Raw genomic sequence first — 115,343 nt, 5'->3', positions numbered from 1 at the left:
GAATGAGAAAAATGAATATGATGTATGTTGTGCTTTGGCGGATATATTGAGTTATGGGCATGACAAGGTTTATGATGAATTGGTAGAAGGTATGCAGGATATAGTACAAGCCATATCTATGCTCTATGTGGAGAATAAGAGGTATGAAGAAATAGCTTGTACACTATATGGAATATCCGATGGGAGGAAGTTGGATAGTTTGCGGAAATCAGTGAGTCGTGGTAAAGAATATCTAAAAAAGAGAATGGTTCATTTGATTATTGAGTATAAACGTAAAGGATATGTACCTTTTGTAGTGGAAAAGGAGGATGTGAAATGAAGGAACAATGTGGATATAAACATTCTGATATCTGGCTATATGTACAAAATCGGATGAGTAGGGAGGAGGAAACGGAATTTCAACAACATTTGTTGCATTGTGAAAAATGTAGGGAAGAGTTGGTCCGGTTACGCCTGATGGTTCATTCTATTGGAAAGAAAGAACGACGGAATGTTTCATTTCGTATTTGGATAGTGGCGGCCTCGGTAGCTTGTGTACTAATGGGAGGCGGAACATATTATTATCTCTTTACCCAGCGGGGAGAACAATTTCCACCGGATGGCTCTCATGAGCTGAAGATAAATCCTCCGGTTTTATATAATGATAAAGATAGCATTACTCCGCAGGATACGATTCGCATGGATACGCTATCAGTGAAAGGGGCTCAATAAAAAAAGCACGAGCCTCACGGCCCGTGCTTTCCAGCTAATTGTTAACTTTAATTTCTATATTTATCATTTTGCAATTGCCAATAGATTAGTTGTGAAGTCCATCTGTTTGTGGTTAACCAGCGTCCAGTCTGATTTATTTTTGCTATCTTGCTTGTAGGCTTTGTAGGCCGTAGGCATATTTGCATCATTCAGTTCGTATACACTTTTCTGAATTGCTTCATCAAAAGCTTTGTGAGATTCGTTCCAGCGACCATAGTTCATGATTATTTCATTATCGCTGTACTGGTAAGTCATTTTGAAATAGGGTACCCATTCATCTTTTGCGCCATCCCATTTGGAAGCCTCTTTGCTTATCAAACGGTTCTGATCATCGTATACAAAGGTGTACTGCATGTGGCGTTGGAGGTAAGAGCCATCTTTTTTGAAGATAGTTTTTGATGCTACCAATTCGCCGTTCATCACCTGATTTGTTATGAAACCATCCTGAGCTTTCACTTCGGAGTTAAGAACACTTGCTATCATAATAGCTACCAATGCGACTGCTTTAAATAAACTTGTAGTTTTCATAATCTTTATTTTTTAATTGTTACTAATTCTATTTGGCTTTCGCTCTTATCTATTAGACGGAACTACTTGCTGAAAAGTGGCAGCTAATCTTTATTTTTTTGCTGATCGCTTTCGCTTAATAAAAATCAATTCCTGTGCCAAAGTGATAATGTGTTGATAATCAGTGATTATTTAAGAGTGCAACCTGTTCATTATCGGACAACTGTCCGCTTATTATCGAACAGTGATCAGAAATAAATCGAAATATTTATTCTTTTTGAAACATGAGTTCAAACATTTGGTACGTAATCAATAACTCTTTATTGGTAAGGTGGCTATTTTTGTCACCAAAATAATATGCTATGAAGAATTTCTATTTGATTACTTTGTTTATGTGTTTAAGTAACCTGCAGGCATGGGCTACAGGTTCGTCGGAAAAGGCAGTGTATGACTTGATAGAACGGGTTACCCCGGGCTATGCTTCTCAATATCGGTTGGAAATAATACCGTCTGAGAATGGAAATGATATCTATGAAGTGGATGGTGACGGACAGAAAATTATCCTGCGGGGAAATAATGCTGTGTCTTTGGCAACTGCTTTTAACTGGTATCTGAAGTATACGTGCCATGCACATGTATCTTGGTTTGGTAACCAATTGGAGTTACCTGAAAAGCTTCCACAACCTGCACATAAGGAACGGAGAATTATTAATGGTAAATTTCGCGTTTACATGAACTATTGCACAGTGAGCTATACTGCAGCATGGTGGAATTGGGAACGTTGGCAGCAAGAGTTGGATTATATGGCAATGAATGCTATCAATATGCCTCTGTTTTCTGTTGGACTGGATGGGGTATGGTATAATACACTGTTGCGCTTTAACTTTACGGAAGAGGAAGCTCGTGCTTTTCTCACCGGACCAGGGCACTCGGCATGGCAGTGGATGCAGAATATTCAGAGCTATGGAGGTCCTTTGCCCAAATCAGTCATAGATAAACATGTGGCTTTGGGAAAAAAGATACTGGCACGTCAACTTGAATTGGGTATGCAACCTATTCAGCAAGGTTTTTCGGGATATGTACCGCGGGAATTGCAGAAGAAGTATCCGCAGGCTAAGATTAGTATGAAACGGAAATGGTGTGGTTTCGATGGTACTGCTCAACTGGACCCGACTGATCCTTTGTTTCATGAGATGGGGTTAGCTTTTCTGGAAGAACAGGATAAGTTGTTCGGCAGTTACGGGGCATATGCTGCCGATCCTTTTCATGAGAGTGCCCCTCCGGTAGATACACCTGAATATTTAAAAAGCGTGGGACAGACCATACATAAGCTCTTCCAGACATTTGATACGGGAGCTTTATGGGTGATGCAAGCGTGGAGTATGCGAGAAGATATTGTGAAAGCAATTCCTAAGGAGTCTTTACTCATATTAGATTTGAATGGTTCGAAAACAGCTTCCAATGGTGGTTGGGGATATCCGGTGATAGCCGGTAATCTTCATAATTTCGGGGGACGTATCAACATGCATGGTGACTTGGCGCTGCTTGCTTCCAATCAATACAAGAAAGCAAAAGCACATTATCCGAATGTATGTGGCTCCGGGCTTTTTATGGAGGCTATCGAACAGAATCCTGTTTACTATGATCTGGCTTTTGAAATGCCTAACCATACTGACAGTATCCATTTACAGGGGTGGCTTGCTGCTTATGCCGAACGTCGCTATGGGGCGAGATCTGCTGCTGCCGAAAAAGCATGGATGTATCTGTTGGAAGGCCCTTATCGACGGGGTACAAATGGGACGGAAAGAAGTTCTATTGTAGCTGCCCGTCCGGCATTGGATGTAAAGAAGTCCGGGCCAAATGCAGGACTGGGCATTCCATACGAACCGATGTTGGTTATTCAGGCGCAGGCTCAACTTTTGAAAGATGCTGATAGATTGGCTGTTTCCAAACCTTATCGTTTCGATATTGTAGATGTACAACGTCAAATGATGACGAACTTGGGGCAGTTAGTGCACAAGAAGGCGGCAGAAGCATTTGTTGCTAAAGATAGAGCAGCTTTCACTTTGCACTCGAGACGTTTTCTTGAGTTATTGAGTGATATGGATGAGTTGCTTTATACGCGAAGTGAGTATAGCTTTGACAAATGGCTGACGGAGGCTCGTAGTTGGGGAGAGACAAAGGAGGAGAAAGACTTGATGGAACGTGATGCGACTTCTTTGGTAACCATTTGGGGGGCTGATGGTGATCCGCGTATTTTTGACTATTCGTGGCGTGAGTGGGCAGGGCTGATCAATGGCTATTACTTGCCTCGCTGGCAGAAATTCTATACAATGTTGCAAGGGCATCTGGATGCAGGTACCGACTATCAGGAAGAAGGGTTGCCTCTGGCTTATGGCAGAGAGGATTTTCGTGCGAATGACTTTTATAATCAATTGGCGGATTGGGAATTGGCTTATGTGGTTCAGACAGATAAGGCACGAACACCTGTTACCCGTGGAGATGAGCTCGTTATTACCCGTCGTTTATTTGATAAATATCTGAAACTATCCCGTGAATATTATACGGATTTTTCGGGTGTGGAAGAAATAAAGGAAGAGCGTACTTACGAAAATGTTGGCGAGGAGTAATTGTTACTCCCCGCTCTTTTTCACTATGATTTTTGCTGCGTATTGTGTAGCGACATTTTTGCGGAAATCCATGAAATCTGTATTATCTTCTTTGGGATAATTTCCTTGATGGAACAATAGCCGGTGTACAATAAGAATATTTCCATCTTCTTCTAAAGTGATGGAAGAATGAAATTTGCCGAATTTAGTCTCCATGTTTGTAGTTTTAGGCAGTGATTCTATTTCGTATCCTTCCGGTAACCGGATGTTAAGGCTGTCTATATCAAGATATCCGTAATTGATTTGAATATCTTGAGTACGCTCACCTTGGTTGCTTGGACTATAGAAGCCTTTATGGAATATGTTGACGGGGATGAACAGACGCTTTCCGGTTTTATTTCCATACTGGCTGCTTTCGATGGTGTAAGTAATATCCAGTTGAGGCTCTTTTTGTTTGGTCTCTTTGAAACGGATATTATCTACTTTAGCTTGTACAAGACTGATGTCTGAGCGTAGCCAGTCTTTCTGCCGGGCGGGTTCTATGTTTATGATATCTGCTTTATCCTCATATTGAAACAGGCGTGAACTTTGTTTTACTTCGATTTTGGCGCTTCCATCCGGTTGAAGGGAGATGAGAGCGTCGTTGACTTGGGTGCTCAAGGAGTCGGCATAGGTCGGTAGTCGGTAAAGTGTTCCGCCACCGGGGCCGATAAGTAAAGCATCATGTCCGGCTATGGAGTGATGTACATAACCCAGGGGCAGAGTAGGGTTGGTACATTCGATCCAAAGTGTATCGTTAGGTAGCGGCACTTGCAGGATGACGTGGTTATTCTGGTTGGCACTGGCAAAATCGGCTAACAGGCGTCTGTTTGTAGTACTGATTACAGTATAAGTGGATGGAATTCCTAACTCTGTAAGCATGGCACGCATATAGTTGGATAGTCCTTTACAATCACCGAATCCGGTACGGTGTACATCGGTAGCGGCAATGGGTTGTAGGCCACCGATACCAAGCTGTATACTGACATAACGTGTAGTGGATGCAAGATACTGGTATACTGCGGCTATTTTTTCATAAGGGGTATTGCAGTTTGCTGTCCGCCTTTGTAGTTCTTCTTTTAGTGCCGGGGGAATCTGATCTCTGCCGTTTAGTAACTGATATTGCCATGCGCCATATGTTTGCCAGTTATCCATACTTCCTTTAGTTCCTTCAAAAGAGAAATTCCGGGGAGTGAAATAGATGCGTGGCAATAGTTCGGAGAGGGCAGGGCTGTAAGGCTCTTTCTGAATGGCGGGTAGGGACTGAACTTTAACTTCCGTCAGCCAGTTTCCGTCCGCTGTTTGTTGTTGGCTGACTTCTGCCTGCATATTGATTGTACGGTAACGGCAGGGATTATCGGCCGGAGTGAGAATGCGATAACTTGCTTGTGCGACGGATTGGTTATAATTCTTTTGTGGCAGGAAACTGGGATAGCCGATAAGACCGTCGCTGTTCTTTATTTCCCATTCATAGGTGATGGTTATAGGGTATCGCGACGGAGTATATTCAAAGAAATAATAATAATCGTCGCTAACAAGTTCATCCGAGTATTCGGTAACTTTCAGCTCACTCTTTTTTATCTTACGGATGACGTTGCCGGAGGCATCACGGACTTCTCCGGAGAACTTCTTTAAAGAGGAAAAGCGGTCGCACATACAGACAAAAGAGGCATCTCCTTTCCCTTTTCCATCCAGTATTTGTATTACGCGTTTCTCTTTCTGGATGGCATCGGTGGGAGAGGTACATACAATATCCGTTACGGCATCCTGTATGATGGAATAAGCATTGGCATGTAAGTCTGTTTGGGCGTGCAGACCACCGGAACAGACGACGGCTTGTAACAGAAATCCGATCAAGAACTTGTTTGTTTTCATAAATCTCTGTATTAGAGTTTCTTTAAAACCATTATTTCATTATTCTTCTTTGCTATTATTTCCCATAATTGCTGCAGTTCGGGATAATCGGTATTCAGGAATAATAGCTTTTGCAACCGGAAAAGGTATCTGAGAGTGACCTGATTGTTTTGCTGGGTGATGGTATATCGACAGAATACTTTCTCGTCACCTGTCTGCACCCTGAGGCCTTCCGGCTTCTCATCTACTACATATCCCTCCGGGATAGTCAGATTAACGGTCAGTGACAGGTGGTCTGTATAAGGAAATTCTACAGGGAGCTTTCTTTCTGATTGTTTGAAAGGGGATTCGGAAACATGCAGGAATACAAGCGGATTGACGTAAATAAACTGGTCGTTAACTGTAGACTGTTTTTCGAATTCCATTACTTCACGTACTTGTGGTGAGAAGTAGTTTCTTCCTTCTATCTGGAGTGACTTGACCTGAATGTTTTCTTCGGAAGCCAGTTTGTTGACAAAGTCGGTGCTGTCTTTTGCCGTGCGGAACTTATTCCGTAAGCGGGAAGCATACTGACCTGCATAAAGTGTTTCGCGTGTACCAGAAATGGTGCCTTCAGGAGAAATGCTGGCAATAACGGCAGATCTCAGCTGGTTTGTTCCGAGAGCTTCCAGATTAACCCATTGACTGTGGTTATCCGGAATGATGACCCGGGCACGGTTGGTCATAAGTAGAGGAGGCAGTACATTGAGATAACCGTCTTCTACCGAACTGTCCAGATAAACCAAGGTGGTGTCTGTATGGGCAATACCTACGATGAAGGTGTTTAGTTTCTGAAGGCTGGGGTGGGTCAGGGGAAGTATGCCCATGTTCCGTCGGCTCATTACTACCGGATAGGCAGGTATTCCGGCATCTGTCAGCATACTGATGAGGATGAAGTTTAAATCAGCATTGCTTCCTGTACCCTCTTTCAGTATTTGTTTTGGGGCTTTACCGTATAAGTTGTATTTCTCATTCCATCTCACCTTATTTTTGAGTAGCGTGTAGATGGCACATATCTTTTCTTCTGTTCCTTTCATCTGTTCAAGATGTAGTGCATTCATCTCTTCTTTAAGGGGATTGCTCATTTTCAGTCTGCCACCGAATTCATTGTCTTTGAGCAATGCTTCATCAATTTGTTCCCAGCTTTTTGTGAACGATTGATAGAGAGAGCCGGGAAAATCAATTCCCAGTAGTTCTAAATTTACCTGCGTACAGTAGTCATCTGCACACCACACATAACTGTCGTCTTTCAAAGCGGGTAGTTGAGTTCCCCGAAAATTCATGTGTGATCCGGTGCATTGGAAGAACTGCCCCTCGATAGAGAGGCTGAGAGAAGTGGATTCGCTTTTTGTCTCCAGGCTCTCCGTGCCGCGCATGTCTGTATTGAATTTGAAATATTCGGGAATGATTATATCGTATTCGGTATATAAAGTAGGAATGTCACTTTGTGCTTTCCAACTGTCGATGGTGAAGAAGAAGTCCGATTCTAACCGGTATTCATATTCTATCAGAGTCCCTGCTTTTACTTGCGGGATGGAGAATTTCAGAGTCATCTGGTTTTCGCTGAGGCGCTCTTTGAATACCATATCTTTTTTCATTTTGGTACGTACCATTTTTCCGTTTTCCATATTATAAGCGCTGGCATCCAAACCGATGATATTTTCTCTCATGGTGTTGTTTGGCAAGTCATAGTAGGGAATCGTAACATTGGCATAAGATGTACCTTCCGGTTTGAGTACCTTGATTTTTACTTTATACTCAGAAACCAGACGAAAGCTTTCCAGCCCCCATTTGTAGCTGACATTGGTCAGTTTACATAGAATAACAGCTGTGGCATTAGAGTCGGGCGCATAAGTAGTCATGGTCAACTCTTCCATGGTAGGTTTCCCAAATTTTAGATTGGGAATAATTGTTTGCTCGTCGGCAAATAGTTGGAGACAGCAAAGACAGCATAGTAAAGTCAGTAAAGCGTTTTTCATATAGTTTTGAATTGAGTGTTGTTGTTCTCGCAAATATATGTTTTTTTTATTTAAAACAAGCGTTTGTTCCTCTCTTTTATTAAAACTCCTTAAAGAAAGCCCGTAGCGTCACTTTTTATTTGTTATTTTGCACCAAATTCGGGTATAGTGTGGTCTGATTGATTCGGGCTGCACTTCATTATTGCATAATGTTCAATGAATAAACTCACCATAAAAGTCTGTCCGGTATGCGGTAGTGCACATATAGAGCGTGCTATGACTTGCATAGATCATTATGCTTCCAGCGAAGCATTCTATCTGTGTCGTTGTCAGGATTGTAGCTTTCTCTTTACGCAGGATTTTCCTGTGGAAGCCGAGATAGGCAGATATTATGAAACTCCCGATTACATTTCCCATTCCGATACGAAAAAAGGCCTTATGAACAGGGTGTACCACTGGGTGCGTAGCTATATGCTGGGCCGTAAGGCACGCTTGGTGGTTCGCGAAGCACATCGTAAGGAAGGACGTCTGCTGGATATCGGTACGGGAACAGGATATTTTGCCGATGCTATGCAGAAGCGAGGCTGGCAGGTGGAGGCAGTGGAAAGGAATGCGCAGGCACGCGTATTTGCTAAGGAACACTTCAATCTGGATATAAAGCCTGATACCGCATTGCAGGATTTTGCTCCCGGTAGCTTTGATGTCATTACTTTGTGGCACGTTATGGAGCATCTGGAACATTTGAATGAGACGTGGGATACATTGAATAAACTCCTGACGGAAAAGGGTGTACTGATTATTGCAGTGCCTAACTGTTCTTCTTATGACGCGAAGAAGTATGGTGCACATTGGGCTGCTTATGATGTTCCGCGCCATTTGTGGCATTTTACGCCGGGTACCATTCAGAAGTTGGGTGCCAAGCATGAGTTTATATTGGCTGCACGCCATCCGATGCCGTTTGATGCATTCTATGTATCGATGTTGAGTGAAAAGTATATGGGACGTTCTCTGTCTTTCTTCCGGGGTATGCTTAGTGGTACACTGGCATGGTTCAGTGCGTTGGGAAGCAAGGAGCGGAGCAGTTCGATGATTTACGTATTCAGAAAGAAACAGAAGTAGGGTGATAAGATAAAAGGTGATAGGGTGGTAAAGTGATAGAGTGATAGAGTGATAAGAAGGTGATAAAGGAAGAAATGAAGGTATGAAGACGAAAAGCAAAAATAATTCCGTATCCTATTTTGATATGCAGTTCATTACCTCCAGTATCAGTACTACGTTGGTATTGCTGTTGTTGGGGTTGGTGGTGTTTTTCGTGCTGACTGCCCATAATCTGTCTGTGTATGTGAAGGAGAATATCAATTTCTCTATTATCATTAGTGATGATATGAAGGAGGCGGATATTCTGAAGTTACAAAAGAGGCTGGATAAGGAAGTGTTTGTACGGTCTACGGAGTATATTTCGAAGAAGCAGGCGCTTCGCGAGCAAATTGAAGCAATGGGAACAGACCCGCAAGATTTTCTGGGTTATAATCCGCTTCATGCATCTATCGAAGTGAAGTTGCATTCTGATTATGCGAATACCGACAGTATAGCTAAAATAGAGAAACAGATAAAGAAGAATACCAATGTACAGGAAGTACGTTATCAGGAAGATCTGATAAATATGGTCAATGAGAATATCCGCAACATAAGTCTGATGTTACTGGGGTTGGCGGTATTATTGGCGTTCATATCCTTTGCATTGATTAATAATACCATCCGGTTGACAATCTATTCCAAGCGCTTTCTCATCCATACAATGAAGTTGGTAGGGGCGAGTTGGAGTTTTATACGCCGTCCGTTCCTGTGGCGTAACTTTTGGATAGGCGTATTGGCTGCTGTCATTGCCGATGGGATTTTGTGGGGTGCTGCCTACTGGTTGGTGGTGTATGAGCCAGATCTGATCAGTGTTATTACGCCCAATGTCATGATGCTGGTTTCCGTATCGGTGCTTGTGTTCGGGGTGTGCATTACGTGGTTCTGTGCATACCTGTCCATTAATAAGTTCCTGCGGATGAAGGCAAGTACACTGTATTATATATAATACTGGACAGTATAGTTGCTTCAATCGGAGCTATACATGAATGGAAAAATAAGAAACGTTTTGAATGAAGTTAAACCGTAAATAATTAAATCATAAATAAAGAGATGAGTAAACAGAAATTTGCTTTCGATAAAACCAACTTTATCCTGCTTGCAGTTGCAATGGCGGTAGTGATTATCGGCTTTATCCTGATGACCGGTCCGGTGTCTACACCGACGCACTTTGAACCGGATATTTTTAGTGCAAGACGTATTAAAGTTGCTCCGGTGGTTTGCCTTGCGGGCTTCTTACTTATGATATATGCAGTGTTGCGTAAACCGCGTGACAAGCAAACGGATAATGGGGGAATGGAAGATCGGCACAATTCATAATTTATAATTCATAATTAGATTACATGGAATGGTTTGAGGCGCTCATCCTTGGGATAATCCAGGGTTTGACAGAGTATTTGCCGGTAAGTAGTAGCGGACATTTGGCTATCGGTTCGGCATTATTTGGTATTGAAGGGGAAGAAAATCTGGCATTTACGGTAGTGGTACATGTGGCTACGGTATTCAGTACGATGGTAGTCTTGTGGAAAGAGATAGAATGGATTTTCAAGGGGCTGTTCAAGTGGCAGATGAATGAAGAGACACGCTATGTAATTAATATCCTGATTTCTATGGTGCCCATCGGTATTGTAGGTGTATTTTTTAAAGATGAGGTGGAATCGGTCTTTGGTTCAGGTTTACTGATCGTAGGCTGTATGTTGCTGGTGACGGCTGCTTTATTGTCTTTCTCTTATTATTATAAGCCGAAGCAGAAAGAGAATATTTCTATGAAAGATGCATTCATTATCGGTTTGGCTCAGGCTTGTGCTGTACTTCCCGGACTTTCACGTTCCGGAACTACAATTGCTACAGGGTTATTGCTGGGTGATAATAAGGCAAAGTTGGCTCAGTTCTCGTTCCTGATGGTGATGCCACCGATATTGGGTGAAGGCCTGTTGGATGGTATGAAGTTGATGAAAGGCGAAGATATTGCCGGAAGTATTTCAACGTTGTCATTGTTGATAGGCTTCATTGCGGCTTTTGTATCGGGTTGTTTGGCTTGTAAATGGATGATTAATATTGTGAAAAAGGGGAAACTGATATACTTCGCGGTTTATTGTGCGATTGCCGGTATTGCAACCCTTGTACTTTCACAAATGCAAGGATAGCAAATGAAGTTTAAAGAAGGAGAAGTACTCTATTTCAATAAACCGTTGGGATGGACTTCGTTTAAAGTTGTGGGACATGCGCGTTACCACATCTGCCGACGGATAAAAGTGAAGAAATTGAAAGTAGGCCATGCCGGTACACTCGATCCTTTGGCTACAGGGGTGATGATTGTCTGCACAGGTAAGGCTACGAAGCGAATTGAAGAGTTTCAGTACCATACGAAGGAGTATGTTGCCACCATTCAGTTGGGCGCCACCACTCCTTCCTACGATCTGGAACACGAGATAGATGCCACTTACCCTACGGAGCATATTACGCGGGAGTTGGTGGAAGAGACGTTGAAGACATTTATCGGTGAGATACAACAAGTGCCTCCCGCCTTTTCAGCCTGTATGGTGAATGGCAAACGTGCTTATGATCTGGCACGTAAAGGTGAAGAGGTAGAGTTGAAGCCGAAGTTGTTGGTGATTGACGAGATAGAGTTGCTGGAATGTAACTTGCCGGAGATTAAAGTCCGCGTGGTGTGCAGCAAAGGTACGTATATCCGTGCCTTGGCACGTGACATCGGTGAAGCGCTGAATAGTGGTGCTCATCTTACGGCTTTGGAACGTACTCGCGTAGGCGATGTCCGATTGGAAGATTGCCTCGACCCGATGAATTTTAAGGAGTGGATAGATGCTCAGGAGATAGAAATTGAAGAATAACTTAAAGAAAGAATAGATATGAAACTGTCGCAATTTAAATTTAAGCTTCCGGAAGAGAAGATTGCTTTGCATCCTACAAAGTATAGAGATGAATCGCGCCTTATGGTGCTTCACAGAAAGACAGGTGAGATTGAGCACAAGGAATTCAAAGATGTTCTGAACTACTTTGATGACAAAGATGTGTTCATCTTCAATGATACGAAAGTATTCCCTGCCCGCCTGTATGGTAATAAGGAAAAGACCGGTGCCCGTATCGAGGTATTCCTTCTTCGCGAGCTGAACGAAGAACTCCGTTTGTGGGATGTATTGGTAGACCCTGCCCGTAAGATACGTATCGGCAATAAGCTGTATTTCGGTGACGACGATTCTATGGTGGCTGAAGTTATTGACAATACGACTTCTCGCGGTCGTACGCTCCGTTTCCTTTATGACGGTCCGCACGATGAGTTCAAGAAAGCTTTGTACGCACTGGGCGAAACCCCACTGCCGCATAGCATTATCAATCGTCCTGTAGAACCGGATGATTCAGAACGTTTCCAGTCTATCTTTGCTCGCAATGAAGGTGCGGTAACGGCTCCTACTGCCAGTCTGCACTTCAGCCGTGAACTGATGAAGCGCTTGGAAATCAAGGGTATCGATTTTGCTTATATTACTCTTCATGCCGGTTTGGGCAATTTCCGCGACATTGATGTGGAAGACCTCACGAAGCATAAGACGGATTCTGAGCAAATGATTGTGAATGAAGAGGCTGTGAACGTTGTGAACCGAGCCAAAGACCTGAACAGACAGGTTTGTGCCGTGGGTACCACCGTGATGCGTGCTATCGAGAGCACCGTAAGCACAGACGGACATCTGAAACCGTACGAAGGCTGGACGAACAAGTTCATCTTCCCTCCTTACGACTTTACAGTGGCAAATGCGATGATTTCCAATTTCCACATGCCGCTTTCTACTTTGCTGATGATTGTTGCTGCTTTCGGTGGATATGATCAGGTAATGGAGGCGTATAATGTGGCTCTGAAGGAAGGTTACCGCTTCGGTACATACGGAGATGCAATGTTGATTACGGATAAGTGATAAATAATTATGAATGATGAATTATGAATGATGAATTGCGATGTAGTGTATTGCATGCCTTATTCATAATTCATAATTCATAATTCATAATTGAATTCATGTACGTCTATTTCAGTTTAGGGACTAACTTAGGCAATAAGGAGCAGAACCTCCGTTTTGCCGTGCAATATATTGAAGAGCGGATAGGGAAAGTAATTTCCCTGTCCGCTTTTTATGCTACTGCTCCGTGGGGATTCTCCTCGGACAATGCTTTCCTGAATGCTGCTGCCTGTATAGAAACCACGCTTTCTCCTTTAGAGGTACTTTCTGAGTCGCAGTCCATTGAGCGGGAGATGGGACGTACCCATAAATCTGTAAATGGTGTGTACAGTGACCGTGTGATAGATGTCGACTTGTTGTTGTATGATGATCTTATTCTGGATACCCCTACATTGAAACTTCCCCATCCGTTGATGCAGGAACGTGCTTTTGTGATGGAGCCGTTGGCGGAAATTGCCCCTGATGTGATGCATCCTGTATTGGGGAAAACCATACAGGAACTTTATCTCAGTACCTTTACATAATATCTTTTAAAAATCAGGTATATATGTTCGGCATCTTGGAAATATATACCCGACTTCTTGGAAATATATATCCAATGTCCTGGATCTATATATCCAGCGCGTCCGATCTATATATCCAATACATTGGATATACATCTCCAATAAATGGAGTAAATATCTCCTTTGTTTTTGATAAATAGAATACAATTACATACTTTTGCGACCGTTGAAAAAGAAGACTTCCATATGAAGAATAAATATCGCAACTTGTTCTTGCTTTTTGGTGTGCTGGCTATCGTTATCATGCTTTGCACGATGGATATGGATTATTCCGATATATGGGAGAACCTAAAGCGCGTGGGCTTTTGGTTTCCTGTGATCATGCTGTTGTGGTTCTTTGTCTATCTGATAAATACCTGTTCATGGTATCTGATAATCAGGGATGACCGTAAGTATCGCGTTCCTTTCTGGACGGTCTGCAAACTCTCGATCACCGGTTTTGCCATCAATTATGCCACGCCCGGCGGACTGATGGGAGGCGAACCGTACCGGATTATGGAGCTGACTCCCTATGTGGGTGTAAGTAAGGCTACCTCTTCCGTCATTCTGTATGTGATGATGCATATCTTTTCTCACTTCTGGTTTTGGTTTCTTTCCATATTCTTATATATCTTCCTGTATCCTGTGAATACCTTTATGGCGATTTTACTCACTGCAATAGGAGCATTCTGCCTGCTGGCTATCTATTTCTTTGCCCGTGGATATAAGAATGGGATGACGGTGAAGACTTTTCGGTTGCTGCAGAAGGTACCGTTTGTCAAACGGTGGGCACATCGTTTCATTGTGAAACAAAAAGATACTCTGGAGCAGATTGACAGTCAGATAGCCTTGTTGCATAGCCAACATAAGGTTACTTTCTACAGTTCGCTGTTGTTGGAGCTTTCGGCACGCATATTCTCCAGCCTTGAAATATACATCATTCTGCGCGTCTTCACCCCGGAAGTGAGTGGATGGGACTGTGTGCTGATATTGGCTTTTTCTTCGCTGTTCAGTAATCTGATATTCTTCTTCCCGATGCAGCTGGGTGCACGTGAAGGTGGACTGGCGTTGGCTGTAGATGGCTTGCATATGTCTCCGGCACTGGGTGTTTATGTGGGACTGATTACCCGGCTGCGTGAACTGTTGTGGATCGCTATCGGTATGGTATTGATAAAAGTTGGCAATAGAAAACCGGCAGATCCCCCTTCTTCCGAATGTTAAAGCCTCTTCAGACATCCCGATCACCTTACCTACAAGTGGGTATTCTGTTTATAGAAGTGTTAATACTTTCCTGATTATATACTATATTCATCGAAAACCTTTATCTTTGCACCCGAAAATGAAATGTGGAAAGATTTGAGTAGCTTGCAACCACAGAAAAAAATGCTAAAACACATCCTTTTCTGTGGCGATGCCTCCGAGCATCGGAATATGCATGTCTACTCACCAGCTTTTTCCCACTTTCATTCTTTAATTATTCATTCTTTAATTTAGGAATATGGGATATTTATTCACATCCGAATCGGTGTCTGAAGGACACCCCGACAAAGTGGCCGATCAAATATCGGACGCTGTGCTTGACAAACTGTTGGCTTACGACCCCAGTTCGAAAGTAGCTTGCGAAACTCTGGTAACTACCGGACAGGTAGTACTGGCTGGAGAAGTGAAAACCAAAGCGTACGTTGACTTACAACTCATTGCGCGCGAAGTAATTCAGAAAATCGGCTATACAAAAGGCGAGTACATGTTCGAAAGTAACTCGTGCGGTGTATTGTCCGCTATTCATGAGCAAAGTCCCGACATTAACCGTGGCGTAGAGCGTCAGGACCCTATGGAACAGGGTGCAGGCGACCAGGGTATGATGTTTGGTTATGCTACTAACGAGACCGAAAATTACATGCCTCTTTCTCTCGACCTGTCACACCGCATTCTGCAAGTGCTGGCCGACATCCGTCGCGAAGGTAAGGAAATGACTTATCTCCGTCCCGACTCTAAGAGCCAGGTAACCATTGAATACGATGATAACGGCACGCCCGTACGCATCGATACGATTGTAGTTTCTACTCAGCATGATGATTTCATCCAGCCGGTTGACGGCAGCGAGGCTGCCCAGTTGAAAGCGGATGAAGAAATGCTTGCCACAATTCGTCAGGATGTCATCAATATCCTGATGCCACGTGTCATAGCTTCCATCCATGCAGAGAAAGTTTTGGCATTGTTCAATGATCATATCACTTATCACGTCAATCCTACCGGAAAGTTCGTTATCGGCGGACCTCATGGAGATACCGGTCTGACAGGGCGTAAGATTATTGTAGATACATATGGTGGCAAGGGTGCTCATGGTGGCGGTGCTTTCTCAGGTAAAGACCCCAGCAAGGTAGACCGCAGTGCTGCTTATGCTGCCCGTCACATTGCCAAGAATCTGGTAGCTGCCGGTGTAGCCGACGAGATGCTGGTACAGGTATCTTATGCTATCGGTGTGGCACGTCCCATCAATATTTACGTCAATACTTATGGACGCGGTCATGTAGCAATGAGTGATGGTGAGATTGCAAAGAAGATTGATGAACTTTTCGATCTTCGTCCGAAAGCCATTGAAGATCGTTTGAAACTCCGTAATCCGATTTATCAGGAAACTGCAGCTTACGGCCATTTGGGACGTGAACCGCAAGTAATTACCAAGCACTTCAAATCTCGTTATGAAGGTGACAAGGATGTAGAGGTAGAACTCTTCACTTGGGAAAAACTGGATTATGTGGATAAAGTGAAGGCTGCTTTCGGTCTGTAGTATTTTCCTTTCAGTTAGTAATCAGCGTAGCTTTACAAGCTATTTATATAGAAGCCGTCTTTCTTCATTCCGTTTTGCGGGGGAGAGGACGGCTTTTTGTTATTCTTCTTGTTACGTCTTCTTAATCAGCCATTCCATGACTTCTCTCACTCATTTGCTCGGGAGCTAAACTGGTGTTTGCTATGCAAGTTATGGCGAATAGACTTCTCAATAATAATGTAGATGTGCACTTTTTTAGATTATTCTGTTTAATAATAAAACATTTTCTCTGAATAAAGAGTTATTTATATGACTACAAAGATATAATTTATTTGTGATTTGTCATTATCTTTGTAGGCTTGGAATAATGCCAACGGTGTTATTAAATAATTGAATATACACTTTTGAATTGATTAAGAATGGGCAATATCTTTAACAAAATATTCTCTTTAACGAGAGATAATGAAAGCAAACCGGATTTCCAGACTTGCTGTACTCCTATGGAGGTTTTTGATGAACAGAAAGTAAAGGCTATTGTAAAGCACTGGCTTTTGTCCATTGATGAATATGAGACTATACCTGATGATATCGTTGCATTGAACTTCAATCTGTGGGAAGCTGTTGAAGAAGATGGTGGAAGTTGCTATACACTCGAGTTGACGGGTGCCAAGCAGTATGATGCAGAAGATGATGACTGGGCATGCGAAGAGGATTTTGATCCAAGACTAAGAAACTGTGATGCATTGCAACTTTCGAGTGCAATCCCATGGGAGGATATATTGAAAGGACTGGTAAAAGTCTTGAAAGAACTGAAGGTTGAGTTAGCGGGGATAAACCTCTTTCGGGTGGAGCACATTACTGTTGGATTTACGGAAGGGGATCTGGAAGTTATAAAATAATGTGTAAATGTTCCCGATTCTGGCAATATGCTAATTAGTCATCGGGAAACTCCTTTGTTTTGCCTTGTTTCTGTTTTTGTGGGTATCTGAACGGATATATAATGGTAAAGATGCTATTCGTTTATAATTTGTTACTATCTTTGTGGAGATACGTAACTATCCGTTAATGTTGACTTTTTGTCGTTGATTGCACTCGGAAACATAATGATAAAACTACCTATTTATGAAAAAACTATTATTCTTTTTCCTATCAATTACAATATTTGTGTTTAGTTCATGCAAAAGAGAAGTAGATGCTATAAATCCGGCTTTATTATTAATAGACTCTTTAATGCAATCTCGTCCTGATAGCTCGCTCTATTTACTTGAACAATTTTCTGATCTACAAAAGATAAAGAATGCGGATAAGGCTTTTTATAATTTGTTGTTAACGCAAGCAAGGTATAAGAATTATGTATTACAAAACGATTCTTCAATACAAATAGCCATAGATTATTATAAAAATAATATAGATAAAGAGAAACTTGCAAAATCTTATTTCTATTTGGGTTGTATATATTTGGAACAGAAAAAGTTACCGACAGCTATTGATTTTTATTTGAAAGCTGTAGATGTAATGCCTAAAGGTAGGGATTCGATATTCTCATCCATGATATATAGCCATTTAGGTGACTGCTATAGTGAACAGGATTTGAATAAAACAGCTTTATCCATGTATAAGAAAGCACATACGCTTTGTGTAGGATGGGACTCTTTACGTACATGTTATAATTTAAAAAATATAGGAAATGCTTTTCTATTGGAGCGTCAATGGGATAGTGCGTACTATTATTATCAACAAGCGTTGCCAATAGCTTTTTCTTTGAATAATTCAGGGCTATTATCTGCTATATATAAAAATATGGCTACACTTTATAATGAGCAGAATAAGTTTGTAGATGCTGATGCTTGTATATCTAGAGCTTTAGGCTATTTATCCGAAGGAGAAAGTTATATGGCAGCCTGTTCTATTAAAGGCGATATTATGGACAATATGAATAAGAAAGATTCGGCAGTGCATTATTGGACTATAGGAGCAGGTTCTTCTAATGCATATGTTAAAACATCATCTTATCACTCCCTGTTTTTGGAGAGTAAAAGAATGGAAGACTGGGAAAGCTCCACTTTGTATGCTGACTCCTTTATAACTTTTTATGATTCTATTCAAATAATGAATGATCGTGCAGAGATTGACAGGTTGATGGATAATCATTTAGTTGAGTTGCATAGATATAAGTTGACTGCTAAGAATCAACGGGTGGTTGGGAGTTTGGTGATTGTCTTTTTATCGTTAGTATTCATTCTAATTATGTTATACTTTTGGCGTGATAGACTTCGACAAAAAAAGTATGTATCCTTACAACAACAATTGATGGAAAATCGTACTGAAACAATGTTGTTACACGAAGAATCAGATGATATGACTAAAGACAGGAATATAGAATTGTATAAATTAGAAGAGGAACGGTTTGCGATATGTATGTCTTTGTTTAGAGCGACTAATGGTTACAAAAAATTATGTGAACTTAAAGAGTCAACTCCTAAAGCCCGTATTTTGATAGTTACTAATTATAGATTGAAGATTATTAGTGATATTCGAAGGACTTTTGTCGATGTCATGACTGATTTTAAAGAACGCTGTACAACTTTGACTAATGATGATTTATTGTATTGTATATTAGTCCTTTTAGATACTCCTAAAGAAGTAATCTGGGATGTAATGAGTTCTACTCCGGATGCGATGAAAACAAGAAAAAGCCGTATAAAGAATAAAATGGATACTAAACTGTTTGAACATATTTTCGGTTGTTGATAATCAATGGCTTATAGCGATAATTGTTACCATTGTTACCCTTGCTTTATAATTTTTGTTACTCTTGTTACCTCACTTTTTTTTGTTTTCATGTAAATGATTAAGTTATTTGTTGCAATAATTAGACTATACTGTTAGTCAGTTAATGGAGTGGGTGACACCACTCCTACCATAATAATCAATAATCGTCTGGTTTACATAACGAACTCTTATGAAGAATTGACTAAACTGTTAGATAAAGAATTGCAAAACAAATGAAAATTTTATCTCTTTATTTATGTTTTCTTTTTCTGTGCCTGCACACTTCCTTTGCTCAAAACGTAATTGTACGGGGGCGTGTGACGGATGCAAAGACGGGTGAAGCCCTCTCTGATGCTAATATACTGGAAAAGAATTCGAGTATAGGTATGGCTACAAATGCTTATGGGCTTTATTCTATTACGATCCAGGCAGGGAGGTGTGTGCTTCAATGCTCCATGTTGGGGTATACTACCTGGTCGGATACGTTGCAACTGTCAGACAATGCGGTAGTGGATATAGCTTTGCAGCCCAACGACTATCTGCTGAAAGGAGTTGAAGTAGTGGGAGCAAGAAAACATGGCGGGCAGTTTATGCTGGATGCAAAGGAGATACAAGCCTTACCTGTTGTGGGGGGAGAGGCGGATTTGATGAAGACTTTACAATTCTTGCCCGGGGTACAAAGTGGTAACGAGGGAGCCAATAATATTTCGGTAAGAGGAAGCAATCAATGGGGGAACTTAGTTTTACTGGACGAAGCAGTGGTTTATAATCCAAGCCATGTGTTATCCTTCTTTTCTGTGTTTAACAATGATGCTATTCAAAAAGTAGACCTTTATAAATCTTACTTTCCATTGAAATACGGCGGACGTTCTTCGTCGGTGATTGATGTCCGTATGCGTGAAGGTAATAGTAAAGAGCGTAATCGGAGCGCGAGTTTAGGATTAATAGCTTCTAAAGTCTTATTGGAAGGTCCGTTGAAAAAAGGTTCTTATCTGGTTTCCGGCAGGTTTGGTTATCCCGGAGCTACACTTAGCTTATTGGGGGGCGATCTGACATCTAAGCCACAAATGTGGTTTTATGATGTGAATGCTAAAGTGAATATGGCATTGAATGATCGTAACCGGCTTTTCTTTTCGTTATATAGTGGAGGAGATCATACCGTTTTCAACAAACTGGTCAAAGACTATGGAATGGATTGGGGCAATGCGACAGCTACTGTGCGCTGGAATCATATTCTGAATGACCGGACTAATGTGAATACAAGCGCCGTCTTCAGTAACTATTATTATAAGTATAAATCCCTGGCAGACGGATTGCAATATCTATGGAAATCAGATATGCAGTCTTACCAGTTGAAATCGGATTGGGAGACGCATTTGGACAACTCATTGAGTCTGAAAACGGGAGTAAGTGCGCATTATTTCACTACGATGCCCGGTGCGGTGACAAGAGCTAATGAAGATTCTAATGTGATGCCTTCGCGCTTGCCCAGAAAGATGCTGTGGGATATGGGACTCTATGCAGAAGGTGAATATAAATTCCTTTCCCGTTTCCAACTGAATGCAGGAATCCGTTTGTCTGTGCTGCATGCTCCGGGAAGTTCTTCTTATGGGGCAAAAACGTATGTGGTTCCTGAACCCCGGGCGGAATTGGCCTATATGCCTGATGCTTCCAGTCGCTTCACTCTTTCTTATACGCAAGCAGCACAGAGCATACATATGCTGTCCAACTCTTCGGTAGGAATACCTTCGGATATGTGGATACCTGCCAATGCGTTATTGCAACCTTCTGTAATGCGGCAGGTGGCATTGGGGTATGAATATCATTTTTCTCAAAGGGAATACACTCTGTCGGTAGAGGCTTATATCCGGAAGATGCGTCATGTGGTAGATTATGCAGAGGATGCCAATATATTCCAGAACGACCGGATTGAAAAAGAAGTGGAGAGTGGCACTGCCCAAGGCACCGGACTGGAATTTTACTTTTCTAAAAACCGTGGAATATTGACGGGATGGCTCAGTTATACGCTTTCGCGTGCCCGAAACAAGATTAATGGGGAGGAATACAAACCGGTATACGATCGCCCACACAATCTGAAGTTATTCCTGAACTGGAATTTTGGGTCTCATTGGTCATTATCGTCCACTTTTTCTTATGCTTCGGGCATGAATCTGACGTTGCCGGTGGGGAAATATTATTTTCATCAGGCTGTATTCTACATTTATTCGGGCAGAAACGGATATCGTGCTCCGTCGTTTCATCAGTTGGACCTTTCGACGACTTATCGATGGAAAAATCGAAGTCTTTCTCTTTCAGTGATCAATGCGTATAACCGAAGAAATGTTTTTTCTATGTATGCAGGGCGTGACGGATATTCTTCTTTTTCAAAGTCTCGTATCTATAAATTATATCTTTATGGTATTGTACCATCGCTAACCTATACTTTTAAATTTTGATAATATGGTAAAGACTCTTTCTTATATTTTGTGTTTGATTTTAGGAATGTTTATATCAGGGTGTGAAAGAATAGTTGATGTGGATTTTTCGGGATATACCTCAGATGCTATCGTCTTCGAAGGGATTGTTACGAATGAGCGTCCACCTTACTTCTTTCATCTAACAAGACCTTCTGCCGTATCGGCAGGTGAATATGATTATGCAGGTATAGAAGATGCTGTAATCATTATTACAGATGTTACGGACGGTATCAGGGATACACTTCAGTATGTGCCGCCTCGGTTTGAAGGCTATGATGTGTATTATAACTATTATAATTATGATACGAAGCGGAAAGAGGAGACTTCTGGATTCAGTTTGGGTGCCGTCTATGGAATGTATGTGACCACTAAACTATATGGTATTGTGGGACATTCCTATTCGCTGGATTTCTACTGTGATGGCAAGCATTTTGAATCGGAAGCACAGAAAATGGAACAGCCTCTCGTTATCACTGACCTTAAAGTCAAGAAAGTGGATTTAGGGGAAAAAGGAGAAACTGATGCACCTTGTATTAGCTTCATTAATCCGCCGGGAGAGAATTATTATTTGTTTTCATTTTATCCTTGGTCGTATACCCACTTTACATTTACGCGCCCTAATGTTTTACTTGGAGGAGATTCGGATTGGCGTTTTTCCATTTTAGGTGATGAATATTTGGAAGAGAATGTGGTGGACTTTATTGTTGATGACGGAGAAAATGCTTTCGGCTATCCTAATGGATGGGGATATATTCCGGTGGGTGACTCTCTGTATGTATGGGCGCAGACTATCTCTAAAAGTTGCTATCATGTTTACGAGCAAATGCTGAAACAATTACGTACAGATGGTGGTGCTTATACTCCTACGCCTACCTCTATTACCGGAAATATCAGTGGTGGAGTTTATGGTTGCTTTCGGGTAAGCGCTGTTTCTGAAAAAGGAATACTAAAGGGAAAATAGGTGTTTGTCAGGGAAGTATTCTTACTGTATTGAGATGAAATACTCACCCCATTGAGAAGAAATACTCATCGTATTGAGAAGAAATGCTCATCACTGTGAGAAAATATTCTCAATAGGGTGAGAATAAGTGAGAATCTTACGGTTGAGATGCCTCCAACATATCAATCAGTTGTACCCGCTGTATAGAGAAGCTATTGCTTTCTTTTTGTACATACTTGAGCAGTGCAAGTCCGTCCTGACGAAGTTTGGATTTTCGAAGAAGGTCATCTGTTCCCATATCGTCGGATATCTTCAGCATGGTCATAGCGGCAAGCTCCGTCTTTCCCATTTCATTAGGATCGCCTTTGTATCGATCAATTAATTCCTCTATATTCATTCCCAGCAAATCTTCGGAGGGGAAACCCAGTATTTGTCTGGTCAGATCGTCATATTCAGTCCATTCACTCCAGCGGTATTTCTTCTTCTGGAGCAGGGCGTTCACAATTAAAGAAATGATTTCCTGGATCATTCGTATCAGATAATCTTGCTTAATCATATATTCCTCCTTTTAATAGTGTTAGTTGAAAAGAATGAGAACAGATTACAAAGTTAGTGATATTTTTAAGATATCGCTGAAAATCTTTACCTTTGCACTCACTAATAATATAAGGTATAGCAATTTCCATGAATAAGATAACTTCCGTATGTGTATATTGTGCTTCGAGCACCAAAATCGATTCCGCCTATTTTGAAGCTGCCCGTGAACTGGGTACTCTGTTGGGGCAACGTCGTATCCGACTGATAAATGGTGCTGGTGGTATCGGACTGATGAGTACTACTTCTGATGCTGTGTTGGCAGCAGGTGGAGAAGTGACTGGTGTTATTCCTCATTTTATGGTGGAACAAGGATGGCAGCATAAAGGATTGACAGAGATGATAGAAGTGGAAAACATGCACCAGCGTAAGCAGAAAATGGCAGATTTAAGCGATGCTATTATTGCTTTGCCCGGTGGATGCGGTACATTGGAAGAACTGCTGGAAATTATTACCTGGAAGCAATTGGGTTTGTATCTGAATCCTATCGTTATCCTAAATACCAATGGATATTTTGATCCCTTGTTAGCCATGCTGCAGCGTGCCGTGGATGAGAATTTTATGCGCGAGCAACACGGTGCTATCTGGCATGTGGCAAGTACACCGCAGGAAGCCATTGATCTGATACATACCACTCCCATCTGGGATAGTTCCATACGTAAGTTTGCGGCAATATGATTGGGCTACTGCTGACATGGATTGCGGGATTCGAGGGAATGCCTATTCCTTATTCTCCTAAATTGGATGACGGAATCACTATACTCCTGTTGTGCTGCTTTTTCATATCTGCCTATGTTTTATCCCGTAGCCGTAAGTTTTTGGTGCAACTGGTGAAAGACTTCCTGCTCAACCGTGAGCGGACCAGTATCTTTGCAGCCACCACGGCAGCGGATATGCGTTATATGTTATTGTTGATCTTGCAGACTTGTGTGCTGGGGGCTGTCTGCACCTTCAATTATTTTATAGATGTCCGTCCGGAACTGGGAGAACGCATTCCTCCTTATATCCTGCTTGGAGTATATCTTGCAATAGCTTTACTTTATCTTTTTTGGAAGTGGCTGACTTACTCTTTCCTGGGTTGGATTTTTTTTGACGGAAACCGCACAAGCCTCTGGATGGAGTCTTATTCTGCACTGCTTTATTACCTTGGATTTGCCCTTTTTCCGTTTGCTTTATTCCTTGTTTACTTCGATTTGAGTTTACTTGCAACTGTGATAATTGGTTTATTTCTGATGTTTTTTACTAAAATATTGATGTTATATAAGTGGATAAAGCTTTTTTGTAGCAATTTATATGGCATTTTGCTTTTAATGTTGTACTTTTGTGCCCTTGAAATCATACCTTGTTTTATTGTATATCGAGGTGTGTTACAACTAAATGATTATTTGATAATAAATTTTTAGGACGTTGAAAATTAAGAAAGTACTTGTGTCGCAGCCGAAACCGGCATCAGAGAAATCTCCTTACTACGACATCGCCCAGAAGTACGGTGTGAAAATTGATTTTCGCCCGTTTATCAAGGTGGAAAGTCTGTCTGCTAAAGAATTCAGACAGCAAAAAGTGTCAATCCTGGATCATACCGCTGTTATCTTTACATCGCGTCATGCCATCGACCACTTCTTTCACCTGTGTACAGAATTGCGTGTTTCCATTCCGGAAACTATGAAGTATTTCTGTGTGACAGAAGCTGTTGCATTGTATATCCAAAAGTATATTCAATACCGCAAGCGTAAGATCTTCTTTGGTAATACAGGAAAGTTTGAAGACTTGTTGCCTTCTATCATCAAGCATAAAACTGAGAAGTATCTGGTTCCGATGTCTGATGTGCACACAGACGAGATCAAAAATCTCTTGGAAAAAAGCAAGATACAGCATACAGAAACTGTTATGTATCGTACAGTAAGTAATGACTTTACTGCGGAAGAAGAATTTGATTATGACATGCTTGTATTCTTTAGTCCTGCAGGAGTAACTTCTCTGAAGAAGAATTTCCCGGACTTCCAACAGAAGGAAATCAAGATTGGTACCTTTGGCTCCACTACAGCACAAGCTGTACGCGATGCCGGACTCCGTCTCGATCTGGAAGCTCCCAGTGTACAAGCTCCGTCTATGACGGCAGCATTGGATATGTTCATCAAAGAGAACAATAAAGGAAAGTGAGAATAGAATTATAAGTTGTTAGCTATAAGTCGTTGGCTTATAATTTGATAACTGTAATTTTGAAACTGATAGAATTACGAGCTACAAGTGGTTGTGCTTTTATGCCCCATACTTTGTAGCTCGTAATTTGTTATTTCCCTTCCTCATAAACTGATAACTAATAACTTTATAACCCATACTGACCATGCTCTCCAATACCCTGCATAAGACCGAAAGGCTGGATAAGAAGAAAGTCATCGATAAGATGTTTTCAGGCGGTGCGCGTTCGTTTTCCGTCTTCCCTTTGCGTGTGGTATATCTGCCGGTGGAGGATTTGGAAGCTCCTGTTTCCATACTGGTCAGTGTATCAAAACGCCGTTTTAAGCGGGCGGTGAAACGTAACCGTGTGAAACGTCAGATACGTGAGGCGTATCGGAAAAACAAGCACGGACTATTGCAGGCGCTCCAGGATAAGGAGCAGCAACTTGCTGTGGCTTTCATTTATCTTTCCGACCGGTTGACTGACTCGATGGAAATTGAAGAAAGGATGAAGATTGCGTTGGCTCGTATCACGGAGAAAGTAGCCTCCTTATGAAAAAGCTGCTTTCATACCTGCTGTTGCTTCCTATTTATTTTTATCAGAAGTGCATTTCACCCCTGACTTCTCCTTCGTGCCGCTTTACTCCCACATGTTCACAATATGCCGTTGAGGCGATTAAGAAACATGGTCCTTTTAAGGGATTGTATTTGGCAATCAGGCGTATACTGCGTTGTCATCCCTGGGGAGGTTCCGGATATGATCCTGTTCCATAAAGACATAATATCTTTACTGTATGATAATTCCTGCTGATATACACACTCATTGCCAACCGGAAGTGCCTGGAGAAGCTATTGTGAATTGCTTTCCCGAAACATTTGTTCCGCAACAGGAAGGGTGGTATTCTGTAGGAATACATCCGTGGTATATAACTTCTTCTACTGTATCTCTGGCTGATAAAAAGAGATGTTTGGAAGAGTTATTGTATCATCCTCAGGTTTTGGCTATAGGTGAGGCTGGATTGGATAAATTGGCTGATGCTTCCCTGGCTTTACAGATAGAAGTTTTCGAATATCAGGCACGGCTGGCTGAAGAAACAGATAAACCGCTGGTTATTCATCTGGTGAAGGCTGTGGATGAACTCTTAAAGTTGAAGCAGAAGATACGTCCGGTGAAACCGTGGATTATTCATGGATTTCGCGGAAAAGCAGTGCTGGCAGAAGAATATCTCCGACATGGTTTTCACCTTTCTTTCGGAGAAAAGTATCAGGAAGAAACACTGCAAATCGTACCATCTGACAGGCTGTTTTTGGAAACGGATGAGAGCATGACTTCTATTGATGCGCTTTATGAACGGGCAGCTATGGTTCGTAAAATTCCCTCTGGGGAACTCAGGGAAACGGTTCGGAAGAATGTGGAGGAAATCTTTTTTAGGCGATAAGAGTTGTTAGTTCAGATAAAGAGTCGTACTTTTGCAATTACAAAGTATATCAAATATTTAAATAGTTAATCATTCGATGAATTTTGTAGAAGAATTGAAATGGCGTGGCATGCTCCACGATATGATGCCTGGTACGGAAGAACTTCTGGCTAAGGAACAAGTGACCGCATACATAGGTTTTGACCCTACGGCGGACTCGTTGCACATTGGACACCTTTGCAGTGTAATGATACTGCGTCATTTCCAACGTTGCGGGCATAAGCCGATGGCATTGATTGGTGGTGCTACAGGTATGATTGGTGACCCTTCCGGCAAGTCGGCAGAGCGCAATCTGCTCACAGAAGAGATTCTGCAACGCAATATGGAAGGTATGAAGAAGCAGTTGGGCAAGTTCCTGGATTTTGAATCTGATGCTCCCAACCGTGCAGAACTGGTGAACAACTACGACTGGATGAAGAACTTCACATTCCTTGACTTTGCTCGCGAAGTAGGTAAGCATATCACCGTAAACTATATGATGGCGAAGGATTCTGTAAAGAAGCGCCTGAATGGTGAAGCTCGTGACGGTTTGTCTTTCACTGAGTTTACTTATCAGTTATTACAAGGTTATGACTTCCTGCATCTGTATGAAACCAAAGGTTGCAAACTGCAAATGGGCGGTTCCGATCAATGGGGTAACATTACAACAGGTGCCGAGTTGATTCGTCGTACAAACGGTGGTGAGGTGTTTGCACTGACCAGTCCTCTGATTACGAAGGCTGACGGCGGTAAGTTCGGTAAGACTGAGTCCGGTAACATCTGGCTTGATCCTCGCTATACTTCTCCGTATAAATTCTATCAATTCTGGTTGAATGTGAGTGATGCTGATGCTGCACGTTACATTAAGATATTTACTTCTCTGAGCAAAGAAGAAATAGATGCTCTGATAGTAGAACATGAAGCTGCACCGCATCTGCGTATTCTTCAGAAACGTCTGGCAAAAGAGGTGACCATTATGGTTCATTCTGAAGAAGATTATAATGCAGCAGTGGATGCATCCAATATATTATTCGGTAATGCAACTTCTGACGCTTTGAAGAAGTTGGATGAAGATACTCTGCTGGCTGTATTCGAAGGTGTTCCTCAGTTCGAAGTATCTAAGGATGCTGTGGCAGCCGGAGTGAAGGCTGTCGATTTGTTCACTGATAATGCAGCAGTCTTTGCTTCTAAAGGCGAAATGCGTAAGTTGGTACAAGGCGGTGGCGTTTCCCTCAACAAGGAGAAGTTAGAAGCTTTTGATCAGGTTATCACTTCTGCTGACCTTTTGGATGAGAAATACTTGCTTGTACAGCGTGGAAAGAAGAATTACTACTTGATTATTGCCAAATAAGAGGCAAAATAGTGGCAAATGATAAAAAATGCCCCGAAATATTTGGATATTTCGGGGCATACTCTTATCTTTGCACCGCTTTTTAACAGAAAGCACCCGTGTTTGTCCCATGGTGTAATGGTAGCACAACAGTTTTTGGTTCTGTTTGTCTAAGTTCGAATCTTGGTGGGACAACAACATTTATTGAGCTTTATAGAGAATAATCTCTGTAAAGCTCTTTTTTTGTCTTATTTTCTGTTAAAGAATTCCTATTTTCTTCCATTTGAACGATAATGATACATAATTGGGACAAAAACACAATGTTTTGACGTTTTCTTTTGCTACATTTGCATCGTGTACGTAAACGAAGTATGCCAATAACCGATTATTATAAACTTTAAAACGTAATAGGATTATGAAAACGAACTATGAAATTCGCTATGCAGCGCATCCCGAAGATGCAAAAAGTTACGATACCAAACGCATCCGTCGTGATTTCCTCATTGAGAAAGTATTTTCTGCTAACGAAGTAAATATGGTATATTCCATGTACGACCGTATGGTTGTAGGTGGTGCAATGCCGGTAGGCGAAGTGTTGAAGCTGGAAGCTATCGATCCGCTGAAAGCTCCGTTCTTCCTGACTCGTCGTGAAATGGGTATCTATAATGTAGGTGGTCCTGGCGTAGTAAAAGCCGGAGACGCTGTATTCGAATTGAATTATAAAGAAGCTCTCTATTTGGGCTCAGGTGACCGTGAAGTAACCTTCGAAAGCAAGGACGAAAAGAACCCTGCTAAATTCTATTTCAACTCACTGACTGCTCACCGTAACTATCCTGATAAGAAAGTGACGAAAGCTGATGCAGTAGTTGCTGAAATGGGTAGCCTGGAAGGTTCTAACCACCGTAATATTAATAAGATGTTGGTTAATCAGGTATTGCCGACCTGCCAGTTACAGATGGGTATGACAGAACTTGCTCCGGGTAGTGTATGGAATACAATGCCGGCACACGTTCATAGCCGCCGTATGGAAGCTTATTTCTATTTTGAAGTGCCCGAAGAACATGCAGTTTGCCACTTCATGGGTGAAGTTGACGAAACCCGCCATGTATGGATGAAGGGCGACCAGGCTGTATTGTCTCCTGAATGGTCTATTCACTCTGCTGCCGCTACTCACAATTATACCTTTATTTGGGGTATGGGTGGTGAAAACCTGGACTATGGAGATCAGGATTTCTCTTTGATTACCGATCTGAAGTAATATATTGAGTAAATCACGACTCTGAATCGTAAATTAGAAACAAATAACTATTAAACCTAAGTAAATAAATTATGGTAAACTTTTCATTAGAAGGTAAAGTAGCACTTGTAACCGGTGCTTCTTACGGAATTGGTTTCGCTCTGGCAACTGCTTATGCACAAGCCGGTGCCAAAATCGTGTTCAACGACATCAAACAAGAATTGGTAGACAAAGGTATTGCTGCTTACAAAGCCGAAGGTATCGATGCTAAAGGTTATGTATGCGACGTAACGAATGAAGAGCAGGTAAACGCTATGGTTGCCCAGATTGAGAAAGAAGTGGGCGTGATTGATATTCTGGTAAACAATGCAGGTATCATCAAGCGTATTCCGATGCACGAAATGTCTGCTGCTGAATTCCGTCAGGTGATCGATGTAGACTTGAATGCTCCGTTCATCGTATCAAAAGCTGTCATTCCTTCTATGATAAAGAAAGGTCACGGCAAGATTATCAACATCTGCTCTATGATGAGTGAATTGGGTCGTGAAACTGTATCTGCTTATGCTGCTGCTAAGGGTGGCTTGAAGATGCTGACTCGTAACATCGCTTCTGAATACGGTGAATATAACATCCAGTGTAATGGTATTGGTCCGGGTTACATTGCTACTCCGCAGACTGCACCGCTTCGCGAACCGCAAGCTGATGGTTCTCGTCATCCGTTTGATGCATTTATCGTTGCTAAGACTCCGGCTGCACGTTGGGGTACTCCTGAAGATTTGATGGGTCCTGCCGTATTCCTGGCTTCCGATGCTTCTGACTTCGTAAACGGTCACGTACTCTACGTTGACGGTGGTATCTTGGCTTACATTGGCAAACAGCCTAAATAAGTATATGAATAGATAATGGGAAATGGATAATTGATGCTGTCAGTTATCCATTTTTCCCATTATCTATATCTTCATTATCCGTTTTCAATTATCAATTGATTAAGCAATATGAAAAAGTTATTCCTTTTACTGGCAACAGCATTTGTATGTTTTGCCTGCACCAACACTAAGGATGTGGTTACTGTAACGGTAAGTAATCCTCTAGCAATGGAGCGTTCCAATGAAATGGTTGAAGTGGCTATGAGTGACATCTCTAACCAACTGAAACTGGCTGACACAGCTCAGATTGTGGTTCTGAATGCTGACGGACAACAAGTCCCCTATCAGATTACTTACGATGAAAAAGTTATTTTCCCTGCAAGCGTAGCTGCGAATGGTACAGCTGTCTATACTATCCAGGCAGGTACACCTGAGAATTTCGCTGTAAAGGCTTGTGGTAGATATTATCCTGAACGTGTGGACGACGTAGCATGGGAAAACGACCTGGTTGCTTTCCGTACCTATGGCCCTGCTTTGCAAAAGAGTGGTGAACGTGCTTTCGGTTATGACGTTTGGACAAAGTACAATACTACTGAACCGGTTGTAGAAGCTCGTTATGCAGGCGAATTGAACCCGGAGACCAAAGCTAAGATTGCTGAACTGAAGAAAACTGACCCTAAGGCTGCACAAGAGCTGTATAAATCAGTTTCTTATCACGTAGACCATGGAAACGGTCTGGACTGTTATAAAGTAGGTCCTACACTGGGTGGTGGTACTGCTGCCTTGATGCCCGATGGTGAAATCGTATATCCTTATTGCTATGCAACACAGGATATTCTGGACAATGGTCCGCTGCGTTTCACTGTGAAGTTGGTTTATAATCCTCTGAACATCAAGGGAGACTCTACAGTAGTTGAAACACGTGTTATCACGTTGGATGCAGGTTCTCATTTGAATAAAACAGTTGTGGTTTATGATAACCTGAAAGAAACTACTCCGGTAGTTGCTGGTATCGTATTGCACGAACCGGATGGTGCTGTAGTAGCTGATGCTGCTAACGGTTATATCACTTATGTAGATCCTACGGATAATGTGAATAATAACAATGGTAAGATCTTCGTAGGTGCTGCTTTCCCGGCTACTGTAAAAGAAGCTAAATCGTTGCTTTTCCCTGAAAAGGAGAAGAATGAACTGCGTGGTGGTGCCGATGGTCATGTACTGGCTATCAGCGATTACGAACCGGGTTCAGAGTATGTTTACTACTGGGGTGCAGCTTGGGATAAGGCTGACATCAAGACTCCGGAAGCATGGAATGCATATATGGCAAATTATGCTCAGCAAGTACGCAATCCTTTGACGGTGACAATTAAGTAGTCGATACTGTATAGAAATAAAAATGCCCTCTGAATATTTTCCATTCAGAGGGCATTTTTTATATAACTATGTAATTAGGATTACAATAACTTAAACTCGTATCCTTCTTCTTCCAGAAAATCAAGTGCCCGTGGTAATGCATATTGCAGGTTCCCGTTATTCCAGGATTTTAATGAATCATGGAAAGTGATAATAGAGCCATTTCTTGCATATCTCATCACATTGGCAAGTACTTGCGGACCACGTAACTTCTTACTGTAATCACGGGTTACTAAATCCCACATTACAATTTTATAGCGTCTTTTTAATACGAAATATTGTCCCCAACGCATATGCCCGTGTGGCGGGCGGAAGAGGTCTGTTTTCATCAGTTCGTTTGCTTTGTCTGTATTGGCAAGGTAATTATCAGACAAATACTCAAATCCGCGAATATGATTGAAAGTGTGGTTGCCAATGCGGTGCCCTCGGTCTATTACCATCTGAAATACATCAGGATGCTTACGTATATTGTCTCCCACCATGAAGAAGGTGGCTTTAATGTTGTGTTTATCCAATAATTCAAGTACCCAAGGGGTTACTTCGGGAATGGGGCCATCATCAAAAGTCAGGTAAACGGCTTTTTCGTTAGGGTCCATTCGCCAGATGGCACCGGGGTATAGCTTTCGGACAAACTCAGGAGGTTGTTCTATAAACACGATTGTTAGTAATTAGCGATTAGTGATAAGTGATTAGTAGTTAGCGGTTAGTGATAAGAGATTAGCGGTTAGGGTGAATGTTAGGGCACAACCGCTAATCATTGATCACTAACCGCTAATCGCTGTTTTTTATTTCATCCGGTCAACACACATTTGATATAGCTCGTTCAGCTTGCTGTCGTATACAGGAGCCAGTTCGGAGTTATACTTCTGCATGAGTTTAACTTCTGTGCTGAGGATAGGCAGTTGATAGTCAACAACTTCATGGCTGGACATTGCAAAGCGTTGGTCATCCAGGCTCAGATACCATGTGAGGTATTCCACAGCTTTATCGGCAAGTGCCTTCATGATGTTGTCGCCTTTCTCTTTTTCACCCAACTGATAGTATGCTTCTGCCATTTGCATAGCACCATTTTGCCAGTCATAAGGTACGTTATAGGCAGGAATCATCTTCTCGGCGTACTCTAAGGCTGCTTTAGCTTTATCCTTTTTGCCTTCGCGTATCAACTGACCAATGAGTTGTGAGAAGATACGGCGGTGAGAATAACACATACGCATAGCATTCTCATCAATATAGATACCTTCCTTGTCGATGCCACCGAATTTGAATTTGTTCATCAAGTTGTCGTACATCTTTTCGCTATCCAACTTGACACCAGTCTTTTCAGTATCAAACGGAGTGAAGCGGTAAGTCAGACCTTCCTGAACGAAGTGGTTGCCCATGCCAAGGTGGTTTTCCGTACCTACGCTGACTGCCATGTAGATAGGACGTTCCCAATTGGCTTCCGCCAGCATTTCAAGCATCATCAGTTCGCTCTTATAGAGTGCGCGTTTACCTTTCAGTGAAATGTGCATATAGTCGGGGATACTGTCACCCGGTATCATCATACCACTGCGGCGTACTGCTTCCTTGTCCACCTTCATCACGATGCTGTCTGTAGGAATTACCTTAAGGTCATCATTCTTGCTGCGTACCCAGTATTTCAGGATGTTCTGAAGTTCGTACGGATTTTCTCCGAATTCTTTCTTCACATTCACCAATGCTTCAGGATTACCGTTCAGTGCCTGCTTTTCAGCCTCAGCATAGAGGGCGTCGATGCTCTTTTTATAATCAGGCTGTACAGGGATGTATTCATTGGTTCCTTCTACATACTCCATACGGTCCCAAGTGATGGGCAGTGACGGAGAGTCGTAGGCAGGACGTTTCATCTGGTCGATGTACCAGTCCGTTTGCAAGTAGCTGAGGTTGCAGGTACGTGCATCGGTACGGAAACCTTCTGTCTCCTGATTGTACCATAAGGGGAATGTATCGTTATCACCGTTGGTGAAGATAATCGGATTGCCGGTTTCTTGCAGAGACATCAGGTAGTTCTGGCCAAAGTCACGTGCCAGATAGCGGTCGCTGCGATCGTGGTCATCCCATGTCTGGCTTGCCATCTGTATGGGGACAAGCAGGCAGACAACAGATACCAGCGTTGCTGCGGGAAGTTCTTTCATCTTGGCATAATGCTGCAACAGACGGACAATACCTGCCACACCCATACCTATCCAGATGGCAAAGGCATAGAACGACCCGGCATATGCATAGTCACGTTCACGCGGCTGACTCGGTGTCTGGTTCAGGTAGAGCACAATGGCGATACCCGTCATAAAGAATAGGAAGAACACCACCCAGAATTGCTGGATGCCCTTTTGTCCACGGTATGCCTGCCATAACAGGCCAATGATACCGAGCAACAAAGGCAGACAGTAGAAGACGTTGTGTCCCTTATTGTTTTGCAGCTCTTGTGGCAACAGGCTTTGGTCGCCTACCAGGAAGTTATCGATGAACGAAATTCCTGTGATCCAGTTACCATGTTCTATTTCTCCACTACCCTGCAGATCGTTCTGGCGTCCGGCGAAGTTCCACATGAAATAGCGCCAGTACATCCAGTTGAGCTGGTAGGTGAAGAAGAACTTGATATTTTCCCACTGTGTAGGCATATTCACCATCACCATTTGTCCGCATTGGTCGTAAGGAATGTCATTACCTTTTATGTCTACCCAAGCTTGATATTCCCTGGCGTGCTGACTGCTGTACATGCGCGGGAAAAGCATGTTCTGAGCATATTCGTATTCGATACGTCCGGGAATTTCGATATAGCTATCCTTTTCATCGGGCGTAGCTTTTTCTTTGCGGATAAATTTGGTACCACTGTATGAAACGCGCGGTTCGCAATAACCGTCTTTTACATCGAGGGCAACTTTAGAAGAGAATGCTTGTCCGTAGAACAACGGACGGGTTCCGTATTGTTCGCGTCCCAGATATTCACCCAGCGTGAAAATGTCTTCTGGTGAGTTCTGGTCCATCGGCGTATTGGCTGTAGAGCGGATCACGATGATGGCATAAGAAGAATATCCGATGACGATCATCATTGTACAAAGCAATGATGTGTTCAGCGTACGTGCGGAAATGCGATATTTCTCTTTCATGCTGGCCTGCATCTTCGGACTGAGATAGAAGAACAGGAAAGCGATAACTATAATACCTATTACTACAGCACTTGTTCCGTGTCCGTAGAATGGGATACCCAACAGGGCGATAGTCAACACGAAGGAGATGGCCATACGCATCTTGTTTTTCTCCGTGTAGCTTTCGTATATACCCCAGATAATGGAGCCTGCCAGCACAATGATATAAACCATTACACCACTGTTGAAGGACATTCCTAACGTATTTACGAAGAACAGTTCGAACCAGCCGCCCACTTTCACAATACCCGGTACCATACCATAGAGTACGACAGCTACCAAAATGCCGGAAGCAAGTAATGCCAGCAATGAGCCTTTGGCATTTGCGTTTGGTACTTTCTTGTAGTAGTAAACCAGCACGATGGCGGGTAAACAAAGCAAGTTCAGCAAGTGTACACCAATACTCAATCCGGTCAGATATGCAATCAGGATAAGCCAACGGTCGCTGTGCGGTTCGTTAGCTACATCTTCCCATTTCAGTATCAGCCAGAATACAACGGCTGTGAAGAGAGAAGAGAATGCATAAACTTCACCTTCAACGGCACTGAACCAGAAAGTATCACTGAATGTATATGCCAGTGCACCTACCAGACCGCTACCCATGATGGTAATCAACTGTCCTTTAGTAATATTATTTTCATCTGTAGCCACAAGTTTGCGTACCAGATGCGTAATACTCCAGAATAGGAACAGGATACAAGCGCCACTCATCAGTGCACTCATATAATTCACCATTTTAGCAACGGTGCTCGGGTCTGAAGCAAATTGTGAAAAGAGGTTAGCTACCAGCATGAAGAAAGGTGCTCCGGGTGGGTGTCCTACTTCCAGTTTGTAGCCGGTAGTGATAAACTCCGGGCAGTCCCAAAAGCTTGCAGTCGGTTCTATAGTCATGCAGTAGACCGTGGCTGCAATGATGAAAGTAATCCAACCTACGAGGTTGTTTACGGTTCTGTACTGTTTCATTCGGAAATAATTCGTTATGTTTTTAAGTTATATCTCTGTATTTTAGCGTACACGGGCGCAAATATAGTGATTTAACTGCTAAAACTGTGGAGGTAAGGCATATTTATTAGGATAGGTTAAAAGATATACATTGATTTTGATAGTGAAGGATTTCATGCCAATGTGGTTAACCGAGTTCTGATGATATTGTAACTGGGGCTATTTCCCATTACGGCTGAATGTATTTCCCATTATGACTGAAGGCATTTCCCACTACGACTGAATGTATCTCCCATCGGGACTGAAACTATGTCCCACTGCGATAGATTATAGTGGAACATCAAGTGCTCTACAGCACAGGTAGTTATGCACTTTTTGCTTAGTGGGACATTCGGTAATACTCCCTCCTGAACCACAACTCGAACACCGGGTCGGAGAACACGTACCGTTCTCCCTCTTTCTCCATGAAGTCACGTTCAGTCAGTATTCGTTTGTTTCGTGTGATAGTTTGGGCACTTCCCAGTTCATATTTGCGCACTACGGCGGCAGAGTTGAGGCGGTATTCACCGTCGGCAACTGCACGCAGCATGGCTGTTTGGGCGGCGGTTAGGTTCTCGGTGTCGTTCATGAACATGGGCATGTTGGTATCTATTAGTTGGCGGGTACGGACTTCGATGATATCGTCTGTCACTCGTCCGGAAGTGCCGCTCCAGATAAAGTAGCACAGTTGTTGCAGATACCACGAATGGCACTTCACGATGTCGCACAAACGTTCCGCTTGCTCTTCGCTGATTCCTTTCTCAGTTCGGCGGAAGGCATTGATGATGAAAGGTACCCATTCCTCTTTCTTAATCTTTTGTAGGAACAGTACTTGTCCGAAACGATAAAAGGGATTGGACGAATTGTTGAAAATGTCCATCATCATGTGCCGCTTGCTCCCATAGAAACAATAGGCTACCCGCTGTTGTTGCTGCCAGACAGAGCGCATCTTGCCTTCCATACTTTTATAGTCAGGCAATAATGCCAATTGTTGGAATTCATCAATGCATACTATAAGTTGTATGCCTTTGGCAGAAGCTATTTTTTCGGGTAATTCCAATATCTCCATGACATCTCTTTCTTCCAACTCGAACTTTAGGTCGAAAGACATTATGTCGGAGGCATCGCTTTTCAGAGTAATACTGGGAGAGATGGTTTTCAGGAAGTGTTTTACATCTTCCAGCCGCTTTTCGAGCGTGGAGGCTGCACATGTAATGACTTCCCGGACAAACGCACGGTAGAATTCGGCTTCGGTTTTGATGCTGAATGCATCAATGAAGCATACACGGATATGTTTGTCTTCATGCATCAGCTCGTCCATTGCTACCTTTACAAGCGAAGACTTACCCCAACGACGCGGAGAGATAAGCATTACATTAATGCCCGATCCAAGCAACTCTTTCAGTTGCTTACGTTCTTCTATGCGGTTGACGAAACTCTCTTTATCGACCAGCGTACCGTATTGAAAAGGTGATTTCATAAGCTGTTTGTTCTTGATTCTAAGGACAAATATACAAATTATACATGAATGTATAATACATCTATGTATAACTTTGTTTGAAATATGTGCAAAACACCACTTTTGTACTTGTTCTGGTAATGATTTGTATCCTTCCTTGTTCTTTTCAATGTTTGCTGTTACAACATCCACATCCATCTCCGTACTTATGTTCCGCCAATATGCGATGTGGCAGAGCTCCATGTCCCAGCAGTTCTATCGGGCAATTGAAGTTCCGTTCCAGCCATTCTTCGCTTACACCCGTGTCGGGATGGTAATCCAGCGTCTCATTCACGCAAGCGATGGATTTCACCTGTTGCAGCACTGTACCGATGTCATGGCTGACAAGAATGATAGCGCAATCATGGTTAATTTCAGCCAGCAATTCGTAAAGCCGGGCTTCGAAGCGCTTGTCTATATATGTACTGGGCTCGTCGAGGACAACAAGTGCCGGATCGGAAATGATGGCACGTCCCAGTAGGGCACGTTGCAATTGTCCGCCACTCAATGCACCGATAGCACGTTTTTCCAGACCTTCCAATCCCATGCGGGCAATCACTTGCCTGGATTTTTCCCGATGCGTCGCAGTGAAGCGTGAAATCAGTGACTTTTGTGAACTGAGTCCTGAAAGAATCACTTCTTCCACTGTTATAGGAAATTTACGGTCAATGCTATTGTATTGAGGCAAATACCCCATTTTTAGAACGGAGCGATTGGTAGTCAGTGCCGGGCGTTGCGCTGTGCCTCTCTGCTTGTCACTTGCCACGAATCGCTTATCACTATATAAAATTTCTCCTGCTGTAGGTTTCAGCAGGCCGAGAATACACTTGATGAGCGTTGTTTTTCCGCCACCGTTGGGGCCGATGATGCCCAGAAAATCCCGGTCGTAAACGGTGAGGTTTACATTACGCAGCACTGTACGGCTATCATAACCGGCGCTGAGATTTTTTATTTCGATAAGGGGCGTACTCATTTCTTTACTCTATTTTACAGTCTCCGATTACTTCTTAACGACCAGTTCCCTGGCAATGTTCAACATCTCTTCTTCCCAATCGTAAGAAAGCGGATTGATAGGAACTACCTTCGTACCTGTTTGTTTTGCTATGATTTCTGCATTGCGACGGTCAAATTCGGGTTGTACGAAGATGACACGTACCTTTTCTTCCTTGCAGGTATCTATCAGGTTTTTGAGGTGGGAGGGAGAGGGTTCTTTTCCATCTTCTTCAATAGAAATCTGATGTAAACCGTAGTCGCGTGCAAAGTAGGACAATGCCGGATGATAAATCATAAAGGCACGGTCCGCATTGGGGGCAGAAAGCATATGGCAGATAAGGCTGTCGGTATGTTCTATCTGATTACAGAGGTTTTTATAACGCTCCATGTAAGTTTCTTCGTTATTCTTGTCGATGGTGCACAGGGCGTTTACAATATTTCCGGCAATAATTTGCGCGTTGTAAGCAGAACTCCAGATATGTGGTTCTACGCCGAGGATGTGGTGCTCATCTTCTTGAATAGAATCGTGGATATGCGCTTCGTCGTCGCCGTGGTGGTGATGGGCGTGCGAGGAATCATAAATGAGATCGATACCACGGGAAGTATCGAAAAATTGCAAATGCGGAGCATTATCCGTCAGTTTATCCATCCAGGTTTGTTCAAAACCGATGTAGCCGATACGGAAGTAAGCTTTACTCTTGGCAAGGTCGACAAGTTGTTGCGGAGTAGGGTCATACGTTTCCGGGCTACTACCTTTGGGTACCATACTAATAACGTTGAAGTTGTCTCCTGCAATAGCTTCAGTGAAGTAGCGTAGCGGTTCGATGGTGACGGTAATGACGGGTTTATCGTCTTCATTCTTATTTTGAACGCTGTTATTCTTGCAAGACGTAGCGAGCAGGGCAGCGAGGATGTACAGGAATATTCGTTTCATTTATTTATTATATTTATGGTTTCCAATATTTGTTATAACTTTAGTTGTTTGTTCTCTTGGTTGCTCTCAGTATTTCCCGTTTTCCGCCCGGAGGTCCCGGAAGGCGTTCCACAAAGAAACCTACAGTTTGCAACATACGGCGAATAACGCCTTTGGCGCAATACGTCGTCATTATACCCCCTATATTCATAGATACATAGAGTGAACGGAATAATTGTTCGTTCCACATTTCCGGTTGCTTTTCGGGGGCGAAGGCATCGAAATAAACGAGATCGGGATTTAGTGATAAGGTGTTAGTGATTAGTGATGAGTGGGTTGTATCATGCTTATCACTAATCACTAACACTTTGTCGCTATTTGCATCCGCCTGTATTTTTCGCAGAGTGAAGTACGGGGCTATCTTCACATCTTCTTCCCACGGTGCAGTATGTAACTGCTTAAACAATGGATTGTCACTATATCCCAATGCATTGATTTCTTCCCAGGCAAGAGGATAAAGTTCAATACCGGTATAGTGTACGGGGCGCTCTTCTTCCTCGGCAGCTTCCAGTGTAAGCAAAGCATTCAGCCCGGTACCGAAACCTATTTCCAGAACATGCGGCTGGGGTGCGGTTGAAGCTTTCAACCCCATATCTATAAAGATGTGCTGCGACTCTGTACGCGCTCCTTTCACCGAATGGTAATGTTCATTCAGTTCCGGCACAAACAGCGTTGCGCTTCCGTCTTCCGTATGCTCTATAGTTCGTTTCATAACTCTTAAAACATTGATATTACTCCTTGCAATGCCAGTAGCATTACGGCATACCGTATCAGCTTTCCAGCAAACATAGACGAAGTAGTCAGCCATACATTGCTACGCATGAAGCCCAGTGCAATGGCTATCGCTTCGCCCACGAAAGGTAGAAATGCGAAGAAACCCATCAGTGCCCCTTTCCCTTGCAGGAAAGCCTGCATCTTATCTACTTTCTCCTTTTTTACTTTGAAATATTTCTCTATCCAGACTATATTGCCTAGCCGTCCCATGTAGTAGCACGTCATACCGCCAATTGTGTTACCCAGGGTAGCAAAGAGTACACACATCGCCGGACTGAGCCCAACTTTCACCAATGCTATCATCACCAGCTCCGAACTGAACGGAACGATACTTCCCGCCAGCAGGGCTGAGATAAATAAACCGAGATAGCCCCAGTCTATCAGGAGTTGAACCAGTGAATCTACAAAAGCGTCCATATATTAAATCCGAATAAAAGTACAAGCCCTGCAAGGGCACAAATGAAAAACACATTGGAAGCCCGACTGTTCGTCAACACCACGAAATGTCCCGTCAGGATACTGACACCTATCAGCAGCAGAGGCAGGAGATGAATCGTCAGAATCGGCTGTAGCAGGATATAGATAAAGATGCAGAAGCTCAGAAAAATAAGAAAATGCAGATAACTGCGGGTACGTATCTTATCTTCGTAACCTGCCACCAGACAGTGGATGGAACTGACCAGGTATAATACGAACAGATAGCCCAATGTAGCTATTTCCCACAAGGGGAAGTCCCATAGATTGATAGGGTGGAATGTTGCCAGTTCGATGAAAGGCTGGTAAAATAAGTTCATTTCATCGTAGAAGTAAGCATGCCCCAATAGAAACCAGTAGGGTAAAGTCCAACCGATCAGACTGCCGAAAAAGCTCTTTGGAGTGAGTGCCTGGAAACCGTATGCACCTATCCAGTAGAGGGGAATAAACAGTGTCAGTTGCGGAAAGAACAGACTACCCAACCCGATAAAGAGGAACGAATAGAACATGGTGCCTGCCGGACGGGGATGCTGGTAGCCCTTAAACAGGAAGAACAAGGATATAAGAAATGCTATCGAGGCAAAGTCTCCGGCATAAACTGGATGCAGGGCCGGACAAACGGATATAAACAGGAAATAAATGGCCGTTTGCACAGATGCCCGCATGCGGATGATGGCAAAAGTATTGTTTAGTTCTATCAGGAAGTAACCGACGACGCCATAGAAGATGAAACTTAAAGGTATACTTGCCCATGCCGGAATATACCCATCTATGATAGTATCCCACAGGGGATAACTACTTTTTATTACCGGAACTTCAGGCAATAGAATAGAGGTCAGTATCCAGCAGAATAGTGACAAGAGGATGGCAGCGGGCAGTGTGAAACGTCCCGCTGTGATCCGGTTCTGTAGTCGTTTACTTCGTATCATATAAAAATGTGGTAATGTGATAAGGTGGTAATGTGATATCTTATCACTCTATCACTTTTATTTAAAGGTCGAAGCCGATGTCACGGCGGAAATACTTCTTGTCAAATTGAATCATTTCCGCAACTTTATAACTCTTGGCAAGGGCTTCTTCTTTGGTTTCACCATACGAACATACGGCAATCACGCGTCCGCCGTTTGTTACCACCTGGCCGTCTTTCATTGCTGTTCCGGCATGGAAGAGAATACTGTCTGTAGCGGCAGCTTCTTCAAACCCGGTCATTACTTTACCTTTCTCGTAAGCTTCGGGATATCCGCCGCTGACGAGCATGACGCAAGCAGCCGTACGCGGGTCCATTGTCAATGTCTTTGTATCGAGGTTCACATCGCGTACACCTTCCAGAAGTTCCACGAAGTCGCTCTGTACACGCAGCATGACGCTTTCTGTTTCTGGGTCACCCATGCGGACATTATATTCTATGACCATCGGTTCGCCTTTCACGCGGATCAGTCCGAGGAAGATGAATCCTTTGTAAAGGATGTCTTCTTCTTGCAGTCCGCGGATGGTGGGCTCAATGATACGGGTACGCACTTTTTCCATAAATACCTCGTCGGCAAAAGGAACGGGAGTCACGCTTCCCATACCACCGGTATTTAGACCTTTGTCACCTTCACCGATGCGTTTGTAATCTTTGGCAACGGGCAGAACTTTATAGTTCTTGCTGTCTGTCAGCACAAATACGGAGCACTCGATGCCGCTGAGGAATTCTTCGATAACTACTGTGGCACTGGCCTGACCGAACATGCCACCGAGCATTTCTTTCAGTTCCTTTTTGGCTTCTTCGAGTGTAGGAAGGATCAGTACGCCTTTTCCTGCGCAAAGACCGTCGGCTTTCAGCACATAGGGTGCTTCAAGGGTTTCAAGGAAAGTGAGTCCTTCTTCCAGATTCTCGGCATTGATGCTTTTGTAGCGGGCGGTGGGGATGCCATGGCGTTCCATGAAGCCCTTGGCAAACTCCTTGCTGCCTTCCAACTGGGCACCCTTGGCAGTAGGGCCGATGATGGCGATATGTTGTGTGGCGGCGTCTTCGGTAAAGCTGTCGTAGATGCCTTCTACCAACGGATCTTCGGGGCCTACCACGATCATGTCTACTTTTTCTTTCAGGGCGAAAGCTTTCAGGGCAGGGAAGTCGGTAGCTTTGATAGCTACATTCTCGCCTACTGCACTGGTACCGGCATTACCGGGGGCTATAAAAAGTTTCTCTACTTTCGGACTTTGGGCTATTTTCCATGCCAGAGCGTGCTCGCGGCCGCCGCTTCCTAATAATAATATCTTCATCTTTATATTTCGTTTAATTTATTGCTTCTATTTTATTCTATAAATTGTCTTCAAAATATCTTGTTATCTTCTCATGCAGATGTACCCGGTCACGTCCTATGACATTGTGCTTATGCGTGGGATAGATGAATAAATCGGGATACGTACGTGCATCCACACAGGCTTTTATGAACGAAAGTGTGTGTTGGGGTACACAGGTATCGTCATGGTCGTCATGAATCAACAATAGATGTCCTTTCAGGTTGCCTGCCAGATTCTTCAGGTTGCATTGTTCGTAACCTTCCGGATTGCTTTGCGGCGTATCCATGTAGCGTTCTCCGTACATGATTTCATAATATCCCCAGTCAATAACCGGACCGCCTGCAACACCTACTTTGAATATCTCCGGATAGCGGAGCATCAGGGCCGTAGTCATGTGTCCTCCAAAGCTCCATCCGTGTACGCCGATACGGTTACCGTCTACGTAAGGCAGGCTTTTCAGGAATTCCACACCTTTCACCTGGTCTTTTCCTTCTTCGATGCCGAGATGGCGGAAGGTGACGTTTTCAAATTCAAGACCACGGTTATCGCTTCCGCGGTTATCGAGGGTGAACATGATATAACCTTTGTTTGCCATATAGATGTCCCAGCCGCGTGCACCGTTTTGCCAGCCACCGGTGACCATCTGTGCGTGCGGACCGCCGTATACATAGATGATAGTGGGGTATTTCTTGTTCGGATCGAAGTCAGCGGGCTTTATGATACGGTAATAAAGGTCGGTCACACCGTCGGCAGCCTTGATGGTGCCTACTTCGATACTTGGCATGCTGAAATCCTGATACGGATTCTTTGCTGTCAGCAGATTGATACTTTTGAAGGTTTTAGTGTTGATTATGTCTATCTTACGGGGGATGCCAGGGGTTGAATAGTTGTCAATGATGTATGTGCCCGATGCGCTGAGTTCTCCTTTGTGAACACCTTCAGTTGTAGTATTGATGTTGAAAGGCAGACTACGCTTTCCGCTGGTTACGCTGACTGCAAAGTTGCTGCTTCCCAGTGCATCTACGGCATTGAATATAACTTCTTTTCTCTGAGTATTGAATCCTAAGATGTCACTTACCAACCATTTCCCTTCTGTGAGTTGCTTAATCAGTTTACCGTCTGTGCCGTAGAGATACAGGTGGTTGAAGCCGTCGCGCTGGCTCTGATAGATAAATTTGCTGCTATCCCATGGCAGGAATACGATGGGATGCTGAGGCTCTACATATTTGGGATGCGTCTCTTCAAAGAGAGTACCCATCAATTCACCTGTTTCTGCATTGTATTGACAGAGCTTGGCATGGTTCTGGTCGCGGTTCAATTCTATAAGATAGAGGCTTTTGGCATCCGGGGTCCAGCTGATATTAGTAAAGTAGCGGTCGGTGGGATCTCCCGCATTCAGATAAATCGTTTTCTGAGTTTCGGGATTGTAGATGCCTACGGTTACTTTATGGCTTGTCATTCCTGCCATGGGGTAGCGCACGTTATTCAGTTCGCCTATCCGTGCAGTGATGTCTACCAACGGATACTGCGTCACCATACTTTCGTCCATGCGGTAGAAAGCAAGCAGGTCACCCTTCGGGCTCCAATAGGTTCCTTTGCTGATGCCGAATTCATTGCGGTGTACGCTTTGTCCGCATACGATGCCTTCGGGTTCGTTGGTTACGGCGTGGCTATTTACGTACAGATTATTATCCTGGGTATAAGCCACGTTACCGCTTGCAATATTGTAATCTTTGTTGGCTGCTTTTTCGGGCAGAGCTTGTTTGCTGATGATTTTATCGGCTTTCCAGTCGTAAACAACGTAGTTTCTGGGCAGAGAGATAAGCAGTTGTGTTTTTTCGGCCCAAGGCAGGGTTACCTGATGTAAATGATTCAACTTACCCAGCTTTTCCTGTTCCAGTGCCTGATTGATTTTCTCACGCGTCAGGAGTAGTGTTTCTTTTCCTGTCTTCGGGTTTACTGCAAACAAGGAGTCTATTCCGGGCTTGATGCACGTATCTCCCCACCATTGCAGTCCGTACAGGTTTTCAGCAAAGCGATACGTTTCTCCGCCGGGAATCAGGTCTTCCAGCGTCGGTTTCTTTAAATCTTGTGCCATAACATTTGTTGTGAAGAGAGCGGACGATGCCAATAGTACCACTCCCATCCATTTACTGATTATCTTCATATCCATAATCTTTTGTTATTCTTCCTTCTTTCCGAACTCCCTTCTTTTTCTTTCCGGATAAGATGTTCCTTTCGGTTTACGGTCTCCGTCGAACTCTCTTCTTTCGCGCGGTCTAAACTCTTTTCCACCGTCGCGACGTTCCCTGTCGAATGGTTTTCTTTCCCGGTCTCCATCCTTGCGGAACTCTCTTGGCTTGAATTCTCTCGGTTTGTCATCTCTGGACCTGAACTCTCCCGGTTTGCGAGGTTCTCTCGGTTTAAACTCCCGTCCCTCTCTCGGCTTAAACTCCCGCGGTTCTCTGGGTTTGAAGTCTCTTCCTTCTTTCGGTTTGAAGCCGGATTCCTTGGAGTCTTCTCCTTCTTCGCCCTCGCCTTCCTGTTTCTTGAATTCTTTATATTTTCCGTCGAAAATCTCATATTTACGGAATTCACATTCCAATGCACCATTGAACAAAGGTGTCTTGACGGTCGGTTTCAGTCCTATCTGATCGAAGCATTCTTCGCGGTAAGAGAGCACCCATGCTGTATTTCCGATGAAAGCATGTTTCAAACGTTCACCTATCATCTGATACAATCCCAACAAGTTATTGGTAGAGATACGTTCTCCATAAGGCGGGTTGGTGATGATCATTGATTTCTCCGCGGGCTGCTCAAATTGCTGGAACGGCTGTAACTTCAAGACAATATCTTTTGATACACCTGCCGCCTTCACATTGTGTGTAGCTATTTCATTAGCTTGCGGGTTATTGTCGTAACCATATATCTTATGCGTAAATTCACATTCCTGACTATCGTCATTGTAAATCATGTCGAACAAATCCTGATCGAAGTCATTCCACTTCTCAAAAGCGAATTCCTTGCGGAACACTCCCGGAGCAATGTTGCGTGCAATCAGTGCCGCTTCAATGGGAATTGTACCCGAACCACACATCGGGTCTATCAAGTCACATTCCCCTTTCCATCCTGTCATCAATATCATTCCGGCAGCCAGTACTTCGTTTAGTGGAGCCTCTACTGCTTCCTGGCGATACCCGCGGCGGTGCAGTGACTCGCCCGATGAGTCGAGAGAGAGCGTACAAGTGGTCTGTGCAATGTGTATATTCAGCAATACATCCGGTTTGTTGATACGTACGGACGGGCGTTTGTTAAACTTATCACGGAAATAGTCCACAATGGCATCCTTCACTTTATAAGATACGAACTTGGAGTGGCGGAACTCTTCGCTGAATACAACGGCATCTACGGCAAAGGTTTTTTCTACATTCAGGATATCTTCCCAGCAGATAGCTTTGATTTGGTCATACACTTCATCGGCGTTCTTGGCAGTGAAGCTCTTGATTGGTTTTAGGATACGGATTGCTGTACGCAGGCAGAAGTTTGCTTTGTACATCATTTCCTTGTCTCCACTGAAAGACACCATGCGTCGGCCTATTTCTATGTCGTTTGCCCCTAATGCAGTCAGTTCTTGTGCCAGTACTTCTTCCAGTCCTTGGAAGGTTTTGGCAATCATTTGAAATTGTTCGCTCATTTATTTAATAACTGTTTGACTATACTTTTTATATTGATTCTCTCTATGTTTGGCAAATTATTGCATCTATATATTCAATGTGCTGTATCTATATATCCAGCGTCACTCCGAACATTATCTGTTATAGATTCATTTCTTGGCTTTTGTTTGCACGATTCTCGCTCCTGGCGGCACATTTTCCGTTACCCAGATATTACCACCTACTGTGGCACCCTGCCCGATGGTGATGCGTCCCAGGATGGTGGCGTTGGAATAGACGATAACATTGTCTTCCAATATCGGATGGCGTGGAATACCTTTGATCGGTTTGCCGTCTGCATCCAGCGGGAAACTCTTGGCACCAAGCGTCACTCCCTGATACAGTTTCACATTATTGCCGATGATGCATGTCTCACCAATTACCACACCTGTTCCGTGGTCTATGGTGAAGTGGCTGCCGATGACGGCCCCCGGGTGGATATCTATTCCCGTTTCGCTATGGGCCATTTCGGTGATAATGCGGGGAATGAGAGGAACACCGAGCCTCAGCAATTCGTGCGCAATGCGGTAGTTGCTGATAGCGCGTATGGCCGGGTAGCAACTGATTACTTCTCCGAAACTATGTGCAGCAGGGTCGCCATTGTAGGCAGCTGCTACATCCGTAGCCAGTACACGGCGCATTTCCGGCAGGTGGCTGATAAACTTGGCGGCAATCAGCGCAGCTTCCTCGCGTTGAAGTTCGGTGCAGCAACTGCATTCGCCGTCGCCGGTGAAGCAAAGACCTGCAAGCACTTGCTCGGTCAGTAAGTCGAACAAACGTTCTACGTTTACTCCGATGTGGTACTTTACGGTACGACTGTTGACTGTGGAATTACCGAAATAACCGGGAAAAAGTATGGCACGCGACAGCTCTACGATGTCATGCAACGCTTTGGCCGAAGGCAATGGATTACCGTCCGTGTGCTGATGAAACAGTCCTCTGTAAGACGAACTTTCCGATAGTTCATCGACTGCCTGTGTCAAAATGTGAGTAAAGTTCAATGGACTCATTGGGATATCCTTTTATAATAAGGTGGGCACAAAGGTAACTATTCTCAGCGAAAATCCCTCATTTATAGTATGAAAATCCCACAAATATGGTATTTCTTGTGAACCGTTATCCCGCTATCTTTGTACTTTATAAAGAAGAGTATAAATTAAAACCCAATAAGTTATGAAAAAGATAGCAAAACAGCTCACTGATCTTGTGGGCAACACTCCCTTACTGGAGCTGAGCAATTACAATAAAGCGAAAGGTTTAAAAGCCCGTCTGATCGTGAAACTGGAGTCATTTAACCCTGCCGGAAGTGTGAAAGACCGCGTGGCATTGGCGATGATTGAAGATGCAGAAGCTTCCGGTTTGCTGAAACCCGGAGCCACTATTATAGAACCTACCAGTGGAAACACCGGAATTGGGCTTGCATTTGTAGCTGCTGCAAAAGGTTATAAGCTGATTCTTACGATGCCCGACACCATGAGTGTAGAACGCCGTAACCTGCTGAAAGCCCTTGGTGCCGAACTGGTGCTTACACCGGGTGCCAATGGTATGAAGGGTGCTATAGCCCGTGCTGAAGAACTGAAAGCTGCTACTCCGGGTGCGGTGATTCTTCAGCAGTTTGATAACCCTGCAAACCCTGCCATGCACGAACGTACTACAGGACAGGAAATCTGGAGGGACACGGAAGGTGTTGTTGATATTTTTGTAGCCGGTGTCGGTACTGGTGGAACCGTTAGTGGTGTAGGTGTCGCCCTGAAGAAACATAATCCCGTTGTGAAAGTAGTGGCAGTGGAACCTACAGACTCTCCTGTACTTTCGGGAGGTGCACCGGGAGCACATAAGATACAGGGAATCGGTGCCGGTTTTGTTCCTAAGAACTACAATCCGGCGGTAGTAGATGAAATTCTGCAGGTAACGAATGATGATGCTATTCGTGCGGGCCGTGAATTGGCTAAATTAGAAGGTTTGTTGGTAGGAATTTCGTCCGGAGCAGCAGTCAGTGCAGCTACCCGTCTGGCACTTCTTCCTGAAAATGCCGGGAAAACAATCGTTGCATTATTGCCGGATACGGGCGAACGCTATCTTTCGACGTTGCTGTATGCGTTCGAAGAATATCCGCTGTAAGATGCCTGATGGATTCTTTTAATGGAAATCTGTTGGATATTTGTTATCGGATCTCGGAATGAATAAGTATCTTGGTTGAAAATGTCGTACAGTCTGTGTTTGGAATATTATAGATAAATATTTCTTTTATGTCCTTTAGAAGTGCCTGTGGCCCTACTTTGGTAGGGCTACACCTTTTACCCGGGATGGCTACACCATTTTGCGGTGATGGCTACACCTTTGGGGTAAAAGGGTGTAGCCCTGCTGGAGGGATGGTTCTGGGGTTTGGAATGCGATAATTATTATTTGACAGAAAGGACGAGCTTTAGAAGCTATGTATTCATTCTTGTGAGTATTTCTTTTATAAGTATTTGGTTTCCTATTTGCTTGAATTTTCTATCGTTAACTGCATTTGTGGAAGCTGCTGAAGTGAATTTGTTGGTAAAGAAATAAATAATCCCTGCCTCTACTAATATTTAATAGTAAGAGACAGGGAAAAGTTAACTTAGTGAGATTGAAGCGTTTTTAATGCTTAAAGAAACTGGATAGCATATCTGGTTGAACAGGATAACTACCATTGATAATTAAGTTTATAGCTGTAATTTGTTCGATTTATTGTTAGTATATAATAAGGGGTTTCTAGTATCCAACCACCGTCTCCCCAATTATACAATTCTTCTTGTATTTTTTTTGAAATAGTATATATTTGTTTGTTTTTCTGTAAAATAAACACATATATACCGCTAACTATAAAATAATCAGTATACTCTATTGGTTTTACACCTTTTTGATAAAGTTCTGAGTGTATTTCGTAACATACGCTATCTTTATCTGACTCTTTTTCAGTTGCTTTCAAGCAAGGAACTAAATTATTAGAGAGATTACTTAAATCTAATTCTCGAATAATATTTTCACAACTATCTTTTATTATCCTTTCTTCTCTCTCTATACAACTTGTGTATAATATGGATAGAAAGCTGATGATTATACATATACTTTTTTTCATTTCTTTGGTTTTATGTTTTTTATCGAATAAAACTCTTTTTCCATGTTTTATTTGGATAATATTGTATTATACCTTCTTTTTTGGATAAAATATAATGTGGATACTGTTTATTTAATAGAATGTTTTTGAAGTCACTATTTGAAGGTTTCCCATATCCGCCAAGATCATTTTTTGATGCTGGATGAGTATGGATATTAAAATATTTATCTCCTAAATATCCAACTCTTTCATTGTTGATATAGAAATCTCTAGACTGCATGTAGAGTTTACCATTTCTTTTTTCTGTTCCATTGAATACCCATGGGGATATAGATAATCCTATTCCGGAGCTTGATTTATATGCCCAAGCTGAAAATTCAATGTTGGAATTGAATGATAAAAATCCCATTACTTTTATACCTTCGCTAGCAGAACCTTCATGGAAAACAATTCCTGCCTCTGAGATATTATCAAAATATTCTCCTAAAAGAGTTCCTTTAGAAATGTCAAGGAAATTATTTTCATTAGAAATTGTGAAAATGTTATCTTCATTAAAAGTACCTACTTTGATTCTATCAAATTCATCTTTGGTATGTTCTACAAGGGATAACCTTCCTGTATTGGCATCAAAACCATATACATCTTCTCCTGTTGGGTCTATATATTTTATAGAATTGTTTAGGCAGTACACATAGGGACTTATTGAATAATATTTTTCAACTAGTGGATCTACCACATGCCATCTCCCCAGTGCTGCATCATAATGTCTTGCCCCATAGTCATACCAATTCAATCCTTTTTTTGCGTCGAGTTCCTTACCATTGTACTTGTAAGGTTGCGCATTTCCTGTATTTGCAAATACACCCCCAAACGGGTAATAATGATTTGTTTCTTCCACGTTGCCATTTTGGTCTACGACTACCCGGTTATTTCCCTGATGATCTTTCAGATAATAGTGGTATTTATTATCATTCAAAGAAACGTATCCTTCTTCAGTTAACAACAGCTTTGCTGTATTGTTTTCATAGATCACATTGCCGCAGTAATCAGTAGTGGTAGTAACACTTCCTATCTTATGAACTGTGCGGAGTTTTGTTCCGTCTGCCCCATAAGTATAGGTAATGGTACTTTCATCTAAGAACTTAACCAAGCTTGGCAAATTTAAAAAATTATATTGGATTTCCTTTATATCTTTATTTAAATCTTTTGTCAAGTTTCCATTAGAGTCGTAATCGTATTCAATAGTAGCATTTGCTCCTTTTTTAAATTCAAAGCCATTATTATATGCCGTAGCCGTTGCTGCGTCACTTACTGTTTTTAATTGATTACCCTTTAATTCCAACGTAAGATTATCAACTAGACCATAGGTACTGGCTCCTGTTTGTCCATAGCGTTTTAATTTTTTGATGTTGCCATTCTTATCATACTCGGTAATCTGTTCTGTAAAACGATTCAGATTCGCGTTGATAGAATTTCCTTCACCATAGATGGCATTAGTCATTCGGCTTAAGTTGTCATAACTGAATTTGTAACCACGAATGATATTATCTTTTCCTTGCCAGGTCATACTGCTGATATTTCCACTATAGCAGGGTACGCCTTCGCCATCGTTATAATAGATATTTTGTTTAAAAGCAGATGCCGATATAGAAGTAATCCATGAACGTGGATTGTATGTATAATCTATGTTTAGAGATGAAAGGCCATGCAATTTGTTTCTGCTAAGTCTTCCTACTTCATCATATTCTTTATCTGCTAAGGTAATCTGGGCGAGTGTTGTGCCATTGATTTCCGGTTGATAAGTAGTTTTGATGAGTCTTTCTCCATGATCATAGTTATAATTGTATACTTCGGCAATTGTTTTATTGTTGGCTGTGTGTACATGTCTGTGTTTAATGGGCTTTTTTCTGAAGTTATAAGTGAAATAATTCTTTTCTTTTCCTCCAAGTAGATTACTCTGTTTGGATTGCACCATGTTTTCACGTTCGTCATAATAGAAAACAGCGTATAGCACATTGCCGGATGTGGCTCTTGTAATACTTCCAGTTAACATTCCTTGCTGTCCACCTGGATATTGTTTGTCATATCCGGTTAGATCCTCACAATCATATTCTGCGTTTAAACTATTGTAACTTTTGAATTCATAGTTATCATAATAGTTCACGCTCTCTATTGTGGGTGAAGTAATATTTATACCTTGTGGCTGATATCCATAGAAAGTAGAATTTGGGGCTGCACTTCCTTTCCATATTGCAGTAACCAAAGTTTCTGAAAAACTAGTGTTAAAAGCGTTATGCTGTGCATTGTAAGTTCCGCTTAAGACAGATCTGCCATGGCTATCGGGGATGGAAAATAACCATTTATTTTGCTTTCTCATATTTCCATCCTGAGTTAATATAAGCCTTCCTGCTTTGTCGTAGATGTAATAGGTCCATGCAGCTGCTGGTAACTTTTTCCCGATACAGTATCCACGTTTGTCGTAGCAGTATAGGTATGCATATCTACTGATCGCACTACTGTTGTTATTATAACTATTCCCTTCAGAGAGAAGTTCTGAAGCAGCAGGTGGTAATACGGCTGCTGTGTTTCCGAAATCGTCATAAACATAGTAAGTATCATGATGATTGTTTCCTGACAGTTGTCGTATAAGTAAAGTTTGTCCCAACCTGTTTTTAAACTCATAGGTTATCCTGTTGTCTTCATCTGTAGTGGAGGTAACATATAACTCTGCTGTGTCATAGTCTCTCTCTCTTTTGATAGTGACTAGGGTGTCGTTGCTGTAACTTACTTTAAAGTGTGCACAACTGAAGCTACTTCCGTCTTTTTTATTTGAAGTGTAGTTCATTTTTATGCTTCTATCTCTTGATGTCCAATCTTCTCCGGCCCCAAATTTAGCTGAGATTCTTTCTCGGAAAGAAGGTTCGTAATGAGTGGCTGACAAAGGATCAAAATCATTATAAAACTCTCTTGATAGTTCAAGTTGAGTACCAGAGTCTACAAATGCTCCGTTATTGTTGCTTTCATAAACTATAGGTAACCATTCAGAGGTAGCCCTGTCAAGAGCATCATATTCCTGGTAATCTATGATATCACAGGAATTCGGACTTCTTTTTAGTAATACAGTTTCTTCCAACTTGCCTGTTTGATCCAGATATTGAATTGTGTGTAGGCAATGTGTTGAGTTTAGATTACTGATATCTGAAACACCAGCTAATGGGCTACGGGTTAATATGTAATTGTGATTCTGGCTAATGGAATTTTGCCCGTAGAGGACACTACACTGTATAAGTAATAAAGCTACTATTTTAAAAATCTTGTTTCTCATAATGTTCTGCTATTTATTGTAATAATGATAATCGTAATGTTCTATTATTTGCTTACTTCCGTTTTTGAGGATATAGCATTCCGTTAGTCTTCCAGTGGAGTCATAAGTATAATAAGTTATTAAACCGCGTGCATCGGTGATACTGGTTACTCCTACTAAAGGTGAGTAAGTGTATGTATTGATGTGTGCATTCGGCAGACGACTTCTGAGGGCATTTATGGTTGACATCTCACTGCTTGTGGGAGAAGATCTATCAAGCAACGTATTGATAAATGTGACACCTAAAATGTTTTTTACTTGTTCATAAGTACAATTCTTAATTTCTGCAACCGGATACATGCCATTATAGCTCCATAAGTAAACGATGGATGTACTTTTATCTGATACTTGCATCGGTTTGCCTAACCGGTTGTAAGAATTGAAGTTCAGCTGGGTTACAAAGCTACCTTTATAATTATTTGCGGAAAGAGGCTGTTTGGTTTCTATTGTGTATTCTTTTCCGGGGATAAGTATGTTTAATGTATCTTTGTATTCAACCTTTTTCCCCATTATTACACTGCCATTCTTTAGCGAAACTATCTCAACTGGAACATTTATAAGGTGTTTGGCAGTCATTTTGTTGCTGACTGCATCACTCAAGTCCGACGGATAAGTTGTCGTTTTCTGGTAGTAATCACCAGAGGACATTGTTGTTTCTTTGGTTCTTTGTAGTAATGAATTATATGTATATTCCTTTTCTGTATAAATGTTACCATTATTGTTATAGTCCACAGTGGTTTCTTTGCTAATATATGGGTATTCTATACGATAATTGTAGGGATAGATTTCACCGTCTCCTGAATTGAACATGAATCCATATACTTCTTGTGAATAAACTGAGGAGTATTCATATTTCACGAGTTGTTCTGAATAACCTCTTTTATAATATTCTATGGAAATGGGTAGTCCATTATAGTAGTCAATTTGTGTAGGGAAAAATGGGTAGTCATATTCACTCGTTTCTTTTTGATTATGGAAGCGATATTCTTTTTTAGCTGTTGAACTGGATACACTTACTGATTCTGTAACCCAATCATATCCGATGGCATTTCCATTTTTCAATGTATACATGGGGATGCTTGATTCTGATGTTTGTGCTAGGTAAGTAGTTTGATCATAATAAGCAGTACCAGTTATACATGAATGGCTAACCAAATAGGATACCATAGGGTCAATAAGTAAGGTTCCCGGAGAATATGTAAACTTACGCGTTCTTTTTCCTGTCCGAATCTGCGATATACGCAGTCCTCCCCCTGCAATTTCTTGGTTAGGATTCTCTGAACCACCAATTATTGTCTCTTTTTCATATAGTACGGAGAAGCTTAGCCATGTATCTTTAGCAAGTGCAAAGGCTTCTAAAATATAAGTTCCTGGTTGCAGGGTGATAGTCTTTCTTGGAAAATCTGCAGAGCAACTGGAGCCATTTAGTTCAATGGGGACATCATATTCATGAATTATATTCTTAGATCCGTATTTATCTAATTTGCTCAAGGTGAAGGTTAAGAAACCACTATCCCCATAAAATATATTTGGATCGGGAACACAAGACATGCTTTCTGCTGAACCAGAGATCGTTACCGGGGTACTTTTTTCAAGGACCAAGGTCTCTGTTTTGTATTCAGGGAGATGACTGTAGAAATCATCAGTATAGTATTTGTATACACTGAGACCTATATTTACAGTTTCGATGATTACATTTGTGGAAGAACCAGATGAACTGCTGGCAGCATATTTATTGGTTTCATACGTGAATTCACTGGATACTCCTGTCGGGTATCTGATGGCACGTAAACTTCCGGTTTGCATGTAATTTAGCTGAGAGCTTTTATCGGCTCCTTTATAGGTTTTACCACCATACACAGCTGTACAGTAATAAGTATCCTTTTGCTGGCTACCATTATAATATCCCCAGTAATCCGTGTTCTTAGAGTTTTTAGCAGGCATTTGTCCTTCATAATAAGAGAATGCGTGATTGTTGTTAGGATCAGATGCATCTGATAATTTAGTCAATTTCAAACGCTTGAAAGCTTGCTTGTAGCTTCCTGTATAGCTTCCATTGAAATATTCATAGTCAAATTGATAGTTCTTTATACATGTACTGTTTTTATCATATACTTTGAGAGTACTTAACTTCTGAGGATTTAAGGAGGACATAGTACCAATCATGTCTTCTCTTGAGGTGCAGCCGAATTCAATGCGACCGCCATCCCATGAGATTCCTGATAAGCGCAGGTTGTCAATTACGGTTTTACTGCATGAAAAGACTACACTACTTCCCGGTCCACAAGTGGAATTTCCTGTACTTGACAATACATTGTAGCCTATACAACTTTCTTGTGTAACTCCTTTGTACGATTCATTTTGATATGTGAAGGTAATTGTCCGGTTATTGACTGTCGTTACTTGCGACAAATACCAGCTTGATGTGTATTGGACCGGACTGTCATACAGGTTCAAATCACTTTCATCGAATTTAGTAGCATTGTTTAAATTTCTATTGAGCGATCCGGGACGGCCGTAAGAATGAGTTGTTTCATATTTATCAAATATATACTGCGTACCGTCTGGGGCAATCAACTTGAAATACTTTTTATTGCCGTTTGATAATACTTCTATTTTGATATTATCTGCTTTATTGAAAAGTACAGCTCCTCTAGATTTATCTATCAGGAACTTACCGCTAAAGCCAGGTAAAGAATAGCTGAAGATATCGGGCTCGGAGTCTGTTATCAATTCTTTTCTCGCTACCGTACCATCAAAGACTGTTTGAAAGTAGTCGTTTACAGTAGGGTTATTAGCTTCCGGACCATTGTAATATCCTGCTCTGAGGGATTTACCGGGATATGTATATTCCAGAAAGTCATCATAGCATTTGACTGTTCGTGAAATAACACCTCCGGCATTGAGTGCCCAGCCTAGACCAACCCATGAAGCTTCCTGGTCCATTCTGATTCCTGATGCATGGTAGTTTAGAGATATAGGCAGTTTGTAGCCATCTATATTAATCTCATATAAAGGTATAGATATATCCGGAACTCCTGTGTAATAAGATACCGGATAATCTGAGAAGATAGCTAATGAGCTTGCATTAGGAGATACAGGGACATATCCCGGTAAAGTGCTTCTGTAATCGTCTCCCAGACTCATTAAACTGATTCTGGTAGAATCGTTTGAACTGATTGGTGCTGGGTGTATAGTCTGTCCGTAACTTGCATGGAAAGAAGCGGATAGACACATGATGATGAAGAGTAAACCTCTTCTTAAATGTGATATATTCATAAATTTCTTATTCTTTAAATTAAATAGTTCAGTTTCTTTGAATGTTAGTTGGTTTAGAATTCCGCAAGCTGGCATTGTTGGCCTGGCTTGCGGAAAGGGGAACTTTTAAGGTTTTACAGCGTCATCGCATTTGCTCCCAACGCTCCCGCAATAGCCGAAGCCACCGCGATAACCACTTTGAGGATCATATCCCATACTGATTTCTTGATTGCCATAGTTTCACACCTCCTTTCGTGTTCTCTTTTTGAATGATTTCATGCTCTGAATAAGAATCAGAGTTCTTTGCTTACATCGAAGCACGGGCATACCTTTATCCACTCCTCCGGCTCCACCACTCCGTTCCCGTTCAGGTCCGGACTAAGGTCACGGTGCCCGCAGACATAGCTCTTTCTGAAGCGCTTCAACAACTGGTGCACCAGCAGGCGGAGCGCACTTTTTTGTTCCGGTGTACGGGTATCTGCAGGATGTCCGTTGCAATCCAGTCCACCCTCATAGCAGATGCCTATCGAGTGGGCGTTGTGCCCTTTGGCATGTGCCCCTATCTGTTCCAGGGGGCGGGTGGGGACGACGGTGCCATCCTTGCGGATGTAGTAGTGATAACCGATGCCATGGAAGCCACGGCGGCGATGTTCTGATTCCAGGTTCTCTGTGGCAAGGGCATGATCCGCCCTGGTGGCGCTACAATGCACCACAATTAAGTTGATACTTCTCATGTGTTTCTGATTGAATAGTTTAGTTGATAAAAATAAGTAACTTACCGGTAAAAAAAAGAAATAGTTTAGTTAGTCTGTAATGGTTTAGTTTCGTGTACGTGTTTGCGTTGTATCTTTAACCCAGCGGATCATCCTCTATGCCCCCGTCACCGCCGGAACCACCATTACCGGAGCCACCGCCGGAACCGCCTGCCTGACTTGTTCTGTAGGGAATACATTTCACTCCGGTCACCATCGAACGGGTAGCTACGGTACGGTCCGGATTCTTGGTGTAGCAAGGCAGGAAGCGCACGGTCATGGTGGCCTGTGCCGCCGATACCTTGTCGGCGCTTTCCACACCTTTGCCGTTCGACTTCATGGTCATGCGAAATGTGCCGAAGCCGTCCAGGGTTACACTTTCAGAGGATTGCAGGTGAGTGGTCAATACCCTCACCAGGTTGTCGATAACATTTTTCATGTCGCCTTTGGAGAGGGAAGAGTATTCTGCAATCTCCTGGGCAATCTGGTCTGTTGACACGTTGCCTTTCAGCACGACGCGCGGATAGAATAGTTTTTTGCCGTCCTTATTTGCCAATATGGATTGGGCTGTTTTGTAAAGTACTGCCATAATTTAGTAAAGTTTTAAATGTGTTGATGAATAATTTATTGTTTGTGTCTTAAGCTTAACCACATTGCAAAGATAAGCCTTATTATGTGAACTAAAAAATAAAAAAGGCCGTTTTTCTTCATGAATTTCAGCCTGTGCTATTCACGTTTCGTGGCTTCCTTTTGCTTGATACATAAACTCAATAGATATCTTCCGGGCTGCCGTATTTTGCCGTGACTTTCCCGCAGATCGAAGAATCCCTTCCATATGGGATGCCCGATAATGCCGAAGTTACTCTTCAGGACAATGACATATTGCTCTTGCGGAGGAATATGAAACTGTCGGAGATTGAAAATAAGACCGTCCGGATTGCGATCCAGGCCGTCAGCCGGCGGTTGCAGGCGAGTCACGTCTTCATCGGTCCATTCCCTCCGGTGAGGCTTGTCGTTACCGGATGTAGTTTGTGTGTGAACGCCGGGAGCTCCCCCGGAAGAAATTAATTCCTCCTCCTCTTCCTCCGCGGACATTTCGTCCGCGTTCTGAGTTCCCCCGGCGGGGGAACTATTGAGGAGGGGTTTTTCTATTCTATGCTGTGCTATGCTATTCTGTGCTATGCTATGTGTACCGGATGTTACATTTTCGGGCTTAATTGTTACACTTTCGCCCTTGGATGTTACATTTTCAACTTCAGACTCCGTGTTCTGTTCTGTGAATGAATCGGGAGCGTCGTCAATAAGATTATACCGCTTTTCTATTGCGGAGGATTTCCGGCGTTTGGTACTGAAAAGGTATTGCCTTTGTATCTCGCTGCTGGTGAGTATGCCGAACTCGTTGAAGAGCCCGGGATGGAAGATGCCGTATTCGGCAGCAAGGGTAAGGATGCGTTTTACGTCACCGGCTGTTTGGTTGTAGAGGCTTGTGGAGATGTCTTCGTAGAAGAGTTCGTCTGCACGGACGTAGTAACCCTCTCCGCCGTAGATGCAGGAGAGGGCGCCAAATAATGTGGCAAGTGAGCCTTCGCCTTCGCGCTTCATGATGCGGCGTACCAGGCGGTTTTGCATGAAGTCTATATCGATGGGGAAATAATCGAGTCCCCGTTTTTTTATTCTACACATGTGTTTGGGTGTTTAGTTTTTAGTGAAAAATGAATTAATCTATAGCTATTTCTCTAAGACTCCTCCGTTTTCGGGCTATACTTTCTCTTACCACTTGGCGGGCGTGGAGAATGAGGGTCATACGGAGACTGTAGTCGTTGGTTTCGGTTATCACGGGGTAGCTGCGTGTATCATTTACTATCTGTGTATGATGGTAGCGCTTCCTGCAGGTTGCCTTGCGGCATTCTTTGCAGTAATTATCCGGATTCTGTGTACGTTTGTTGATGTAGAAGGCTTCAAGTGGGAGTTTCTTCAGGCAGCATCCGCAGGTGCGGAGAGATTTTTTGTTTTTCTGTTCCATAAATGAGTATGATTTAAATGATTTGATTTAGTTTCTTGGATCTATATATCTGTCGTGCTGGATCTATATACCTGATGTGTTGCATCTCTATGTCCTGTGTGTTGGATCTATATATCCTGTACATTGGATCTATATGCCTGATATGGAGGCTCTCTACTTTCTGGTTTAAAAGATTGGCTTTTCATAATTTGATTGCATTTATTTGCATTTTAAAAACAAAAGGATTGTTTTCTCTCTTGCAAATATATTAGATTTTAATATAGCAAACAAATAGTTTTAGATATTAATTTTATGAAAATACGTAAGTGCATGTCAATGAGGAATCAATGTAATCTGATTTGTTTACATCGATAAATTTAGAAGGGAAAAAGGAATGTTTTGTGTGGTGCAGGGAAGATTATACCTCGCTTGGGCGCAATCCGAATGATCTGCAACTCATCTTCTCGACTTTTACTTCCCACACTTTTACGTTGCGCACGGCAGGTTCGCTGTATTTGAATTCATCGCTCGTATATTGTTGCATGATGATGTCGAGTATACGTCGCTTTTCGTCCATATCTTCGATGAAACGGACGTTTCCGTGGCACATCACGCTACGCGACTTCATGCTGTAGCTACATGCCACCTGGCGGTGCATGTATACCAGCTCGTGTCCTTCGCAGAAGGTGATGCAAACGCGCGGGTGGCGTTCTGCCATTGCTACTTTGCCGCCTTCGGGACCGGAATGCAGATAGATGATGCCGTCCCGGTAAGCAAAGTTCATGGGGACTACGTAGGGATTACCTTCCGGATCGGTGATACCTACCGTACAGTAAGGGCATTTGCGGATGATTGCTTCAATCTCCGCTGTGTCGGTGATTGCGATTGTCTTCATAGGGCTGAATAGGAGTTTTATTCGGCGCAAAGGTAATCATTTTATTCACAAACGCCAGCCGGCGGTTGAAGAAGCGTGCGAAAAGCCCGACAATCAATGCGGCGATGATCGTGCCTTCGCGTACTCCCTCTATGGTTCCGGCTAATAGCAGGGAAGCTGCACAAGCCAGAAGTGCCAGTGTGGTGTCGAAGCCGATTTTGGTAATTCCGAATTCTTTTCCGGTGCGCAGGGTGATGGCTTTTACAAAGGCTTCACCGGACAGCATCACTACATTGGCTATCACTTCCATACTCACTCCCAGTCCGAGTATGGCGCAGCCGGTCACCAGTGATAGAATCTGTGAAGCGTATCCCGCAGGGGTGAAACCCGACAGCAGTGCCATCGAACAGTCTATGAAGAAACTGAAAAGTATCGCTACGGGGATTTGCAGAAATTGTTCTTTCCTGAAATCCTTTTTCAGCAGTGCTATTTGTCCGGCTATCAGCACGGCATTCAGCAACAGCGTGAATTGCCCCAGTGTAATGGGGAATTTCAGACTGAGCGTATAGGGAAGGCTCGATATAGGTGAGGAACCCAGATTTGCTTTAATAATCAAACTAATACCGAATGCATTTACAAATAAACCCGCGATGAAAAACAGATAACGGGCTGTTAATTCTCTTTTTGCCATTTTATTATACAATTTTGAGGGACGAGTTGATAAGGGAACCAGTTGACGAGGGGACAAGGGGACAAGGAGACAAGGTTCCATGCGGCATAGAAGCATTGCGCAGCCCCTCGTCCCCTTGTCAACTGGTTCCCTCGTCAACTGGTTTCCTTCAATTCTCGCTGCAAAGTTACGGCAACTATCTACCGTTTCACGGTTCAAAAATCGAAGCAGGTTGTTCAAAATGTGGGATTTTCTTGTGCCAGAGCTTTTCAGATACTATCTTTGTACTTCAAAAACGGAACTTTATGAGTGAAGAATACCTGTTCCATACCCGTCGCCAGACGGATCTTCTTTCCTATCCCTGCAGGGCGGAGAAGGGAGAATTTCTGTTTTGTCTGCAGGGAGAGGTGCAGATTTACATTAACCAGCAGAAGTATGCACTGTCTGCCGGAAGTGTGATACTGGTATTTCCCGGACAGATTACGCTTTATAAAGATGCTACAGAAGATTTGGAACTGACGGTCTTTGCCTTTTCCAGTCAGTTCAGGCATGAGATTTTCTATTCGTTGCCTTCGGATAAAGTGTCTTTTATGCGCGAGCATAATTACAGTTCATTCCAGGGTGAGGAATGGGACGGAGTGCGAAATCACTATCTGGAACTGTTACGTCGGAAGTCTGCGGACGATGGGAATGTGTATCAGCGCGAACTGATTGTTTATTGTTGCCGGATGCTGTTTTATGAGATTTGCAATCAGTCCGAAAGGCTTTACCGGGAAACGAAACCGAATCATCTGCGCTGGCGGTTGAAGGACCGGTTTATTGCGTTGGTGATAGAATCTTTCAGGGAACAGCGGTCGGTAGATTATTATGCGGATAAGCTTTGCGTCACGGGCAGGCATCTGAGTAAGACGATACAACAGACAGTGGGATGCACAGCGAAGGAATGGATAGACGATTACGTAATACTTGAACTGAAAGTGACGCTTCACTCTACGGCGCTTTCCATACAGGAGATAGCGAATCAGTTTAATTTTCCGGATCAATCATATTTAGGAAGATACTTCAAGCACCATACGGGGATGTCGCCAACGGCTTACAGGGAGAAAAGGGAAGACTTTCCGTCCGCAGATGAATAAAAAAGAAGGTGTGCTTCACGATAACGAAGCACACCTTTCTGTTATTTATATGAACCTGATAACATTACCAGCCCTCATTCTGCTCTATCACCGCACCTGTATTCGTATCGATTACTGTCTGTGGTATCGGGAACAGATTCCATTTCGTAACCTTGGCCTTGTCCGACTTGAAGTACCCACCCCAGAAAGGCTGGTCTGCTATGTACATGGCATGACTGTTGAGGCTCTCGATGCCGTCATTGCCCATGCGGAGCAGAGTTACCCATCTTCTTTCTTCACCGAATAACTCACGTACCCGTTCATCGAGGATGTATTGCAGCGTCATATCGTCTGCCGTAGCCAGTTTTGTACATTGTGCACGGTTTCTCAGCTTGTTGATGTCGGTGGCAGCAGCACCTTTGTCGCCTGCACGCAGGTTGGCTTCGGCACGGAGCAACAAGGTTTCTGCCGAACGGTGTGCATACTGGTCGCAAAACATGTTAGAACGGTTACCGCCATCGGCCAGGTCGTCATATCCCCAGTCGTCTATCGGAGCAAGTTTAGTCCAGACGGGGAAGAGCTCTGTGATCTTTTGGGTATTGTAATCCAGCATTTCGTAAGGAACCGGTTTGCCATACATGCTATGCTTCGTATCCATGCACACAAACTGGCGGCGGATGTTGCAGGGCGCATTGCGTATATCATCTTCGTAATCGCCTTCCCAAACATCACTGATCACATAAGTGGTAGGAGCCATATTAGCCACACCGCGTCCGCCTACGTAGGCCGATACGTTTCCGCCCGGATATATGCTTTCGTCGATATTGCCTGCCCATGGCCCAGCTGCTGCTCCGGCTTCGGCATATTCAGCTTTCCATACCACATCGCGGAGAACGGGAGACATTTCACGCGGATAACCTACGAAGTTGTTTCCGCCATATTCATGATAAACTGTATAATCGTTCTGCAAGGTCCACAATGCTTCCGTATTTCCTTCGGCGTAGTCATAGTTGCCTTCCTGGAAGAGGTCGAAAAACACATTGCCGTCTTCATAGTAAGCAGCCACACCATTCTTTGTTGTTCCCCCTCCCGGGATGCTGCGTGTACCGAAGCGCTCCGTCATCAACGGATGCAATGCCATCACCTTGTCGGCATATTCGATGGATTTCCGTAGGCATTCGGCGTCATTGCTCTTGATGGTGGCCAGTGCCAGATAGGCTTCGGCCAGGAAATGGTAAGCGACTCCCTTTGACACGCGCCCGGCTTCCGATGGATAATCGGGCAGTGCTGCAGCGGCAGCTTCCAGGTCGGTAATAGCGAAGTTATACGTCTCTTCGCGGCTGGAACGTACAAAGTCCAGTTTCAATGTCTGATAGAATTGATCTACCAGGGGCACTCCGCCAAACAATTCACCCATTGTCAGGTAACCGTAGCCACGGAAAAACATGATTTCACCGTAGGCCTCATTGCGCTGTGCCTCGCTTTCCCAGGGCAGACCTTCCTTATTATAACCTTCCAGTGACTGGTTGGCATAGTTCACCATCTGGAACATGGCGTCATAAATCTTGTTGGAATTGCTGTTGGTACTCGACCAGTTGGCAAAGTTACAGTAACCATTGCCCGTGCTGCGGAAGTAAGGAGTATCCAGTACATCGGTGCCCAGTCCTTTCAGAAAATAATCTTGTTGATACCAGTAGCGGATGTGGATGTACAAGTTAGTGATACAAGCCTTCACCTGGTCAATCGTTTCGTACGAGTTGTCGGTGGTGTAGATTGTTTTCGGTTTTTCCGTCAGGAATCCCTCATCGTCACAAGACGTCGTCATGCCAAGCATGGAAGCCGCGGCAGCTATGAATATGTATTTTTTTGTTTTCATCTTTAGTGTTTTTAATAGAGTTAGAATGTTAAATTCAGACCAAACGAAACGGTACGCGACAACGGGTATCCGTAAGTGTAACCGCTACCCAGTGTTTGTTGAACTTCAGGGTCGCCACCTTCCCATCCGGAGATGGTGAAAAGGTTCTTGCAAGCCATGTAAACCTTCAGATTCCCGATACCTGCTTTCTGTACCCAAGGCTGGCGGAAAGTATAGGACAGACTGAGGTCTTGCAGACGCACGAAGCCATATCCTTGTAGCGGGGTGTAGCGTCCGTCGGTGTAGTTGATACGCGGATATTTGTTACTCTTGTTTTCGGGAGTCCACCAGCCGTGGTTGAAGTTATTGTCGCCCTGTACGTCGGAAGAAGTACGGAAAGCGTAGTAGTTTACAGCTTGTCCGTAGCCGTTTCCACCGAAGATACCGGTGAACAACATATAAAGTTCGAAATCCTTGTAGCGGAATGTATTGCCGAAGCTCATGCGGAAGTTTTCTTTCTTGTATCCCAGGATGGTACGGTCGTCGGCTGTAATTTTACCGTCTTCGCTACCGTCCAGGTTGGCAAACTTCACGTCACCCGGTGCTGCACCGTTGGCTGCGATGTATTCGGTATCGTCTTCCTGTACGATGCCGATATTTTTGTAGCCATAGATGGCACCCAGCGATTTGCCCAGGAAGAGGGAGTTCGTAATATCGTCCTGTCCGTCACCGTAGAGTTCCTTCAGCTTGTTGCGGTTCATATAGAAAGTCAGTGTTGAACCCCAGTTGAAGTCCTTTGTCTGGATGTTGGTGGTATTCAGGTTGACTTCGATACCCCAGTTGTCTACGCGTCCCATGGTAGCTTTCATACTGGTCAGACCGTTGATCATTACCGGAATGTTACGGTTAAATATCTGATTGGTAGTCTTGGAGAAGTATCCATCGAATTCCAGGCGGATACGGTTGTCGAGTACACCCAGGTCGAAGCCATAGTTGAATGATTCGGTTTCTTCCCATCCCAGGTCGGTGTTACCCATAGAGGTGATGCGTTGTCCCCAGCTCACTAATGAAGTGTTACCGAACGGATAGCTGTAACCGCCCGATTGCCCCAGGGTAATTTTTGAAAGGGTTTCGTAAGGAGAAAGGCTTTGGTTGCCGTTCTTACCCCAGGATGCTTTCAGTTTCAGGTAGCTGATGGCTTTGATGTTCTTCATGAATTCCTCGTTGGAGGCAGTCCATGCCACACCTACTGCGGGGAATGTACCCCATTTGTTGTTGGCACCGAATACGCTGGAACCATCACGGCGTACGGATACGCTCAGGTGGTACGTGTCGTTGTAGTTATAGTTGGCACGGCCCAGATAACCCACGTTGGTGTGGCGTGTATAGCTCAGACCGTTGATCTTCTGTGTGGTTGCCAGGTTCAGTCCATCGTAACTGAGGTTGGTGTTACCCAGTGCGGCAAAGTCGGAACCGTCGAAGCGGCGGTAGCTGTATTCGTAAGAGTCACGCGTATATACGTAAGTCAGGTCTACATAGTGCTTGCCGAACTGGCGTTGCCAGTTGATAATATTATCTAATACCCATGATGTATTCTTTGTACGTGCACTGTAGCCATTGGCTGAAGCCAGATAGTCGGATACCGCAGATTCGGAATAGCGGTCATCGCCCGTACCTTCTTTCACATAATATCCTTCGTGCGTGAAGTAGTCTCGTTCGATGTTTTCGATGGAGTAACTACCATTGAGGCGATAGGTTAATCCTTCTATCCAGGGGCACTTCACCAGTGCGTGTCCCTTCATGGAAACGGTGGAGTAGGTATCGTGGTCATCAATGGTACCGCTTTCCACATTCCACAACGGGTTGATGCGATAGATACCTTCGTTCACCGGGAATTTTTCCACTCCACCACCGTCGGCACGTTCGGCACGGCCGTAAGGGCTCAGGCGGATGGCCTGATACAAATCGTATACGCTGGGACCGGAATAGTCGTTGTAGGCATAGTTCACTTGTCCGCCCACTTGCAACCAGTTGGTGATGTCCGTTTGGATACGTGCGGTCAATACGGTGCGGTCATAGTCGTCACCTTTTACCACGCCTTCCTGGTCGGTATAAGTACCGGAGAGGTAGTAATTCATCTTTTCCGTGGCTCCCGAAACGGATGCTGAATAGTTTTGCATGATTCCGGTACGCGTGGAGTAGTCAAACCAGTCGATGGTATTTCCATTTTTGTAGTTCTCGTATTCGTACTCGCGCATCCATGTAGGATCGGCATCCTCTGCCAGACCACTCAACAGGTTTACTTTCTTTACATAGTCCTGAGGACTTAACAAGTCCGGTTTTGCTGCTGCTGTAGAGAAAGCCCAGGAAGTGTTGACGTTGATGACGGGCTTACCCAACTTTCCTTTCTTGGTAGTGATCATAATTACACCATTAGCCGCTTGCGAACCGTAGGCGGCAAGTGAAGTAGCATCTTTCAGGATACTCATGCTTTCGATGGTCGTCGGATCGATGTCGCGGAAGCTTCCCATATAGATCACACCGTCCATTACGATCAGCGGAGTAGAACCACCATTTACCGATTTCTGGCCACGAACCTGCAATGAAGGTGCCTGTCCGGCTCCTTGTTGCTGCGACACCGTGATACCGGTAGCCGTACCACGCAGAATGTCCATAGCATTGGAAGTAGGCATCAGTGCCAACGGAGTTTCCGAGGCTTTTACGGTAGAAACCGAACCTGTAAAGTTCTTGCGCTTGGTAGTACCATAACCTACCACTACTACTTCATCCAGCATTTCGGCGTCTTCTTTCATCTGTATATCCATTACCTTTCCGGCAACAACAGCTAATTCCTGTGTCTGATAACCGATGTACGAAATAACTAATGTTGCGTTGGGAGTGACACTTAGGGTGAATTTACCATCCAAATCAGTGATTGTGCCGTTCGATGTGCCTTTTTCCAATACGCTGGCACCGATAATGGCTTCTCCTGTTGCATCCTTGATAATACCTGTGACGGTTTGTTTCTGTTGCTGAACTGCATGTACGGAAGTTACACTGTCTTCAGCCATTACTGCGAGGGGCTGAGCTGCGATGAAACCAGTGCAAAGCAATAAGGCTGTGAGGGCCTTCCGGTTTCTTTTGAACGAGTTTTCTTTCATCGTTTTTCTTTTTTTATTAGACTAAATAAGGTGATTGAATTAGTAATCCGGATAAATCGGCTCCCTCAATGAGAGGCCGGTTACCTAAAAAACTTGGAGAATTTCTTCTTTTCATTAATATTAGATTTTTTAGTTTTTATACTTTTGTCATTGCAAAATTAGATGCTAAATGGAAAGCCATGGATAGAAAAATAGGCAAGTAGAATACAAAAATCGTTCAAGACGAATTATTGGTTGGTTTATGTTGAATTTTTAGTGCATCTTTGGGACTACTTCGTAAGGAACTATATACAGGTTCCAGGTTATTACTTTTAAAATAAAACAGATTCAAATGAAGAACACTCTGCTATTTCTGGGGCTGGTTATTCTTTTGGTTGCAAAATCAGAAGCACAACCCTATACGATTAAAAGACTGGGGGTAGAAGACGGGCTATCCAGCAATTACGTGGTGGGGATTACCCAGGATAAACAAGGATGCATGTGGTTTGCCACCGAGGGCGGGCTGAATAAATTCGATGGCAGACAGTTTACGGTTTATAAAAAATATACCTCGAAGCTGAGTGCCAATGAACTGAACTGTGTGTGTGCCGATCCGCGCGACAATAAAGTGTGGATAGCTACCCAACGTGAAGGCTTGTGCGTGTTCGATTGTGATGCGGATACGTTCACCGTATACAGGGCGGGGGATGGCACTATTGCAACCAATGATATTACCAATATCATCCCTTCCTTCGATAAAAAAGGGTTGTGGATTACCACTTATCATGTAGGTATCCATTATTATGATATCGAAACCGGGAAATTCACTCATTACTATGAACACAATGTGAAAGGACTGGGTGGATTGAAAAACTATATAGCCTGTGATGACGGTCGGGGAAATCTGTATGTCGGGCATGATGGCAAGGGGATGAGTGTCATTTCATTAAAAGATCATACAATAAAAAGGTATCAGCACGTTTCCGATGATCCGGATAGCCTTTCGGGAGGACTTGTTGTAGCCTTGTGTGTAGATGAACAAAGAAATATATGGGTAGGTACAAACAAAGGACTCTCCATCTTTAATCCTGCAACCGAGAAGTTCACCACCTTCAGGCATATTCCGGGCGATGAGAACTCGTTGCTTTCCAATCAGGTGCTGGATATAAAACAGATGAGGGACGGGCGGTTGTGGATCTGTACCAATATGGGTGGTGTCAGTATACTCGATATGCAACAGAATGCATTTACTTCACCAACCCATATACATTTTCAGAATATACCTGCTACCAATGATGTGCACGGCCTGTCAGGGCCTAATGCCAAATGTGCTTTTCAAGATAGCTTCGGGAACATCTGGCTGGGAAATTACCGGGGAGGAGTCGATTTTATAAGTTATGCACAGCCCATTTTTAATATGTTGCCCTACACGGTGGAAAGAGACGGTAAGCAGAGTAGTAAGCAAGTTTGGGGATTGTTTGCAAAAGATGATAAAGTGTTGGTTGGTGGCGAAGGTGAGTTTGCTGTTTTTCAGAAGAATAAGCTGATAGATACTTTCTTATTGCGTTCTTATCAGACTCAATCCAATACTCATATTAATGTTGTGTACAAAGATTCTCAGGACCGGTTGTGGATGGGGACTTATCTGAACGGTATTCTTATGTATGATCCGCAAAACAGGAAAATGACCCGTATCGGTAAAACGTCTCACGAGGAAACCCTGAATGTTCATTGTTTCTATGAAGATAAAAACGGGAGTATCTGGGTTGGGACGGAGAGCGGACTTTATATCTATGAAAACGGAAAGCTGGAAGTGGCAGGTTTCATTCAAAGTCAGCTGCCGGATACAAAGATACATGGTATCTTGCGGGATAAAGAAGAAAAACTGTGGATAGGAACATTCGGCAAAGGTATTTCGGTATTCGATCCGAACAATAAGCTTATATATAATTTCGTGGTTGAAAATGGTTTCTGTTCGAATGCCGTCAACCATATGATGCAGGATTCACGACAAAGGATATTAGTTGCTACGCGTGAGGGAGTGGTACTTTTCCATGATACGGCCAACCCGGAGGAGTATGAAATCTTTAAAGAACAGAATGGCCTGGAAAACAGTCAGGTGCGTGCTATTACTGAGGATAAGCTTCATCAAATATGGATCAGTACGAATGGTGGAGTCTCCCGGCTGGATGAGGTGAAGAAGGTGTTTTATAATTATAGCCATCACGACGGAGTGCCTATGGGTGATTTTATGAATGGGTCTACCTGCATGACTTCTGACGGCACCATGTATTTTGGTTCACAGAATGGTGCGTGTTATTTTAATCCCAAGGATATTCCTACTAATCGTGAGGTATCTTCTATTGTCATTACCCGTTTTTGTACGTATCACCGTATGAAAGAGAGTCATGACGAGGAATTGCCGATGCCTATTGCCGATGGGGAGATAAATTTGCCGTATAATCAGAATACATTCAAGATATCTTTCAATGTACTGGACTATACCCAAAGCCCGCAAGTGGAATTTACTTATATGCTGGAGGGGTTGGAACAAGCCTGGTATAACACGCAAGGGGAGAATCAGGTAACTTTCCGTAATATTTCTCCCGGTACCTATGTCTTTAAAGTAAAGACACGTATCCGCAACCAGGAATGGGATGGGAAAGAGGCTTCGCTGGTGATTCATATACAGCCACCGTTCTGGCTCACATGGTATGCCAAACTGGTTTACGTATTGCTCTTTGTCCTGGCCCTCTATGGATTACTTAATTTCTATAAGCATAAGATAGACTTGGAGAGCTCATTGAATCTGGAACGCAGAAAAAGTCAGAATGACTTAGAGCTAAACAATGAAAGGCTGCGCTTCTATACCAATATCACGCACGAGTTGCGTACACCGCTGACACTGATTCTGGGACCATTGGAAGATTTGCTGAGTGACGGTACCCTGTCTCCCAAGCATGCCAATAAGATCAGTATCATTCACGATAGTGCTACCCGCCTGCTGAATCTAATTAATCGTATTCTGGAGTTCCGTAAAACAGAGACTCAAAACCGGAAACTGGCAGTGGCAAGGGGAAATCTGGCGCAACTGGTACAGGAAATCGGGTTACGTTATAAAGAACTGAACCCCAACAATAAGGTGACTTACCACATCCATATTGAAACCGAAGATGCCGAACTGTTCTATGATGCGGATATGATCACCATCATATTGGATAATTTATTGAGTAATGCCGTCAAATATACTTCGGAAGGAGAGATTACACTGATCTTGCGTTCGGTAGAGGAAATGCAGATAAAATATACGGAAATCAGTGTGAAAGACACCGGGCATGGCATCGATCCGGAAGCGTTGCCGCATATCTTCGACCGCTATTATCAGGCTAAAAGTAAGTTTCAGGCATCAGGTTCAGGTATTGGTCTGGCACTGGTGAAAGGGCTTACCGATTTGCACGAAGGTACGCTGAAAGTGGAGAGTACACCGGAAGTGGGAACCACTTTTACTTTGCGCCTGCTGACGGAAAATACTTATCCCAATGCCATTCATGTGGAGAGCAAGGTGAAAAAACTGCCCATTCCAACGGAGGATATGGGCGGAATGGATCCTGCTTTGGACGGATGTCCCATTGTGCTCGTGGTGGAGGATAACTCTGATATTCGTGAATATATAAAAAGTTCGTTTGCTGATATTTATGAAGTGATTACTGCCAAAGACGGACAAGAAGGTTGGGAATTGGCACAAGCGCGGATTCCGAATGTTATAGTATCGGACATCATGATGCCGATTATGGATGGAGTGGAGCTTTGTAAGAAAGTAAAAGAGGATATGCGTACCAGTCATATTCCGGTTATCCTGCTGACGGCCAAGGATTCTTTGCATGACAAGGAGGAAGGATATGCCTCGGGTGCGGATGCTTATCTGACGAAACCATTCAGTGCAAGACTGCTACATAGCTGCATTAATAACTTGCTGGAAACACGCAAGAAGATTGCTTCGCAATTATTGCTGGCCGATGTGAAACCTGCTCAGGAACAAGCTGTAAGTTCATTGAACAGACTGGATAATGAGTTTATGCAGAAAATTACGCAGATCATCGAGGAAAACATAGAGATGGAGAAGATGGATGTGGCTTTCATTGCAGACAAAATGTGTATGAGTCATTCTACCCTATATCGAAAAATTAAAGGTTTGGCAGATATGTCGGCCAATGAGTTTATTCGTAAGGTAAAGATGCGTAAAAGTGTGGAGATGTTGATATCCGGTGAATATACAATTTCAGAGATTTCCTATATGACGGGATTTAGTAGCGTGGCTTATTTCCGGCAATGTTTCAAGAATGAGTATGGGGTTTCACCTTCCGGATATGTAAAGCAAAAACAATAATAATGTATGAAGGCGCGGATTCCGCGCCTTCATACATTATTTAGTCTACCAAAGCAAAGTCCAGTTGCTTCTTCTCCAGGTTGGCACGTGCTACCTTGATAGTAATTGCATCGCCCAAGCTGTATGTGCGGTGTTTACGGCGTCCGCGCAGGCAGTAGTTCTTTTCATCAAACTCGTAATAGTCATCATCGAGGTCGCGGATAGGTATCATACCTTCACACTTGTTTTCGTTCAGCTCTACGTACAAGCCCCACTCCGTTACGCCGGAGATTACACCGTCGAATATCTGTCCCAGGCGTTCCGTCATAAACTCTACCTGTTTGTACTTCACAGAAGCCCGTTCGGCATTGGCGGCTATTTGCTCCATGTTGCTGGAATGGTCGCAGAGATCTTCGTACTTAGTTTCGGAAACACTGCGTCCGCCATCCAGATATTTGGTGAGCAGGCGGTGTACCATCATATCCGGGAACCGACGGATGGGGGAGGTGAAATGCGTATAGTAATCGAATGCCAATCCGTAGTGTCCGATGTTATGCGTGGAATAACGCGCTTTCTGCATGGCACGGATGGATACGGTTTCGATAAGGTTCTCTTCTTTCTTCCCTTGAATATCATCCAGTAAGTGGTTGATGGACTTGGATACATCCGTCTTCGTACCGCTGGTACGCAGTTTGTAACCGAATCGGGCAATGAATTGCGCCAGGTTATCCAGCTTTTCCGGGTCCGGAAGATCGTGGATACGATAAGGGAATACCTTTGCTTTCTTGTTTTTGGGTACGCGACCGATCTTCTCGGCTACGGTACGGTTGGCAAGCAGCATGAACTCTTCTACCAGCTTATTGGCATCCTGGGATACTTTGAAGTAAACGCTGATGGGTTTGCCTTTTGCGTCTATCTCGAATTTCACTTCGTAGCGGTCGAAGTTGATGGCTCCGGATACGAAACGTTTTTGGCGTAATGCCTTGGCGATGGTATCCAGCATCAGGATTTCTTCCTTGAAGTCACCTTCTTTAGTTTCAATCACCTGTTGTGCTTCCTCGTAAGTGAAACGGCGGTCGGACTTGATTACCGTATGTACTACGCGTGAATCCTTCACATCTCCTTTCTCATTGATCTCGAAGATGACCGAATATGCCAGTTTCTCTTCATCGGGACGCAGAGAACAGATGAAGTTACAGAGGCGTTCGGGAAGCATCGGGATGGTACGGTCTACCAGATAAACAGATGTGGCACGCTTTTCAGCTTCCTTATCGATGATGCTGCCCTCGGTGACGTAGTGGGTGACATCGGCAATGTGAACACCTACTTCCCACAGGCCATCCTTTATTTTACGGATAGAGAGAGCATCGTCGAAGTCCTTGGCATCTTTCGGGTCGATGGTGAAAGTGGTCACATTCCGGAAGTCCTCGCGCTTGGCAATCTCTTCGGCAGAAATCTCGGCAGGGATTCTGTCCGCAGCTTTTTCTACGGAAGAAGGGTAAACGTAAGGTAAACCGAATTCGGCGAGGATAGCGTGCATCTCGGTGGTATTGTCGCCTGCTTTACCCAGGATGTCGATGACTTGCCCGATGGGGTTTTTGGCTTTGTCGGGCCACTCCACCACTTTCACGATGGCCTTATCACCTGTCTTTCCGCCTTTCAGCTTCTCTTTCGGGATAAAGATATCGTTGGCAAGCGTACGGTTTTCCGTTACGAGGAAAGCATATGAACTGCCTACTTCCAATGTACCTACAAAGGTATCGTTGGCACGTTCCAGTATTTCGATGACTTCCCCTTCGGCTTCACGTCCACGGCGCTTGGCATAGAAGGAGATGCGTACTTTGTCATTGTTCATAGCGTGTGCCGAGTTACGTTCGGCAACGAATATCGGATCGCCACCACCTTCAGGAATGAAAGAGTTCTTTCCGTTGCTTTTGCGTTGGAAGGTACCCACCATTTCTACACCGTGGTTGTTCAGCTTATACTTGCTTTTATCCACTTCGGTGATGTAGTCGTCCAGCAACAGGTCACTCAGGATGTCCCTGCACAACATCTTTAGGGGATGCGTGGTGAGGTGAAGTTGTTCAAATATGTATTTTAGAGACAGTACTTCGTCGGGTTTTGAATGGAAAAAATCCATTAGCGCGGCGATGAGTTCTTTTTTCTTCATCCGTTTGCCGGCTTTCTTTTCTTTGTTCTTGGTCATATATTTAAAAGTTTTTAGTTACGAGCTACAGGTTACAAGTATAAAAACTGCTACATAAGCATCGAGCCGTATGGCATTTGTAGCTTGTAGCTTGCAACTTGTAGTTAACTCACGACTACAAAGTAAACAAATAATTGCTATCAGTCGTTCAATCTACCCCCAAAATATTCTTTGTTGGTAGAAAATAACCGGTAAATTGCAGAAGCAAACCGATTTATGTACTATATTTGCAACGATTTATAAAAACGGCTGGATGATGGAACAAGCGTTGGATAAGCAAAACACCGAACGGGAAAAAGGTATTTACCGAGTGACCGTGGTGGGTAGCATTGTAAACTTCCTCTTGCTTGTGTTCAAGTTCTTTGCAGCTTTTTTCGGTCATAGTGCTGCTATGCTGGCAGATGCGGTTCATTCATTGTCGGACTTTGTCACCGACATTATAGTGATTGTGTTTGTACGCATATCTGCCAAGCCCGAGGATGAAAGCCACGATTACGGGCACGGAAAGTACGAGACATTGGCTACGGCTATTATCGGTATTCTGTTGCTGTTTGTGGGATTTGGCATTCTCTGGAGCGGTGCATCGTCCATTTATCGTTTCTTGCAGGGAGATTCTTTGCAGGAGCCGGGTATCCTGGCGCTGGCAGCAGCGTTGATATCCATTGTTTCAAAGGAAGTTCTTTATCGCTATACAGTATTCAAGGGGAAGAAATTGAACTCACAGGCGGTGATTGCCAATGCGTGGCATCACCGGAGTGATGCACTTTCTTCCATCGGTACAGCTATCGGTATTGGTGGCGCTATTTTGCTGGGCCCCCATTGGCGGGTACTCGACCCGATAGCGGCAGTAGTAGTGAGTTTTTTCATTATGAAAGTCTCCATTCGGTTGCTTATACCTTGTGTGGATGAGTTGTTGGAGAAATCATTGCCTGCTGAGGTAGAGGATAAAATACAGGAGACTATTTTGTCGTTTCCCGGTGTCAGTTCACCGCATCATTTGCGCACACGCCGCATTGGGAGCTATTGTGCCATCGAAGTACATGTGCGTATGGATGGTAAGATTCCTTTGGAAGAGGCACACCGGACAGCGACGGAAATAGAGAACAAGCTGAAAGAGATGTTCGGTAGGGGTACACATGTGGGTATTCATGTCGAACCGTTGAAATAGTGACAAGCGGTTAGTGATAAGTGATTAGCAGGTTTCCTGTGCTAATCACTTATCACTAAACACTAATCACTACATGCATTTGTTTAACGTAAAGAGTAACGGGTGGAAAGTATATTAATAACAGGAGCCAGTGGATTTATCGGAAGTTTCATCGTGGAAGAAGCGTTGAAGCGGAAGTTCGGTGTGTGGGCGGGTATCCGTTCGAGCAGTAGCCGGGAGTATTTGCGCAATCGCAAGATACATATTCTTGAACTGGACTTTGCACATCCCAATGAACTGCGTGCCCAACTTTCCGGACACAAAGGAACTTATAATAAGTTTGATTATATCATCCATTGTGCCGGGGTAACCAAGTGTACCGATAAACGGGAATTCGACCGGGTGAATTATTTGCAGACGAAATATTTCGTCGATACTCTTCGCGAGCTGAACATGATACCGAAACAGTTTATTTATATCAGTACGCTGAGCGTGTTCGGTCCTGTTCAAGAGAAAACTTACCAACCGATTACAGAGGAAGATTCGCCCCTGCCCAACACCGCTTACGGATTGAGCAAACTCAAAGCCGAGCTTTATCTGCAAAGCATTCCCGGATTCCCCTATGTTATTTATCGTCCCACGGGAGTATATGGCCCGCGTGAAAAAGATTATTACCTGATGGCTAAGTCCATCAAGCAACATACGGATTTTGCGGTCGGTTTCCGCCGTCAGGATCTGACATTTATTTATGTGAAAGATATTGTGCAGGCTGTGTTCCTTGGCATTGAGAAGCAGGCATGTCGTCGTGCTTATTTTCTGGCAGACGGTCAGGTGTATCGTAGCCGTGCTTTTTCCGACTTGATCCGGAAAGAATTGGGTAATCCGTTTGTAATTCGGGTGATATGTCCGTTAATTGTGTTGAAAGTTGTATCTTTGCTCGCTGAATCCTGGGCAAAGTGGAACAAGATACCAAGTACGCTCAATTCTGATAAGTATAACATAATGAAACAACGCAATTGGCAATGTGACATCACCCCGGCTGTAAGAGAGTTGGGATTTGCACCCCAGTATAATCTGGAACAAGGTGTAAAGGAAACCATTGCCTGGTATAAGAACGAGGGATGGCTTTAGATTTATTTAAAAAGGTAGAAACCCGGAAAGGGTTGTTTGCAGTCGAGAAGATAACACTTATATATAATTTGTTGACTTCTATTTTGATCTTGTTTCTTTTCCAGGAAATGGATCATCCTGTACAGATGCTGATTGATCGTGCCATGATTGCCGGCATGACATTCCTGTTGATGTATCTTTACCGGCTGGCACCCTGTAAGTTTTCTGCTTTTGTGCGTATTGCCATCCAGATGTCCCTGCTCTCTTATTGGTACCCCGATACATTTGAGTTTAACCGGATATTCCCGAACCTTGACCATGTTTTTGCTTCGGCCGAACAGTGGCTGTTCAACGGACAACCGGCAGTATGGTTCTGCCTCCGTTTTCCGCAGATGTGGGTGAGTGAGCCGTTTAATATGGGGTATTTCTTCTACTATCCGATGATTCTGATTGTGGTGCTCTGGTACTTTATCTACCGTTTTCAGTACTTCGAAAAGTTATCGTTCGTGCTGGTCACTTCGTTCTTTATCTATTATCTGGTTTATATCTTTGTTCCGGTGGCAGGCCCGCAATTCTATTTTCCGGCTATCGGAGATGATAATGTGGCGCAAGGGGTGTTCCCTTCCATCGGAGATTACTTCAACCATAATCAGGAGTTGCTGCCCGGACCGGGATACGATCATGGGTTCTTCTACAACCTGGTAGAGGGGTCACAGCAAATTGGTGAGCGTCCTACGGCGGCTTTTCCCAGTTCACATGTGGGTATCTCCACGATTTTGATGATTATGGCATGGCGTGGCAGTCGCTGGCTGTTTGCATGTCTGTTTCCATTCTATATACTGCTTTGCTGTGCCACGGTGTATATCCAGGCACATTATCTCATCGACTCGATTGTAGGGTTCATCTCAGCTTTCGGCCTGTATGTGGTGGTGACGTGGATGTTTAAGAGATGGTTCGCACAGCCAATGTTTAAGTAACTGTGTGATAGAATCCCCCTTTGAATATATTTAAGACAGCAACGGACTGATTGTATCGAATATCTGAAACAACTCTTCTTTCGTTTCTGCCCGTAGCATAGCGATGCGTGTATCCCGGAAATTGGGTATTCCCTTAAACAACGGACTTGCTGCCAGATGGCGGCGTACATGCAGAATTCCTCTTCGTTCATCCAACAGATTGACGCTGTCTACTACTTCCTGACGTAATACACTCAATTTCCACTCCGCACTCAGCGGAGGCAATTCCTCGCCTGTTTCCAGATAATGCCTTACTTCCTTGAATATCCACGGACGGCCGAAGCTGGCGCGACCTATCATGATTGCGTCTACTCCGTAAAGCTCAAAACATTCTTTTGCCCTTTGAGGGGTAGTGACATCTCCGTTACCGATAATGGGAATGTGCATCCGTGGGTTCTTTTTCACCTCACCGATAAGTGTCCAGTCCGCTTCACCGGTGTACATTTGTGCACGGGTACGCCCATGAATGGTGAGGGCGGCAATACCGCAATCCTGTAATTGCTCGGCAAGATCTACGATGATTTTATTGTTGGCATCCCAGCCCAAACGGGTTTTTACGGTGACGGGTATCTTTACGGCATCTACTACGGCATGGGTAATTTCCAGCATCTTGGGAATATTCTGCAACATACCTGCACCTGCACCCTTACCTGCTACACGCTTTACGGGACAGCCAAAGTTAATATCAAGAATATCCGGTCGTGCTTCTTCCACAATACGTGCGGCCTCCACCATGGTCTCTGTGTCTTTACCATATATCTGTATGGCTACGGGGCGTTCTTCGTCACTGATATTCAGTTTCTGCTCGGTCTTACTGACGGAACGTATCAGGGCATCTGCCGATACAAATTCAGTGTACACCATATTGGCGCCAAACTTCTTGCACATCAGTCGGAATGCGGGGTCGGTGACGTCCTCCATCGGAGCTAAAAATATGGGGCGTTCGCCCAGATCTATGTGGCCTATCTTCATGGATGAATTGAACTAAATGATTATTTCGCTGCAAAAATACGGAAAAAAGCCTACCTTTGTATCATTCATTTATTTAACTAATATAGAATTATGAGAAAAGGTTTGGTTTTAGTAGTGATGTGTGTAGCCATGCTGTTTGCTGCTGCACCTTCTGTTTCTGCACAGGCTCCAAATGACGAGTACAAGGCTACATTGGAAAAAATGCTTGAATTATCCGGTTCTATGGCATCTGCAAAGGCTATGGTACCACAGATGATAGCTATGTTGAAACAACAGTCGCCTTCGGCTTCAACCGCTTTCTGGGATGGTTTCCAGAAGAAGTGGGAAACTAAATTCGGAAGTAAACTGGCGGAACTTTATGCTCCTGTTTATCAGAAGTATCTCACATTGGATGATTTGAAGAAAATCGTTGCTTTTTATGAAACACCCGTCGGAAAGAAGCTGGGTGCATCTACGCCTGCTATGATGACCGAAGGTATGCAGATCGGACAACAGTTGGGCATGGAGATTGCCACTGAACTCCAGAAAGATCTGGATGCACAGGGAAACAAATGATAATTAGTGATTTTTTTGATTTAAGTATAAATGAACCTTACTATAAAAGATTTTGAAATCATGGCACCCGTCGGCTCGCGCGAATCACTCGCAGCGGCTATCCAGGCAGGTGCCGATTCCATCTATTTCGGCATTGAGAACCTGAATATGCGTGCCCGTTCGGCGAATACTTTCACCGTCGATGATCTGAAGGAAATAGCGCATACGTGCGATGAACACGGGATGAAAAGCTATCTCACCGTCAATACCATTATTTACGACCAAGACCTGGCGCTGATGCGTACCATTGTAGATGCGGCAAAAGCTGCCGGTATCTCTGCAGTGATTGCTGCGGATGTGGCTGTGATGAGTTATGCACGGCAGATAGATCAGGAAGTGCATCTCTCCACACAATTGAATATTTCGAATGTGGAAGCACTGCGTTTTTATGCACAGTTTGCTGACGTAGTGGTGTTGGCACGCGAATTGAATCTGGAACAGGTAGCCGAGATTTACCGTCATATCTGCGAAGAGAATATCTGCGGACCAAACGGAAAACCTATCCGTATCGAGATGTTTTGCCACGGTGCACTTTGCATGGCAGTGTCCGGAAAATGTTATCTTTCACTTCACGAGATGAACCACTCGGCTAACCGTGGTGCCTGTATGCAAGTGTGCCGCCGCTCTTACACCGTACGTGATAAAGAGACGGATGTGGAACTGGAAGTGGACAATCAGTATATCATGTCGCCCAAAGACCTGAAAACCATCCATTTTATGAATAAGATGCTGGATGCAGGCGTGCGGGTATTCAAAATAGAAGGGCGTGCCCGTGGACCGGAGTATGTCCGTACGGTAGTGGAGTGCTATAAAGAGGCAATCCGTTCTTATCTGGACGGTACGTTTACCGATGAAAAGATTGCTGCATGGGATGAACGATTGAAAACAGTATTCAACCGTGGCTTCTGGGACGGTTACTATTTGGGCCAACGCCTTGGCGAATGGACTAAGAACTACGGTTCTGCAGCTACGGAACGGAAAATATATGTAGGCAAGGGCGTCAGGTACTTCTCTAATATCGGTGTGGCAGAGTTTTTGGTAGAAGCTGCGGAGCTGAATGTGGGGGATAAGTTGCTGATTACCGGTCCCACTACAGGTGCAGTGTTTACTATGCTCGATGAGGCCCGTGTTGATCTGAAGCCTGTGCAAACGGTGAAGAAAGGGCAGCATTTCTCGATGAAAGCGGACAAAATACGTCCCAGTGACAAACTTTACAAGTTGGTTTCTACGGAAGAATTAAAGAAATTCAAAGGACTGGATATTGAAAAAACTCGCGGATGATTATGGAAAAATATATCTATGAGTTGGAAATGAAGGTGCGGGATTACGAATGTGACCTGCAAGGTATTGTGAATAATGCGAATTACCAGCATTATCTGGAGCATACGCGCCATGAATTTCTGTTGTCAACAGGTGTAAGTTTCGCCAAGTTGCATGAACAGGGAGTAGACCCGGTAGTGGCACGCATCAATATGGCATTTAAAACTCCACTAAAGAGTGGCGATGAGTTCATTTCCAAACTTTACATGAAAAAGGAAAGTATCAAGTATGTTTTCTATCAGGATATCTTCCGGAAAAGTGATGATAAAATAGCGATTAAAGCGGTGGTTGAAACGGTTTGTGTGGTGAACGGACGTTTGAGCGACAGTGAACTGTTTGATAAAATCTTTGAACCCTATCTTACCGCTAATCACTAAGCACTCTCCCACTAATCACTCACTTACATGAACAACGATGAACGTATTTGCAGTATAGCACTTACACTTTGCCCCGGTATAGGACATATCGGGGCAAAGCGTTTAATAGACGGTATGGGTAGTGCTGCCGAAGTCTTCCGTCAGCGTAAAGAATTGCCCGAGCTCCTTCCCGGTGTAAGTCCCGCTGTGGCTGCTGCACTTGATAACCCCGCAGCTTTTCTACGTGCCGAACATGAGATGGAATTTGTGGAGAAGAATCGCCTGACCTGCCTTACGTTAAAAGACGAATCTTATCCTTCTCGCTTGCGTGAGTGTGAAGATGCTCCGGTAGTTCTATTCTTCAAGGGTAATACTGATTTCAACCGTCTTCGCGTTATTGATATGGTAGGCACCCGCAATGCTACGGAATATGGCAAACAGTTTTGTGCAGACTTTCTTCGTGATTTGTCTGCTTCCTGTCCCGATGTCCTGGTTGTGAGTGGTCTGGCTTATGGCATTGATATTCATTCCCATCGTGCAGCACTGGCTAACCATCTTTCCACAGTGGCGGTTCTGGCTCATGGACTGGACCGTATATATCCTTATGTCCATCGTAAAACAGCTATTGATATGTTAGAGAATGGTGGCCTGCTTACCGAGTTTCTAACAGAGACCAATCCCGACCGCCACAATTTCGTAAGTCGTAATCGTATTGTAGCAGGTATGAGCGATGCTACCATTGTGGTAGAATCAGCCGATAAAGGCGGTTCTCTTATTACGGCGGACCTTGCCGTAGGCTATCACCGTGATTGTTTTGCTGTCCCGGGACGCATTTCTGATGCTTCTTCGAGAGGGTGCAATCTACTGATACGTGATAATAAAGCCGCTCTCATCCAGTCTGCCGAAGATTTTATGCAAGCTATGGGTTGGAAGTCTGCCGGAGAATCGGCTAAGCCGGAAGGTATCCAACGTGATCTTTTCCCTGAATTGAGTGGGGAAGAGGAGCGTATTGTCGGCATTCTTACCCGCCAAGGAGATCTGCATGTCAATGCATTGGTAGTAGAAGCCGATATTCCCGTGAACCGTATGACTGGTTTGCTTTTTGAATTAGAGATGAAAGGTGTGGTGCGTGCACTGGTGGGAGGAGTATATCATTTATTAATGTGACCCGCCCGGAGAACGATATTTTTTTCTATCTTTGCTCCCACAACCAGTCATAATGCTATGAGATACCTGTTCCTTTGCATATTTCTATTTCTGGGAGAGCTGTCCGTAAGTGCGCAGCATATGTTCTCCAGACAGTTTCCTTTTTTTAATCAACTCTCTTCCAATGAAATTTTCAGTATCCATCAAGATAGAGAGGGTTATTTCTGGTTAGGTACTACTAACGGACTGGCTCGTTATGACGGCTATCAATTAAACACATTCCGTACGGATTATAAAAAACAGAATCTTCTGACAGATAATGCTGTTGCTTCCATTAATGACAATAGCTTGTATGTATGGATTGGTACATGGAAAGGCTTAAACTTGTATGATAAACAGACTTGCCGGATTACTCCTTTCTCTGATCCGCGACTTCTGAATAAAGCTGTCGATGCCATAACGGTTGACAATACTGAAAATGTCTGGATAAGTGCCGGTGGGAAAGTGTACAGGTGCGACTCCACTGCACACGTCATAAAAGAGTACGAACTCGGTCAGCCTCAGGAGGGATATGCCATTAGTAATATTTATATGGACCAGAGCAAGCAGCTATGGGCAGTAGGTTCGCGAGGTATATTCAGGTATGAGCCCGAAACGGATTCTTTTTTCCGTTATCCGCCACTTGGAAATGGGCATACGGCATACATCATGTTCCAGGATAAGGCGGGTAATTACTGGATAGGAACCTGGGGGGAGGGTTTGTGGCAGTTCTTCCCACATGCACAAAAAGGAGGGCATTATAAGAAGCATAACATTGCCACCCCCAATTCTAAGGAAAGCGGAGTGGAATCCATTCTTTTCAGTATAGAGCAGGACAATACGTTCGGTTATCTTTGGATGCTTTCGTATGCCGGACTTCATGCATTTGAATACACGGATGAAGGAACATTGAAAAAGGTGGATATAGACCATCTGATCGATACGCACATGATGTATACCCGGATCTGTAAAGACCGGGAGGGGAATCTATGGTTGCCTTCCTACGATATGGCATACACTATTTTCTTTGATAATTCGAACATTGACAATTATCTTCTGCCGCAGTTGAAGGAAGAGATGGGTTGGGATGCCAATATCTTGAACCTCTGCCAGGGAAGTGACAGCACCATGTGGTTCAGGCAGGACCGGTACGAACTGTGTATGTACGATTTTTCACAGGATAAGTTTGCCGGCAGTGGTGTGGGTGAAGTCAATGTCATCATCAGGTCTCTTCATAAACCCGGAGTCTGGGTGAATCTGAGTCAGGCCCCGCATGTGATGAGGCTGACGCAGCGTGATATGAAGGTGCAGATAGAAGAGGACATTCATATTGGTGGGGTCACAGGGCTGGTTGAGGATAAAGATGGTAACTTGTGGATAGCCGGTTGGACGGATATGCATGTGAAACGTCCTGACGAGGATGCATTGATTGCTTCGGGTGGAGACGTTCCGGTGATGCAGTTCTTAATCAGTGATGTGAAAGGTGAAGTGCTGGGAGTGTCTAATGAAAACAAGATTTACCAATTGAATTGTGTCGGCGGGCGCATCTCCTGCGAATTGAAAGGTACCGTTTCGGCGCTTCTCGAGGGAGAAGGAGTGAATAGCGTTTGCATGGATCGGAAAGGGCGGTTATGGTTCAATACTACTTTAGGGAGAGTACTCAGATCCGATGAAACCATGAATGTTTTTGAAAACGTGCCGCTGGACGATGAAATAGATGATTGTACCATATTGGGATTACTATCGGATAAGAACAGTGTATGGATTATCACCAACAAGAAAGTCCTGCAATATAACATCGATTCGCAAGCCTATCAGAATTACTCTACTGCTGATGAAAATATCATGGTGGATGTTTTCAGGTATAAAGCCATCAGCCTGGACGGATGGGGCGGACTTTACGTAGGTGGCCACCGCGGCTTCATACATATCCGGCCCGAGGGGGCAGGTCCGGCGAATAAGGTTCGTCCCACTTTGCACATCACTGATGTCAAGGTAGAGGACAGGAGCATCTTCTTCGGTGGAGAATCCGGTTCGGAGGCGAATACGATACGTAAGATATTCCTGAACCCGAACGACCGCAATATCGAGATCTTCTTCTCCCCACTGGTGTACGCACTGAATGCGCATCATCGCATAGCCTATCAGTTGGATGGGGTGGATCATGGCTGGATTTATGCGGATCCGGGCCGGGCTTCCGCTTTCTACAACCACTTGCCGAAAGGAACTTATAAATTACGTCTGAAGCTGGAATACGAGCGGGGCAAATGGACTGAAGCGGAAGTGCTGCTAACCATCGTAAAAGAACCTGCATTTTATGAGACCTGGTTTGCCTATCTTATTTACGTTATTCTGATCGGGCTCTGCTTTTATACTGTGATCCGGCTTTATATGCGCCGTATCAAGTTGAAGAGTGAAGTCAGGTTGCAGGAAGAACTGACGCGGACAAAGCTGACTTACTTCACCAATGTTTCTCATGAGTTGCTGACACCGCTGACTGTCATATCCTGCATATCGGATTATCTGGACCAGAAAGCACCTGCCGTGCAGCAACAGTCTGCCATGCTGAAAGCCAATGTGGACAAACTGAAGCGATTGATACAACAAGTACTCGACTTCCGTAAGATGGATGTGGGAAAACTCAAACTCAATGTTTCGGAGGGTGATATCCGCGAATTTGTTCTGAATATCTGCCAGGTGAACTTCTTGCCGCTTGCGGAGAAGAATCATATAGCCTTGGAAACCCGCATGGACATGGAAGAACTGTATGGCTACGTGGATTTTGATAAGTTGGATAAGATATTGCATAATCTATTGTCCAACGCCATCAAATATACACCGGAGAACAAACGTATCATTGTCGATATGCAGATAGTCGAAGAAGCGGAACATAAGATATTGGTGCTGAAAGTAAAAGATGAGGGTATCGGAATTTCCGGAAAAGAGCTGGAACAGATTTTCACCCGCTTTTACCATAGCAGAAACCGGGGAATCGAATCGAATGGAATAGGTCTTTCTCTGACAAAGGATCTGGTGAACCTGCATCATGGCAATATCACTGTGGAAAGTGTTTTGGGACAAGGTTCCTGTTTCACGGTAAAGCTTCCGGTTGATAAAGAGAGTTACTCCCCGGATGAACTGGTTGATGAAACAATGGTTCTACAGACAGGAGCGGATGAGATGGCTATGGTGGAAGATGATGCATCGGCTGACGATGCGGATAAACCCGCCCTTTTGCTGATTGATGACAATACGGAGTTGTTGTCCATCATGAAAGAGATGTTCAGGGAACGGTATGTGGTATTTACAGCCGCAGACGGACAGCAGGCTTGGGACAAGTTAACGGGCAATGAGGTGGATGTGATAATCTGTGACGTCATGTTGCCTGATGTCAATGGCTGGGAACTCTGCACCCGTATAAAGGGCGATGTGCGTTTTAATCACATACCTGTTATTATACTTACTGCTAAGAATGGCATTGACGACCGTATTGCCAGCTATGAAGCGGGTGCCGACGGATATATCGCTAAACCGTTCGAATTGAGAATACTCTTTGCCCGGGTGGATAATCTGATACGATCCTCGCGGATGCGTCAGGCGGCGTTCCGCAAGGAGGAAAATATCAACTTGGAAGGCTTGACGTACCCATCGGCCGATAAACAGTTCCTGCAGTCCATTATGGACAGCATCGAGCAGCATCTGGAAGAATCTGAGTTCGATCTGGAACAACTTTCTACGGAGATGGGAATGTCCAAATCTACCCTTTACCGTAAGATAAAGTCCATAACGGGCCTGACTCCTCTGGATTTTGTGCGGAATGTGAAGATGAAGCGTGCCTGCATGATGTTGCTTGCCCGGACACAGAATATATCTGAAGTGGCCTATGCCGTGGGCTTCACTACTCCCAAATACTTCACGAAGTGTTTCAAAGAGGAGTTCGGCATTACACCGAGTGAGTATCTGCAGAAAAACACTCCTTAATTTACTGTTTGCAGCGCATATATATCCTACGTGTCCGGCATATATATCGGATGTGCAGGATATATATACCGGACGTGTTGGATCTATATATCCTGCATGTTGGATCTATATGCGCTGTATGTAGGGTATACAATCCTTTCATCAGGGTATTCAAACGTTTCATGAAAGGATTTTATACCCTTGATAACCTGTTTTTACACCTGCACTCTTATGAAATGTGACTTGCTTTGCTGCCGGATAATTAAACTTAGATCAGATTCATATTATGAGAACAGCAAGCAAATTACTTCTTTCTTGTGTGATGCTATTCACATTACTGCCGGACGCTTTTCTTCACGCTTCCGACAGAAAAACTCTTTTCAATAAAGATTGGAAATTCCATTTAGGTATTGTGGCCAATGCCGAACAGCCGGAATATAATGACAGTCGTTGGAGAGTTCTCGATCTTCCTCATGATTGGAGTGTAGAACCTCTGCCTTTTCAAAAAGAAGGTATTACTGCCGGTCCTTTTTCACGTATGAGTGAAGGAGATATCGATACGGGGCAGACTGTGGGTGGCGAAGGCTGGTATAGAAAGGAATTAACTCTTTCTGCTGCTGATGCCGGCAAACGTATTGTGCTCTATTTTGAAGGGGTATATAATCAGTCCGAATTATGGGTAAACGGTAAGAAAGCCAACTTCAATGTTTATGGATATACTTCTTATAAAGTAGACATTACTCCTTACCTGAATGCTCCCGGCACTCCGAACACAATTGCTGTGAAAGCGGTAAATGCCGGACGCAACAGCCGCTGGTATGCCGGTTCAGGTATCTTCCGCCATGTATGGCTGATAAAGACAGATAAACTTTATGTGGATAAATGGGATACTTTTGTCGATGCTTCCGAACTCCGGAAAAAGGATGCTGTAATTAAATTCTCTACGATTATACATAATGAGGGCCTGCAAAATAAATCAGGTAAAATAGGTATTAAAATATATTCGCCCGCCGGAAATGAAGTGTTTTCAACTTCTCAGGACGTAGAGCTTTCCAAGGAAACTCCGGTGGCAACATCTTTCTCCATTAAAAAGCCCGAATTATGGTCAGTAGATACTCCTGTACTTTACACTGCGGAAGTATCTCTCTCTTCAAACGGAAAGGAATATGATAAGATTTCTGTTCCTTTCGGTATCCGTACCCTCTCTTTCTCAGCAGAGAAAGGCTTTCTGTTGAATGGCAAATCCTTGAAGTTGAAAGGTGGCTGTGTGCACCATGATAACGGGCTCCTGGGAGCTGCCACCATTGACCGCGCCGAAGAACGGAAAGTGGAACTTATGAAAGCCAACGGTTACAATGCTATCAGATGCTCACACAATCAGGTGTCCGAGCATTTCCTCGATGCCTGCGACAGATTGGGTATGCTGGTAATTCACGAGACCTTCGATCAATGGCAGAAACCGAAACGTGAACAGGACTATCACCAGTTTTTCGATGAATGGAGCGATTATGATTTAGCAGCTTCCGTTCGTCGTGACCGGAACCATCCTTCCATCATTATGTGGAGCATCGGAAATGAGGTGGAACAGCGTGCTGATGAACCTGAGGGAGACTTGATTTCTAAAAGACTGGTGAATACTGTCCGTAAGTATGATACTTCTCGCTTCACTACCATCGGCTCCAATGATTTCTGGGACAGACGTCAATACAATTGGGATAAGGATTCTTACCGGGTCTTCAAAAATCTCGATGTGGCCGGCTATAACTATATCTGGCGGAAGTATGAGAGCGATCACGCTGCCTACCCCGATCGTGTTATCTATGGTAGTGAGTCTTATCCGAAAGAAGCCGCTCAGAACTGGAATCTGGTGGAGAAACATCCCTATGTAATAGGTGATTTCGTGTGGACTGCCATCGATTACCTGGGTGAGGCCGGATTGGCACATGCCTCGTATTTGGGAGAAGGTGAGCATGACACACAATTCATGGGCTGGCCCTGGTATAATGGTTGGTGTGGTGATATTGACCTTTGCGGTGACAAGAAGCCTCAATCTTATTATCGTGATGTACTGTGGCGCGAACGTCCTATTACTATGGCAGTTCATGCCCCTGTTCCCGAAGGCAAAAAAGAAGTGGTAAACGGATGGGGCTGGCCTAACGAACTGGTAAGTTGGAATTGGAAAGGCTGTGAGGGGCAAACGATGAAAGTGAATGTATACAGTCGCTCCCCGAAAGTGAAGCTTTACCTGAACGATACACTCATTGGAGAGAAAGAGACAGGTAAAGAGGACTATACCGCCACTTTTGAAGTGCCTTATGAACCGGGAACTTTGAAAGCTGTAAATTCAAAGGGTAAGGAAGAGTTTGTGTTAACCACTGCCGGAGAGCCTGTCGCTATTCGTCTGACTGCCGACCGGAATAAGATCAGAGCCTGTAAGAACGACCTTTCTTATGTCAAGATAGAGTTGGTAGACAAAGACGGAAATGTAGTTCCCGATACTTCATTGCCTGTCAAGATTGAATGTATGGGTAAAGGAACCGTCATTGCAGGTGGAAATGCAGCTTATGATGATATGAAAAGTTTCCGCTCGCTCACGCCCAATACTTTCCGGGGAAGAGCCATTGCTATTGTGCAACCCAATGAAGAGACGGGTGAAATACATGTGAAAGTCTCTGCAAAGGGACTGAAAGAGGCTTCACTCCTGATAGAAACTTTCTAAAAATCCAACAGTAAACTTATTTTGCGAGAGAATTGGCATAAACCTGCATAGGCAATTAGTTATATAGTTTCTATATATACTCTAATTTTCCGGGTTTATGCAATTTCTTATCGCAAATAAGATTATACACAGCCGCTATTAAACAAAATAAATATCGAAAAATAGAATAAAAGAATCTAACTTAATTTTTTAACTTTAATCTAGTAATGATGATGAAGTCAGTATTATTGAAAAACAATCGGAGAGTCCTCACCGGTTTGCTCGTTTGCACTGGTTTTATTTGCAGTTATCCATCCGCTGCCATGGCAGAATCGGATAATTCCTCAGTGCAAATAATCACTCAAAGTAATACACCTCAGAAGCGTACTTTGATGGGAACCGTAGTTGATGCTTCCACCGGAGAGACTTTGATTGGTGTAAATGTGAAAATAAAAGGCGAAGAGGGAGGTACCATCACCGATATCGATGGTAAATTTCAGGTTGCTGTAACCAGCAAGACAGAATTAGTGTTTTCTTATATCGGTTACAAACCACAGACGCTGATGGTAGGTGATTTGGGTGTGATGAATGTGAAACTTGCATCGGACAATGAGGTACTGGATGAGGTAGTGATTGTAGGTCAGGGTACACAGAAAAAGGTATCCGTGACAGGTGCTATTGCTACAGTGAAAGGAGCTTCTTTGAGAGCACCTTCTTCTTCTCTTACCAGTTCACTTGCCGGTAAACTGGCGGGTGTGGTATCTATGGTGAATAGTGGTGAGCCGGGTTCTACTTCCGAATTCTATATCCGTGGTATCAATACATTCGGTAGTTCCGCTTCTCCGCTGATATTGTTGGATGGCATCGAGATTTCTTCTGCCGACCTGAACCGCATTCCCGCGGAGTCTATCGAAAGCTTTTCTTTACTAAAAGATGCCTCGGCAACCGCTATTTACGGTAACCGTGGTGCAAACGGGGTAATGCTGGTAACTACAAAGAAAGGCCAGGAGAATACGAAAGCGACTGTCAATGTATCTTTGGAAGCTTCTTATTTCAAACCGACGAAAGTTGCGAAGTTTGCGGATGGTGCTACGTACATGAGAACTTACAATGAAGCGGCACAGGCCAGAAGCCTGACTCCGATTACATCTCCTAAATTCAGTGAAGAGCAGATACGAAATACAGAACTGGGTGTTGATCCGTATGTATATCCCGATGTGGACTGGTTTGATCAGATATTCCGCTCCGGCAACTTCAACCAACGTGCCAATGTGAATGTACAGGGTGGCGGCTCTCGTGTGACTTACTATATGAGTTTGCAGGCTAATCATGATACTGGTTTACTTGATGCACCGGATTATTATTATAATCCTAACATTAACAACTGGAACTATAATTTCCAAAACAATATCTCTTATAAGTTAACCAACACTACTACCATCGATATGCGTATGATGGCTCAGATTGGTAATTCACAAGGCCCTAACTACAAGACCGGTGATTTGTACAACATGGTGATGCGTACCAATCCGGTATCTTTTCCCGCTTACTTTCCACAGCAGGATGGTGATGATGGTTTTATCCGTTTCGGTAATGCGGAAATCAAACCGGGTGTAGTTGGTAAAAACCCGTATGAATATATGATGAGTTCTTTCAAAGAAACTAATTTTAATACGTTGAATACCTCTATCGCACTGAATCAGGACTTAAAGGTGATAACTGAAGGTTTGAGCTTTAGAGCATTGGTAAATTTCAAGAATTGGTCGGAATCTTCTTACAACCGTTCTATCAAATCCTATATGTACAAGGTGAAAGATGGCTCATGGAATCCCGAAACAAATGACTATGACCTGCAACTATTACAGACTGGTGACCAGTTTTTGAGTCAATCTGCTATAGGGCGTAATACTGACCAGACTTTCTATTTCGATGCTCGTTTGGACTGGAGACGCAGTTTTGGTGATCATAATTTGTCAGCCATGGCTATGTACATGATGCGTGAATACAGGAATGATGTTTTACCAAACCGTAATCAAGGTTATTCAGGACGTGTAACTTATGATTATGCCAATAAATACTTGCTTGAATTCAACTTCGGTTACAATGGTTCTGAACGTTTGGCTTCCGGTCAGCGTTTTGAATTCTTCCCGGCTGTATCAGCAGGTTGGGTGGTAAGTTCTGAAAAGTTCTGGGAACCCATAAGTAAATATGTTAATCACTTCAAAATCAGAAGCTCCTATGGTTTGGTAGGTAGTGATGCTTTTGCCAGTGGTGCTCCACACTTCCTTTATCAGAATAATATAGGTATTGGTAAAGCTGATAATTACTGGACCGGACTTCCAACGAGTGAAACCGCCAAGCAAGGTCCTGCCTTCTGGGTACTGGCTGTACAGAATGCCGGATGGGAACATGTGAAGAAATTCGATATTGGTGTCGACTTGTCATTGTTCAATCAGGTAAATATTACATTCGATTATTTCCATGATGTACGCAACCGTATTTTGATGGCTCGCGCTTCCTGGCCTGTTATGTTGGGATACTGGGGTTCAAAACCCTGGAGTAACATCGGAGAAGTGGTGAACCAGGGTTTTGAATTGAGTGTGAACTGGACGAAGCAATTCGGGAAAGACTTGATGGTAGATTTCCGTGGTAACTTCACTTATAACCAGAACGAACATAAATATGTAGATGAACCCAACTATCCATACGTTTGGCAAACCGATACCGGTAAACCGTTGAATACGTATAAAGGATATATAGCCGAAGGTCTGTTCTCCAGCGAAGAAGAAATAGCCAATTCACCCGACCAATCTCAATTGGGAGCAAATATCATGCCGGGTGATATCAAATACCGTGATATAAATGGTGATGGTAAAATCACTACTGAGGACCAGGTGATGATTTCTTCCTACGATTGGAAACCTCGTATCCAGTATGGTTTCGGATTGAACGTTGTCTATAAGAACTTCGATTTAGGTGTATTCTTCAGCGGATCGGCCAAACGTAAGATAATGCTCAATAGCGGTATGGCACCATTCCTTTCAGGTGGTGGTGACGGTGAAGAAGGAGAAACTCTGGAAAGAAACCTGATGGACTGGATTGCAAATGACCACTGGTCAGTGGATAATCCGAACCCGAATGCAGCATATCCACGTCTGGGTATCAGCAAGACTGATATCAACAACAATATCCAGTCCAGTACTTACTGGCTGCGTAACGGAAACTTCCTCCGCTTTAAAACATTGGAGATTGGTTACCGTCTGCCCTATTGCCGCATCTATCTGAGTGGAGATAATCTGGCTGTATTCAGTCCCTTCAAGTTGTGGGATCCGGAACTGGCATGGAACGTTTATCCGTTCTCACGCACTTTCAATCTGGGTGTTCAATTTACATTCTAAAACAATCTAATACATTATCGACGTATGAAACTTACATATAAAATAACCCGAATGGCACAGGTTTTAATAACATCCTGTTGTCTGGCATCCTGTAACTATCTGGATATTATTCCACCTGCACAGGCCGATTTTAAAGATACTATGAAAGATCAGGAAGCTACGTTAAGCTTTTTATATACCTGCTATGGTGCTGTTCCGCGCTCTACTCCATTCCAATATCATTCTTTTGAACTGTCTGCAGATGAATCTGCTGCTCCTTACGAGTATTCTAATTATCAGCAACAAGTGGCTTGGGGAACTATTTCTCCGGCATTCTACAGTAGTTGGGGTGGTGATGACCAGACTATCTGGGTTCCCAGCTATAACTGGTTGGGCTATGTGCACCATTTCCTGAGTTTGATTGATGAATTACAGCCGGTTGGTGTAACGCAAGAAGATAAGGAAGAATACAAAGCTGAATGCTATTTTCTGGAGGCTTATTACCACTTCCGTGTTCTGCAAGCTTTTGGTCCTTGTCCTCTTATTACAGAAAAAGTAGACCCAAACATCACCAATGAGGGTATTCCCGGACGTTCGCATTTCGACTACTGTGTGGATTACATTGTAGGTAAATTAGATCAGGCTGCCGGCGTACTTCCTGCTACACGGCCTACCAATTACTTGGGACGTGCCACTTCTACCGTAGCTAGAGCATTGAAAGCTCGTGTATTGTTGTATGCAGCTTCTCCGTTGTGGAACGGATCATTCCCTCATCCGGAATGGAAGAATAAGAATTATGAAACTCCGGGATATGGAAACGAACTGGTGAGCACTACTTACAATCCGGAGAAATGGACGCGTGCCCTGACTGCCTGTCAAGAAGCTTTGACGGCTGCTAAAGCGGCAGGTTATCAACTCTTTGACATCGAAACTGCCAACCGGAAAGCTGATCGTGATAATCTGAGTCTTCCTTTCATTCCGGGACGTGAAGAGGATACCGAAGAGAATCGGGAGTTCAAAGAGCGTGTTCGTATGTTCCAGTATCTGATTGCTGCCAATGAAGGTGACAATAATAAAGAGATCATTTGGGGGCAACGCATTTCGATAGATGGGAATAACGGTAGCGGTGAAGCTACTTCCTGGCGTTTACCGAATAAAGTTGTAAAAAGAAGCAATGGCATTTATGAAGGAGGTTGGGCAGGTGATGCCCCGACATTGTACTCTGTACAGCATTTCTATACCGAGAATGGTAAATTGCCGGAGAAAGATCCTGAATTTTATTCTGAGGATCAGTGGTATACTCGTTTCTATGAAGGTACTCAGAGTCCGGCGCTTGCTACCAACAATCTGGATGGAGAAGATGTGAAGAATGATATCATCAAGATGCATGCCAAACGTGAAGCTCGTTTCTATGCATGGATTGCATTCGATGGTTGTCAGTATAGTCCGAAGATCAATAACGGTGGACCGTTATGGCTGAACCTAAAAAATACTAATACGAATGGTTATAATACAAGCAATACCCGTAACTGTGTAGGAGCTGGTTACCTCACGAAGAAGTTTATTGATCCCAATACTTATTATGGTGCAGACGGTACAAAGACGTGGACTGCTATCCGTCGCCCGCTTTTCCGTATGGCAGAACTTTACCTGAACCTTGCAGAATGCTATGCTGCGCTGGATAATACAGGCGAAGCTCTCAGCAATTTGAATGAAGTTCGCCGTCGTGCCGGTTTTGATGATCTGACTGAAGGCGATATTACAGCTGACATGACTCTGACCGATTGGGTTCGTAATGAACGCTTTGTGGAACTGTTTGAAGAAGGACACCGCTACTACGATGTACGCCGTTGGATGATTGCTCCTCAGATGTTGAAAGCCGGCGCTCGCTATGGACTGGATGGTCTGCGCGTAAACCCGAGCTTCGAAAACTTCAACAAACCGACACTGATTAACCAACCGTTCAAGTGGGACGATAGACTGTATCTGCTTCCTGTTTGGTCACGTACCGGTATGGATGAGCTCTACAGTAATCCTCAGTTAGTACAGGCACCCGGATATTAATCAATCTCTAAAAAAACAAAGCTTTATGAAAATAAGAACAATCTTGTTGATGGGCGGCCTGGTACTGCTGGGTGCCTGCAGCGAATCAAAATATGATTTGGACCAATTGGTACCGGAAGAGTACCATAAAATACTGTATGTGAACAATAGTGGTAAGCAGAGTCTTACACTGTACGATACGGATGAAGATAATAAGTACACGCTTTCAGTGATCAAGTCCGGAAGTGATCCCAGCCTGACTGCCAGTGTCAAAGTTAATGTTCTGACACAGGCGGAACTTGACAAAGAATATAGCGAACCGGAAGGTACGAACTATAAGTTGATAGGCGAAAACTGTTATTCACTGGATGCAACCACTCTGGACTTTTCGTCTGCTGACAGGTATAAACTGGTAAACATTTACTTGAAACCTCAGAGCGTAAAAGCAGCAATGGAGACTGATCCGGAAGCCGTATGGGTATTACCTATACAGGTTACCAGTGAAACAGACTCCATCAATGCCGAAAAGAATGAATTGTTCCTGAAACTGGCAGGAGTGATTACACCTGCTATTGGCTTTATAAATTCAGCTGTAGAACTGAAGACGTTGGAATATGGTTCTATCTCTACATTTACAGAGAAGATAAAGTTTGGCCTTGATACGGATAACAAATGGGATTTGGAATGTAAGTTTGCAGTAGATAAAGACTACGTTATAGAGTACAATGCGGACAATGGAACGAGCTTTAAGATTCTGCCCGAAGGAACTTATACCGTTCCGGAAACGATGACTCTTCCCAGTGGCACGACGAACCTTGAACTGGAAGTTAGCATTAAGGGAGACCAGTTGGCACCGGGCGATTATATGTTGCCTGTTAAGGTAATGGATGTTTCTCAGTTTGAGGTTTCTGAATCGAAGGTTGTGTATCCTTTGGCTATCCGGGTCATGGGGCACAATCTGGACCGTACAGGCTGGACGGCAGAGGCTAATTCGGAGGAAGTGTCAGGTGAAGGAGCCGGAAACGGTGTAGCCGGTTGTGCTCTGGATGGTAATCTGACTACATTCTGGCATTCAAAATGGAATGGTGGCAGCGATAACCTGCCGTTTGAATTTATTGTCGATGCTAAAAGAGAATATACTTTCACCCAGTTTGCTATGATGCAGAGACAGCATGATACAAACCGGGATACGAAATCCGGTGAATTCTATGTAAGTTCTGATAAGGAGAACTGGACGAAGGTAGGCGACTTCACTATGAAACAGGTTCTGGAAGCTCAGATGTTTGCCGTTACTCCGGTGAAAGGCCGTTACTTCAAGATAAAGATGACGGACAGTTACAGAGCTCCTTACTGCTCTTTCGCTGAAGTATATGCTTACGGGCTGGAATAAGAGATAAACAATAACAGTTAGACTATTTGAATAGGGTTGGCTTTTAGATAATGAAAGTCAACCCAATTTATAAATAGCCATGAAAAGAGTGTGATTTTTACCTCTAAATCAGGAATGTTTCTCCGTTTTGGCCTAAAAATTGCTTTTTTTGGCAAGATTGTGACTATTCTGATAGAAAGACATGGCTTATCTTTGTGAACAAACATTATATATCTAATACCGATTAATAAAACAGGCTTATGAAAAAGTTTTTTTTATGCTTTGCCGCGGCCGCTTTACTATTGAGCGCCTGCAATAGCATTGCACCGAAAGAAGAACTTGTAATCAATCTACAAGAGAAAGGAGCCGAAGTAGCTCCATCCATGTACGGAATCTTTTTCGAAGAAATTAATCATGCAGGAGATGGTGGCTTATATGCCGAGCTGGTGAAGAACCGTAGCTTCGAAGAACTGGAAATGCCCGAAGGCTATTATGCCGAAGGAGATGTACTGCATCCGAAGAAAGTCTGCAACCACATGTCAGGTGAGGTACGGGAAGGAAGTTTCCGCTGGACTACCGAGCCTGTGCCGGGATGGAACCTGAATACTCAGGAAACTGCTCATGCAGAGATGAAACTGACGAAAGAAAATCCCAAATATCCGACAGCACCCAATAATCTGAAAGTAACCATCAAAGATGCCTCGACTCCTGTCCGACTGATTAACGGAGGATACTGGGGCATGAATCTGGTAAAGGAAGATTCTTATCTGCTGCGTGCCATTCTCCGCACTTCTGCCGACTATAAAGGAAAAATAACTGCCCTGCTGTTGTCCGAAAAGGATGAAGTACTGGCTTCTGCCGCTATTGAGATAAGCGGAAGCGGTACGTGGAACGATGTTCACCAGATGATGAGGCCCGCGGCTACCGATGCGAAAGGAAAACTGGCTCTGGAATTTGACGGACCGGGTACGGTCTACGTGGACTATGTATCCCTCTTCCCGGAGAAGACTTTCCGTAATCGTCCGAATGGCTTGCGGAATGATGTAGCAGAAATGCTGGCAGGTCTGCAACCGGCATTTGTACGTTGGCCTGGTGGTTGCGTAGTGGAGGGCATCTCATTGGAGAACCGCTTTGAATGGAAGAAAACCTTGGGTGATCCTGCTGCACGGTCGGGAGAATACAGCACATGGGGATATCGTTGCTCATACGGTTTCGGATACTATGAAATGTTGCAGTTCTGTGAGGATATAGGTGCAAAGGCGATGTTTGTCTGCAATGTCGGGTTGGGTTGCCAGTACCGCATGGGAGATGCTTCGTCTGAGAATAAGATTGCTTACTATCTGGACGACTGTATGGATGCTATAGAATATGCCATTGGCGACGTCACCACCGAGTGGGGTGCTAAGCGTGCCGAGCAGGGACACCCTGCCCCCTTCCCATTGCAGTATGTTGAGATTGGCAATGAAAACTGGGGCGATGAGTACGACAAGCGCTTCGATATCTTCTATACCGCTATCAAAGAGAAATATCCCGAACTGACTTTGATTTCCAATCATGGCCTGGGCGGAACAGGCAAGATTGCCAAGACAGATATGATTGATCCGCACTGGTACGTCAATCCCGAATTCTTCTTCCAGAATACAAAGATTTTTGATAACCATCCGCGTGGAAAATACGATGTGTATGTAGGCGAATATGCTTGCAATGCCAATGTGGGCGGAGGCAACCTGCGTGCAGCCCTTTCGGAAGCAGCTTTCATCTCCGGCATGGAGCGTAATGGTGATCTGGTGAAAATGACTTCCTATGCTCCGTTATTGGAAAACCGGAACGACCGTTCATGGGCTGTCAACCTCATCTGGCTGGATACGGATCAGGTGTTAGGGCGCAGTTCTTACTATGTGCAGAAGATGGCTGCAGAGAATCGTCCGACCTATAATGTAAAGAGCAATCTGACTATGAGCGCTCCCCAGCAGATGGAATATAATGCAGGACGCTTCGGCTTTGGGTCATGGAATACCCAGGTAGAGTTTAGTGACGTAAAAGTGACTCGTGCAGACGGAACAGCCGTTCCTTTCGATCTTGCTAAATCTGCTGAGCAGAAGGGTACATGGAATTTGAAAGACGGTTTGTTAAGCCAGACTTCTCTGGAAACACCTACGAAGTATATCGTAGATGGTTTCAGCGGCAATGAGTTTACGCTTGAGTGTAAAGTCCGCAAGACGGGTGGTCACGAAGGGTTCTTTATCTATTTCGGCTTGTCGGAAGATAATAAGAAAGGTTTTGTGTACAACGTTGCCGGATGGAACAATCAGACTACGGCTATCGAAGGAGTTGCAGAAGGTCGCACGGCCGGTGTGGTTAGCGACAGGGTGGCGCAATCTCTTGAAAATGACCAGTGGTATGATGTAAAAATGGTGGTTACTCCGCTGAAGAGTGAACTCTATATGGATGGTAAGCTGATCGTATCTTATTCACCGGAAACAACGCCGCTTCAGTTCTTCTCTTCGGGCTATGATGAAGCAACCGGTGAGTTGATTGTGAAGGTAGTGAATGCTGAGGCTGAAGCTTATCCGTTAAGAATAAAACTGGAAGGAGTGAGCAAGGTAGAGAAAACTGGCAAGGTGATTTCTTTGTCGGCAGCCAGCGATATGGAGGAGAATTCCTTTGAAGAACCCATGAAGATTTCTCCGCAGGAGAGTGAGTACAATGGTTTCGGAGAAAGTTTTGACTATAGTTTCCCACCGTTCTCATATACCATATTGCGTCTGAAAGCGAACTAATTAAATATTTAAATAAAAAAGATGAAGCGTATTGTTTTTTTGGATTATGTGCGTGTATTTGCGTGCTTTCTTGTCATGGTTGTCCATGCTAGTGAAAACTTTTATGGTGCTGCCGGAGCTACGGATATGGTGGGGCCTCAGTCCTACCTGGGTAGTGAGGCAGACCGGCTATGGGTAGCTGTGTACGACGGTTTCTCACGCATGGCGGTGCCACTGTTTATGATTGTCTCTGCATTTCTTCTTGCACCGATGAAGAAAGAACAGACCATGTGGCAATTCTACCGTCAACGTGCCCTTCGCATCTTGCCGCCATTCTTCATATTCATGATACTGTACAGTACGCTTCCGATGTTGTGGGGACAGATAAACGGAGAAACATCGTTTAATGATATGTCGCGGATATTCCTGAACTTTCCGTCATTGGCCGGACACTTGTGGTTCATGTATCCTTTGATCAGCCTTTATCTGTTCATCCCCATCATATCGCCGTGGCTGAGTAAAGCTACGGCTAAAGAAGAACGTTTTTTCATTGGTCTGTTCCTGCTTTCGACCTGTATGCCTTATCTCAACCGCTGGTTCGGTGAAGTGTGGGGACAATGTTTCTGGAACGAATACCATATGCTGTGGTACTTCTCCGGTTACTTGGGATACCTTGTAATGGCGCATTATATACGTGTGCATCTTACATGGAATCGTTCCAAGCGCCTCACTATAGGAACTATTTTAATGGTGGTCGGTGCTGTATGGACGATTTACTCATTCTATGTCCAGGCCATTCCCGGAGAAATTCTCGTTACCCCGGAAATAGAGATCGGATGGGCTTTCTGCACCATCAACTGTGTGCTTCTCACGGCAGGTACATTCCTTCTTTTCACATGTATAAACCGTCAGAATCCGCCACAGGCTATTACAGAAACATCAAAGCTCAGCTATGGTATGTACCTTATGCACATATTCTGGCTTGGGTTATGGGTAACCGTGTTCAAGCATAACCTGGAACTGCCCACTGTTGCCGCTATACCCTGTATTGCAGTAAGTACATTCATTAGCTGTTTCATCGCTACGAAGATTATCTCGTTCATACCGGGCAGTAAGTGGATCATAGGATAAGGGCTTATATACAGATTATTGAATTAGATTCTATGTTTACTGATATGGCAATTTTCTAATGAATTATATCAAATTACTCATTCAATATTTATTAGATAAACACTATATTTGTACACTGTAAATCTATGAATTACTGTATATTATGAAAAGCTATAAATCCCTTGTATTGTTGATTCTTTCTATCTGCCTGGCTTGCCCGGCTTTGTTATATGCTGTAGAAAATCCTGTTTCTATTAAAAAACTCAAGGTGGAATATGCCGAAATGCCATTAGGCATCGATGTAGAAAAGCCTCGTTTCAGTTGGCAAATGGTGGTGCCGGATACCGAAAGAGGTTATTCGCAGAAGGCCTATCAGATAATAGTGACTGATGAAATGGGTAGTTTGGTATGGGATAGCGGAAAAGTGTCGAGTGACCTGTCACTGAACATAGAATATGCCGGTGCTCCTTTGCAACCTGCTACCTGCTATTTCTGGACAGTCAACGTTTGGAATCAAAGAGGCGAACAATCATCGGAAACGTCCTGGTTTGAGACAGGATTAATGAGTAAAACTTCCCCTTACGAGGGATGGAGTGGTGCTAAGTGGATAGGTGGCGGAGATAAAGACAGGATGCTCTATTCTCACTATCTCCCGGTATTCAGGCTGAATGTTTCACTTCAACTGGATGAAAAGTCAAAAAGCACACGTGCAGGCTTTGTCTACGGAGCGAATGATAAGCGTCTGATGGATAAGAATAAGAACCTGTATCACTTGCAGAATGGAAAAGATGAATCTTATATTAAAATAGAATTGAGCATTGATTCACTCGTTTCGGGTAAAAAGGCAATGCTGAATGTGTATCGTGTGGGATACCATCCGGACGATCAGGGAAGCGTTCCTTTCAAAAGTTTCCCTGTTCCGCTGACATGGATTCATGAAAACAACAAGTATGCACAGCATACCATAAGCCTTACTTCCGATCTGGGGTTTACAAGATTCTATGTGGATGGTGGCGAAGAGATTGGTCGGGCAGACCTGAACCCTTTGGGGCGGGGAGGTGATTTTATCGCTTTCCCGGTGGTAGGCGATGTCGGTTTTGATGTTCCCGCAGGGCAATCTGCTATTTTCCCGAAGATGGAGATTGCTAATCTCAGAAGTCCTTCGAATGTGATAACTACTTGTAAAGAAGGGAATAACTGGATAGATGGCAATGTTTCCGGTGCTTTTCGTACTTTCACTCCCAAAGGCAATTCTGCCCCTATGCTTCGTACGGTTTTCTCTACTCCGGATACTGAAATAGCCAAAGCCCGCTTGTATGTTACTTCACGTGGTATTTATGAGGTTTATCTGAATGGCAAGCGTGTAGGAGACGATTATTTTAATCCCGGAATCACCCAGTATAATAAAACCCATCTGTACCAGACGTTTGATGTAACGGAGTACGTTCATTCCGGTAGAAATGCCCTTGGCGCTTTGATGGCAGAAGGCTGGTGGAGTGGGGGTGCTACCTTTACGGGAGACAATTGGAACTTCTTCGGTGACCGTCAATCTTTATTAGCGAAACTGGTTATCACGTATGCAGATGGCCGGACCGATGTGGTGGTAACTGATCCGTTATCCTGGCAGTATTTCAGTGAAGGTCCTATTACTTACGGTAGTTTCTTCCAGGGTGAAGTGTATGATGCTTTAAGGGAAACGGCAGTGGAAGGATGGAGTATGGCTTCTTATGATGCATCTGCCTGGAAACCGGCTCATGAAGTTGCCTTGGAAGGTAATATCAGTACGGCAGGTAATCCGAATATGCCGTGGGTGAATGATTATTCAGGCTTTGAACTTACCGGGCAGTTCGGTCAGACGGTGAAACAAATAAATGAGTTGACGGCTCTCTCGGTAGAAGAAGTCCGCCCCGGTGTGTTTGTATATGATATGGGGCAGAATATGGTAGGAGTTCCCCGAATTAGTTTATCGGGCATGAAACCCGGAACGGAAATTACGCTGCGCTTTGCTGAGGTGAAATATCCCGATTTGCCGGAATACGAAGGGAATATCGGTATGATTATGCTGGAGAATATCCGTGCCGCTATGGCTCAGGATGTTTATATAGCTAAAGGCGGGCAGGAAATCATCTCTCCCCGCTTCACCTATCATGGTTACCGCTTTATAGAGATCACAGGCATTGATAAACCGTTGCCTGTGGGAGCGGTGAAAGGGGTAGTACTCAGCTCTATACACGAATTAGCTTCACGCTACGAGACTTCCAATACTCAGGTGAATCAGCTTTGGAAGAATATAACCTGGTCTTCTTATGGAAACTTCCTTTCCATTCCTACGGACTGTCCGCAACGCAATGAACGGCTGGGATGGGCAGGAGACATTTCTGTCTTCTCGCGCACGGCAACTTATCTGGCGGATGTCCCGCAATTCCTGAGACGCTATCTCCGTTCTATGCGCGATGTTCAGCGGACGGATGGGCGTTTTCCGGATATTGCTCCATTGGGTGGTGGCTTTGGCGGTCTGCTGTGGGGAAGTGCCGGAATCACAGTGCCTTGGGAGTGTTACCAGCAATATGGGGATACCATTTTGTTGAGCGAACACTACGACGCCATGAAGCGCTATATTCAATACATCATCGATAATACCATCGAAACAGAAACCAACCTGATTGTTCAAACCCGTTCGTGGGGTGATTTGTGTGACTGGCTGGGGCTGGAGGATGAGAAGAATGACAAATCTCTGGTATGGGAAGCCTACTTCATTTATGATCTGGAGTTGATGGCTAAGATGGCGGCTGTCCTTGGTAAGGCTACCGATGCCGAGTGGTTTCGTGAACTGCATGCCGCCCGGAAGGATTTCTTTAATAAAACGTATATAGAGCCTGAGACCGGAAAGACCTGGTTTTCGGCTTTTGTCCCTGAGAAAAAGGGATCACATATCGATATACAGACTTCGTATGTGCTTCCGTTGGCTTTCAATATTATTGATGAAGAGAATCGTAATAAGGTGATTGCCAATCTTGCAGAGACTGTGAAAAGGGAGAATACCACGGATAGAGGTCAGCAATGCCCGCCTTACTCTCTGATGACAGGTTTCATCGGCACATCATGGATCAATAAGGCTTTGTCTGACTACGGGCATTCAGACTTGGCTTACAGGCTACTTCAGCAGACCAGTTATCCTTCGTGGCTTTATTCCATTGAACAGGGAGCCACTACCATCTGGGAACGTCTGAACTCTTATACTCGCACAGATGGTTTTGGTGGAAACAATCGCATGAATTCTTTCAATCATTATTCTTTCGGTGCTGTGGGTGCCTGGATGTATAATTATTCTTTGGGAATACAGCGTGATGAAATTTCTCCCGGTTTCAAACAGTTTGTTCTGAAGCCGATGCCCGATCCAACCGGGAAGATGACGTATGCACGGGGATATTATGATTCTATGTATGGACGCATTGAAAGTGGCTGGAAAGTGGAGAGCGGAGTGATTCGTTATACTTTCACTGTACCTGCCAATACTACAGCTACCCTATATCTGCCGGCTGCATCGCTGAGGGATGTTCGTGAGAAAACGAAACCTGTCCGGAAGTGTAAAGGAATAGAATTTATCAGTGAAGGAAATGGAGAGGTGGTTTTGAAACTTTTTTCCGGCAGCTATTCGTTTGAGGTGAAGAAGGATTATCCGCTTGCGGCAAGGAAGAGGAAGAAAGGTGAGATAGCCAGATCTAAGGGAATTCATTGAAAAAACAAACTGAAGATTATGGGATTCAATATGTAAATCTTATCTTTGCGAAAAAGTTCGCATTGAAAAAGTTCGCAATATGGAAAACCCTTTTAAGTTTGGTACTATAGTGGATGGTAGCTACTTCACAGATAGAGTGGAAGAGCAAGAAAAAGTGAAGCAAGTCATTTCAAGTGAGAATCATTTGATATTGATAAGCCCTCGTCGTTTTGGAAAGACAAGCCTTGTACAGAAGGTTATGAAAAGTCTGGAGCGTCCGGTTTTTCAATTGAATCTGCAACTGGTGACGGATACGGAAGACTTTGCCGCCCATTTGCTTAAATTAGTGCTTCGTAAATATCCGATGGAACGTCTTAAACATCTGATTTCTCATTTCCGTTTTATTCCTACCATTTCGACTAATCCGATGACAGATGGCATAGAGTTGTCTTTTCAACCTTCAGTTGATAGTTTTGTGCTTTTGGAAGATGTTTTCATTCTCATTGACAAAATAGGTGAGAGGGGAGAGAAACCGGTCGTTGTCTTAGATGAATTTCAGGAGATAAAGGCATTGGATAAGAATCTGGATAAAAAAATGCGTTCCATACTTCAGTTGCACAGCCATGTAAACTATGTATTTCTGGGTAGCCAGGAGTCTATGATGGAGGAAATATTTGAAAAGAAGAAATCCCCTTTCTATCATTTTGGTTATCTGATGAAATTGGATAAGATTCCTTATGATGATTTTCTTGTGTTTCTGAAAAAAGGCTTTTGTGAACTTGGAGAAAAGACAGAAGTTGAGAATGTGAGTCGGGAGATACTTGCATTTACCCGTTGCCATCCATATTATACTCAGCAGTTGGCTTTTCAGGTCTGGACACTTTGGTTGCAGAAGGGATATATGGATACATTGGTTGCTGATGCAAGCCTTTTGTTGACCCAAGTGCATGATATGGATTATGAGAGATTATGGGCAACTTTTAACCGCACGGACAAAAAAGTGCTGATAGGTTTAAATATGAATCTTGGTTCTCCTACCAGTTTGTCTTTTCTCAGGAATCAGGGAATTGAATCTTCGAGTACTGCTTTCAGTAGTTTGAAACGATTGAGTAAATTAGGCTATGTCATTAAGAATGATGTGTATGAGATGGATGATCCTTTCTTTGCACAATGGATAATGAAGCATCGGTAAAAAGGACGTTTTGACACTTTGCATATTTAATAGCTTTAGAATCTGTTCTTTTGCCTTATCTACCGGATGGAAGAAAAGAAAGAATTCTATTTTTGTAGACTACATACTGTCAGGCGTATAGCGAATAGTTTACAACTCTAAAAAGTCGATATATTGCTCGTTTCTAATGAAAGTACTGTTTCTTTCTAATGAAACAAGTGTTCTTTCTGAATGAAGTTAACTCTTTGTTCGCAAGAAGTTAACTTCCTGTCGACAGGAAGTTAATGTTTTGTCGACAAGAAACAGACTTTTTCATCTGAGAACTGCATAAATGGGGTATATTATACTAGAATCCTGCATATACATGCCGTTGTATATGCAGGATTTTTCTATTTCCACTTTTAGAGATAAAGGCGTATGTTGCTGAAATGTTTGAAAGTCTGCCTTTATAGAGGTGGAATAAAGAAAATTCTTTCTTTATGTCTTCCATATAACGAAACCGCCCAAGTGAAACTACTTTTTTCTAAAACAATAGTTCTAACTTTCTGCTTTTTAAAGGCTTACTTTCCTAATTTGTTGTAGAAGTATTCGCTTTTGCGTTCCACACCAGCAACGCCAGCAAAGTGGAAAGTAGTGCGGCCCCGATCCAGAACCAATTGATATATGTGAAATCATACATATCGGTTCCGTTTACTACAGTCTTTTGCCCTTCTATCAATACGCCGCTCATCACATCCTGTAATCCTGCGCCGATGTAACTTGCAATTCCTACTACACCCAGAGCTGCACCCGAAGCATTGCGTGGGGCGATATCAACGGCCATCAGTCCACCCAGAAAGCAGATCAGTACTCCGATACCCAGACCAAATAAAACCATGGCTAAAGCATCCAGCCAGAAATGAACGCCGGGTATAAGCAAAAATAAACATAAAGCTACTACATTCATTACTCCGAATACCAATGCCGGAACATTCCGGCTACCGGCAAATAGTTTATCAGAAATAATACCTGAAAGTACGGTTCCTACAATTCCGCAAATAGAGCTGATAGAGATAATGAAACTTGCGTCCAACGTATCGTATCCTTTTTGTGCCTGCAAGTAAAACACTCCCCAGCTGTTCACTGCATAGCGACTGATGTACATGAAAGCACTGGAAAGAGCCAATATCCAGATGGCCGGATTACGAAGGACGGCTTTCTGAGCACGATTGAACTCTTCTGATTGTCTTTTTGAATTATCTTGTTCCGCTTCTTTATTCAGCAGAAAGCCCTGACTTTGAGGAGTATCTTTCATAAAGACAGACATCATCAGAAAGCCCAGCAGACCGATGATTCCTGCTCCGATCATTCCGTATTTCCATCCCATCCAACTCACTACCAATGCAATCGAGATAAATGTCAATGCTTCGCCTATATTATGACTGGCAGACCAGAAACCATAGTAAGTACCGCGTTCTTTACTGTTGTACCAACGGCTTAGCGATACGACCCCGGAAGCGGCTCCCATAGATTGGAACCAACCATTCAATCCCCAAAGTAAGACAAAAGCATAAAAAGAGTTTGTAAATCCTAATATCAGATTGATCAATGCAGAGCAGAGTAATCCGGTGGACATGAAACGCTTTACATTGCTGCGGTCTGCCAGAAAGCCGTTTGTCAGTTTTCCTACAGCATAAACAAAGAAGAGGCAGGAACCTATGATTCCCAATTCCGTTTCAGAGAATACCCCGTCTTCAACAATAGGTTTGCGAACAATATTCATGCTGAGGCGACATACATAATAAATGCCGTACCCCATTGTGGCAGACAGAAAGGTGACAAGACGGATACGCTTGAAGCGTTGTGAGTCTGTATCCTGACAAGCTTCTGTAGCTGGGAGTGATATCTTATAAAAATCAAGTATTCTTTTAATCATGTACTTTAGTATTTTTAATGGGCATATCTGCGTTTACACTTGTACGCCAGTTTTCTAATTTATTGAGTAATCTCTCTGTGAGCTCCGGCTCGCTATCTTTTAGATTTTCTTTTTCAGATAAATCTTTTGAAAGATCATATAATTCAAGTTCACCAGTGTCGTAAAACTGGAGTAACTTATAGCTTCCCATGCGGATGGCTCCTGAAGGACGCCCTCCTTGATTGGAATAATGAGGATAATGCCAGTATATAGCGTCACGGTAATTTCGCTTTTCATTCTTCAACAATGGGAAGAAGCTGATACCATCCAGATGCTGTTCAGGATGTAGGTTGCTTCCGGTCATTTCGAGTATTGTAGGATAATAATCTGTAGAAATCACCATACTGTCACACCAATTTCCGGCATTTTCCATGTGAGGAATACGTACAATAAGAGGCTCTCTTATTCCTCCTTCGTATGTGAAACCTTTACCTCCCCTCAATGGGAGATTAGCTGTTGGCGAACCTTCGGAAGTAGACAATCCTCCGTTGTCCGAAGTAAATATAATGATTGTGTTCTCATACAGTCCCAAACGCTTCAATTCATCGATTATTCTGCCAATGTTTTCATCCATACTGGCAATCATGGCAGCATATACAGCATTACTTTGAATGATTCTTTCAATATGTGTTGAATCTTGAAAGGGCTGCTTGTTTTTCCATTCCGGTGTAATATTGAATGTTTTGAATGAGTTGAGTCCCATCCTTTTTGCTTTTTCTTCAAAATACTTCACTTTATCTGCCTTGGCTAGCAGAGGCGTGTGAACCTGATAGAAAGGCAGGTTGATAAAGAATGGCTTATCTTTGAAGCGGCGGATTATCTTGATACACTCGTCACCCAGGCGGTCAGTCAGATATTCTCCTTCCGGACCGTCACTCAGGCAAGGATTGTGATAAGGAGAGAAGTACCCTCCTTTGCCTGGTCCCCCTTTATTGCATCCGGCTATGTTTATATCGTAACCTTGATATTGCGGATAAGTGAGCGAATCGATAGAACAATTCCATTTACCGATATGGGCGGTCTGATAACCTTCTTGTTGGAGGGCTTCTCCAATAGTCAGCTCACTCAATGGCAGGTTCTGTACAAACGGTACCGGCAGAACCGGACATGTCGCATCAATAATTCTTTTGCGGGAAGCTACTGCATATCCACCGGGAATGTAGTCCGTCAGATGAAGTCTTGCAGGATATTTTCCGGTCTGAAAACTGGCGCGGGTGGGTGAACTAACAGGACATGCTGCATAGGCATTTGTGAAGCGGATTCCTTCTTTGGCAAGTTGGTCGATGTTGGGAGTTTCATAAAAGGAACTTCCGTAGCAGCTTAAATCCATCCATCCCAAATCATCAGCCAGGATAAAAAGCATATTGGGCTTTATTGTTTTTCCGGTGGTTTGAGCCTGTACGGTGGTAAACCCTACTGATAGGACAACCAGTTCGGAAATAAATAGTCTTCTGTTCATAATCTTTGGTTTTAAAAGGGTGTAAAAAGGTGTTCCGGACTAATCAGTCCGGAACATTCCCCTGTATTTAAGCCAGTATTTTAATTATGCAATCCTCTGCTTCTCAGATAATCAAGCAGGTATTGAGGACGGTCCGTTTGAATAATTCTTGCTCCCAATTTATCGATCAGGTAGCCATATCCCTCATCCGGATTCTTGAGTGACAGATCATCGTCATGACCACCTGCCATGGTATCCCATAATGTATTGTACCAGATCAGTGCACGGCCATCGAGTGATGATTTCAATTTAACAGGAAGCGGATTGGAGTCTTTTACATATAACAGTTCAAAGGCTACAGGATTCATATCTTTGATGAATGTTTCAATTTGCTCTCCGGCATTAACCTTGTCCAAATTGACAATAGGCATATAGATCACATCATTCAGATAATTGCCAAACTGTTTTTTTACTTCTTCCGCCGATTTATTCCCTTTCATAATAATCTGTTTGGTCGTTCCTGTTTTTTCCATCAGTGCATATACCTGTTCGAAGTAACGGTCGGCTTTATCAAGATTCAGCATAATCTTTCCTTTGGCGTGCATCAAAGCTTCTTCCAGAGTCGGTACATTGTGGATTGTGCGGATGGCACAACCATTTTTCAACTTTAGTTTTCGGATGGAATCCAAGGCTACTTCTGCTATTTTTCCTTTTCCGGTAGTGGTACGGTCCAGCGTGGGGTCATGCATCAATATCAGCTCACCGTCTTTGGTACGTTGTACATCCAGTTCCACGATGTCTACACCCATCTTGATGGCATTGTCTATCGCTTCCAAGGAGTTCTCTGGGAAATTGCGCCAGTCTCCGCGGTGTGAGGCAACAATAACTGTGCTTTGATCACGGTTTAATAACTTCTCACGAATTTTGCTAACCCTGTCTTGTGCACTAAGTTGCACAGTTGCAAGTATGGCAATCAGTATAAAAACTATTCTTCTCATATCTATTCTTATTTTAATTATCTTCTACCTATTTTCTTTAAATATGCATCCAGTAAAAAGGGATGGTCACTGAAGATGATATTAGCTCCTTTTTGCAAGAGCCATCCATAGCTGTTTTCCGGATCGTCCATTGCCAGTTCATCATCATGACCTCCGTTGAAGTCCGCCCATAGAGAATTGTACCAGATACGGAACCCTCTGCTTTTAATCTCTTTAGTACGGTCTATTACAGGGAAATCATCACGTTTGAATGAAAGACTGATTACAGAGGTTTTTATGTTATCCATAAAATCATCCAGTTTTTCGTTATCTCCATTACCCTTGCAGACTAATACTGGAATGTAAATAAGGCCTTCCGGGAATTTTCCATATTCCTCGATCACTTGCTTACTGTTTTTAGTACCGCGCAAGATAATCTGATTCATACATCCATGCTGCTTGGCTACTTTAATCACCTTTTCTTTTACCGGTTGCCATTTATCAACCTGAATGAGAATCTTTCCTTTAGCCATTTCCAATACCTCGTCCAAAGTAGGTATCTTCTGTCGTGTGACTACTCCGATAGGACTTCTTAGATATAGCTCTTTCAATTCTGCCAGTGTATAGTCGGATACCTTACCCTTTCCGGTGGTAGTGCGGTCTATTGTTTTGTCGTGCATCATTACTATAACGCTGTCTTTGGTCATCTGCACATCAATCTCAATGCCGTCAAATCCGGCATCAATACAGCTTTGGTAGGCTTGGAGAGAGTTTTCGGGTGCATTGCGCCAGTCACCACGGTGGGCGATGATCATTACATAGTCGGACTTACCGCCATCATTTAGTTTATCTAAAAGGAAGTCCATTCTATTTTGCTGTCCGTAAGCAGTAGCAGCAAAAAAGAGTAATATATTTATTAAATACCTATTCATAATAAAATCTGTTCTATGTCATTAATCAAAGTTTGTACTATCTGTCCAACCCGGATTTTGTGTCAGTTTACCACCGGTTACAACACGCTCGCTTGCAGGTATCGGCCATAGGTAATCCCGGTTCTCATCCCAAGTTACCTTGATCTTATCCAATGCATGAATGTTACCGGATGTTACGTTGGTTAAAATGAGATCTTTACCCAACTTCTTTGCAGTACCTTTGAAGTTTCCCTTGTCTTCAGTGTAGAGTAAGAGGTCGTTTGTACCGTTTGCATCCATATCGTATTCACCTTCCGAGGGGAAGTAGCATCCATAGAAAGGTTTTGTAAGCTGTTGTCCCTCTTTCCAACGGAAGATATCCCAAAGACGGAAACCTTCCATCGTTAATTCTATAGTACGTTCTCTGCGGATTTCAAGAATGACTCCCGTGTTTGTGCTTTGGGTTACGTTAGGATAATACTCCTGCATCAGTGGATCGGGCGTTGCATTCGCTTCATTCATATCCAGATCGGGCATTTTAGCGCGTGCGCGGAGCTTATTGACGGATATATCCAGATCATTTTGAGTCAGTGTACCCAGTTCGGCTTTCGCTTCTGCATAGTTCAGGTATACTTCGGCTGTGCGGAACAGAGGCCAATCGGTAAATGCCTTATTGGCACCGTCATACTTGGATTCTCCGACAAATTTAATAGGCTGGTAACCGGTCAATGCTGTAAGGTCATTGGCTGTCACCTTAGATGCTCCCGTCTGGATATACCCCGGACACAGTACTGTTTGCTGCATGCGTGGATCACGATTCGTGGTTTCTGCAACAAAATCATCGGCCTGCCAACCTGCCTTGTCCGAATAACGTGTTCCATCGGCCATCAGATAGTGATTCATAAAACGTTTTGTAAATCCTTGCCGCCCGTTCTTTATAGCAAAAGGAATTCCATGCATTACGTTGGCTGTTTGGCTATAAAGTCGTGCCAATATAACTTCATCAGTACATGCTTCCAGACTGTTGAATAAAGAGCGATAGGGGGTGTTTCCCGTGGTGTATAATTTGTAACCGCTTTCTTTGATGAAAGTTTCACCGGCTTCTGCCACTTGTTTCAGGTATTTATCAGCATTATTCATTCCACGATATTTACGGTAGGTTCCTTCATAGAGCGCTACTCTTGTTTTGAGTGCTAATGCTGTCCATTTAGTTACCCTTGCCGTACTCTTTGCGGCAGAGAGTAAACGTATGGCTTTATCCAGATCGTTCATGATGGAATCCATAACTAAACCACGGTCATCACGTGGTTTAAACAATAGTTCCTGATCAACGGAAGTCAGTACCTGATTGTACCAAGGAACATCTCCGTAGCGACGTACTTTTACATAGTAGAAGTATGCCCGCATGAAGTATGCGACTCCGTCGTATTCATTTCTGGCTGCCATATCTTTGCATCTGTCGGAGTGCTGCAGGTAGTAATTGATACTGCGCAGTTTATCCCAGTTCCAGCCACTTTCGTCTGCTGTCGAACGTTGTCCTTGCAGTACGGCTCCTAATTCACTGTCGATATTATCGTCGGCATTTGTAGCCACTATATCGTCAGCATTCTCCAGTTGAGTATAAAAGCCATCTGTCCATAACTGTAATTCGGTTGCGGAAGAAAAGAAGGTTCCCGGACTTAAAGTATCTTCCGGAGTCATATTGAGTAATCCGTCGCAAGCCGTAAAGCTTGCCATTGCCAAAAGTGCAATAATTATTTTATTCATTGTTTTCATTTTCAATTCCTTTTAAGATTAAAATGTAACATCTATACCTACGGAGAAGGACCGGGAATATCCATATCCCACTCCAGAACCGGCGTTGTATGTTGAAGAGGTGTTGGTGAGTTCAGGATCTACCGTTTTATTGTGCTTCTTCAGGGCCGACCAGTAGAATAAATTCTCACCGGTAGCATAAACACGTACCGAGTTTAGTATTTTCTTGTTGACGGGGATGGTATATCCGATGGTCAGATTCTTCAGGCGGAGGTAAGATACATCCTGAAGATAACGGTCGTTTATTACTCCAAGTGCTCCGCCACTATAAGAGGCATATCCTCTCTGACGTGGGAAGTAAGCGCCGGGATTCTCCTCACTCCAACATTCTTTCAGGAAATCTTTATGAATGAAAGACAGAGAAGGGAATGAATAAGGTCCCCAGAAATTATAAGCATAAGTGGTAGGATACCAGTCTTGTTTGCCTACCCCCTGAAAGAAGGCGGAAATATCAAATCCCAACCAGTTGGCTCCCAGACGGAAGGTGTAGGAATAACGGGGCAGGCTGTTACCAATGATTCTCTTGTCACCCGGATCGGATACAGTGCCGGAACCTTCTGATAAAACTTTATCACCATCGAGATCAATAAAACGGACATCGCCGGCTCTCAGGTAATTGTCTTTTTTCGAGCTATATACGCGACCATTGACCGCTTTGTCATTATATTCTGCCTGGTAAGCGGCTGCTTCTTCATCCGTAGCGAACAGGCCGGATACTTTATATCCCCAGATTTCGCCTAAGGTCATACCTTCATAGTAGTCGGAAATCAGTTTATCCGGGTTGTTATATCTGGTTATTTTGGAAATATAATCACCGATAGTAGCCGAAATATTATACTTGAACGGCTTACCTGCTAATTTGAATTGGTCATTCCAGCCTACATATAGTTCCCATCCTTTTGTGCGTAAGTCAGCACAATTCTCTTTAGGGGTTTTGGCTCCATATACGGATGGGAGAGTAAGAGAAGTGGTCAGCATGTCTCTGGTATCACGCATAAATACATCGGCGGTCACATTCAGGCGGTTATTGAAGAATCCGAGATCAAGCCCCCAGTTGTAAGTGGTTACGGTTTCCCATGTCAATGAGGAAGAGATAGGATCGGAAATGTTTGCATAATTAGCCCTTTTGGTTCCGTCAAAAGTATATTGCATCAGGTTATCCGTTGAAATCTTATCTATATATGCATAGTTACTTACCTGTTGATTTCCAAGGCTACCGATAGAGAAACGAAATTTACTGTTGTTCCAGAAGGAGCGCAGTGGTTCCCAGAATTTTTCCTGGCTCATGCGCCAACCCACGGAAGCCGATGGGAAGAATCCCCAGCGGTCTTTGGAGGCAAAGCGGGAAGTACCATCCCAGCGACCACTAACCTCGGCAAGGTATTTACCTTCGAAATCGTAGTTTACACGACCGAAGAATCCTAAGGTGCGGAATGCAGAAATGGTTTGGGTAACGGTAGATTCGCCGGTAGCTACACTCATAGAACTTAAATCTTTACTCAGCAAATCGTCCTTTTTGACGGATAGTTCCGTTGTCCGGTAATCCTCAAATTGTGTACCGGCTACAGCCTTGAAATTATGTTTCTTTTTCCAGGTGTGTTCATAAGTTGCGTAGGCATTTACATTATGGTCGTCAATATCGTGGTGTATTTCCTGATAGAAATCGGTGATGGTGCCTGATGTAAATGTCGAGAATACACTTTCCTGACGGGAATAGTCGAAAGGCATACTGCGCCTTTTATTGAGTCGGTTCCTGTTCTTATATGCGTAGGAAACAGTTAAGACCAGGTCTTGGGTCAGTTTATAATCAAACTGGTTGGAGAGTATCCAGTATTTGTTTTCACGCGAGTTGCGTGCTTCATTTGCAGTGAGAAATCCACCATGACCTGCGCCTAAGGGGGAATTGGCTGTCAGTTGGTTGACGTACTGTACCACAGAACCGTCGGGATTACGTGGCATAAAGGAGGACAGTATATTGGATTGCAGGCTATGGATAGTCTGCTGTTCATCATAATAACCGGCATATTTATAAGATGTCGCATTATAGTTGACATTTACTGAATAACGTAGACGTGAGGTCAGGTCTATGTTCATCTTTGCACGGAAAGAGTAATTCTTATAGTTATCTTTATAGATATTGAAAAGACCGTCTTGTGTTAGGTAACGACCACTTACAAAGTAGTTCATTTTCTCGTTGCCTCCTGTGAATGATACATTATGTTCCTGTTCAGGACGAGTCTTCCGGTAGAAGTAATCATACCAGTCGAAGTTGCCGTAATAGTAATACTTACCGTCGTCGCCTACTACAGTCCAGGGGCGGTCGGGGTTTTCCGTTTTGTCATTTCTACGGTCGTAAAGCATTTGCAAGTCATCTTCCGTATAGTTTGCCATCAGCTTTCCCTGATAAGATTCATAGAAGGAATTGACAATATTTACATGATCATAGCCTGTTGTTATGAAGTCGGTTGAGGTGGTGTTTTGTTGCCATCCCAGACGGCCATTGTATGAAATAGTAGCTTTTCCGTTTGTATTCTTTCCGTTTTTGGTTGTAATGAGGATAACTCCCGAAGAAGCTTTGGCACCATAAATAGCCGAAGCTGAAGCATCCTTCAATACAGAAATAGATTCAATATCATTGGGATTGATTTGATTTAGATTTACTTCCATTCCATCTGCCAGCACCAGCGGGCTTCCGCCGTTGATAGAAGCTACTCCGCGAATATCTATATCATAACTGGAATCCAATGAACCGGAGTTGAAAGTAAGATTTATAGAAGGATCGGCACCTTGTAAAGCATTGGCAGCGGAGGTTACAGGACGATTATTGATATCTTCGGCAGTAATCATGCCTACTGCACCTGTCAGGTTTGCTTTCTTTTGCGATCCATATCCTACTACCACCACTTCATCCAGCATTTCGCTGTCTTCTTTCATAGTCACTTTCGTCAGTGCCTTGGCTCCGGCAAGGAAAGTCATTGTTTTGTAGCCGATGAATGAAATGGTTACTCCTGCGCTCTCCGGAACATTAGACAGTGTGTACTCACCGTCTACATTCGTAATAGTGCCCAGTGAGGTGCCTTTAACGGCAACACTGGCACCGATGATCGGTTCTCCTGTTTCATCGACTATTATTCCCGTAATAGTTTTAGTCTTCTGGTTGACAGACTCTTTTTTCAACAGTACTATTACATTGTCCTTTTCCATCTTGTAAGTAAGCTCCCTTCCCGTCAGAACTTTCTGCATCGTCTGGGCAATAGTGGCATTACTTACACTGAAACTGACAGCCTGATCCAGCTCTGTCAGCTTTTCGTTGTAGAAGAATTTGTAATCACTGACCTGCTCTATCTTTTTCAGTGCGGCACGTAGCGGAGTATTTTCCACGGTGACGGTGATTTGCGAGAAAAGCCCCAGTGATACACTCAAGAACAGAGAGAGGCAAAGAGCCCGCATAGTTCTTAGATTTTTGGTTTTCCTGTTTTTCATATCAAATAAATTAAGTTGGTTTGATAGGTATACAGGTTCCTTTATACTGCCGTCCAAGCGACTCTTAGTTTTTAACTCACATTAACAATATGGGATTTATTTCTCTTTTAATATAATGACTGAGTCCTTCACTTCGTAGCGGAACGGGGAGGTCAGCATTATAATATCCAGAGCATTCTGTATACCACCACCGGGTATTGTTCCGGTAAACCGCTCTTCTGCAATTCGAGGAGAGTCGATGTGTATCGTGACATCATAAACGCGTGAAAGGGCTTTCATAATGTTGTCCAGAGATTCGTTCTGGAAATACAAGCTGCCTTTGGTCCATGTCACATAATCTTCGGGATAGACTTTCTCAGTAGTAAATTTATGGGTGGATTTATTATAGTTTATTTTCTCTCCGGGTTTCATGACTAGGGAGGAAGAAGGGGTATGTACGCCGACTTTTCCTTCCATTAGAACTACGGTTACATCTTGTTCGTCCTGATAAGCGCAGACATTGAACACGGTACCGAGAACTTTTACTTCCAGTTCGCCTGCCTGTACAATAAAGGTATGGCGAGGATCGTGTGCTACTTTAAAGTAGCCTTCACCGTTCAGTTGTACCCGGCGCTCGTTTTTGCCGAAATCGCTTAGATAGCTGAGTTGGGAAGTTGAATTGAGGATAACATCCGTTCCATCAGGTAGCACTACCGTAGCTTTGTCTCCTTTATCGGCTTTTACAATGAAAGGTGACTGGTGACCAGTGTCGGAAATACTCAGGATATTATAAGTGAAGAAAGCGATGAAGATAGGAATGCAGATCATAGTCGCCCATTTTGCCCAAACGGGGACAAGAGCTTTTCTCGGAGAACGTTCTGTAGGCTTCACATCAGGAGTGCGGACAGGTTCATTGAGAACTTCCGCCTTAATCCGTGCGAACATCTTGTCGCGTAGGTCGAGAGGAATGTCAGCATCGGATTTCTCGAATTCCTCTTCCCACCAGTCGGACAGCTGCACGTTGTTGCGTATCCATCCGGCCAGTTCGCTGATTTCCGCTTCGGTAATGTCTCCTGCGAAATATTTCTCGGCTAAGTTCTTATAATATTCTTTCTCCATCTTCTTACTTATTTAATAGTATACAGTTACCCTTGCTTTCGTATCCAAACATACCGGGTATTATTGCATTTTGTTAACAAAAAAGGCCCATAAGACAAGAATCAGCTTATCGTAATGCTTCGTAAATTGCTCACGCATGAATTTCACGGCAAGTGAAAGTTGTGTGGCGACCGTACTCTCCGAGATGCCCATCTTCTCGGCTATCTCCTTGTTGGTATAGCCTTGGCGTTTACTGAGCAAAAAGATTTTTTTGCGCGAAGGGGGCAATTCTTCGGCCAGTGAATTTATATAGTCGTTCAGAAAGCGCAGGTCTGTGCTTTCTTCTGTCTGATGGTCCCGGTCGGGATTGCTTTTCAACAGGTATTCGGTATAGATGTATTCCACAGTCTGGTGCTGATACATATTCATCGACAGATTACGGGCTATGGTGCAGAGGTAAGAAACGAAATTTTCGGTAGGGTCAACCTTCTCACGTACTTCCCACAGGCGAATAAACGTCTGCTGTACCACCTCCTCGGCCATATATTGATTGCCGGAAGAAAGGCGCATCATAAAGTTGTAGAGCTTGCCGCTATACAGGTTGTACAACTTCTCGAATGCAGAAAAAGAACCCTCCTTCAGTGATTGTATCAATTCACTTCTATTTTCGTTTGCAATCATATATTATTGATTTAGGCCTCAAAGGTATGCCTTGTACTTACGTAACAGGTTACAATATTATTAATAATTTCCGGAATTAATGGAATAGTAGGGGATATTTTTAGTCTGCTTTATCCCTCGGA

Annotated in this window: 83 protein-coding genes and 1 tRNA gene (1 of these 84 cut by a window edge); 46 read left to right on the top strand and 38 right to left on the bottom strand. The window is 43.6% G+C overall.

The window, feature by feature from the left end; all coding sequences use genetic code 11:
* Together DWW10_RS09750 and DWW10_RS09745 are read left to right on the top strand one after the other, a co-directional pair.
* Nucleotides 1-319, top strand: the final stretch of a protein-coding gene (locus tag DWW10_RS09750; protein ID WP_022393139.1) for a hypothetical protein. 878 nt of this gene lie to the left of the window's left edge; the window shows 319 of its 1,197 coding nt (coding positions 879-1,197); its start codon lies off the left edge, out of view; it ends in the stop codon at nucleotides 317-319.
* Entirely contained in the window at nucleotides 316-711 is a 396-nt protein-coding gene (locus tag DWW10_RS09745) for an anti-sigma factor family protein (RefSeq protein ID WP_022393138.1), read from the top strand. Before DWW10_RS09750 ends, DWW10_RS09745 begins: the two co-directional genes overlap by 4 nt.
* 63 nt (nucleotides 712-774) lie before the next feature.
* On the opposite strand, the gene DWW10_RS09740 is transcribed toward DWW10_RS09745, so the two are convergent.
* Nucleotides 775-1,278: a DUF3836 domain-containing protein gene (locus DWW10_RS09740; protein ID WP_022393137.1), complete on the bottom strand. Its 504-nt coding sequence runs from the start codon at nucleotides 1,276-1,278 to the stop codon at nucleotides 775-777.
* A 371-nt stretch (nucleotides 1,279-1,649) separates the two neighbouring features.
* On the opposite strand from DWW10_RS09740, the gene DWW10_RS09735 reads away from it, so the two are divergent.
* Complete coding sequence (locus DWW10_RS09735) at nucleotides 1,650-3,887, top strand: alpha-N-acetylglucosaminidase (protein ID WP_409012357.1); 2,238 nt, start codon at nucleotides 1,650-1,652, stop codon at nucleotides 3,885-3,887.
* 3 nt (nucleotides 3,888-3,890) lie between these two features.
* Here the strand turns inward: DWW10_RS09735 and DWW10_RS09730 are convergent, their stop codons facing one another.
* Together DWW10_RS09730 and DWW10_RS09725 are read right to left on the bottom strand one after the other, a co-directional pair.
* On the bottom strand, nucleotides 3,891-5,780 hold the full coding sequence (locus tag DWW10_RS09730) for a DUF3857 domain-containing protein (RefSeq protein ID WP_022393135.1): 1,890 nt from the start codon (nucleotides 5,778-5,780) through the stop codon (nucleotides 3,891-3,893).
* A gap of 11 nt (nucleotides 5,781-5,791) precedes the next feature.
* A complete protein-coding gene (locus DWW10_RS09725) occupies nucleotides 5,792-7,777 on the bottom strand; it encodes a DUF3857 domain-containing protein (protein WP_118420765.1) in 1,986 nt (661 codons plus the stop codon).
* A gap of 195 nt (nucleotides 7,778-7,972) precedes the next feature.
* Between DWW10_RS09725 and DWW10_RS09720 the strand changes: the two genes are divergently transcribed.
* The 13 genes from DWW10_RS09720 (at nucleotide 7,973) to DWW10_RS09660 (ending at nucleotide 22,380) form a co-directional block, all read left to right on the top strand.
* Complete coding sequence (locus tag DWW10_RS09720; protein WP_022393133.1) at nucleotides 7,973-8,875, top strand: class I SAM-dependent methyltransferase; 903 nt, start codon at nucleotides 7,973-7,975, stop codon at nucleotides 8,873-8,875.
* Nucleotides 8,876-8,957: 82 nt separating this feature from the next.
* Nucleotides 8,958-9,839: a cell division protein FtsX gene (locus tag DWW10_RS09715; RefSeq protein ID WP_007661027.1), complete on the top strand. Its 882-nt coding sequence runs from the start codon at nucleotides 8,958-8,960 to the stop codon at nucleotides 9,837-9,839.
* A gap of 104 nt (nucleotides 9,840-9,943) precedes the next feature.
* Nucleotides 9,944-10,210 (top strand): DUF3098 domain-containing protein, encoded by a 267-nt coding sequence (locus tag DWW10_RS09710; RefSeq protein WP_022393132.1) that lies wholly within the window; start codon nucleotides 9,944-9,946, stop codon nucleotides 10,208-10,210.
* Between the two features lie 23 nt (nucleotides 10,211-10,233).
* A complete protein-coding gene (locus DWW10_RS09705; protein WP_022393131.1) occupies nucleotides 10,234-11,037 on the top strand; it encodes an undecaprenyl-diphosphate phosphatase in 804 nt (267 codons plus the stop codon).
* Nucleotides 11,038-11,040: 3 nt separating this feature from the next.
* Nucleotides 11,041-11,742, top strand: a complete 702-nt coding sequence (gene truB / locus DWW10_RS09700) for a tRNA pseudouridine(55) synthase TruB (RefSeq protein ID WP_022393130.1) — start codon at nucleotides 11,041-11,043, stop codon at nucleotides 11,740-11,742.
* Nucleotides 11,743-11,760: 18 nt separating this feature from the next.
* A complete protein-coding gene (gene queA, locus DWW10_RS09695; RefSeq protein ID WP_022393129.1) occupies nucleotides 11,761-12,819 on the top strand; it encodes a tRNA preQ1(34) S-adenosylmethionine ribosyltransferase-isomerase QueA in 1,059 nt (352 codons plus the stop codon).
* Nucleotides 12,820-12,917: 98 nt separating this feature from the next.
* Entirely contained in the window at nucleotides 12,918-13,382 is a 465-nt protein-coding gene (gene folK, locus DWW10_RS09690) for a 2-amino-4-hydroxy-6-hydroxymethyldihydropteridine diphosphokinase (protein WP_022393128.1), read from the top strand.
* 225 nt (nucleotides 13,383-13,607) lie between these two features.
* Complete coding sequence (locus DWW10_RS09685) at nucleotides 13,608-14,621, top strand: lysylphosphatidylglycerol synthase transmembrane domain-containing protein (protein WP_022393126.1); 1,014 nt, start codon at nucleotides 13,608-13,610, stop codon at nucleotides 14,619-14,621.
* A 277-nt stretch (nucleotides 14,622-14,898) separates the two neighbouring features.
* Nucleotides 14,899-16,191: a methionine adenosyltransferase gene (gene metK / locus DWW10_RS09680; RefSeq protein ID WP_022393125.1), complete on the top strand. Its 1,293-nt coding sequence runs from the start codon at nucleotides 14,899-14,901 to the stop codon at nucleotides 16,189-16,191.
* Between the two features lie 398 nt (nucleotides 16,192-16,589).
* Nucleotides 16,590-17,069, top strand: coding sequence for a hypothetical protein (locus tag DWW10_RS09675; RefSeq protein ID WP_022393124.1), 480 nt, complete (start codon nucleotides 16,590-16,592; stop codon nucleotides 17,067-17,069).
* A gap of 223 nt (nucleotides 17,070-17,292) precedes the next feature.
* On the top strand, nucleotides 17,293-18,921 hold the full coding sequence (locus tag DWW10_RS09670; RefSeq protein WP_022393123.1) for a tetratricopeptide repeat protein: 1,629 nt from the start codon (nucleotides 17,293-17,295) through the stop codon (nucleotides 18,919-18,921).
* 254 nt (nucleotides 18,922-19,175) lie between these two features.
* A complete protein-coding gene (locus tag DWW10_RS09665; RefSeq protein ID WP_022393122.1) occupies nucleotides 19,176-21,398 on the top strand; it encodes a TonB-dependent receptor in 2,223 nt (740 codons plus the stop codon).
* 4 nt (nucleotides 21,399-21,402) lie between these two features.
* Nucleotides 21,403-22,380, top strand: coding sequence for a DUF4249 family protein (locus DWW10_RS09660; protein ID WP_022393121.1), 978 nt, complete (start codon nucleotides 21,403-21,405; stop codon nucleotides 22,378-22,380).
* 136 nt (nucleotides 22,381-22,516) lie between these two features.
* Here DWW10_RS09660 and DWW10_RS09655 read toward each other — a convergent pair whose 3' ends face one another.
* Nucleotides 22,517-22,915 carry a hypothetical protein gene (locus tag DWW10_RS09655; protein ID WP_022393120.1) on the bottom strand — a complete coding sequence of 133 codons (399 nt, stop codon included), beginning with the start codon at nucleotides 22,913-22,915 and terminating at the stop codon, nucleotides 22,517-22,519.
* 128 nt (nucleotides 22,916-23,043) lie between these two features.
* Between DWW10_RS09655 and DWW10_RS09650 the strand changes: the two genes are divergently transcribed.
* From DWW10_RS09650 to DWW10_RS09600, 11 genes are all read left to right on the top strand, one after another.
* Nucleotides 23,044-23,631 (top strand): LOG family protein, encoded by a 588-nt coding sequence (locus DWW10_RS09650; protein WP_022393119.1) that lies wholly within the window; start codon nucleotides 23,044-23,046, stop codon nucleotides 23,629-23,631.
* Nucleotides 23,628-24,356, top strand: coding sequence for a DUF4271 domain-containing protein (locus tag DWW10_RS09645; RefSeq protein ID WP_022393118.1), 729 nt, complete (start codon nucleotides 23,628-23,630; stop codon nucleotides 24,354-24,356). Before DWW10_RS09650 ends, DWW10_RS09645 begins: the two co-directional genes overlap by 4 nt.
* A 4-nt stretch (nucleotides 24,357-24,360) precedes the next feature.
* Nucleotides 24,361-25,113, top strand: coding sequence for a uroporphyrinogen-III synthase (locus DWW10_RS09640; RefSeq protein WP_007660987.1), 753 nt, complete (start codon nucleotides 24,361-24,363; stop codon nucleotides 25,111-25,113).
* Between the two features lie 184 nt (nucleotides 25,114-25,297).
* Complete coding sequence (gene rnpA, locus DWW10_RS09635; protein WP_022393117.1) at nucleotides 25,298-25,687, top strand: ribonuclease P protein component; 390 nt, start codon at nucleotides 25,298-25,300, stop codon at nucleotides 25,685-25,687.
* Nucleotides 25,684-25,905 (top strand): membrane protein insertion efficiency factor YidD, encoded by a 222-nt coding sequence (gene yidD / locus DWW10_RS09630; protein WP_007219099.1) that lies wholly within the window; start codon nucleotides 25,684-25,686, stop codon nucleotides 25,903-25,905. Before rnpA ends, yidD begins: the two co-directional genes overlap by 4 nt.
* 20 nt (nucleotides 25,906-25,925) lie before the next feature.
* Nucleotides 25,926-26,570 carry a TatD family hydrolase gene (locus DWW10_RS09625; RefSeq protein ID WP_022393116.1) on the top strand — a complete coding sequence of 215 codons (645 nt, stop codon included), beginning with the start codon at nucleotides 25,926-25,928 and terminating at the stop codon, nucleotides 26,568-26,570.
* 76 nt (nucleotides 26,571-26,646) lie between these two features.
* Complete coding sequence (gene tyrS / locus DWW10_RS09620) at nucleotides 26,647-27,939, top strand: tyrosine--tRNA ligase (protein WP_022393115.1); 1,293 nt, start codon at nucleotides 26,647-26,649, stop codon at nucleotides 27,937-27,939.
* A gap of 103 nt (nucleotides 27,940-28,042) precedes the next feature.
* Nucleotides 28,043-28,113: transfer RNA gene (locus DWW10_RS09615), tRNA-Gln, on the top strand.
* A 220-nt stretch (nucleotides 28,114-28,333) separates the two neighbouring features.
* Nucleotides 28,334-29,176, top strand: a complete 843-nt coding sequence (kduI, locus tag DWW10_RS09610; protein ID WP_022393114.1) for a 5-dehydro-4-deoxy-D-glucuronate isomerase — start codon at nucleotides 28,334-28,336, stop codon at nucleotides 29,174-29,176.
* 71 nt (nucleotides 29,177-29,247) lie between these two features.
* Nucleotides 29,248-30,042 carry a gluconate 5-dehydrogenase gene (locus tag DWW10_RS09605; RefSeq protein WP_022393113.1) on the top strand — a complete coding sequence of 265 codons (795 nt, stop codon included), beginning with the start codon at nucleotides 29,248-29,250 and terminating at the stop codon, nucleotides 30,040-30,042.
* A 108-nt stretch (nucleotides 30,043-30,150) separates the two neighbouring features.
* Complete coding sequence (locus tag DWW10_RS09600; RefSeq protein WP_022393112.1) at nucleotides 30,151-31,395, top strand: DUF4861 domain-containing protein; 1,245 nt, start codon at nucleotides 30,151-30,153, stop codon at nucleotides 31,393-31,395.
* Between the two features lie 80 nt (nucleotides 31,396-31,475).
* Here the strand turns inward: DWW10_RS09600 and DWW10_RS09595 are convergent, their stop codons facing one another.
* From DWW10_RS09595 to epsC, 12 genes are all read right to left on the bottom strand, one after another.
* Nucleotides 31,476-32,090 (bottom strand): polysaccharide deacetylase family protein, encoded by a 615-nt coding sequence (locus DWW10_RS09595; RefSeq protein ID WP_022393111.1) that lies wholly within the window; start codon nucleotides 32,088-32,090, stop codon nucleotides 31,476-31,478.
* Nucleotides 32,091-32,219: 129 nt separating this feature from the next.
* Nucleotides 32,220-35,564, bottom strand: coding sequence for a protein O-mannosyl-transferase family (locus tag DWW10_RS09590; protein ID WP_022393110.1), 3,345 nt, complete (start codon nucleotides 35,562-35,564; stop codon nucleotides 32,220-32,222).
* A gap of 358 nt (nucleotides 35,565-35,922) precedes the next feature.
* Nucleotides 35,923-37,062, bottom strand: a complete 1,140-nt coding sequence (locus DWW10_RS09585; protein ID WP_022393109.1) for an AAA family ATPase — start codon at nucleotides 37,060-37,062, stop codon at nucleotides 35,923-35,925.
* A 145-nt stretch (nucleotides 37,063-37,207) separates the two neighbouring features.
* Nucleotides 37,208-38,053 carry a metal ABC transporter ATP-binding protein gene (locus tag DWW10_RS09580; protein WP_022393108.1) on the bottom strand — a complete coding sequence of 282 codons (846 nt, stop codon included), beginning with the start codon at nucleotides 38,051-38,053 and terminating at the stop codon, nucleotides 37,208-37,210.
* A gap of 27 nt (nucleotides 38,054-38,080) precedes the next feature.
* A complete protein-coding gene (locus tag DWW10_RS09575) occupies nucleotides 38,081-39,007 on the bottom strand; it encodes a metal ABC transporter solute-binding protein, Zn/Mn family (RefSeq protein WP_022393107.1) in 927 nt (308 codons plus the stop codon).
* Between the two features lie 40 nt (nucleotides 39,008-39,047).
* Nucleotides 39,048-39,758 (bottom strand): tRNA (5-methylaminomethyl-2-thiouridine)(34)-methyltransferase MnmC2, encoded by a 711-nt coding sequence (mnmC2, locus tag DWW10_RS09570; RefSeq protein ID WP_022393106.1) that lies wholly within the window; start codon nucleotides 39,756-39,758, stop codon nucleotides 39,048-39,050.
* A gap of 5 nt (nucleotides 39,759-39,763) precedes the next feature.
* Nucleotides 39,764-40,237, bottom strand: a complete 474-nt coding sequence (locus DWW10_RS09565) for a YqaA family protein (RefSeq protein ID WP_022393105.1) — start codon at nucleotides 40,235-40,237, stop codon at nucleotides 39,764-39,766.
* Nucleotides 40,222-41,220, bottom strand: coding sequence for a hypothetical protein (locus DWW10_RS09560; RefSeq protein ID WP_182021378.1), 999 nt, complete (start codon nucleotides 41,218-41,220; stop codon nucleotides 40,222-40,224). The genes DWW10_RS09565 and DWW10_RS09560 overlap by 16 nt, the downstream gene beginning before the upstream one ends.
* A 64-nt stretch (nucleotides 41,221-41,284) precedes the next feature.
* Nucleotides 41,285-42,559, bottom strand: a complete 1,275-nt coding sequence (gene purD / locus DWW10_RS09555; protein ID WP_022393103.1) for a phosphoribosylamine--glycine ligase — start codon at nucleotides 42,557-42,559, stop codon at nucleotides 41,285-41,287.
* A gap of 37 nt (nucleotides 42,560-42,596) precedes the next feature.
* Nucleotides 42,597-44,747: a S9 family peptidase gene (locus DWW10_RS09550; protein ID WP_118487035.1), complete on the bottom strand. Its 2,151-nt coding sequence runs from the start codon at nucleotides 44,745-44,747 to the stop codon at nucleotides 42,597-42,599.
* A gap of 15 nt (nucleotides 44,748-44,762) precedes the next feature.
* Nucleotides 44,763-46,274, bottom strand: coding sequence for a THUMP domain-containing class I SAM-dependent RNA methyltransferase (locus DWW10_RS09545; protein WP_022393101.1), 1,512 nt, complete (start codon nucleotides 46,272-46,274; stop codon nucleotides 44,763-44,765).
* Between the two features lie 129 nt (nucleotides 46,275-46,403).
* Complete coding sequence (gene epsC, locus DWW10_RS09540) at nucleotides 46,404-47,303, bottom strand: serine O-acetyltransferase EpsC (RefSeq protein WP_007660959.1); 900 nt, start codon at nucleotides 47,301-47,303, stop codon at nucleotides 46,404-46,406.
* A gap of 163 nt (nucleotides 47,304-47,466) precedes the next feature.
* Here epsC and cysK point away from each other — a divergent pair, with 163 nt between their 5' ends.
* Nucleotides 47,467-48,414, top strand: a complete 948-nt coding sequence (cysK, locus tag DWW10_RS09535) for a cysteine synthase A (RefSeq protein ID WP_022393100.1) — start codon at nucleotides 47,467-47,469, stop codon at nucleotides 48,412-48,414.
* A gap of 550 nt (nucleotides 48,415-48,964) precedes the next feature.
* Here the strand turns inward: cysK and DWW10_RS09530 are convergent.
* The 10 genes from DWW10_RS09530 to DWW10_RS09490 all read right to left on the bottom strand — a co-directional run bounded on the left by DWW10_RS09530 (nucleotide 48,965) and on the right by DWW10_RS09490 (nucleotide 60,319).
* On the bottom strand, nucleotides 48,965-49,399 hold the full coding sequence (locus tag DWW10_RS09530; RefSeq protein ID WP_022393099.1) for a hypothetical protein: 435 nt from the start codon (nucleotides 49,397-49,399) through the stop codon (nucleotides 48,965-48,967).
* 19 nt (nucleotides 49,400-49,418) lie between these two features.
* Nucleotides 49,419-52,703, bottom strand: coding sequence for an RHS repeat-associated core domain-containing protein (locus tag DWW10_RS26245; protein ID WP_022393098.1), 3,285 nt, complete (start codon nucleotides 52,701-52,703; stop codon nucleotides 49,419-49,421).
* A 9-nt stretch (nucleotides 52,704-52,712) separates the two neighbouring features.
* A complete protein-coding gene (locus tag DWW10_RS09520; protein ID WP_182021376.1) occupies nucleotides 52,713-56,021 on the bottom strand; it encodes an RHS repeat domain-containing protein in 3,309 nt (1,102 codons plus the stop codon).
* A 113-nt stretch (nucleotides 56,022-56,134) separates the two neighbouring features.
* Nucleotides 56,135-56,230: a smalltalk protein gene (locus DWW10_RS26020; protein ID WP_158585981.1), complete on the bottom strand. Its 96-nt coding sequence runs from the start codon at nucleotides 56,228-56,230 to the stop codon at nucleotides 56,135-56,137.
* Nucleotides 56,231-56,293: 63 nt separating this feature from the next.
* Nucleotides 56,294-56,734 carry an N-acetylmuramoyl-L-alanine amidase gene (locus tag DWW10_RS09515; protein ID WP_022393096.1) on the bottom strand — a complete coding sequence of 147 codons (441 nt, stop codon included), beginning with the start codon at nucleotides 56,732-56,734 and terminating at the stop codon, nucleotides 56,294-56,296.
* A 115-nt stretch (nucleotides 56,735-56,849) separates the two neighbouring features.
* Nucleotides 56,850-57,341, bottom strand: a complete 492-nt coding sequence (locus tag DWW10_RS09510) for an HU family DNA-binding protein (RefSeq protein WP_022393095.1) — start codon at nucleotides 57,339-57,341, stop codon at nucleotides 56,850-56,852.
* A 137-nt stretch (nucleotides 57,342-57,478) separates the two neighbouring features.
* A complete protein-coding gene (locus DWW10_RS09505; protein ID WP_022393094.1) occupies nucleotides 57,479-58,435 on the bottom strand; it encodes a DUF4373 domain-containing protein in 957 nt (318 codons plus the stop codon).
* A 34-nt stretch (nucleotides 58,436-58,469) separates the two neighbouring features.
* Nucleotides 58,470-58,775: a hypothetical protein gene (locus DWW10_RS09500; RefSeq protein ID WP_022393093.1), complete on the bottom strand. Its 306-nt coding sequence runs from the start codon at nucleotides 58,773-58,775 to the stop codon at nucleotides 58,470-58,472.
* A 397-nt stretch (nucleotides 58,776-59,172) separates the two neighbouring features.
* Nucleotides 59,173-59,649, bottom strand: coding sequence for a pyridoxamine 5'-phosphate oxidase family protein (locus tag DWW10_RS09495; RefSeq protein WP_022393092.1), 477 nt, complete (start codon nucleotides 59,647-59,649; stop codon nucleotides 59,173-59,175).
* A complete protein-coding gene (locus tag DWW10_RS09490; protein WP_022393091.1) occupies nucleotides 59,612-60,319 on the bottom strand; it encodes a YczE/YyaS/YitT family protein in 708 nt (235 codons plus the stop codon). Before DWW10_RS09490 ends, DWW10_RS09495 begins: the two co-directional genes overlap by 38 nt.
* A gap of 284 nt (nucleotides 60,320-60,603) precedes the next feature.
* On the opposite strand from DWW10_RS09490, the gene DWW10_RS09485 reads away from it, so the two are divergent.
* On the top strand, nucleotides 60,604-61,434 hold the full coding sequence (locus tag DWW10_RS09485) for an AraC family transcriptional regulator (protein ID WP_022393090.1): 831 nt from the start codon (nucleotides 60,604-60,606) through the stop codon (nucleotides 61,432-61,434).
* A gap of 64 nt (nucleotides 61,435-61,498) precedes the next feature.
* Here DWW10_RS09485 and DWW10_RS09480 read toward each other — a convergent pair whose 3' ends face one another.
* Both DWW10_RS09480 and DWW10_RS09475 read right to left on the bottom strand, forming a co-directional pair.
* Entirely contained in the window at nucleotides 61,499-63,289 is a 1,791-nt protein-coding gene (locus DWW10_RS09480) for a RagB/SusD family nutrient uptake outer membrane protein (protein ID WP_022393089.1), read from the bottom strand.
* Nucleotides 63,290-63,309: 20 nt separating this feature from the next.
* Entirely contained in the window at nucleotides 63,310-66,429 is a 3,120-nt protein-coding gene (locus DWW10_RS09475; protein ID WP_022393088.1) for a SusC/RagA family TonB-linked outer membrane protein, read from the bottom strand.
* Between the two features lie 331 nt (nucleotides 66,430-66,760).
* On the opposite strand from DWW10_RS09475, the gene DWW10_RS09470 reads away from it, so the two are divergent.
* Nucleotides 66,761-70,795 (top strand): hybrid sensor histidine kinase/response regulator transcription factor, encoded by a 4,035-nt coding sequence (locus tag DWW10_RS09470; RefSeq protein ID WP_022393086.1) that lies wholly within the window; start codon nucleotides 66,761-66,763, stop codon nucleotides 70,793-70,795.
* Between the two features lie 40 nt (nucleotides 70,796-70,835).
* Here the strand turns inward: DWW10_RS09470 and rnr are convergent, their stop codons facing one another.
* Nucleotides 70,836-72,980 (bottom strand): ribonuclease R, encoded by a 2,145-nt coding sequence (gene rnr / locus DWW10_RS09465; RefSeq protein ID WP_022393085.1) that lies wholly within the window; start codon nucleotides 72,978-72,980, stop codon nucleotides 70,836-70,838.
* 253 nt (nucleotides 72,981-73,233) lie between these two features.
* Between rnr and DWW10_RS09460 the strand changes: the two genes are divergently transcribed.
* From DWW10_RS09460 to DWW10_RS09450, 3 genes are all read left to right on the top strand, one after another.
* On the top strand, nucleotides 73,234-74,148 hold the full coding sequence (locus DWW10_RS09460) for a cation diffusion facilitator family transporter (RefSeq protein WP_182021377.1): 915 nt from the start codon (nucleotides 73,234-73,236) through the stop codon (nucleotides 74,146-74,148).
* A gap of 102 nt (nucleotides 74,149-74,250) precedes the next feature.
* The gene (locus DWW10_RS09455) at nucleotides 74,251-75,258 is read left to right on the top strand and encodes an NAD-dependent epimerase/dehydratase family protein (protein ID WP_022393083.1); all 1,008 of its coding nucleotides are present in this window, start codon (nucleotides 74,251-74,253) and stop codon (nucleotides 75,256-75,258) included.
* Nucleotides 75,249-76,214, top strand: coding sequence for a phosphatase PAP2 family protein (locus tag DWW10_RS09450; protein WP_022393082.1), 966 nt, complete (start codon nucleotides 75,249-75,251; stop codon nucleotides 76,212-76,214). The genes DWW10_RS09455 and DWW10_RS09450 overlap by 10 nt, the downstream gene beginning before the upstream one ends.
* Nucleotides 76,215-76,244: 30 nt before the next feature.
* On the opposite strand, the gene dusB is transcribed toward DWW10_RS09450, so the two are convergent.
* Nucleotides 76,245-77,225: a tRNA dihydrouridine synthase DusB gene (dusB, locus tag DWW10_RS09445; RefSeq protein WP_022393081.1), complete on the bottom strand. Its 981-nt coding sequence runs from the start codon at nucleotides 77,223-77,225 to the stop codon at nucleotides 76,245-76,247.
* A 90-nt stretch (nucleotides 77,226-77,315) separates the two neighbouring features.
* Here dusB and DWW10_RS09440 point away from each other — a divergent pair, with 90 nt between their 5' ends.
* The 13 genes from DWW10_RS09440 (at nucleotide 77,316) to DWW10_RS09380 (ending at nucleotide 102,906) form a co-directional block, all read left to right on the top strand.
* Nucleotides 77,316-77,780: a DUF2059 domain-containing protein gene (locus DWW10_RS09440; protein WP_022393080.1), complete on the top strand. Its 465-nt coding sequence runs from the start codon at nucleotides 77,316-77,318 to the stop codon at nucleotides 77,778-77,780.
* A 30-nt stretch (nucleotides 77,781-77,810) separates the two neighbouring features.
* Nucleotides 77,811-79,100, top strand: coding sequence for a peptidase U32 family protein (locus DWW10_RS09435; RefSeq protein WP_118420778.1), 1,290 nt, complete (start codon nucleotides 77,811-77,813; stop codon nucleotides 79,098-79,100).
* A 2-nt stretch (nucleotides 79,101-79,102) separates the two neighbouring features.
* Nucleotides 79,103-79,516: an acyl-CoA thioesterase gene (locus DWW10_RS09430; protein WP_118420814.1), complete on the top strand. Its 414-nt coding sequence runs from the start codon at nucleotides 79,103-79,105 to the stop codon at nucleotides 79,514-79,516.
* 27 nt (nucleotides 79,517-79,543) lie between these two features.
* Nucleotides 79,544-80,662: a DNA-processing protein DprA gene (dprA, locus tag DWW10_RS09425; RefSeq protein ID WP_022393077.1), complete on the top strand. Its 1,119-nt coding sequence runs from the start codon at nucleotides 79,544-79,546 to the stop codon at nucleotides 80,660-80,662.
* A 57-nt stretch (nucleotides 80,663-80,719) separates the two neighbouring features.
* On the top strand, nucleotides 80,720-84,661 hold the full coding sequence (locus DWW10_RS09420) for a hybrid sensor histidine kinase/response regulator transcription factor (protein WP_118420779.1): 3,942 nt from the start codon (nucleotides 80,720-80,722) through the stop codon (nucleotides 84,659-84,661).
* A 265-nt stretch (nucleotides 84,662-84,926) separates the two neighbouring features.
* Nucleotides 84,927-87,359, top strand: a complete 2,433-nt coding sequence (locus DWW10_RS09415) for a glycoside hydrolase family 2 TIM barrel-domain containing protein (RefSeq protein ID WP_118420780.1) — start codon at nucleotides 84,927-84,929, stop codon at nucleotides 87,357-87,359.
* A 212-nt stretch (nucleotides 87,360-87,571) separates the two neighbouring features.
* The gene (locus DWW10_RS09410) at nucleotides 87,572-90,736 is read left to right on the top strand and encodes a SusC/RagA family TonB-linked outer membrane protein (protein ID WP_118420815.1); all 3,165 of its coding nucleotides are present in this window, start codon (nucleotides 87,572-87,574) and stop codon (nucleotides 90,734-90,736) included.
* A 24-nt stretch (nucleotides 90,737-90,760) separates the two neighbouring features.
* Nucleotides 90,761-92,779 carry a RagB/SusD family nutrient uptake outer membrane protein gene (locus DWW10_RS09405; RefSeq protein WP_022393073.1) on the top strand — a complete coding sequence of 673 codons (2,019 nt, stop codon included), beginning with the start codon at nucleotides 90,761-90,763 and terminating at the stop codon, nucleotides 92,777-92,779.
* A gap of 25 nt (nucleotides 92,780-92,804) precedes the next feature.
* The gene (locus DWW10_RS09400) at nucleotides 92,805-94,148 is read left to right on the top strand and encodes a BT_3987 domain-containing protein (RefSeq protein ID WP_022393072.1); all 1,344 of its coding nucleotides are present in this window, start codon (nucleotides 92,805-92,807) and stop codon (nucleotides 94,146-94,148) included.
* 239 nt (nucleotides 94,149-94,387) lie between these two features.
* Nucleotides 94,388-96,907 (top strand): alpha-L-arabinofuranosidase C-terminal domain-containing protein, encoded by a 2,520-nt coding sequence (locus tag DWW10_RS09395; protein WP_022393071.1) that lies wholly within the window; start codon nucleotides 94,388-94,390, stop codon nucleotides 96,905-96,907.
* A gap of 21 nt (nucleotides 96,908-96,928) precedes the next feature.
* Nucleotides 96,929-98,017, top strand: coding sequence for an acyltransferase (locus DWW10_RS09390; RefSeq protein ID WP_022393070.1), 1,089 nt, complete (start codon nucleotides 96,929-96,931; stop codon nucleotides 98,015-98,017).
* A 142-nt stretch (nucleotides 98,018-98,159) separates the two neighbouring features.
* Nucleotides 98,160-101,735 carry a family 78 glycoside hydrolase catalytic domain gene (locus tag DWW10_RS09385; RefSeq protein ID WP_118420781.1) on the top strand — a complete coding sequence of 1,192 codons (3,576 nt, stop codon included), beginning with the start codon at nucleotides 98,160-98,162 and terminating at the stop codon, nucleotides 101,733-101,735.
* A gap of 79 nt (nucleotides 101,736-101,814) precedes the next feature.
* Nucleotides 101,815-102,906: an AAA family ATPase gene (locus DWW10_RS09380; protein ID WP_022393068.1), complete on the top strand. Its 1,092-nt coding sequence runs from the start codon at nucleotides 101,815-101,817 to the stop codon at nucleotides 102,904-102,906.
* Nucleotides 102,907-103,453: 547 nt separating this feature from the next.
* Here the strand turns inward: DWW10_RS09380 and DWW10_RS09375 are convergent.
* From DWW10_RS09375 to DWW10_RS09340, 8 genes are all read right to left on the bottom strand, one after another.
* On the bottom strand, nucleotides 103,454-104,800 hold the full coding sequence (locus DWW10_RS09375) for an MFS transporter (protein ID WP_022393067.1): 1,347 nt from the start codon (nucleotides 104,798-104,800) through the stop codon (nucleotides 103,454-103,456).
* On the bottom strand, nucleotides 104,793-106,298 hold the full coding sequence (locus DWW10_RS09370; RefSeq protein ID WP_022393066.1) for a sulfatase: 1,506 nt from the start codon (nucleotides 106,296-106,298) through the stop codon (nucleotides 104,793-104,795). Before DWW10_RS09370 ends, DWW10_RS09375 begins: the two co-directional genes overlap by 8 nt.
* Nucleotides 106,299-106,378: 80 nt before the next feature.
* Nucleotides 106,379-107,275 carry a glycerophosphodiester phosphodiesterase family protein gene (locus tag DWW10_RS09365; protein WP_022393065.1) on the bottom strand — a complete coding sequence of 299 codons (897 nt, stop codon included), beginning with the start codon at nucleotides 107,273-107,275 and terminating at the stop codon, nucleotides 106,379-106,381.
* A gap of 17 nt (nucleotides 107,276-107,292) precedes the next feature.
* A complete protein-coding gene (locus DWW10_RS09360) occupies nucleotides 107,293-108,186 on the bottom strand; it encodes a glycerophosphodiester phosphodiesterase family protein (RefSeq protein ID WP_022393064.1) in 894 nt (297 codons plus the stop codon).
* Nucleotides 108,187-108,207: 21 nt separating this feature from the next.
* The gene (locus tag DWW10_RS09355; protein ID WP_022393063.1) at nucleotides 108,208-109,941 is read right to left on the bottom strand and encodes a RagB/SusD family nutrient uptake outer membrane protein; all 1,734 of its coding nucleotides are present in this window, start codon (nucleotides 109,939-109,941) and stop codon (nucleotides 108,208-108,210) included.
* A gap of 18 nt (nucleotides 109,942-109,959) precedes the next feature.
* Nucleotides 109,960-113,463, bottom strand: coding sequence for a TonB-dependent receptor (locus DWW10_RS09350; protein WP_259320455.1), 3,504 nt, complete (start codon nucleotides 113,461-113,463; stop codon nucleotides 109,960-109,962).
* A 96-nt stretch (nucleotides 113,464-113,559) separates the two neighbouring features.
* Nucleotides 113,560-114,561: a FecR family protein gene (locus DWW10_RS09345; RefSeq protein ID WP_118420782.1), complete on the bottom strand. Its 1,002-nt coding sequence runs from the start codon at nucleotides 114,559-114,561 to the stop codon at nucleotides 113,560-113,562.
* Nucleotides 114,562-114,621: 60 nt separating this feature from the next.
* Entirely contained in the window at nucleotides 114,622-115,221 is a 600-nt protein-coding gene (locus tag DWW10_RS09340) for an RNA polymerase sigma-70 factor (RefSeq protein ID WP_022393061.1), read from the bottom strand.
* Nucleotides 115,222-115,343: the final 122 nt, after the last annotated feature.

The sequence above is a fragment of the Bacteroides intestinalis genome (assembly GCF_003464595.1).
Lineage (GTDB): Bacteria > Bacteroidota > Bacteroidia > Bacteroidales > Bacteroidaceae > Bacteroides > Bacteroides intestinalis_A.
This window is presented reverse-complemented; position numbering and strand designations above follow the sequence as displayed.

Excerpts from the sequence above, each read along its gene's own strand:
- DWW10_RS09745 (WP_022393138.1), top strand. The coding sequence starts at position 316 with ATGAAGGAACAATGTGGATATAAACATTCTGATATCTGGCTATATGTA.
- DWW10_RS09740 (WP_022393137.1), bottom strand. The coding sequence starts at position 1,278 with ATGAAAACTACAAGTTTATTTAAAGCAGTCGCATTGGTAGCTATTATG.
- DWW10_RS09735 (WP_409012357.1), top strand. The coding sequence starts at position 1,650 with ATGTGTTTAAGTAACCTGCAGGCATGGGCTACAGGTTCGTCGGAAAAG.
- DWW10_RS09730 (WP_022393135.1), bottom strand. The coding sequence starts at position 5,780 with ATGAAAACAAACAAGTTCTTGATCGGATTTCTGTTACAAGCCGTCGTC.
- DWW10_RS09725 (WP_118420765.1), bottom strand. The coding sequence starts at position 7,777 with ATGAAAAACGCTTTACTGACTTTACTATGCTGTCTTTGCTGTCTCCAA.
- DWW10_RS09720 (WP_022393133.1), top strand. The coding sequence starts at position 7,973 with ATGAATAAACTCACCATAAAAGTCTGTCCGGTATGCGGTAGTGCACAT.
- DWW10_RS09715 (WP_007661027.1), top strand. The coding sequence starts at position 8,958 with ATGAAGACGAAAAGCAAAAATAATTCCGTATCCTATTTTGATATGCAG.
- DWW10_RS09710 (WP_022393132.1), top strand. The coding sequence starts at position 9,944 with ATGAGTAAACAGAAATTTGCTTTCGATAAAACCAACTTTATCCTGCTT.
- DWW10_RS09705 (WP_022393131.1), top strand. The coding sequence starts at position 10,234 with ATGGAATGGTTTGAGGCGCTCATCCTTGGGATAATCCAGGGTTTGACA.
- truB (WP_022393130.1), top strand. The coding sequence starts at position 11,041 with ATGAAGTTTAAAGAAGGAGAAGTACTCTATTTCAATAAACCGTTGGGA.
- queA (WP_022393129.1), top strand. The coding sequence starts at position 11,761 with ATGAAACTGTCGCAATTTAAATTTAAGCTTCCGGAAGAGAAGATTGCT.
- folK (WP_022393128.1), top strand. The coding sequence starts at position 12,918 with ATGTACGTCTATTTCAGTTTAGGGACTAACTTAGGCAATAAGGAGCAG.
- DWW10_RS09685 (WP_022393126.1), top strand. The coding sequence starts at position 13,608 with ATGAAGAATAAATATCGCAACTTGTTCTTGCTTTTTGGTGTGCTGGCT.
- metK (WP_022393125.1), top strand. The coding sequence starts at position 14,899 with ATGGGATATTTATTCACATCCGAATCGGTGTCTGAAGGACACCCCGAC.
- DWW10_RS09675 (WP_022393124.1), top strand. The coding sequence starts at position 16,590 with ATGGGCAATATCTTTAACAAAATATTCTCTTTAACGAGAGATAATGAA.
- DWW10_RS09670 (WP_022393123.1), top strand. The coding sequence starts at position 17,293 with ATGAAAAAACTATTATTCTTTTTCCTATCAATTACAATATTTGTGTTT.
- DWW10_RS09665 (WP_022393122.1), top strand. The coding sequence starts at position 19,176 with ATGAAAATTTTATCTCTTTATTTATGTTTTCTTTTTCTGTGCCTGCAC.
- DWW10_RS09660 (WP_022393121.1), top strand. The coding sequence starts at position 21,403 with ATGGTAAAGACTCTTTCTTATATTTTGTGTTTGATTTTAGGAATGTTT.
- DWW10_RS09655 (WP_022393120.1), bottom strand. The coding sequence starts at position 22,915 with ATGATTAAGCAAGATTATCTGATACGAATGATCCAGGAAATCATTTCT.
- DWW10_RS09650 (WP_022393119.1), top strand. The coding sequence starts at position 23,044 with ATGAATAAGATAACTTCCGTATGTGTATATTGTGCTTCGAGCACCAAA.
- DWW10_RS09645 (WP_022393118.1), top strand. The coding sequence starts at position 23,628 with ATGATTGGGCTACTGCTGACATGGATTGCGGGATTCGAGGGAATGCCT.
- rnpA (WP_022393117.1), top strand. The coding sequence starts at position 25,298 with ATGCTCTCCAATACCCTGCATAAGACCGAAAGGCTGGATAAGAAGAAA.
- yidD (WP_007219099.1), top strand. The coding sequence starts at position 25,684 with ATGAAAAAGCTGCTTTCATACCTGCTGTTGCTTCCTATTTATTTTTAT.
- DWW10_RS09625 (WP_022393116.1), top strand. The coding sequence starts at position 25,926 with ATGATAATTCCTGCTGATATACACACTCATTGCCAACCGGAAGTGCCT.
- tyrS (WP_022393115.1), top strand. The coding sequence starts at position 26,647 with ATGAATTTTGTAGAAGAATTGAAATGGCGTGGCATGCTCCACGATATG.
- kduI (WP_022393114.1), top strand. The coding sequence starts at position 28,334 with ATGAAAACGAACTATGAAATTCGCTATGCAGCGCATCCCGAAGATGCA.
- DWW10_RS09605 (WP_022393113.1), top strand. The coding sequence starts at position 29,248 with ATGGTAAACTTTTCATTAGAAGGTAAAGTAGCACTTGTAACCGGTGCT.
- DWW10_RS09600 (WP_022393112.1), top strand. The coding sequence starts at position 30,151 with ATGAAAAAGTTATTCCTTTTACTGGCAACAGCATTTGTATGTTTTGCC.
- DWW10_RS09590 (WP_022393110.1), bottom strand. The coding sequence starts at position 35,564 with ATGAAACAGTACAGAACCGTAAACAACCTCGTAGGTTGGATTACTTTC.
- DWW10_RS09585 (WP_022393109.1), bottom strand. The coding sequence starts at position 37,062 with ATGAAATCACCTTTTCAATACGGTACGCTGGTCGATAAAGAGAGTTTC.
- DWW10_RS09580 (WP_022393108.1), bottom strand. The coding sequence starts at position 38,053 with ATGAGTACGCCCCTTATCGAAATAAAAAATCTCAGCGCCGGTTATGAT.
- DWW10_RS09575 (WP_022393107.1), bottom strand. The coding sequence starts at position 39,007 with ATGAAACGAATATTCCTGTACATCCTCGCTGCCCTGCTCGCTACGTCT.
- mnmC2 (WP_022393106.1), bottom strand. The coding sequence starts at position 39,758 with ATGAAACGAACTATAGAGCATACGGAAGACGGAAGCGCAACGCTGTTT.
- DWW10_RS09565 (WP_022393105.1), bottom strand. The coding sequence starts at position 40,237 with ATGGACGCTTTTGTAGATTCACTGGTTCAACTCCTGATAGACTGGGGC.
- purD (WP_022393103.1), bottom strand. The coding sequence starts at position 42,559 with ATGAAGATATTATTATTAGGAAGCGGCGGCCGCGAGCACGCTCTGGCA.
- DWW10_RS09550 (WP_118487035.1), bottom strand. The coding sequence starts at position 44,747 with ATGAAGATAATCAGTAAATGGATGGGAGTGGTACTATTGGCATCGTCC.
- DWW10_RS09545 (WP_022393101.1), bottom strand. The coding sequence starts at position 46,274 with ATGAGCGAACAATTTCAAATGATTGCCAAAACCTTCCAAGGACTGGAA.
- epsC (WP_007660959.1), bottom strand. The coding sequence starts at position 47,303 with ATGAGTCCATTGAACTTTACTCACATTTTGACACAGGCAGTCGATGAA.
- cysK (WP_022393100.1), top strand. The coding sequence starts at position 47,467 with ATGAAAAAGATAGCAAAACAGCTCACTGATCTTGTGGGCAACACTCCC.
- DWW10_RS09530 (WP_022393099.1), bottom strand. The coding sequence starts at position 49,399 with ATGAAAAAAAGTATATGTATAATCATCAGCTTTCTATCCATATTATAC.
- DWW10_RS26245 (WP_022393098.1), bottom strand. The coding sequence starts at position 52,703 with ATGAGAAACAAGATTTTTAAAATAGTAGCTTTATTACTTATACAGTGT.
- DWW10_RS09520 (WP_182021376.1), bottom strand. The coding sequence starts at position 56,021 with ATGAATATATCACATTTAAGAAGAGGTTTACTCTTCATCATCATGTGT.
- DWW10_RS09515 (WP_022393096.1), bottom strand. The coding sequence starts at position 56,734 with ATGAGAAGTATCAACTTAATTGTGGTGCATTGTAGCGCCACCAGGGCG.
- DWW10_RS09510 (WP_022393095.1), bottom strand. The coding sequence starts at position 57,341 with ATGGCAGTACTTTACAAAACAGCCCAATCCATATTGGCAAATAAGGAC.
- DWW10_RS09505 (WP_022393094.1), bottom strand. The coding sequence starts at position 58,435 with ATGTGTAGAATAAAAAAACGGGGACTCGATTATTTCCCCATCGATATA.
- DWW10_RS09500 (WP_022393093.1), bottom strand. The coding sequence starts at position 58,775 with ATGGAACAGAAAAACAAAAAATCTCTCCGCACCTGCGGATGCTGCCTG.
- DWW10_RS09495 (WP_022393092.1), bottom strand. The coding sequence starts at position 59,649 with ATGAAGACAATCGCAATCACCGACACAGCGGAGATTGAAGCAATCATC.
- DWW10_RS09490 (WP_022393091.1), bottom strand. The coding sequence starts at position 60,319 with ATGGCAAAAAGAGAATTAACAGCCCGTTATCTGTTTTTCATCGCGGGT.
- DWW10_RS09485 (WP_022393090.1), top strand. The coding sequence starts at position 60,604 with ATGAGTGAAGAATACCTGTTCCATACCCGTCGCCAGACGGATCTTCTT.
- DWW10_RS09480 (WP_022393089.1), bottom strand. The coding sequence starts at position 63,289 with ATGAAAACAAAAAAATACATATTCATAGCTGCCGCGGCTTCCATGCTT.
- DWW10_RS09475 (WP_022393088.1), bottom strand. The coding sequence starts at position 66,429 with ATGAAAGAAAACTCGTTCAAAAGAAACCGGAAGGCCCTCACAGCCTTA.
- DWW10_RS09470 (WP_022393086.1), top strand. The coding sequence starts at position 66,761 with ATGAAGAACACTCTGCTATTTCTGGGGCTGGTTATTCTTTTGGTTGCA.
- rnr (WP_022393085.1), bottom strand. The coding sequence starts at position 72,980 with ATGACCAAGAACAAAGAAAAGAAAGCCGGCAAACGGATGAAGAAAAAA.
- DWW10_RS09460 (WP_182021377.1), top strand. The coding sequence starts at position 73,234 with ATGATGGAACAAGCGTTGGATAAGCAAAACACCGAACGGGAAAAAGGT.
- DWW10_RS09450 (WP_022393082.1), top strand. The coding sequence starts at position 75,249 with ATGGCTTTAGATTTATTTAAAAAGGTAGAAACCCGGAAAGGGTTGTTT.
- dusB (WP_022393081.1), bottom strand. The coding sequence starts at position 77,225 with ATGAAGATAGGCCACATAGATCTGGGCGAACGCCCCATATTTTTAGCT.
- DWW10_RS09440 (WP_022393080.1), top strand. The coding sequence starts at position 77,316 with ATGAGAAAAGGTTTGGTTTTAGTAGTGATGTGTGTAGCCATGCTGTTT.
- DWW10_RS09435 (WP_118420778.1), top strand. The coding sequence starts at position 77,811 with ATGAACCTTACTATAAAAGATTTTGAAATCATGGCACCCGTCGGCTCG.
- DWW10_RS09430 (WP_118420814.1), top strand. The coding sequence starts at position 79,103 with ATGGAAAAATATATCTATGAGTTGGAAATGAAGGTGCGGGATTACGAA.
- dprA (WP_022393077.1), top strand. The coding sequence starts at position 79,544 with ATGAACAACGATGAACGTATTTGCAGTATAGCACTTACACTTTGCCCC.
- DWW10_RS09420 (WP_118420779.1), top strand. The coding sequence starts at position 80,720 with ATGAGATACCTGTTCCTTTGCATATTTCTATTTCTGGGAGAGCTGTCC.
- DWW10_RS09415 (WP_118420780.1), top strand. The coding sequence starts at position 84,927 with ATGAGAACAGCAAGCAAATTACTTCTTTCTTGTGTGATGCTATTCACA.
- DWW10_RS09410 (WP_118420815.1), top strand. The coding sequence starts at position 87,572 with ATGAAGTCAGTATTATTGAAAAACAATCGGAGAGTCCTCACCGGTTTG.
- DWW10_RS09405 (WP_022393073.1), top strand. The coding sequence starts at position 90,761 with ATGAAACTTACATATAAAATAACCCGAATGGCACAGGTTTTAATAACA.
- DWW10_RS09400 (WP_022393072.1), top strand. The coding sequence starts at position 92,805 with ATGAAAATAAGAACAATCTTGTTGATGGGCGGCCTGGTACTGCTGGGT.
- DWW10_RS09395 (WP_022393071.1), top strand. The coding sequence starts at position 94,388 with ATGAAAAAGTTTTTTTTATGCTTTGCCGCGGCCGCTTTACTATTGAGC.
- DWW10_RS09390 (WP_022393070.1), top strand. The coding sequence starts at position 96,929 with ATGAAGCGTATTGTTTTTTTGGATTATGTGCGTGTATTTGCGTGCTTT.
- DWW10_RS09385 (WP_118420781.1), top strand. The coding sequence starts at position 98,160 with ATGAAAAGCTATAAATCCCTTGTATTGTTGATTCTTTCTATCTGCCTG.
- DWW10_RS09380 (WP_022393068.1), top strand. The coding sequence starts at position 101,815 with ATGGAAAACCCTTTTAAGTTTGGTACTATAGTGGATGGTAGCTACTTC.
- DWW10_RS09375 (WP_022393067.1), bottom strand. The coding sequence starts at position 104,800 with ATGATTAAAAGAATACTTGATTTTTATAAGATATCACTCCCAGCTACA.
- DWW10_RS09370 (WP_022393066.1), bottom strand. The coding sequence starts at position 106,298 with ATGAACAGAAGACTATTTATTTCCGAACTGGTTGTCCTATCAGTAGGG.
- DWW10_RS09365 (WP_022393065.1), bottom strand. The coding sequence starts at position 107,275 with ATGAGAAGAATAGTTTTTATACTGATTGCCATACTTGCAACTGTGCAA.
- DWW10_RS09360 (WP_022393064.1), bottom strand. The coding sequence starts at position 108,186 with ATGAATAGGTATTTAATAAATATATTACTCTTTTTTGCTGCTACTGCT.
- DWW10_RS09355 (WP_022393063.1), bottom strand. The coding sequence starts at position 109,941 with ATGAAAACAATGAATAAAATAATTATTGCACTTTTGGCAATGGCAAGC.
- DWW10_RS09350 (WP_259320455.1), bottom strand. The coding sequence starts at position 113,463 with ATGAAAAACAGGAAAACCAAAAATCTAAGAACTATGCGGGCTCTTTGC.
- DWW10_RS09345 (WP_118420782.1), bottom strand. The coding sequence starts at position 114,561 with ATGGAGAAAGAATATTATAAGAACTTAGCCGAGAAATATTTCGCAGGA.
- DWW10_RS09340 (WP_022393061.1), bottom strand. The coding sequence starts at position 115,221 with ATGATTGCAAACGAAAATAGAAGTGAATTGATACAATCACTGAAGGAG.